Here is a 100,486-nt window from a genome sequence, read left to right as displayed (position 1 = left end):
AAGGGTGGGTGGCGAGCGCCTGAAGCGCCTCCTCATGAGGCGCAGCCGCAACTGTACTCAGGAATGACGAAACATTTCAAAACAAGGCGCGGCCGTCTTCGCCAACTGTGACGAATGGTCACAGCGGAAACGATTCAGGCGAGGCAGCGGTGCAGGGCCGAGGTGGAGCGGCGCAGTTGCAGGCCGGCCACCAGCAGTCCCAGCGCGGCGACCACCAGGGCCGGCTGCAGGTCGCCGGCGAAGTGGCTACTGGCCGCACCGAGCAGCGGACCGAGCAGCTGGCCGCTGGCGAAGCTGGCGGTGAGCACCCCGGCATTGCGTTGCGGGGTGGTCGGTGCCAGTTCCCGTCCGAGCTGCATCACCAGCTGCATGCAGGCGAGGAAGGGCCCACCGCAGAGCAGCACACCGAGGAACAGCGCCAGGCTGCCTGGCAGCAGGCAGAGCAGCACGCCGGTGGCCTGCAGCCAGAGCGTAGCGATCAGCCAGCGACGGGTGTCGGTGCCCGGACGGCGCAGGCTCACCAGCACCACCCCCAAGGCCGCGGCCAGGCCGTAGCCGGGCCAGAAGAGATCGGCCTGCCATTGGCCATGGAAGCGGCTGGCGGCCATCTGCGACAGGAAGGTGGCCGGCAGGATGTAGCCGACACCGACCAGGCCGTAGGCCAGGATCAAGCGATTGAAGGCTGGCGAACGCCTGGCCGGTGCCGTGGCGGCGGTGGGCAGCGGGGTGGCGGGGCCCCGGCGCGGCAGCAGGGGCAGCAGCGCCAGGGTGGCGACGCTGGCCAGCAGGCCATAGCTCAGCCACAGCTGGCTGGAACCACCCCCCAGGCGATTGCTGACCAGGGCCATCAGGCCGCTGACCAGGATGCCCACGCCCGGCCCGGTGAAGACCAGGGCACCCAGGCGCGGCCGTCCGGCTTCGGCGGCCAGCGGCTGGCTCAGGCCGGTGACCATGACCAGCACCCAGGCGCTGGCGAGGCCGGTCCCAAAGCGCAGCAGGGCCTGGGCCGCCAGGCCGTCGGCCAGCAGCGAGGCCAGGGTCAGGCCGGCGCACAGCCAGAGACCGCCCACCAGGCGCGCATGGGTACGGCGGGCGAAGAGGGCGTCCAGGGCGCCGAGCAGATAGCCCAGGTAGTTGGCGGCGGCCAGCAGGCTGGCGCCGGTGAGATCGATCTGGCCTTCGGCGATCAGGTGGGGCAGGGCGGGGGTGAGGGCGAAGCGGCCGATCCCCATGGCGGTGGCCAGGGCCAGCAGGCAGGCCAGCAGGCGGGTGGTGGCGGTCATCGAGAAGACTCCGGACAAGAGTGAATGGTGACAGCCTAGGCCTTGAAGTTGATCAATAAAAACGAATAATAGAGAAATAGATGTTCAGCTAAACAGAAAGGTGCCAATCATGGAGTTCGCCGAGCTAAGAATCTTCCAGACAGTGGCCGAAGAGGGCTCCCTGGTGCGGGCCGCCGAGCGGCTCAACCGGGTACCGTCCAACCTCTCCACACGCCTGCGCCAGTTGGAGGAAAAGCTCGGCGTGGAGCTGTTCCTGCGCGAGCGCCAGCGGCTGCACCTGACCGCCGCCGGCCATCGCCTGCTGGACTACGCCCACCGGTTGTTCGCTCTGGCCGACGAGGCGCGCAGCGCGGTACAGGATGGCGAGCCGGCGGGCACCTTCGTACTCGGTTCGATGTTCAGCACCGCCGCCATCCATCTGCCGGGGCTGTTGGCGCGTTATCACCAGCGCCATCCCAAGGTGAATCTGCAGGTGCACAGCGGACCCAGCGGCGAACTGGTGGAAGGCCTGCTGGCCGGTCGGCTGGATGCTGCCCTGGTGGACGGCCCGGCGCCCGATGCGGCGCTGGAAGGCCAGCCCTGGTTCGAGGAGCGGCTGGTGCTGATCACCGGCCTGGAACTCGGTCCGGTGCGTTCGCCGGCCGACGTGGCCGGGCGCCCGGTGTTCGGCTTTCGCGCTGGCTGCTCCTATCGTCGCTACCTGGACACCTGGTACGCCGCGGCCGGGGTGCCCAGCGGGCCGGTCATGGAGATCGAGTCCTACCACAGCATGCTGGCCTGCGTGATCACCGGTGGGGTGGCCTTGATGCCGGAGTCCATGCTCGACAGCCTGCCCGGCCGCGAGCGGGTGCAGCGGCACGAGATCCAGGCGCGTTTCGCCCGGACCACCACCTGGCTGATGTGGCGCAAGGGCCGCGAGGGCGCCAATCTGCGCAGCTGGCTGGAGTTGCGCGAGAGCCTGCAGCCTGACCGCGAAGCTGTTGCTTTGGTGTGATGATTGCCCGATCCTAGGCGACGGACTCCCACCGTCTACCGAGGACGATCATGATAAGAATAGCCATCGTCGGTTTGGGCAAGATCGCCCGTGACCAGCACCTGCCGGCGCTCGCCGCCAACCCCGAGTACGAGCTGGTCGCCGTGGCCAGCCGCAACGCCCAGCTCGACGGCGTCGCCCACTATCCCAGCCTGAGCGCCCTGCTCGAAGACGGCCCGGCCATCGATGCCGTGTCCCTCTGCGCCCCCGCGGCGGTGCGCTACGAACAGGCGCGCGAGGCCCTGGCCGCGGGCAAGCACGTGATGCTGGAAAAACCGCCGGGTGCGACCCTGAGCGAAGTGGACGCCCTGGCGCGCCAGGCCGAGACAGCGGGGCTGTCGCTGTTCGCCACCTGGCATTCGCGGCATGCCCAGGGCGTGCAGCCGGCGCGGGAGTGGCTGGAAGGCAAGCGCATCCAGGCGGTGCGCATCGAATGGAAGGAAGACGTACGCGTCTGGCACCCCGGTCAGGCTTGGATCTGGGAGCCAGGTGGCATGGGCGTCTTCGATCCGGGCATCAATGCCCTGTCCATCGTCACCGCCATCCTGCCGCGGCCGTTCTTTCTCAAGGAGGCGACCCTGCAGGTGCCGGGCAATTGCCAGACCCCGGTGGCGGCGCAGCTGGCCTTCGTCGACAGCGCCGGGGTGCCCATCGCCGCCCACTTCGACTTCCTGCAGACCGGTCCCCAGACCTGGGATATCCACGTCGATACCGAGGCCGGTCGCCTGACCCTGAGCAAGGGCGGCAGCGAGCTGTATCTGGATGGCGAGCTGACCCACCAGGGCCCGGACGAGGAATACGCCGGCCTCTATGCCCGCTTCGCCGAGCTGGTGGCGCAGAACCGCTCCGACGTGGACGTGGCGCCGCTACGGCACGTGGCCGACGCCTTCCTCTATGGTCGACGCGAGACGGTGGCGGAGTTTCACGAGTAGCGATTGCCCTCACCCCGGCCCTCTCCCGCAGGGAGAGGGGGCGTCACGGCGGGGCTCAGGTGTAGGGTGGAAAACGGCACGGCCTTTTCCACGCGGATGGCCGTCGTAGGGTGGTCGCGACCCTGGCGGTCTGCTGATGCGACCGCCAATCGCGGCCATGGGCCGCTCCTACTGCAGCTGGATATCTTATAGGAGCGGCCGCATCGGCGGACCGCCAGGGCCGCGCTAAAGACGGTTGCTCCTATCGCCCAGGCCTCACCGCCGTTCCAGCAACACCCCGCTTTCCATGTGGTGCGTCCAGGGGAACTGGTCGAACAGGGCGCAGCGGGTGATGCGGTGGGTATCCTGGAGCTGGGCGATGTTCTCGGCCAGGGTCTCCGGGTTGCAGGAAATGTAGAGGATGCGTTCGAAGCGGCGGGTCAGCTCGCAGGTGTCCGGGTCCATGCCGGCGCGCGGCGGGTCGACGAAGACGGTGCCGAAGTCGTAGCTCTTGAGATCCACGCCCGCCAGGCGGCGGAAGGGCCGTACCTCGTTGAGCGCCTGGGTCAGCTCCTCGGCGGAGAGACGCACCAGGGTGACGTTGTCCACGCCATTGCTGGCCAGGTTGTGCAGGGCGGCGTTGACCGAGGTCTTGCTCACCTCGGTGGCCAGCACCTGGCGCACCCGGCTGGCCAGCGGCAGGGTGAAGTTGCCGTTGCCGCAGTAGAGCTCCAGCAGATCGTCCCCGCGCTCGCCCAGGGCGATGTGGGCCCAGGTCAGCATCTTCTGGTTGACCGTGCCGTTGGGCTGGGTGAAGCCGCCCTCGGGTTGCAGGTAGCTATAGCGCCGGCCGGCTACTTCCAGTTCTTCGATCACATGATCGCGGCCGATCACCAGGCGCTGCCCGCGCGAGCGGCCGATCAGGCTGACGCCGAGGTCGGCGGCCAGGCGCTCGGCAGCGGCCTGCCAGGCGGCGTCCAGTGGACGGTGGTAGGCCAGGGTGATGAGGGCATCGCCGGCCAGGGTGGTGAGGAATTCCACCTGGAACAGCTTGAACGAGAGCGCCACGTCCGCCTGCCAACCGGCCTTGAGGCGCGGCATCAGCTCATTGATGCGCTGGCTGGCGATGGGGAAGTCCTCGATGAGGATCGGCGTGTGCTTGTCGCCCGGGGCGAACATGGCGTAGTGGCGTTCCTCGTTTTCCCGCCAGAGCCGGAATTCGGCGCGCAGCCGGTAGTGCTGCAAGGGCGAGGCGAATACCTCGGGCTCGGGCGCCTGGAAGGGCGTCAGCAACTCGCGCAGGCGGGCGGCCTTGGCATCGAGCTGGGTCTGGTAGTCGGCAGGAACGAAGGAGGGTTGGGACATGGATAGATCCGGGCGGGCGCCAGGAGCCGGTTCAACGTCTCGTGAGCGAGAGACCAACCAAGCCCGAGCGGCCTCGCGAAAATGGCTGAAGAGGAGGAGCGAGCTCGCATGCAAGTTTACATGGGGCGGATGGACATGCCGACCAGGCTGCCCAAGCTGGGCGGGTGAGCCACGAGCTGTTCGATCTGCGAGCCGGTATCACGGCGGGAAAACCCTCGGGGCCGGGACCCCGAGGGGAGGGGTCAGGCGTTGAACCAGCCCAGCTTGATGACGAACAGGATCGACAGGACGATCAGCGCCGAATTCAGCTCGCGGGTGCGGCCGGAGAGCAGCTTGATGACGGTCCAGGCGATGAAGCCGAAGGCGATGCCGTTGGCGATGGAGTAGGTCAGCGGCATGGCCAGGGCGGTGACCAGCACCGGGGCGGCGGTGGTCAGGTCGTCCCATTCGATCTCGGCCAGGCCCGAGGTCATCAGCACGGCGATGAAGAACAGCGCCGGGGCGGTGGCGAAGGCCGGGACGCTACCCGCCAGGGGCGAGAAGAACAGCGCCAGCAGGAACAGCACGGCGACCACCAGGGCGGTGAGGCCGGTACGGCCACCGGCCGAGACGCCCGCGGCGGACTCGATGTAGCTGGTGGTGGTGGAGGTGCCCAGCAGCGAGCCGAACATGGCAGCGGAGCTGTCGGCGATCAGGGCGCGGCCCATCTTCGGCAGGTGGCCGTCCTTGCCCATCAGGCCGGCGCGCTTGGCCACGCCGATCAGGGTGCCGGAGTTGTCGAACAGGTCGACGAACAGGAAGGCGAAGATCACGCTGATCAGGCCGACGTCCAGGGCGCCCTTGATGTCCAGCTGCAGGAAGGTCGGTGCCAGCGACGGCGGCATCGACAGGATGCCGCCGAAGGGCGTCACGCGCAGGGCGATGGCGATGACGGTGACCGCCAGGATGCCGATCAGCACCGCACCGGTGATCTTGCGCGCCTCGAGGACGACGATCAGGAAGAAGCCGAGGATGGCCAGCAGCGGACCGGGCTTGGACAGGTCGCCCAGGCCGACCAGGGTCGCCGGGTTGCCCACCACGATACCGGCGGTCTGCAGCGCGATCAGCGCCAGGAACAGGCCGATGCCGGCGGCGATGCCCGAGCGCAGCGGCAGGGGGATGCTGTTGATGATCCACTCGCGGATGCGAAAGATCGACAGCAGGAAGAACATCAGTGCCGAGAGGAACACGGCGCCGAGGGCCACCTGCCAGCTGTGGCCCAGGTGCAGCACCACGGTGTAGGTGAAGAAGGCGTTGAGGCCCATGCCGGGGGCCAGGGCGATCGGGTAGTTGGCGATCATGCCCATGAGCGCCGAGCCGATGGCCGCGGCGAGACAGGTGGCGACGAAGATCGCGCCCTTGTCCATGCCGGTCGCGCCGAGGATGCTCGGGTTGACGAACAGGATGTAGGCCATGGCCAGGAAGGTGGTCACGCCTGCCAGCAGCTCGGTGCGGACAGAGGTGTTGTGGGCCTTGAGTTGGAAGAGTCTTTCCAGCATGGGATGCCTCGTGCGCGCCGGTCTGATCGGAAAAAACGGCGCGCATCATAACAGGTCAGTTAACACAGGTAAGACGCTAAGGCTTACCCCCAAATCGGCATCGAATCGAGCACTGTCCGGTCGGTCAGCTTTTCGGGCTGTGGCCGCTGACCGAGGCGCCTGCATCGCGTGTCAGGCAGAAGGCATCCAGGGTGCTCAGGATGCCGAGCACGGCCACTATGCAAAAGGCTAGCCGAAAGTCCGACAGCTGTGGATCGAGGTGGCCGTGCCACTCCATGGCGGCGCGTAACAGCAGGGCGGCGAGGGCCACGCCAAGGCCCATGGCCAGCTGGAAATTGGTGCTGAACAGCGTGGACGCATGGGCCAGTCGGGCCTTGGGGATGTCGGCGAAGGCCAGGGCGTTGCTGGCGGTGAACTGCATGGAGCGGAAGACGCCGCTGGCGAACAGCAGCAGCATGATCAGCGGCAAGGGCCAGGCTGGCGTGAGCAGGCCACAGGCCAGCAGGCTGAGGGCACTGAGCAGGCCATTGAGGGTCAGGATGCGGCGCAGGCCGAAGCGCCGCATGGCCGCGGTGGTGAACGGCTTGGCCGCCAGGTTGCCGGCGAACAGTGCCAACAGCAGCAGTCCGGCCTGGAAGGCATCCAGGCCGAAGGCGAGCTGGAACATCAGGGGGAGCAGGAAGGGGGCGGTGGCGATGGTGACCCGGAACAACCCGCCGCCGAGGATGGAGGCGCGATAGGTCGCGATGCGCAGTGTGCCAAAATCGATCAGCGGCCGGTCGATGCGCGCCATATGACGCACCGCCTTGGTGCCGAGGATCAGGCCAATACCCATCCAGGCCAGGTTGCTACCCAGGCTGCCCTGGTTCTGGCCGAGCCGCTCGACGCCCCACATGAAGGCGACGCAGGCACTACCCAGCAGCAGGAAGCCCCGCCAGTCCAGGGGATGGCGCTGGGTCGGCAGGTCCGCGGGAACCAGGCGCCAGGCCAGCAGCAGGGCGATCAGCCCCAGCGGCAGGTTTAGGTAGAAGATCCAGCGCCAGTCGGCATAGGTGGTAATCAGGCCGCCCAGCGGCGGGCCGAGGACGGGGGCCACCAGCCCCGGCCAGGTGATGAGGGCGATGGCCCGCACCAATTCGTGCTTCTCCGTCACCTGCAGGACCACCAGGCGGCCCACCGGTACCATCAGGGCGCCCCCCAGGCCCTGGAGGATGCGGGCGGCGATGAACAGCTCCAGGGATGGCGCCAGGCCACAGAGCAGCGAAGCCAGGGTGAAGAGGCCAATAGCCAGAGTAAAGACCGGACGGGGGCCGAAGCGCTCGGCGATCCAGCCGCTCACCGGGATGCCGACGGCGATGGCCAGCAGGTAGGCACTGATGCCGAGGTTGAGATCCACCGGGTCACGCCCGAAGGCCGCCGCCATCTCCGGCAGGGCCGTGGCGATCACCGTGGCGTCCAGGTTTTCCATGAAAAAGGTGAAGCTCACCAGGCCGGCGAGCAGCTTCCAGCGTTCCATGAATCCGAGTTCCTGGCCAGGGGTGGACTACTCTGCCTGAGCCACCCCGGCATCTGCCAGTCCGACGCGGCTCGATAAAAAAGTCAGGCGATTGCCGTCGCCCACCCGAGGAGGCTGCTACAGTCGGGAAAAGACCGGTTCCAGGCTAGTCACGGGTACGAGGAAGTCGTTGCATGAAGGACGTGATCGATAACCACATCATGGCGATGGCCGAGGCGCGCCGCCTGCTCGAACGGGGCAGTCTGGCCAAGCGTCAGCACCAGCGCTATTTCCTCAACTTCCTCACGTTGCGCCAGGAAACCTGGCAGCTCACCCAGCAGGCCTATCGGCTCAGTTGCTCGCTGGACGCCTTTTCCTCCGGACGCTCGCGCCAGCGCCCGCTGGTGCTGACGCTGGTGAAGACCGACGAGGACCGCTAGCCCGCCTGAGCCAGGCGCTGTATGTATCTGTGGAGCTTTTTCCCTGGGGCGGGGGTCCAAACCTCGAACGCAGAGGAGATACACCCCATGATCAAACAATCGCTGCTCTCCCTGGTGCTGGGTACCGTCGTGCTGGGCGGCGCCCTGACCGCGCAGGCCGCTCCCGAAGCCATGACCCCGGTCAAGCCCGACGCCAACAAGCAGGCATCGGAGCCCACCAGCGCCCAGTACCAGAACAAGGTGAACAAGAAGGACACCAGCCAGAGCGACGACGCCGTCACCCACGATCCCGATCATCCTACCTTTGAACTGGAAGAGGGCGGCCGGGCACCCCGCAAGTACATTCGCGACGACTACGTGATCAAGGACTGGAAGAAGCACGGGCTGGAGCAGCCGGGCGAAGACAGCCAGTGGGTCAAAATCGGTGCCGACTACGTCCTGATCAAGCGCAGCAATGGCGTCATCGCCAAGATCGTCAAGGCCAAGCAATAAGGCCAGCGCCAGGGATCGAGCCTTCGGCCCCTGGCATTCATTCGTCGAGGGCGGCATGCTGAAACGCCCATCAGGAGTCCCTGCATGACCACCGAAATTCGTGTCGTCGCCATCCTCCAGGCGCAGCCCGGCCAGGCCGCGGCCGTCGAGAAAGCGCTGCGCGCCATCGTCGCGCCCTCGCGCGCTGAGGCGGCCTGCCACTTCTATACGCCGCACCAGGATCCCAGCCACGAAGGACGCTACGTCTTCATCGAGCGCTGGGCCAGTCGCGAGGCCCTGGCCGAGCACGAGCAGACCGCCCATTTCAAGCAGCTGCTGAGCGATCTGGACGGCCTGCTGGTCGAGGCTCCGCAGGTCATGATCCTGGAAGAACTGCCGCTGGCGTGAGCCGAACGACATCGGCCTGTCACCTGCCTGCCTTAACCTGGGCCTCTGCGTACGGAGGCCTGGATGAACACCTCGAGACGCCAGGCGCTGGGCCTGCTGGGTATGGGCCTGGGCACGCCCTGGTTCGCCGGCTGCAGCGCGCGCGAGCCCCAGCCTGATCCCTTCACTCTCGGCGTCGCCAGTGGCGACCCGACGGCCGATGGCCTGGTCATCTGGACCCGCCTGGCACCCGATCCCCTGGCGCTGGACGGCCTGGGTGGGCTGCGCCATCCGGTCGAGGCTGAGTGGGAGGTGGCGCTCGACCCGGGCCTGCGCCAGGTCGTGCAGCGTGGCAGAGTCATGGCGCTGCCGCTCACGGCGTTCAGCCTTGCGGTTACCCTGACCGGACTGGCGCCAGGCCGACCCTACTGGTATCGCTTCACCGCCCTCGGGCATCAGAGCCGTATCGGCCGGGCGACTACCCTGCCGCCGCCGACCAGTGCATTGCAACGCCTGAAGCTGGTGGCTGCCTCCTGCTCCCACTACGAGAAGGGTTTCTTCAGCGCCTATCGGTACATGGCCGACGAGCAGCCGGACCTGGCGCTATTCCTCGGCGACTACATCTATGAGTCCAACGTGCCCCTGCACCTGCCCGCCGTGCGCCGCCATGGCCTGCCGGAAGCCCAGGACCTGGCCGGCTATCGGCGGCGCCATGCGCTGTACCGGACCGACCCCGACCTGCAGTACCTGCATGCCAACGTCACCAGCCTGCTGACCTGGGACGACCACGAGGTGCAGAACGACTATTCCGGCGCCTGGTCTGCCGATCCCGGTGTGACCCTGGCGGCCTTCGCCATAAGACGCCAGGCGGCCTACCAGGCCTTTCGCGAGCATGCCCCGCTGCGGGCCTGGCGTACCCAGGGCGCGGCGACCCGGCTCTATGATCGTTGGCGCTTCGGCGACCTGGCCGAGATCCATCTGCTCGATGGCCGCCAGTACCGCAGCGAGCCGGCCTGCGCGACGCCGCGCACCCGCGGTGGCCATCTGGTCGCGCCGGATTGTCCGGGTTTGCGTGAAGCCGGGCGCAGCATGCTCGGTCAGGCCCAGGAGCGCTGGCTGATGGAGGGCTTTCGCCAGAACGGTACGCGATGGAATCTGGTCGCCCAGGACCTGCTGCTGGCGCCCCTGCGGCAACGCCTGCCCAATGGCGACCCGGCGCGCTGGACCGATGGCTGGGACGGCTATCCGGCCACCCGCGAGCGCCTGCTCGCCGCCATGGCCGACAGCCGCCTGGCCAATCCGGTGACCCTGGGCGGGGACATCCATTCGTTCTGGGTGACCGACCTGCACCGCGATCCGGAGGACGAGCGCAGCCCGGTGGTGGCGAGCGAATTCGTCGGCACCTCCATCACCTCGAACGGGCCGGATTACGCACGCTTTCAGGCGCTGTTGCCGGAAAATCCTCAGGTGCGCCTGTTCGACAGCCGGCAGCGCGGCTACCTGGCGCTGGAGTTGACGCGAGACAGATTGCAGGTGGACCTGCGCACCATCAGTGACCGCACCCGCCCGGATGCCGAGCGCGGCACCCGGGCGAGTTTCGTAGTGGAGGCGGGACGGCCCGGGGCCATCCCGGCATAGCGGATCAGACGAACAGCGACAACAGCATGATGAAGGCCAGGCCCACCACCGAGAGGATGGTTTCCATCATCGACCAGGTCTTGAAGGTCTCGGCCACGGTCATGTTGAAATACTGCTTCACCAGCCAGAAACCGGCGTCGTTGACGTGGGAGAGGATCACCGACCCGGCGCCGGCGGCCAGCACCAGCAGCTCCTTGTTCACGCCGGGGACCAGGGCCACCACGGGGGCGACGATGCCGGCGCCGGTGATGGTCGCCACGGTGGCGGAACCGGTGGCCACGCGGATCACCGCCGCCACTAGCCAGGTCAGCAGGATCGGCGAGATCTGCGTCTGCACCGCCAGGTTGCCGATCACCTCACCGACGCCACTGGCCACCAGCATCTGCTTGAAACCACCACCGGCACCGACGATCAGCACGATGGCCGCCACCGGCGCCAGGCTCTGGTCGAGCAGCTTGACGATCTTCTCGCGGGAAAAGCCGCAGGCGGTGCCGAAGCTGTAGAAGCTCAGCAGCAGGGCGGCGAGCAGGGCGGTGATGGGGTGGCCGATGAAGTCCATCCAGATGCGGAAGTGGTTGTCGGCGGCGAAGAAGATGTCGGCGAAGGCCTTGAGCAGCATCAGGATCACCGGCAGCAGCACGGTGAAGATGGTGATGCCGAAGCCCGGCAGGTTGCGGTTATCGGTTTCCTGGGCGATCTGGGCGACCAGTTCGGGGTTGGCCGAACCGGGAATGCGCTTGGAGATCCAGGCACCGAAGATCGGGCCGGCGATCATGGCGGTGGGCAGGCCGACGATCAGGCCGTAGAAGATGGTCTTGCCGATGTCGGCGCCGAACACCCCGACCGCCAGCAGCGGACCCGGGTGTGGCGGCACCAGGCCGTGCACGGCGGACAGCCCGGCCAGCAGCGGGATGCCCAGCTTGACCAGCGACAGCCCGGTCCGGCGGGCGACGATGAACACCAGCGGCGCCAGCAGCACGAAGCCGATCTCGAAGAACAGCGGGATGCCCACCAGGAAGGCGGCGAACATCATCGCCCAGTGCACCCGCTTGATGCCGAAGGCGCGGATCAGCGTCTGGGCGATCTGGTCGGCGCCGCCGGAATCGGCCATCAGCTTGCCGAGCATGGTGCCGAGGCCGAGCAGGATGCCGACGAAGCCGAGCACGCCGCCGAAGCCGTCCTGGAAGGATTTCATGACCTTTTCCACCGGCATGCCGGAGGTCAGGCCGAGGAAGCCGGAGGCGATGGTCAGGGCGATGAAGGGATGGACCTTGAACTTGGTGATCAAGAGCACCAGGCCAATGATGGTGACCAGGGCGTCGAGCAGAAGGAAGCTGTTGTGGTCCATGCCGAACATGGCGCCTCTCCTATTGTTGTTGTGGGCGTTTGGGTTGGTTGAAGCAGGTAGCGCTGTCTTGTCAGGCCGGCTGCGCCAGCTGGGCCGAGGTGGTCCACCAGGCCGAGACCTGCGCGCCGATGGCGGCCAGCGGGTCGCGGGCGTCCACTACCAGCGTAGCCGGTTCACCGTGCGGCGCCTCCAGGGCGGCGAACTGGCTGTCGATCAGGCTGGCGGGCATGAAGTGGCCCGGGCGATTGGCGACGCGCTGGGCGGCGGTCTCGCGGGTCAGTTCGAGGAAGACGAAGCCGAGGCCGGGCACGGCTTGGCGCAGCTGGTCGCGGTAGCGGCGCTTGAGCGCGGAGCAGGTGAGCACCGGGCGTTCCCCGGCGGCCACGGCGGCGGCCAGTTCCTCGCCGAGGCGGACCAGCCAGCCGGCGCGGTCCGCGTCGTCGAGGGGGATGCCAGCGCTCATCTTGGCGATGTTGGCTGGGGGGTGGAAGGCGTCGCCTTCGATCAGGCGGCCGGCGTCCTGCTCGGCGATGGCAGCGCCGACGCTGCTCTTGCCGCAGCCTGCGACGCCCATGACCACCAGTGCGGGAATGGGAGTGTTCATCGTCACCTCCGGTCTGAGATAGCGCTACCCCGAAACGGCGAAAGGGTAGCGGCTTCCAGTTCTTGTCGATCTTGTTAGGGCCGAATGCCTGAGGGCTCCGGGAGCGCATGTCAGGCTTGTAGTGTCTGGTGAGACAGCGCTACCTTAGGCGCGTTCTCCGTCTCTGACAAGCCTGAAACCATAACAATGAAGCGAACGGGTTCTCGTAGTTCCGGTCGGCCCACCCTCACCGAGGTGGCGCTCCAGGCCGGTGTTTCCCCCATTACCGCCTCCCGCGTCCTGCGCGGGGTCGCCACCGTGGCGCCCGAACTGGTCACCCGGGTACAGGACGCCGCCGCCCAGCTCGGCTACGTCACCAACCCGGCCGCCCGCGCCCTGGCCTCGGCCCAGGGGCACTCGGTGGTGGTGCTGGTGCCCTCGCTCTCCAACCACCTGTTCATCGAGCCGCTTGAAGCCATCCACGAGGTCTTGCGGCCAAGGGGGCTGGAGGTGCTGATCGGCAACTACCACTACGATCCCGAGGAAGAGGAGAAGCTGATCCGCAACTACCTGGCCTATCAGCCCCGGGGCCTGTTGCTGACCGGCTTCGACCGTACCGACACCGCCCGCCAGCTGCTGGCGGCCAGTGGCGTGCCGCAGGTGCACATGATGGAGCTGGATCCGGCCGGCAAGCTGCCGAGCGTGGGCTTTTCCCAGCACGCGGCTGGGGCGGCGGCGGCGCGCCATCTGCTGGCCGCGGGCCGTAGGCGACTGGGCTATGTCGCCGCCCAGCTCGATCCCCGGGCGCTGGCGCGAGGCGAGGGCTTTCGCGAGGTACTGCGCGAAGCGGGCTGCTACGACCCGAGCCTGGACGTGCTGGATGCCCAGCCCTCGTCCGTGGGGCTGGGCGCCCGGCAATTCCGCGAGCTGCTGGCGCGGTGGCCCGATGTCGACGGCCTGTTCTTCTGCAACGACGACCTCGCCCAGGGCGCCCTGTTCGAGGCCCAGCGCCTGGGCATCGCCATTCCCGAACGGCTGTCGGTGATCGGCTTCAACGACCTGCCCGGCTCGGCGCACACGGTGCCGCGGCTGTCCTCCATCCAGACGCCACGAGCTGCGGTGGGGCGCCAGGCGGCGACCCTGCTGCTGGGGCTGCTCGATGGCCGTAGCCAGCCGACCGCGGTGGATCTGGGCTTCGAGCTGGTGAGCCGGGAAAGCGTCTAGCGCCACCGCTCAGGAGGCGGCAGGACGCCGCGCCAGGCGGGGAAAGATCAGGCAGAAGCGGGTGCGGCCTTCTGCAGAGGTACAGTGGATGCGGCCACCGTGGGCGTCCATCAGCGAGCGGGCGATGGCCAGGCCCAGCCCGGCGTTGGCCTGGCCTTCCCGGCGCGCCGGATCGGCGCGGTAGAAGCGATCGAAGAGCTGCTCGAGGTGTTCCGGCGCTATGGTCCGCCCCGGGTTTTCCACCACCAGCTCCACCTCCTGCGCCCGCTCCGTCAGGCTGACGAAGATCCGCCCGCCGCCCGGGGTGTGGCGCAGCGCATTGGACAGCAGGTTGGCGACCACCTGCTGGATCATGAGGCTGTCGCCAAGCACCCGGCCGTTGCCCGTCAAATGCAGCTCGATGCCCTGGTCCTCGGCGAGCAGTTCGTAGTAGTCGAAGAGCTTCTGCACCAGGGGCTGCAGTTCCAGGGACTGGCGGTCGAGGGCGATCAGGCCATGGTCCGCCTTGGCCAGCAGCAACAGGCGGTCGATGAGGGTCGACAGCCGATTCAGCTCCTCCAGGTTGGACTGCAGATTCTCTTCGTAGACCTCGGGCGAGCGCTTGAGCGCCAGCACTACCTCGGTATGGGTCCGCAGGTTGCTGATCGGCGTCCGCAATTCGTGGGCGATGTCGGCCGAGAAGTTGGACAGGCGCCCGAAGGCATCGTCCAGGCGGCCGAGCATGGCGTTGAACGCCATGATCAACTCGCGCAATTCGTCGGGTACGGGTTCGAGCGGGATCTGGCGTTTGAGCGAGCCTGCCGAGATGGAGGCGGCGGTCTGGGTGACCGCCTTGACCGGCTCGAGGCCGTTGCGGGCGACCAGCCAACCCAGCGCGGCGCTGAGCAGGGTGCTGGCGCCCAGCACGATCCAGAACCAGCGCTGCAGCACGGCGAAGAAGTGCGCATGGGTGGTGACGTCCAGCAGCAGCCAGACGGTCAGCGCGGGCTGGCCCGCCGCCAGGGTCAGCGGCGCGCTGATCGCCTTGTAGCGGTGGTGATCCTGCTCCCAGGCCCAGCTGCCGTCGCCTTGGCGCTCGCGGTCGACCGCCGGCAGCGCGGCGCCGGCGGGTTCGGCGAAATAGGGCGCACCGGCCGCATCGAACACCAGCACGGTGAGGTCCGGATGGGCGCCCAGGAGGGTGTGCCAGCGGGCGCGGAGGACCTCCGGGTCCGCCGCGGATTCCGTAGCGATCCGGTTGATGGCGGCCAGCTTGTCATTCAGCGTCTGGGTATCCAGCGCATGGAAATGATGGCGACTCAGGGCATCGAAGGCCAGCCCGACGACGACCAGCACCAAGGCGACCGCGGCCATGAACAGCAGGCTCAGGCGCAGGGTGAGAGACCCGGGTTTCAACATTCCTCGGCTGCCTCCAGGCGATAGCCGAGGCCGCGGCAGGTGTGCAGCAGCTTGACCGGGAAGTCGTCGTCGATCTTCGCCCGCAGGCGTCGGATCGCCACCTCGATGACGTTGGTGTCGCTCTCGAAGGTCATGTCCCAGACCTCGGCGGCGATCAGGGACTTGGACAGCACCTCGCCGCGCCGGCGCATGAAGAACTCCAGCAGCTTGAGTTCCCGGCTGGTCAGGAGGATGCGCTGCCCGCCGCGGCTGGCCCGGCGGCTGAGCAGGTCCAGTTGCAGGTCGCCGACGCCCAGCGTGACGTTGAGCGGCGCACCTCCGGAGCGCCGCAGCAGGGTCCGGACGCGGGCCAGCAGTTCGGTGAAGGCGAAGGGCTTCACCAGGTAGTCGTCGCCACCCAGTTCGAGGCCCTTGACCCGGTCTTCGATACCGTCGCGCGCGGTCAGGAACAGCACGGGAAAGGTCCGGCCCGCCGCGCGCAGGCGCCGGATGATCTCCCAGCCGTCCAGGCCGGGCAGCATCACGTCCAGGATCACCAGCTCGTAGGGCTGGTTCAGGGCGAGATCCAGGGCCTCGTTGCCGGAGGTCACGCGATCCACGGTGAAACCCGCTTCACGCAGGCCCTGTTGCAGATAGATGCCGGTCTTCGGCTCGTCTTCGGCGATCAGCAAGGACACGGGAAGCCTCGAGGGAAGGAAAGTGAGGATGAGCAGGGGAGCGGCATCAGGGCTGGGAATCCGGATCGAGCGTGCCGAGCCAGGCGACCAGCGCCAGTATGCCAAGGGCGGCCGCCAATTCGAGTCCGATGCTCAGCCGCAGCCGACGGACTGCCCGGGCTGGCGCCTGGCCGTCCAGCGTCACAGCGAGGGCGGGCGTCAGCCACCAGCGATTGAGCGCCGCCAGGCCGAGCATGGCCAGGAACAGGCCGAGCTTGCCGAGCAGCAGGGCGCCATAGCGACCCTCCAGCAGCGGCGCCAGCCGCGGACCGACGATGAACAGGTACTTGGCCAGGCCGGTCGCCGCGGCCAGGGCCACCAGCAAGGTGCCGGTCGTCGCGAAGCCGGCCAACGCGCGCCGCAGGGGCTGCGTTGCCGGCCCACCCATCGGCGGGCGGAGGAACAGCAGCCAGGCGAAGGCGAGCAGGGCACCCAACCAGCCGGCGGATACCCAGAGGTGGACCAGGGTGGCGCCCAGGTGCCAGAGGCGCCGTGGGGCGTCGTCCATCACGCCATGGCCCGCCCAGGCCAGGGTGGCGAGGGCGGTGGCGCCCAGCACCGCGATGCCCAGCAGGCTGGCGCTCGGCGAGCGGCGGTAGGCCAGGCAGGCGAGCAATACGCCCAGCAGCGCCCCCAGCCGTACCAGGCTAGCCACCCCCGCCGCGGTCTGGGTCGCCACCAGCGGCAGCTGGGGCCAGGCCTCCGCCCAGGCACTGGCCCCGCTCAAGACCGTGGCCAGCTGCAGCAGGGCGAGCGCCGAGAGCGGCAGGGCGAGCGCGGCGCAGGTGGCCAGCAGCGGAGTGAGCGGCAGGACCACGCCCGAGCGCCGCGCGGGGCGGTCGAGGCCATAGAGGCCGAACAGCGCCAGCCCGAGCAGCGCCATGAGCACGGCGTACAGCCCGCCTCTGAGGGCGATACTCCAGGGGTCGGTCACCTCAGCGGATCTTGAAGGTCAGGCTGCCGGTCACGGGATGGGTATCCGCCGAGACCGCGCGCCAATCGACCCGGTAGCTGCCGCCCGCCAGGGGCGCAGCGGGCGTGATCAGCATGACCTTGGGGTCGTCGCTGCCGGAGACGGTCGCCTTGACCGGCATCGGTGGGTGCTCCATGCCGGGCATGGCGGTCATGCTGAGCTTGGCGCCGGAGAACTGGCTGACCAGGTTCTCGGAGAAGTGCAATTCGATGCGCGCGGGGGCGGCGCCTTCGCTGCGGTCGGCCGGGGTGGCAGAGAGCAGCTTGGGGTGGGCCAGGGCCGAGGCACCCAGGCCCGATAGCAGGAGAACGGCGAACGTCCGCAGCAGGGGATTGGACATGGAAACTCCTTGTAGGGAATGAGCCGAGCGAGCAGTAGAAAACCCTAGAACCAGAAGCGCAGGCCGAGCACCAGCCGTGTATCGCTGCGCTCCGCGCCTTCCTCCCGCGCCAGGCGGGCGGTCTCGCCATGGCTGCGATTCCAGGTCACGCCGACATAGGGCGCGAATTCCCGGCGAATCTCGTAGCGCAGGCGCAGGCCTGCTTCGGTTTCCGCCAGCCCCGCGCCGACGCCGCGGCGGGGATCATCCCGGCCGTAGAGATCCACCTCGACGGAGGGCTGCAGGATCAGGCGATTGGTCAGCAGGAGGTCGTACTCGCCTTTCAGGCGCAGCGCGGTCTGGCCGCCTTCGCCGAGGAAGGCGGTGGCCTCGGCCTCGACGTTGTACAGTGCCAGTCCCTGCAGGCCGAGAGCGGCCCAGGTCTGCGCCGGACCGGGTTTGAAATCCTGGCGGAGACCGCCCACCACGTCCCACCAGGGGCTTATGGCATGGCCCCAAAGCGTCTGGAGTTCCGCCGCCTCGGTGACGCCGCGGCTGCGCTCGCCTTCCGAGCGCAACCACAGCCGGTCGATATCGCCGCCGACCCAACCCTTGAGATCCCAATTCAGGGCGCTGCCTTCAGCGGCGTCCTGCCATTCCAGCCGGTCGACCAGCAGCAGGCTGTTCAGGGCCTTGTCGTGCACGGCGTGCCCGTGGCCACCCTGGTAGACCGCCGCCCGGTCGGCGTCGGTCAGGGCCGGGATGGGCGTGCGACTGCGCGAGGTCGCCGGGGCTTTGGCGTGGTCCATGCCCTGCATCTGGGAATGATCCATACCCTGCATTTTGGAATGATCCATGCCCTGCATCTTGGAATGGTCCATGCCTGGCATCTGGGAGTGGTCCATGCCCTGCATCTTGGAATGATCCATCCCCTGCATCTGGGCGTGATCCATCCCCTGCATCCCATCCTGGTCTTGGACGGCGAAGGCGTTGCCGGACAGCACCAGCAGGGCGGTAGCGATCAGCGGGGTGGGGTGGCACAGGCGAACGTGGCTGCTCATGGCGTCATTCCTCCACCCGGACTTCACGGAACATGCCCATTTCCATGTGATAGAGCAGGTGACAGTGATAGGCCCAGCGCCCCAGGGCATCGGCGGTGACGCGATAGCTGCGGCGCGCGCCCGGCGGCATGTCGATGGTGTGCTTGCGCACCTGGAAGTTGCCGTGCTCGTCTTCCAGATCGCTCCAGAGGCCGTGCAGATGGATGGGGTGGGTCATCATGGTGTCGTTCACCAGTACGATCCTCACCCTTTCGCCATAGGTGAGGCGCAGGGGTTCGGCATCGGAGAACTTGATGCCGTCGAACGACCAGGCGAACTTCTCCATATGGCCGGTGAGATGGAGTTCGATGGTACGACCCGGCTCGCGCCCATCCGGATCTTCGAAGCGGCTGCGCAGGTCGGCGTAGGTCAGCACCCGGCGACCGTTGTCGCGCAGGCCGATGCCGGGGTCGTCGAGCTTGGGCGCGGTCATCATCGCCTGCATGTCCACCAGGGGATTGCCGGTCTCGCTGGCGGGATGGCTCTGGACCTGCATGCCGCCACTGGCCGCCTGGCCATGGCCCTCATGTCCCTCATGGCCGGACGCCATGGCCGCCATCTCGTGATTGCCGTGACCGCCGTGCGCCATGCCCATGTCGGCCATGCTCAGCAGCGGCCGCGGATCCAGCGGCGGAACGGGGGCGACCAGGCCCTCGCGTACCGCCAGGGTGCCGCGGGCATAGCCGGTGCGATCCATGGCCTGGGCGAAGACGGTGTAGGCCTCGGCCGCCGGCTCGACGATGACGTCGTAGGTCTCCGCCACCGCGATGCGAAATTCCTCGACCTCGACCGGCTCGACATACAGCCCGTCCGCCGCGACCACCGTCATCTTCAGCCCCGGGATGCGGATGTCGAAGTAGCTCATGGCCGAGCCGTTGATGAATCGGAGCCGTAGTTTCTCGCCGGGGCGGAACAGCCCGGTCCAGTTGCGCGCGGGCGCCTGGCCGTTGAGCAGGTAGGTGTAGGTGGCACCGCTGACGTCGGCGATGTCGGTAGGATTCATCTTCATTTCCGCCCACATCTTGCGTTCGGCCAGGGTCGCCGCCCAGCCGTCCTGCGCCACGTCGGCGACGAAATCGCCCAGGGTGCGCTTGTGGAAGTTGTAGTAGTCGGCCTGCTTCTTCAGGGTGCGCATGAGCGCCGCGGGATCTTCGTCGGTCCAGTCGGTGAGCATCAGCACCAGATCCCGGTCGTACTGGAAGGGTTCGGGTTCCTTGGCCTCGATGACCAGGGGACCATAGACCCCCTGCTGCTCCTGGAAGCCCGAATGGCTGTGATACCAGTAGGTGCCGTTCTGCTTGAGGGTGAAGCGGTAGAGATAGCTGCCGCCGGGTTCGATACCAGCGAAGCTCAGGCCCGGCACCCCGTCCATGTTGGGCGGCAGGATGATGCCGTGCCAGTGGATGGAGGTCGGGGCGGTCAACTGGTTGCGCACCCTCAGGGTGACGGTATCGCCTTCCTTGAAGCGCAGCAGCGGACCCGGCAGGCCGCCGTTGATCGCCATGGCCTTACGCGGCGTGCCGGTGATGTTGACCGGCAACTCGTCGATGGCCAGTTCGAAGTGAGTGCCGGTCAAGTCGTCGCGGCCAGGGGTGGCCCAGGCCGGCGCGCGCCACAGGCCGAGGCCACCGAGCGCGCCGGTGGCAGCCAGGCCCTTGACGAAGGTACGACGAGACAGGTGGCGAGGCATGGCGCGCTATTCCAGATGACGAGGGAGCAGGACGGCCGCGCGGACTGGGCGACCCGGGCCAACTCTGGCATAGCGCTGCGGGGGGTGCGATTACAGTTGTGTAAGGTTCGCCGGCTGGCTCAGTCGCGCAATGGCTTGGCCAGGATCCGCGACTGCCCATGGAACGCCTGCCGGGCATAGAAGGCCTGGGCGTCCCGGTTGAATTCCATGACTTCCAGGCGCAGTTCGTCGGCGTCGTTGGCCTTGGCCCAGGCTTCCACCTGGGCCAGCAGGCGGGTGCCCACGCCCTGGCCCCTGTGGCTGGCGGCCACCACCAGGGTGCCGATCCGGCAGAGCACCAGCGGTTGCAGGAAGGAAATCCCCCGGGTATCGGACAGGCGCGCGGTGACGAAGCCCACCAGCTCGTCGCGCTGCTCGGCGACGAACAGGACGCCATCCTCGGGTTCCAGCTGCGCCGCCCAATAGTCCTGGTCGCGCCAGCCGCCCGAGGGCGCGGCGAAGGTCTCCGGCGCCTGCTCGTGGTGGTGTTCGGCGAGTTGTTCGGCCAGGGTGCAGAGGGCGGCGAGGTCGGTGACGACGGCGGGACGGATACGCAAGAGCGGTGCTCGCAACAGGACGTGACCTTTCACCTTACGCCCGCCGCCGCCGCTCAGGAAGCCTGGGCATCCGCGTCGAGTTGGCCATACCAGTCGGCGTAGGGCGTGTTCTTGGCCATTCGGCGGTTGTAGTCGGGAGCGCCGTCCGTCCACCAGACCGGGCCACGCTCGCCCAGGGCGTGCTTGGCGGCGTCCACGGCGGCGCGGGCGTTGCGCAAGGCGTCCTCATCCCCCTGGCGCTTGGCCACGCCGACCCGGCGACGAGCCTCCATCAGGTCGTGGGTCAGGGCCGTGCGGCGGTCGCCAGGCAGGCTGGGGTCGGTGCAGCGCCATAGCCGGCCCCTGACCACGAAATAGCGTCCGTCTGGGGTGATGGGGTAGCGCATGGGCAGGCCTCGGGTCAGTTGTCGATGTCGAGCAGGGCGCGGCAGTCCGGATAATTCGAGCAGGCCCAGAATTCCCGGCCCTGGTGGCGCCCGCTGCGGGCGCGGCGACGCACCATGGGCGCCTGGCACTCGGGGCATTCCGGGGCCAGGGCCTGGCTCGACTCGACCACCCGCTGGCGGGGACGCCGGCCGCCGAACACGGCTTCGCGCACGGCGCTGGCGGAATAGCGCGCCGCGGCCGGGATCTCCACCAGGCGCAACTGGGCCGCTTCGCACACCGCGCGCACGAAGCGATCACGCTGCTGCCGGTGACGTTGCAGATGGGATCTGTCGTTGAGTTCCACCACGGCGTGCACGGCGAGGTCGTCGCGGCGGCAGATGGCGAAGTCGAAGTGCTTGGCGTTGATGCGGTTCTGGGCGATGAGATAGCGCCGGCGGTCACGCAACGGCAGGGTCTGGACCACGTCGGCAATGCGCACCTTGCCGAACACCCGGTAGTCGGCGCCCACGGCTTCGTCGAGCACGGCGAGAAAGGCTTGTTCGGCGGGGGTGAAGAGGGCTTCGACCTGGCGATAGGGAAAGGCGGCTTGGCGACGGCGCTGCCACCACCAGGATGCCCCCAGAAGCAGCAGTCCGGCCAGGACCAGCAGGGGCAGGTAACGCTCGTACATCGTGAACTCCAACAGCGGGGCGCCATGATAGTGACTTCCGGCGCGGGGCGGCAGCGGCGGCGACGAAGCGTCAGTCGCGCTGCGGCAGCTGGCGCTGCAGGTCGTCCAGGCGCAGCAGGGTCATGGACTTGAGACAGCTCAGATACTGCAGCTGCTGCATGGCACCGCTGAAACCCCGGGTCGCCGTGGCGCACCGGGGCGCCCGGTCGTCCTGCCAGAGGCGCTGCAGGCGTTCGAGGTTGGGACGGCGGGCCGGGCCGCTGGCGGCGAGCAAGCGCGCGTAGACGTCGCCGAGCCGGGTCTCGGCCGCCGCCAGATCCAGGGCGGCGCAGGCGGCCAGTTGGCGCTCATCGCCTTGGCGATCGCACTCGGCTGGCGGCGGCTCGGCGGCCTGCACCGAGGTCGAGAGCAGCACGGCGAGGAGTAGGGAGAAGGAACGAGCGCTGATCATGGGGGAGGGCTAGGCGGGTGGCGGTCCGCCTAGCCTGACCGAATTGCCCGCTCCTCACCAGGCACCGTCGGTCTCCTGCCGCTGGGCATGGGTGTCGCGGAAGCTGCGTACCTGCTCCAGCAACCAGGCGATCCAGCGCTGCACCGGCGCCTCCACCGGGCCCTTGGGCAATACCAGGAAGTAGGCCTGGGGCGAAAGCTGGTTGAACTGGTCCGGCAGCGGGCGGACCAGGGCGCCACTGGCCAGCAGCCGCTGGGCCAGCACGCAACCACCGAGGGCGACGCCCTTGCCGGCCGCCGCCTGTTGCAACGCCATGCCACTCAGGGAATAGCGCGGGCCGCGCAGGCTGTCGCTGAGGCTGACGTCCTGGCTGGCGAACCAGTCCTGCCAGGCGTTGAACCTGCTGCTGGGCCGACCCGCCCGCCAGCCGCCGGGCCATTCGGCGTGCAGCAGTGGATAGTCGAGCAAGGCCGCGGGTTCGGTAAGCGGGGCGGTGATCAGCGCCGGGCTGCAGACCGGAAAGATCCACTCGCGCAGCAGCAGGCGGATCTCGCCATCCTGCCAGTCCCCGCGGCCATAGCGGATCGCCGCCTGGGCGCCGCCCTCGGAACCGAGGGGCACGATGGCGGAGGAGGCGTCGAGAAAGACCTCGATATCCGGATGCTGGCGCTGGAAGTCTTCCAGGCGCGGCAGCAGCCACTCCTGGCCGAAGGTGGGCGGCGCACTGACGGTGAGCACGCTGCTCTTGAGTCGCGCCCGGGCCACGGCGCGGGTCAGGCCGTCGAGGTGGGGAGCGATCTCGGTGGCCAGGGCACGCCCCTGCACGGTAAGCCGCACCCCCTGGGGTAGGCGCTCGAACAGGGTCTGGCCCAGCTCCTCTTCCAGCAGGCGGATCTGCCGGCTGATGGCCCCGGCGGTGACGTGCAGTTCGTCCGCGGCCTTGGCGAAGTGCTGATGCCGGGCCGCTACGGCGAAGGCGCGCAGGGCATTGAGGGGGAGGGCGATCGTCACGGCAGCCTCGGCTTGTCTGAAAAGTGCCTGCGCTCGGTCATGCTGCGTTAAAAACCGGCTGGATCGCCAGCCCGGCCTGGGCGGCCCCATCGGAATGCTCATTTACCACTCGTAAACTCGTTCGCGAGCGCGGTCCGCTTCCTCGCCGATTTTTGCCTTGCCTGATCTTCGCTCGGCGACTTTTCAGACAAGCCTTAGTTTTCCTGAGCCTGACGCCCATTAAACATCGTTTGTCTGACCAGTTCAGCCACCCTCACCATGCAGGCGTTGGATTTTCTGGAGCAGCGCTCATGCGTAAAGAACTCGATGCCCCCGCGGTGCTGTTGATGCTGGTGCTCTGCCTGGTCTGGGGGTTGCAGCAGACCGCGATCAAGGCCATCGCCGAGCAGGTGGACCCGCTGCTGCAGATCGGCTGGCGCTCGCTGCTGGCGGCCGGGTTGCTCTATGGCCTGGCGCGCTGGCGCGGCATCCGCTGCCTGGGACGGGACCAGACGCTGCTTCCCGGCCTGCTGGCCGGCTCGCTGTTCGCCCTGGAATTCCTCTGCATGGCGGTGGGCCTCAAATACACCAGCGCCGCGCACATGGTGGTATTCATCTACACCGCACCGCTGTTCGCCGCCTGCGGCCTGCACTGGCTGGTGCCGGGGGAGCGGCTGTCGTCGCGCCAGTGGCTGGGTATCGCCTTGGCGAGCGCGGGGGTGGTCTGCGCCTTCCTGATCGGCCAACCGAGCGGCGCGACCAGTTGGCGGGGCGATCTCATCGGCCTGCTCGGCGGCGCCTGCTGGGGCGCCACCACGGTACTGATCCGCCGCAGCGCCCTGGCCGAGGCGCCGCCGCTGCGCACCCTGTTCTACCAGCTCGGGGTGACCGGGGTGGTGCTGCTGGCCCTGGCCCTGCCGCTGGGCAAGCGGCTCGATCTGGCCGGGCTGGATTCCCTGGCCTGGTCGAGCCTGGCGTTCCAGGTGTTCATCGTCGCGGGGGCGAGCCTGCTCGGCTGGTTCGTGCTGCTCAGCCGCTATCGCGCCGCGCCCCTGGGCGTGCTGACCCTGCTGACGCCGCTGTTCGGCGTCTTGATGGGCGTCTGGCTACTTAACGAGACGCCGGGCCCCGGCTTCCTGCTCGGCGCCGCGCTGGTGCTCAGCGGTCTGCTGATTGTCAGCTATCCTTCCCGCTCGCGAGTGGCGTCCCGCTGATTCGCCTGGCTTCGAGAGTCCGATGTCGTCCACCCCGCTGAATCCCTGGCTGCTGCGCCTCATCCCGCTGGTCTTCCTCGCCCTCTGGTCCGCCGGCTTCGCCGTCTCCAAGGTGGGCCTCGCCTATGCGCCGCCGTTCACCATCCTGACGATGCGCTATGCGCTGGCCTTCAGCGTGCTGCTGGTGGCCTTCCTCATCCTCCGCCCGCCGCTGCCGCGCACGCGCCGGGAGTGGGCGAATCTCGCCGTGGTCGGTTTCTTGATCCAGGGCGTCTATTTCGGCATGAGCTATGGCGCCCTGGTGCTGGGCGCCTCGGCCAACGTGGTGGCCATGGTCGCCTCGCTGCAGCCGATCCTGGTCGCCCTGGGCGCGCCCCTGCTGGTGGGCGAGCGGGTGGCGCCGCTGCAATGGCTGGGGCTGGCACTGGGCCTGCTGGGCGCCATCGGGGTGATCCTGGCACGGGCCAGCGTCGCCGTGGAGTCCGGCCTGGGCATCCTGCTGGCGGTGGGCGCGCTGCTGGGCATGACCAGCGCGGTGCTCTACGAAAAACGCCTGGGCGTGGCCCAGCATCCGGTCACCAACAACCTGGTGCAGTACAGCGTCGGCCTGGTCTGCTGCGCGCCGGTGGCGCTGCTGTTCGAGCACACTCCGGTGCACTGGGCACCGGCCTTCATCGGCGCCCTGGCCTACCTGGTCCTGGCCAATTCGCTGCTGGCCATCAGCCTGCTGGTATGGATGATCCGCGCCGGCGAGGCGGCGCGGGTCAGCGCGCTGTTCTTCTGCGTCCCGCCGGGCGCCGCCCTGAGCGCCTGGCTACTGCTGGGCGAAACCCTGCCACCGCTGGCCTGGGTGGCCATGGTGATCGCCATCGGCGGGGTGCTGCTGGCGACGCGCTCAGGGGCGAAGGCGGCGCGTTGAATCGCGCCGCCCGACCTCAGGCCATCTTCAGCCCCGCCAGCACCTTGTCCACCGTCAGCGGATAGTCGCGGATGCGCACCCCGCAGGCGTTGTAGACGGCGTTGGTGAGGGAGGCCCCGGCGCCGCAGATCCCCAGTTCGCCCACCCCCTTGATCTTCAGCGGATTGGCCTTGTCGTCCAGCTCCGGCAGGAAGTAGGCCTCGATGGCGGGGATGTCCAGGTGGCTGGGGTAGTGGTAGTCGGCCAGGTCGTGGTTGACGAAGTGGCCATGGCGGGTATCGATCACGCCCTCTTCGTGCAGGGCGCTGCCCACGCCCCAGATCATCCCGCCGAGCATCTGCGAGTGGGCGGTCTTCTCGTTGAGGATGCGCCCGGCGGCGAACACCCCGAGCATGCGCCGCAGGCGGATCTCGCCGGTGATGGCATGCACCCCCACCTCGGCGAAGAAGGCGCCATAGCCCTGCTGGGAATAGTCCTTGAGCGTCTGCCCCGGCTTGATTTCGCCGATGGCCTGGAGATCGTGCTCGCGCGCCAGCTCGGCGAGGTCGCGACTGCCGTTGTCGGCGATCAGCCGCCCGCCGACGAAGCGGGCGCTGGCCGGGTCCAGGCCCGCCGCCTCGGCGGCCTTCAGACGCAGGTTCTCGCAGGCGACATAGACCGAGGAACCGGAGCTGGCGGCGCCAAAGGAACCACCGGAGCCGGCGCCGGCCGGATCGTCACTGTCGCCCAGCAGTACCTTGACCCGCTCCACCGGTAGCCCGAGGGACTCCCCGGCGATCTGCGCCAGGATGGTATAGGTCCCGGTGCCGATATCGGTCATGGAGGTCTTCACCGTCGCCGTGCCATCGGCCTCCAGCCGTACCCCGGCCTGGGACGGGCGCATGACGTTGGCGCGACTGGCGGCGGCCATGCCCATCCCGACCAGCCAGTCACCGTCGCGGACCTGCCCTGGCTTGGCGTTGCGCCTGTTCCAGCCGAAACGGCGGGCGCCTTCCTGCATGCAGTCCACCAGCTTGCGGGTGGAAAAGGGGATGTGTTTTTCCGGGTCCTGGCTCGGTTCGTTGCGCAGGCGCAGCTCGATGGGGTCGAGATCGAGCATCACCGCCAGTTCGTCCATGGCGCTCTCGCTGGCGAGCATGCCGACTGCCTCGCCGGGCGCGCGGCAGGAGCCGGATTCGGGCAGGTCCAGCTCGACCATGCGGTGCGCCACCAGGCGATCGTCACCGGCGTAGAGGGTGCGCGAGGAGAGCCCGGTGGGTTCGTAGTAGGTCAGGCCGCGGGCGGAGTGGGACCAGCCTTCGTGGGCCATGGCCAGGAGGCGGCCGTTGCTATCGGCACCCAGGCGAATGCGTTGCACCGTGGCCGAGCGGTGGTCGGTGATCTGGAACATCTGCTGGCGGGTGAGTGTGACCTTGACCGGCCGGCCGATGGCGCGGGCCGCCATGGCGCCGATCAGGGCGTCGGCATAGATCGGCAGCTTGCCGCCGAAGCCGCCGCCGATGTAGCGCGCCACGATGCGCACGTTTTCCTTGGGCAGTTGCAGGGTGTTGGCCACGCAACTCTGCGCCTGCTCGACGAACTGGGTGGAGCAATAGATGGTCACCCGGTCGCCGTCCCACTGGGCGAGGCTGGCGTGGGGCTCCATCTGCGCATGGATGTGGTAGGGCGTGGTGTAGCGCTCGTCGAGCTTGACCGGGGCCCGGGCGAAGGCGGCATCGACATCGCCCGAAGCGGTGTCGGTGGGCTGGTCGGCATCCGGTGGCTTCACCGCCTGGCCGAGGTTGGCCGCCAGGTCGAAGACGCCCGGTGCGGCGGCGTAGTCGATCTCCACCAAAGCGGCCGCGAGGCGCGCCTCCTCGAAACTCTCGGCGACCACGAAGGCCACCGGCTCGCCGAAATAGCGCACCTGGTCGCTGTCCAGGTAGGGCTTGGGCCGGGTAAAGCGGCCGCTGTTGTCCGGCTCGCGGGCCGCCTGGCGCGGGGCGTTGCGATAGGTCAGGACGCTGAGCACGCCCGGCGCGCTTTCCGCGGCCGAGGTGTCCAGCCGCGCGATGCGGCCCTTGGCGATAGTGGCGCCGACGATGAAGCCGTAGGCGACGCGATCATTGCGGAATTCGAAGCTGTAGGGCGCCTGGCCAGTGACCTTGAGCAGGCCGTCGACACGGTCGATGGGTTTGCCGATCAGGCCGCTGCGATTCTCGTCGATCAGGTTATGGCCGGCGGGTTGGTTCATTTCCATGGGGCTGTCCTCAGGCCTGTTGACGGGCATCGGCCACGCCGGCGCGCAGGACGCGGCGGGTCAGCTCGAGCTTGAAGTCGTTGTGGCCATAGCCACGGGCGCCAGCGAGCAGGGCATCGCCCACCGCGGCCAGGTCACTGTCCACCGCTTGGCCGGCGAAGGCCTGGTCGGCTGCCGCCACCCGCCAGGGCTTGTGCGCCAGGCCACCGAAGGCCGCGCGACCGCTGCGGATGCGGTTGCCATCCAGCTCGACGATGGCCGCCATGGACACCAGGGCGAAGGCATAGGAGGCACGGTCGCGCACCTTGCGATAGACCTGGATGCCCGGGGGCGGTGGGGGCAGGGTGACGGCGGTGATGAGTTCGCCGGGTTGCAGCACCGTCTCGATCTGTGGGGTGTCCCCGGGCAGGCGATGGAAATCGGCGATGGGGATGCGGCGGGTGCGGCCATTGGCCTCGCGGGTCTCCACCGTGGCATCCAGTACCCGCATGGCCACCGCCATGTCGGAGGGGTGCACGGCGATGCACTGGTCGCTGGCGCCTATCACCGCGTTCATCCGGTTGAAGCCGCCCAAGGCCGCGCAACCACTGCCGGGCTGGCGTTTGTTGCAGGGCATGGCGGTGTTGTAGAAGTAGGAGCAGCGGGTGCGCTGCAGGAGGTTGCCGCCGGTGGTGGCCTTGTTGCGCAACTGCGCCGAGGCACCGGCCAGCAGCGCACGTGACAGCACCGGATAGCGCTCGCGCACCCGGGCGTCGGCGGCCAGGGTGGAGTTGCGCACCAGGGTACCGATACGCAGGCCGCCGTCTTGAGTGGCACTGATTTGATCCAGCTTCAGGCGGTTGATGTCCAGCACCTGGCTGGGCGTTTCGATCTCCAGCTTCATCAGGTCCAGCAGGTTGGTGCCGCCGGCGATGAAGCGGCTGCCGGCCTTGGCCCCCTGGCGGTTGGCGTCGCCTTCGTTCTGTACGCGCTGATAGTCGAAGACCCTCATGCCTGGCCCCCCGCCATCTGGATGGCCGCGACGATGTTGGGATAGGCGCTGCAGCGGCAAAGGTTGCCGCTCATGCGCTCGCGGATCTCTTCTTCACTGAGCTTCATCGGCCCGTCGAGGCGCGTCGAGACATGGCTGGGCATGCCGGCCTTGACCTCGTCCAGCAGGGCCACTGCCGAGCAGATCTGCCCCGGGGTGCAATAGCCGCACTGGAAGCCGTCCTTGGCCAGGAAGGCCGCCTGCATCGGATGCAGGCGCTCGGCGTTGCCCAGGCCCTCGATGGTGGTGATGGCATCGCCTTCGTGCATGGCCGCCAGGCTCAGGCAGCTGTTGATGCGCTGGCCGTTGACCAGCACGGTGCAGGCGCCGCACTGGCCGTGGTCGCAGCCCTTCTTGGTGCCGGTGAGATGCAGATTCTCGCGCAGGGCATCGAGCAGGGTGGTGCGGCTGTCGACCCTGAGCCGTCGCGCCTCGCCATTGATCTGCAGGGTCAGCGGCAGCAACTGCGGGAGACGGGCGGCGATGGCCTGGGGCGTCAGGGGCGCGCCCCCGCTGGCCTGGGCGAAGGCATAGCCGGGAATGGCGCTGGTCGCTACCAGTACCGCGGAGGTACCGAGGAACTGGCGCCGCGACAGGCGCCAGCGTGCATCGGAGTCGGAAGCCATGGGCGAATTCTCATCGTTAGGGGCGCATCACGGGAGTTCTGATGACTGCCCCGCCATGGCCAGGGTTCAGGGCCCCCTCCCGCTAACGGACCGGGGCCCTTTGCCAGTTATGTCCTCACGCCACAAAAGCCCTCTGGCACGCGGCTTTCACCGTTTCGCTGAAGGCGGCTCAACGGTACGTTGAATACCGCTGGGCAGGGGTGCTGAACCGCTTCCAGTCGGGCGCAGTCCCTTACCTGAGGTGGCCTTTCGCTGTCACCGCCTGATTCCGACCACGGGGGCAATCTGCACCCCGCGGCTTTAACCGTGAGGTCCGCCATGAACGCTACCCCTGCGCGCCAGCTCCAGCCCCTGGCCGAACCCGAGTCCCATACCATCGCCCTGACCCTCAACGGCAAGCAGCTGCAACTCGCCGTCGAGCCCTGGACCACCTTGCTCGACCTGCTGCGCGATCACCTCGATCTCACCGGCACCAAAAAGGGGTGCGACCACGGTCAATGCGGCGCCTGCACCGTGTTGGTCAACGGCACCCGCATCAACAGCTGCCTGGCCCTGGCGGTCATGCAGGACGGGGCCGAAGTCACCACCGTCGAAGGCCTGGCCCAGGGTGACCAGTTGCACCCGATGCAGGCGGCCTTCGTCGCCGAAGATGCCTTCCAGTGCGGCTACTGCACCCCTGGGCAGATCTGCTCGGCGATCGGCATGCTCAAGGAAGGCCACGCCCACAGCGAGGCCGAGGTGGCCGAGCAGATGAGCGGCAACCTCTGCCGCTGCGGCGCCTACCGCAACATCCGCGCCGCCATCGAGCGGGCGCGTCCGGAGTGCCAGCAAGGGGAGGGCCGCGAATGAACCGCTTCGGTTACGCCAAGCCCAATGCCGTCCCGGATGCCATCCGCCAGCACGGCCCCCAGACCCACTTCATCGCCGGCGGCACCAACCTGCTGGACCTGATGAAGGAAAACGTCGAACGCCCCGAGCAGCTGATCGACGTCAACGGCCTGCCTCTGCGCGAGGTCGAGACCACTGGCGAAGGCGGCCTGCGTATCGGCGCCCTGGTGAAGAACGCCGAGGTGGCCTACCACCCCGAGGTGCAGCGCCGCTATCCGCTGCTGAGCAAGGCGATCCTCGCCGGCGCCTCGCCACAACTGCGCAACATGGCCTCCACCGGCGGCAACCTGCTGCAGCGGACCCGCTGCTACTACTTCTATGACGTCGGCACCCCCTGCAACAAGCGCGAGCCCGGCTCCGGTTGCGGGGCCCGCGATGGGCAGAATCGCATCCACGCCATCCTCGGCCACAGCGAGCAGTGTATCGCCACCCATCCCTCGGACATGTGCGTGGCCCTGGCGGCGCTGGCAGCCCGGGTGGAGGTGAGTGGTCCGAGCGGTGAGCGGGTCATCGACTTCGCCGACTTCCATCGCCTGCCCGGCGATACGCCCGAGCGCGACACCAACCTCGCGGCCGATGAACTCATCACCGCCGTGACCCTGCCGGCCGAGGGCCTGGCCGCCCATAGCGCCTACCTGAAGATCCGTGACCGCGCCTCCTATGCTTTCGCCCTGGTTTCAGTGGCCGCGGCCCTGGAGCTGGATGGCGAGCGCATCAAGCAGGTCCGCGTCGCCCTCGGCGGCGTGGCGCACAAGCCCTGGCGACTGCCTGAGGCCGAGCAGGCCGTCGTCGGCCAGGTGGCGGACAAGGCCACCTTCGGCCAGTTGGCCGATAGCCTGCTGCAAGGCGCCCAGGGCTTCGCCCATAACGCCTTCAAGATCGAACTGGCCCGGCGCGCCATCGTGCGTGCCCTCACCGAAGCCGCCGGAGGTACCCTGCAATGACCGTCGTCCATCTGCAAAAAGCCGTTCCCCGCGTCGACGGTCCGCTCAAGGTCACCGGCCAGGCACTCTATGCCGGCGAATTCAGCGTGCCGGACCTGGCCTTCGGCTTCGTGGTCAACGCCACCATCGCCAAGGGTCGCCTGCTCGACCTGGACGTCAGCGAAGCCCTGGCCCAGCCCGGGGTAATCGAGGTGCTCAGCCATCGTAATCGTCCCAAGATGGCCAGCTACGACGAGAGCTACACCGACATGGACGCGGCGGACGGCAAGCCCTTCCGCCCGCTGTACAACGACCGCATCCTCTACAGCGGCCAACCCATCGCCCTGGTGGTCGCCGAGACCTTCGAGGCCGCGCGCCACGCGGCGTCGCTGATCCGCGCCCGCTACAGCGAGGAAGACCACGCCACCGACCTGGCCAAGGCCCGTGACCAGGCCCACGAAGCGCCCATGGAGCTGCCGGACAACCGCGGCGATGCCCCAGCCGCCTGGGCCGCGGCGCCCACGCGCATCGAAGCCGAGTACCACTCCGCGGCGGAATTCCACAATCCCATGGAGATGCACGCCTCGACCGTCATCTACCACAAGGACGGCAAGCTGACGGTGCACGACAAGACCCAGGGCGTGCAGAACAGCGCCCAGTTCGTCAGCAACATCTTCGGCCTGAGCGAGGGCGACGTGAAGGTCATCTCGCCCTTCGTCGGCGGTGCCTTCGGCTCCGGTCTGCGTCCCCAGTACCAGCTGGTGCTGGCGACCATGGCGGCGCTGCAACTCAAGCGCTCGGTGCGGGTGACCCTGACCCGCCAGCAGATGTTCACCTTCGGCTACCGTCCCGAGACCTACCAACGGATCAAGCTGGCCTGTGACAGCGACGGCAAGCTGCAGGCCATCGACCACAGCGCCCTGGGCATCACCTCGCGCTTCGAAGACTTCACCGAGATGGTACTGGTCTGGTCGGCGTCGCTCTATGCCTGCCCTAACGTCAAGCTGGCCTATCAACTAGCCGCGCTGGACGTCTATACCCCGCTGGACATGCGCGCTCCTGGCGCAGTGCTGGGCGTCTATGCCCTGGAAAGCGCCATGGACGAACTGGCCTACGCCGCCGACATCGATCCGCTGGAATTGCGCATTCGCAATTTCACCGACACCGATCCGGCCAAGGGCAAGCCCTATTCCAGCAAGGAATTGCTGGAATGCTATCGCCAGGCCGCCGAGCGCTTCGGCTGGCAGCAGCGCAGCATGGCCCCGCGCTCCATGCGCGACGGCAACCAGCTGGTGGGCTGGGGCATGGCCACCGGCGTCTGGGAAGCCATGCAGCAACCCGCCACCGCCAAGGCAGTGATGAACATCGACGGCAGCCTGGTGGTGGCCAGCGCCACCTCCGACATCGGCACCGGCACCTACACGGTGATGACCCAGATCGCCGCCGAGAACCTCGGCCTGCCGCTGGACAAGGTCACCTTCAAGCTGGGCGACTCCACCCTGCCCAAGGCACCGCTGGAAGGCGGTTCCTTCACCGTGTCTTCCGTGGGCACCGCAGTGAAGGTGGCCTGCGACCAGTTGCGCCAGCAGTTGCTGGATGCCGCCAAGGAAATGGACGACTCGCCCTTGGCCAAGGCCGAACTGGACCAGGTGGTGTTCGCCGACGGCGGCATCAGCCTCAAGACCGATCCGGCCCAGCGCGTCGACTTCACCGCCATCCTCAAGGCCTCGGGTTCGCCGTCCATGGAAACCCTGGCCAGCGCCGAACCGGCGGAAGGTCGTGACGACTACGCCACCGGTACCCACTCGGCGGTGTTCGTCGAGGTCAAGGTGGATGAGGACTTCGGCAGCGTCCGGGTCAGCCGCGTCGTCACCGCCGTGGCCGCGGGCCGCATCCTCAACCTCAAGACCGGCGAGAACCAGGTGGCCGGTGGCATCGTCTGGGGCATCGGCATGGGCCTGCAGGAGGAGGGGATGATGGACACCAGCGAAGGCCGCTGGATGAACCACAGCCTGGCCGAGTATCACTTCCCGGTGCAGGCCGACATCCAGCAGTTGGAGGTGATCTTCGTCGAGGAAAAGGACGAGATCGTCAATCCCTTGGGCGCCAAGGGCATCGGTGAGATCGGCATCGTCGGCGTGGCCGCGGCCATCGCCAACGCCATCTTCCACGCCACCGGCAAGCGCGTACGCGATCTGCCCATCACCCTGGACAAAGTCTTCGCCGACGAGCTGTTGCACTAGGCCCCAAGGTCGGGGCCCCGTTGGGCTTCGACGATAAAGCCGTCTCAGCCCAACCTACGCCACACCGTAGGTTGGGCTGAGCGCAGCGAAGCCCAACGCCCCCCAAGCCGCGCTACCCTGTCGAGCCTCGACGCTGACCCCGTCTCAACCCAACCTATCCGCACCCCCAAACCAAACCCCCATACCAGCCCCCTGGCACCTCAACCCGCCGGCTCCCCCGTGCGCACCCAAAGCTTGAAGCCGAGCGGCTGAGCCACGTCGGTGAGGCGCAGCCAATGCTGGTCGCGCCAATAGAGCAGGGGCAGCGGCTGGACACCCAGCATCACCTGGCCTTCATCGGGCGTGGCGAGGCGGCAGACGAAGGGCTTGAGCCCCTCCGCCCGCAACCAGGCCTCGAAGCGCACGGCCTGGCTGGTAGGGCTGTTGACGATCAACCGCATCACATTGGGCAGGTCGATCAACCGGAATTGTTGCGCCTCGGGCCCCAGGCGCAGCCCGCCCTGGCTGCAATGGCTATGGATGGCCTTGAGGTCATCCGGATAACCCAACAACAGGGCGATGTCGCTGCCATAGAACCAGGGTTGACCGTCGGCGAACTGATGCACACGTATGGGCCTGCCTTCGAACTGCAGGTGATGGTTGCCAGGCATATCCTTTACCCCTCTACCCAAGACCTCGCGGAAAACTATCCGCCTTCAGGAGGGCTGTCCCTGCTGATGACCCCAGGCACGCCCCTACGAATCTGTGAATGAAATCACAAATTTCATTTTTTGTACAAATGGACATTCGGGGTGGGGCGACGGCAAGGCGAGCGTCACCTTCCCTGGCCGCAAGGCTCACCCTTGCCCGATAGCCATGGGCCGCAAGGCTCGCGGGTGCCTACCTGGAAGGGTTATCGGATTCAGCCGAGTGTCGGGCAACCGCTTCCGAGCTAGCCCTCCGCTTCGTCAGGCGGTATCTCTGGGCCAAGCGCCGAGTCCATGCCGCTCCAGCACTCACCGCGGCTCCCCGTCGCCACGAGGGTAAAACCCGGTTGCCGGGCTAGGGCTTCACCAGCGTCCGAATCGCCGCCGCCGGCAACCGCGCCGTGCTGCCATCCGCCAGGCGCAGTACGAACGCTTCGCCCAGTGACCAGACCACCTGCACGTCCTGCAGCACGCACTGGTCATTGGTGGGCAGCACCCTGGCCTGCTCCTTGGCGCAATAGGATGTATCGAGCACGATGGCTTTGGCCTGGTAGTTACCCAGGCCCAGCGTCTTGACCATGGTCTCGGGCAGGGTGGTAAGTACCCCGCTATAGCCGGCCAGAAACAGGGCGAAGAACAGGGAAAACATCAAGGCTGCATTCCAGCCGGCGATGAACACCATGGAGGTCATCGTCACGACGAAGCTGATGATGAAGGGGGCAATGGCCAGAGCGCCCCACTTGAGCAACGGCTGCCACCCGCTCACCAACGGATAGGCCTGGGCCAGCATCCAGAAAATGAAAAGGCCGACGACCATCGTCGGCAGGTAAGCCTCCCAGACGAACTTCAGGAAACTGAAGCGGCGCATGTCGAACAGCCATTGCACGACAATACCCGCCAGCAAGGTGATGGGGATGGGCGCTAACAGCGAAACGCCAAGGAACAGCGAAGGATCGACCAGCAAGATGACCGCATCGCTGAAGCCCATCAGTAGGTATGGGACGAAGAACACCAGCGTCATCAACAGCATGATCTTACGAAAGCGCCCCTCGCCGGGATAGGGCAGGGCGTAGGTGATGTCTTCCTTGATCGCCGCTGTATTGACGAAGCCGTAATAGACCCAAGCTCCCGGTAGGAACAGCGCGGCGACGAAGGCGCCGATGGTCAGGAAGCCCAGGCAGGCAGCCGCCAGCAGCAGCGACGAGAACTGGAACAAATCGAAGCTGGGATAGAAGTGATTACGGGCGAAATAGGCCAGGAACATCCCGAAGTCCAAGGTCGGTGGCAGCACCTTGGCCAGTAGCAAGGCATGACACCGTAGGACGGTGCCGGAGGAGGCGAGGATGAAATCGAAGACGGCATCCGTGTCGGTGGCGGGTTGGTCTGTCCAGCGGGACATTGGGTCGTCCTTGAATACCTTGGCACTCTGCCATTAGCCCTCACGCCTTCATTAATTGGAAACGGCGAAATCTATTCCAATTATGGTAAAAGATCTCTAGGAGATGTTAGGGGTTACGTTTTCTGATAAGGTGGAAATTCTTTCTCTTTTTCAACTTCAGTGATGGGTTTTGCCTTTTCGCTAGCCAGGCTTATGCATTTTTTCGAGTATTTGTTAATGTCTTTCAGCTCTGTCTCAGAGTATTTAGAAGGGCATAGTAGTAGTATGCTTCCGAATTTGAATTGTCGAAATCCTGATATGGTATAAAATTCGCCGCTGTTTGCTTTGGTGCTCCATTCACTTTCGGAGAATATGGTGGGTGGATAGTCTTTTGAGTCTATGACGTATAGGAAAGCTCTATTATCCCTAATCTTTATTAGATTGGCGGCAGCATATGCCCATATATCAAGTAGGCTAGGCATGAGTGCGAAATTTAAAGTGAGGGCTGTAATCATAACGGCAGCAGCTTTTTTTGCTTTCTCAATTCTGTCACCTTCGAATAAGGAGTAGTAAAAAATAGCGGGAAAAAGATAAATATACATAGCGGCAAGCGTTGCAATTATCGAAATGCCTGCTGTTAGACCGTGTTCTGCACCTCTCCAGGCCTTCAAGACTAACTGCATTGGGAAGAATAGGCAGCACATGGCCGTTAAGCTTGTTAAGAAAACAAGGGTGAAGAAATTGTAGATAGCAGATGCTCTATTAATCTTTTCCGTGTCGGAAAGTTCTTTCAGTAGGTGCGTTGTTAGATCTTTATTTCTTTTTGGTAGCTCATAGATGAAATAGATGAAGGCTCCGAAAATACTTGCTAGGTACGTGGCGTATACGGGGGTGTGTAAATCAAAAAAAGTAAAATTATACTCAGAAGGAAGATCGCGAAGCAAAGGGCGCTACATTTTGCGACCGTTCTTGCCAAATGTTTTCTATCTGCGTTCTTGGTGGGGAAGAGCTGCATGCTTAGTGCAAAGCATGAAGAGGGGATTACAAATGAAAGTAGTATTATAATGAGTGTTATTAAAACGTATGCCAGCCAGATGAATATGTTAGTTGGATTTGAAATCGAATCAAGCATTAACTCGGGGTGACCTATCACCCATAAATACTTTGATATAAAAGATAGAGATATTAATGCGGCTGATAATGTTAGTATCCATTTCGCTTTGTCTATGAATTCTATGCTCCTTAAGGCGCTTTCTCTTAGGCTTTCTCTTTTTTCTATGATCTTACCTGCGCTGTCTTTCATGGCTTGATTTTTTTAAATTCTGAAATTTATGTGGTTGTATTATGATCGCTGTTTGGGCTTGTGGTTTATTTGGGTTTATATTTGCTGCGATCTCTTTTTTCGTATTCATAAGATACCGAAAAAGCCATTACCACTTCAGTGGAGTATCTTTTATAAAATTTTGAAAAACCAAGATAGAAGATTGAAAAAACAGATATTGATACAAAAAGCATGGTGAGTTTTATAATAGAAAAAGAGGGGGCTTCACCTTGAGATATTGCTAATACAAAGAAGTATGCCGAGTTTATTAATATCCCCCATGTCGATATAGCGCAAACGTAAGCCGTGTTTCTCATTAGTCCATACAGTGCTACATAGTTTTGGATTTTCGATAGGTGGTTTGGCGAGTTCTCTACACAATAATGATATATGTGATGAAAATATTCTAATGTTAGAATCTCTGACGTATCTTTCGTTTTATGATTCTTTACGAAATAATCCTTTATTTTATTTTCTATAATTTCTATTATTGGTTTTTCTAATGCGTTGGCGCTGAACGATTGGTCAGGTACTAGTATTTTAGAAATTTTTTCAGCTATAAATGTATGGGCGTCCCAGAAGAATTCTATTTTTTTTGTAGGCTTTTTATCGCCTGCTGGTTTGTGGCCCAAAAGCTTTCGAGACGGATAGCCATGTTTTCTTATGTAGCTCCTCTCAAGGGTAAATGAAGAAACTACGCCTAGGAGCTGTCCTAGCATGTAGGCTGTAATTAGCGTTATGGCGGCTTGGTAGGTCGTTGCTATACTTTTCAAATGTGTATTTAGGACGCTTTCTAGTGACTCTGGGGTCATTAAGCTAAAAAAATAAAGCAGCAGCGCTCCCGGTATTAGATACCCGAGGAAGTCATATAAAGAAAAAGGGTTTTGTTTTGTTGGCATTTAGGCTTGCTATCCCTGCATTTATAAAAAAGCCCCGCGATGCGGGGCTTTGTCTTTAATCCCAGCTCAACGCCCCACCGGTCTGATACTCGATCACTCGCGTCTCGAAGAAGTTCTTCTCCTTCTTCAGGTCCATGATTTCGCTCATCCAGGGGAAGGGGTTGGTGGCGCCCGGGTATTCTTCCTTGAGGCCGATCTGGGTCAGGCGGCGGTTGGCGATGAACTTGAGGTAGTCCTCCATCATCGCCGCGTTCATGCCCAGCACGCCGCGAGGCATGGTGTCGCGGGCGTATTCGATCTCCAGCTGGGTGCCCTGGAGGATCATCTGAGTGGCTTCGTCCTTCATCTGGGCATCCCAGAGGCTCGGGTTCTCGATCTTGATCTGGTTGATCATGTCGATGCCGAAGTTCAGGTGCATGGACTCGTCACGCAGGATGTACTGGAACTGCTCGGCGGTGCCGGTCATCTTGTTGCGGCGACCCATGGAGAGGATCTGGGTGAAGCCGCAGTAGAAGAAGATGCCTTCCAGCACGCAGTAGTAGGCGATCAGGTTCTTGAGGAACTGGCGATCGGTCTCCGGGGTGCCGGTCTTGAACTCGGGGTCGGAGATGGAGCGGGTGTACTTCAGGCCCCAGCTGGCCTTCTTCGCGACGCTCGGGATCTCGTGGTACATGTTGAAGATCTCGCCTTCATCCATGCCCAGCGACTCGATGCAGTACTGGTAGGCGTGGGTGTGGATCGCCTCTTCGAAGGCCTGGCGCAGGATGTACTGGCGGCACTCGGGGTTGGTGATCAGGCGGTAGACGGCCAGCACCAGGTTGTTGGCGACCAGGGAGTCGGCGGTGGAGAAGAAGCCTAGGTTGCGCTTGACGATGCGGCGCTCGTCCTCGGTGAGGCCGTCCGCGCTCTTCCAGGTCGCGATGTCGGCGTTCATGTTCACTTCCTGGGGCATCCAGTGGTTGGCGCAACCATCCAGGTACTTCTGCCAGGCCCAGTCGTACTTGAAGGGTACGAGCTGGTTGAGGTCGGCGCGGGCGTTGATCATCTGCTTGTCGCCGACGTGCACGCGCGCGGAGGAGCCTTCCAGGTCGTCCAGGCCTTCCTGGATGTCCAGCTCGTTCAGCGCGGCCTTGGCGCGGGCCACGGCGGCGGAGTCGGTGGCGTCCACGGCGCGGGCGTCATGGGCCAGGGCGTCGCCCTCGGAGTCCAGGCGCTCGGTCTGGGCAGGGGCCTGCTGGCCGGCGGCCTGGGCAGGCTTGGCGGGGGTGGCGTCGTCGTCTTTGTCGAATTCTTCCCAGTTCAGCATGGGGTGTCTCCTGGGTGGCTATGAGGTGGGGGCGGGGCGTTGTGGCCCTCACCCTAGCCCTCTCCCAGGGGGAGAGGGGATCTGGAGCTTTGGGCGTGGGGGTTGGCCCTCACCCTGACCCTCTCCCAGGGGGAGAGAGGATCTGGAGCTTTGGGTGTGGGGATTGGCCCTCACCCTGGCCCTCTCCCGGGGGAGAGGAGATAAAGAGCAGCCCTCTGCTAGAGAGGGCTGGGTGTTACTGGCAGGCTTCGCACTCGGGATCGTCGAGGCTGCAGGCCTTGGGCACCGGAGCCGGTGCGGGGGCGGGAGCAGCCTCGGCTTTCTGGGCCGGGGCGGGCGCTGCGCTGGCCTGGACGCCGGTGATGGGGTCGGCGCTCACGGCGTTCAGCTTGCCGGTGTTGATGGTGGACTTCTCGGTGCTGGTGGCGGCCAGGGCACGGAGGTAGTAGGTGGTCTTCAGACCGCGGAACCAGGCCATGCGGTAGGTCACGTCGAGCTTCTTGCCCGAGGCGCCGGCGATGTACAGGTTCAGCGACTGGGCCTGGTCGATCCACTTCTGGCGACGGCTGGCGGCCTCGACGATCCACTTGGTCTCCACTTCGAAGGCGGTGGCGTACAGGTCCTTCAGATCCTGCGGGATGCGCTCGATCTGCTGTACGGAGCCGTCGTAGTACTTGAGGTCGTTGACCATCACCGAATCCCACAGGCCGCGCGCCTTGAGGTCGCGTACCAGGTAGGGGTTGATGACGGTGAATTCGCCCGAGAGGTTCGACTTCACATAGAGGTTCTGGTAGGTCGGCTCGATCGACTGGGACACGCCGGTGATGTTGGCGATGGTCGCGGTCGGCGCGATGGCCATGATGTTGGAGTTGCGGATGCCTTTCTTGGCACGCTCGCGCAGCGGGGCCCAGTCCAGGGTCTCGGACAGGTCGACCTCGATGTACTTGGCGCCACGCTCTTCGATCAGGCGCTTCTCGGAATCGATCGGCAGGATGCCCTGGGACCACAGCGAACCCTGGAAGCTGGAGTAGCTGCCACGCTCTTCGGCCAGGTCACAGGAAGCCTGGATGGCGTAGTAGCTGATCACTTCCATGGAGGTGTCGGCGAACTGCACGGCGGCATCGGAACCGTAGGCGATGTGCTGCAGATACAGCGCATCCTGGAAGCCCATGATGCCCATGCCGACCGGACGGTGCTTGAGGTTGGAGTTCTCCGCCTGGGGCACCGAGTAGTAGTTGATGTCGATGACGTTGTCGAGCATGCGCACGGCGGTCTTGACGGTGCGGGCGACCTTGGCGGTGTCCAGCTTGCCGTCGACGATGTGGTTCACCAGGTTCACCGAACCCAGGTTGCACACGGCGATCTCGTCCTTGTTGGTGTTCAGGGTGATCTCGGTGCAGAGGTTGGAGCTGTGCACCACGCCCACGTGCTGCTGCGGGCTGCGCAGGTTGCACGGATCCTTGAAGGTCAGCCACGGGTGGCCGGTCTCGAACAGCATGGACAGCATCTTGCGCCAGAGGTCCTTGGCCTTGATGGTCTTGTGCAGCTTGAGCTTGCCGTACTCGGTCAGGGCTTCGTAGTACTCGTAGCGCTCTTCGAAGGCCTTGCCGTAGAGGTCGTGCAGGTCGGGCACGTCGGCGGGGGAGAACAGGGTCCAGTTGCCGTCCTCGAAGACGCGCTTCATGAACAGGTCTGGGATCCAGTTGGCGGTGTTCATGTCGTGGGTACGCCGACGGTCGTCACCGGTGTTCTTGCGCAGCTCGAGGAATTCCTCGATGTCCAGGTGCCAGGTTTCCAGGTAGGCGCAGACCGCGCCCTTGCGCTTGCCGCCCTGGTTGACCGCCACGGCGGTGTCGTTGACCACCTTGAGGAAGGGCACGACGCCCTGGCTCTTGCCGTTGGTGCCTTTGATGTAGGAGCCCAGGGCGCGCACTGGGGTCCAGTCGTTGCCCAGGCCACCGGCGAACTTGGAGAGCATGGCGTTATCGTGGATGGCGCCATAGATGCCGGAGAGGTCGTCGGGCACGGTGGTCAGGTAGCAGCTGGAGAGCTGCGGACGCAGAGTGCCGGCGTTGAACAGGGTCGGGGTGGACGCCATGTAGTCGAAGCTGGCCAGCAGGTTGTAGAACTCGATGGCGCGGGCTTCTTTATCCTTCTCCATGTGCGCCAGGCCCATGGCCACGCGCATGAAGAACAGCTGCGGCAGCTCGAAGCGGGTGCCGTGGCTGTGCAGGAAATAACGGTCGTACAGGGTCTGCAGGCCGAGGTAGGTGAACTGCTGGTCGCGCTCGTGATCGATGGCGGCGCCCAGGCGCTCCAGGTCGAAGCTGGCCAGTTTCGGGTCCAGTAGCTCCAGCTCCACGCCCTTGGCGACGTAGGCGGGCAGGGCCTTGGCGTACAGCTCGGCCATCTCGTGGTGGGTGGCGGATTCGGCCACGCCGAGGAAGCTCAGGCCTTCGGCGCGCAGGCTGTCCATCAGCAGGCGGGCGGTGACGTAGGAGTAGTTGGGCTCACGCTCGACCAGGGTACGGGCGGTCATCACCAGGGCGGTGTTGACGTCCTTCTCGGCCACGCCGTCGTACAGGTTCTTCAGGGTTTCCTTCTGGATCAGCTCGCCATTCACCTCTTCGAGGCCTTCGCAGGCTTCGCTGATGATGGTGTTCAGGCGGCCCATGTCCAGCGGCTGGGTGGTGCCGTCGGCCTTGGTGACGCGGATGCTCGGGTGCGGCTCGGCGATGTCGCTGGCGGCGCCCTGCTTGCGCTCCTGGCTGCGGGCTTCGCGATAGATCACGTAGCTGCGGGCGACCTTCTGCTCACCTGCGCGCATCAGCGCCAGTTCGACCTGGTCCTGGATCTCTTCGATGTGGATGGTGCCACCGGAAGGCATGCGGCGCTTGAAGGTGCTGCTGACCTGGTCGGTGAGCTGCTTGACGGTGGTGTGGATGCGCGAGGAGGCCGCGGCGGTACCGCCTTCCACGGCGAGGAAAGCCTTGCTGATGGCCACGGTGATCTTGTCGTCGGTGTAGGGGACGACGGTACCGTTGCGCTTGATGACGCGCAGTTGACCGGGGGCGGTGGCGCCCAGGTCCTGGCTGGCCTCTTGCGCCGGGCGGCCCTGCTGGGCTTGCTCGCGGGTCAGGTCGGTGTGCATGCGGAACTCCCTTGATCGGAAAGAGAGGACCGTCGGCGTACCGACGATCCGGAAGAGTGTTGGCTCAGTGCCTGCGCGACGACTGCCTGTCGCGCCTTTACCAATGAAGATTCCAACGAAAAGCCGTACCGTCACCGATTCCCGAAGGAGCCGGCGGGCGGGGTCAGAGACCCTGGAAATTCATAATTCGGGCGACAGGATAAGCCCTCCTCGTAAGGGAAGACAGTCTTGACAGGGGGGTGTTTCGGCGTCCCAGCCCATACCGACGAACTGCTATATATGGTGGTGTGATGATGAAATGGCCACTAGATGTCGCGTTTGTCACGTTTTGGTCTGTGGATAAGACGTGGATAAGCTGTTCGGGACGCGGGGGTATCCTGGGGGTGGCGGCAGGCCAGTGCGCGTGAACGCTGGGCTCAGAGCGCAGTGGTCAAATAACGTACAACTTCACCCGCTGTCGCGGACAAGAATGCCGGCGGATATACCGGTTCGCTATGAGCGCAAGGCTCACCAGAAGAAAAGAGTAGATAGCCACCTGCGACGTTCTGCCCCGATCAGGTCGCGGGCCTTTGGTGGTGGCGCCGTCGTGCTTCCTTAATAAGCAGCCCGGCTGCCGACCCTCAGGCACGCGGCGCGAGCAGTGTCAGCAGGCGCTGGTCCTGGTCCAGGCGGAAATGCCCGCGCAACTCCGTACCCAGCCGCCAGCGGGGCGAGAGCTCCAGCAGCAGCCGGATGTCGAAGGTCCCGGCCGGGTCGACGGCGAGGATCTCGGCGTCTTGGAAGAAGAACATCTGCCCGACCTGCGGATGCAGTGCCTTGAACAGGCTTTCCTTGGCCGAGAACGCCAGGGTGATGGCGAAGGCCTGGCCGTCCTCGTCCAGCGCCTGCAGCCGGTGCAGCTCGGCCGGGGTGAGGATCTGGTCGGCCAGGCGCAGGGCCTTGGCCGGTGCCAGCAAGGACTCGGCGTCCAGGCCGAGCCCCAGGTATTCCTCCGCGCTGCCGACCACCGCCGCGGCCCAGCCGTGGCTGTGGGTGATGGCGCCGACCTGTCCTACGGGCCAGGCGGGCCCGCGGTCCGCGCTGCGATGGCCGGGGACGGCGGCCGTACCGGTCAGCTGTCGCAGGGCCTCCCGGGCGCAGAGCCGGCCGGCCAGGTATTCGGCCTGGCGCTTGGCCACGGCGCGGCGGATGTTGTCCGGTGCCTGGATACCCAGGCGGCGGACATCGCGCTCGAGATCGACCCGGGCGGGATCGAAGTGGCAGTGCTGAAGCGCCAGTGAGGCGAGCGCCGGACTCAGGGGCGCCAGCGGCTCGGGCGCGCTGCAGCAACCGGGCAGGAGGTCGGGGGGCAGGGGATTCATCTCAGCCAGGTACCTGGCCGAGGCGCTTGGGACAGCAGGGGATCACGGCGCGCTCCAGTGCGAAAGGCGCGCAAAGGATAGCCGACTACCGGCCCGCGCTGGCGGAAAACCGCCTCGGACGTGGGGGGATTTCCGCCCGTTTTCGTCGGATGGCGGGGTTCCGCCCGCTGCCCGCTACTAGACTTTCCGTTGAAAGGTGCATGAAAGCTGGCCCTTTGATTGCGCGGGCAAAGGTGGAACGGCGATTGCTTAGCTACAGCCAGATACCGGTGCCACCGTCAGCACGGCCACCGGATCCACAACAAAAAGCTCTCAGGATGAGAGAGCCACTTTCAGTCAGGTGCCCACTCAGACAGGACGTCAGGTAGTGGCCACAAGGGAAAGAGCCATGACAGCAACCGTCGACACAACAACTACTACTGCTCCCGCGCCCAAGCGACCCGTCAAGCAACCCCTGTACAAGAGCCTGTACTTCCAGGTGATCGTGGCGATCGTGCTGGGTATCCTGCTCGGCCACTTCTATCCCCAGACCGGCGCTGCCATGAAGCCGCTGGGCGACGGTTTCATCAAGCTGATCAAGATGGTCATCGCGCCCATCATCTTCTGCACCGTGGTCACCGGCATCGCCGGCATGCAGAACATGAAGGCCGTGGGCAAGACCGGCGGCATGGCGCTGCTGTACTTCGAGATCTTCTCCACCATCGCGCTGCTGATCGGCCTGATCGTGGTCAACGTCGTCCAGCCGGGCGCCGGCATGAACGTCGACGTCAGCACCCTGGACACCAAGGGCATCGCTGCCTACGCCGCGGCTGGCGAGAAGCAGAGCACCATCGACTTCCTGCTGAACATCATCCCGTCGACGGTGGTCAACGCCTTCGCCACCGGTGAGATCCTCCAGGTGCTGTTCTTCGCCGTGCTGTTTGGCTACGCCCTGCATCGCCTGGGCGAGACCGGTCAACTGGTGTTCAACTTCATCGACCGCATCTCCCACGTCTTCTTCAACATCATCAACGTCATCATGAAGCTGGCGCCCATCGGTGCCTTCGGCGCCATGGCCTTCACCATCGGCAAGTACGGCGTCGGCACCCTGGTGCAGCTGGGCTACCTGATGGCCTGCTTCTACATCACCTGCCTGCTGTTCGTGCTGGTGGTGCTGGGCGCCGTCGCCCGCTTCCATGGCTTCAGCATCCTCAAGTTCATCAAGTACATCCGTGAAGAACTGCTGATCGTGCTGGGTACCTCGTCCTCCGAGTCCGCCCTGCCGCGCATGCTGACCAAGATGCAGAAGCTGGGCGCCGAGAAGTCGGTGGTTGGCCTGGTGATCCCCACCGGCTACTCCTTCAACCTCGACGGTACCTCCATCTACCTGACCATGGCCGCCGTGTTCATCGCCCAGGCCACCAACACCCAGATGGACATCACCCACCAGATCACCCTGCTGCTGGTGCTGCTGATCTCCTCCAAGGGCGCTGCGGGCGTCACCGGTAGCGGCTTCATCGTACTGGCCGCCACCCTGTCCGCCGTCGGTCACGTACCGGTCGCCGGCCTGGCGCTGATCCTGGGTATCGACCGCTTCATGTCCGAAGCCCGCGCCCTGACCAACCTGGTCGGCAACGGCGTAGCCTCCATCGTGGTCGCCAAGTGGTGCGGCCAGCTGGACGAGCAGGCGCTGCACACCGAGCTGGCCCGTGGCCCGAACGCCATCGAGGTCGAGGAAGCACGCCAGACCGCCTGAGCCTAGGCTGAGGGTGCGCTCTCCGAGCGACCCTCCGGCAACACCGAAACGCCCGTATCCCTGGATACGGGCGTTTTTATTTGGGCGGGATTTGGCTGTGGCGTAACGGGTGGAGCGGGGCATCGTGGTGCTGTGCGCGAGGGCCGGGAGAGGTTTGGATCTTGATCGCCGAGCTGGCCCGTGGCCCGAATGCCATCGAGGTCGAGGAAGCGCGCAAGACCGCCTGAGCCTAGGCTGAGGGTACGCTCCCCGAGCGACTCTCCGGCAATACCGAAACGCCCGTATCCCTGGATACGGGCGTTTTTATTTGGGCGGGATATGGGCGTGGCGGCAGGAGGTGGAGCGGGGCTTCACGCCCCTACGTGCGAAGACCGGGAGGGGCTGGGACTGGGTCGCGACCGCGCTGGCGGTACTCGGCTCAGCGCGTGGCGAGGAGCCATACAAGAGTGCCAGCCAGGCATAGGCGAGCGGTCGCGGAGGCTAGGGAAGGGAGCGGGTCAGGAGGCGAGCAGAGTGCGGCACTGCCGCGGAATGCAGCTTGGCGCGGGCCGTTTAGCGGAAAGGAGCGAAGGGTATGGCGAGGGGAGGGGTGAAGCGCTGGCAGGGCGCCAGCGCTTCGGAGGGTGGATCAGCGACGCAGGGTGGGGCGATAGCCCATCACGCCGTAGAACAGGATGTAGACGTAGCAGATCAGCGGGATCACGAAGGAGGGCAGCAGGCCGATGGTGTCGGCGAAGTAGCCCTGGATGGCCGGCACCAGCGCGCCACCGACGATACCCATGCACAGCAGGCCCGAACCCTTGGAGGTGAACTTGCCCAGGCCCTTGAGCGCCAGGGAGAAGATGGTCGGGAACATGATGGAGTTGAAGAAGCCGATGGCCAGCAGCGCCCACATGGCGACCTTGCCGCCCTGCAGCACGGCCACGGCCAGCAGCACGCCGATGGCGATGGCATTGAAGGTCAGCACCAGGTTCGGCCGCACCTTGGTCATGATCACGCCGCCGATGAAGCGACCGACCATGGCGCCACCCCAGTAGAGGGACAGGTACTTGGCGGCGGTGGCGGCGTTCAGTCCGGCCACGTCCGGGCTTTCCATCAGGCTCACCAGGTAGCTGCCGATGGACACTTCCGCACCCACGTACATGAAGATGCCGACCACGCCGAGCAGCAGGTGGCGATAGGCCCAGACGCTGCTGGCGGCCAGGGCGTTCTCGTCGGTGGCGTTGTCCTGCTCGGTGTCCTTGATCTGCGGCAGGCGGAACAGGCCGATGATCACCGCCAGGGCGACCAGCATGCCGGCCAGGATCAGGTAGGGCAGCTGCACCGAGTGGGCCGCGGAATCTTCACCCACCAGGGCGAGGATGGTCACGGCGCCGACCAGCGGGCCGACGGTGGTGCCCAGGGAGTTGAAGGCCTGGGTCAGGTTGAGGCGCGAGGCCGCGGTTTCCGGCTTGCCGAGGATGGTGACATAGGGGTTCGCCGCCACCTGCAGCACGGTGATACCGGCCGCCAGCACGAACAGGGCGGTCAGGAAGAAGCCGTAGGACTGGGCTCCCGCCGCGGGATAGAACAGCACGCAACCGACGCCGGCGGTGAGCAGGCCGACGATGATGCCCTTCTTGTAGCCCAGGCTCTCCACCAGCCGGCCGGCCGGGAAGGAGACGATGAAGTAGGCGGTGAAGAAGCAGAATTGGATCAGCGAAGCTTGCAGGTAGCTGAGGGTGAAGACCGCCTTGAGGTGGGGGATCAGGATGTCGTTCAGCGAGGTGATTAGGCCCCACATGAAGAACAGCATGGTGAGGACGATCAAGGGTCCGCGGTAGCTCTGGTTTTGATTGTGCATTGGGGCTCCATGGGTGCAACGGTTTCTTGTCTCTGCCCAGTCTGGCCGGACAGCGCTGTCTAAGGCGGCTGCGCAAGTACAGCGAGGCGGCGCGAGATTAAGCTATTCGCGCTGCTGAATCCATTCTTCCTGGAGGTTCGCAGGCGAAGTGCCGGCGCCTTCGACCGCGGGGCCGGTGACCGGTTCAGCATGGCAGGGAGCGGAAATGAAAAACGGCGCCAGAGGCGCCGTTTGGGTCACACAAGCGAGGGCTATCAGCCCTGCCAGCGCTTGAAGACCAGGGTGGCGTTGGTGCCGCCGAAGCCGAAGCTGTTGCTCATGACGAGGTCCAGCTTGGCGTCTTCCTTGGTCTCGCGCAGGATCGGCAGGTCGGCGACCTCGGGATCCAGCTCTTCGATGTTGGCCGAGCCGGCGATGAAGTTGCCTTCCATCATCAGCATGCAGTAGATGGCCTCGTGCACACCGGCGGCGCCCAGGGAGTGACCCGACAGGCTCTTGGTGGAGCTGATGGCTGGAGCCTTGTCGCCGAACACGGCGCGCACGCCCTTGATCTCGGCCACGTCGCCCACCGGGGTGGAGGTGCCGTGGGTGTTCAGGTAGTCGATCTCGCCGTCGACGGTGGACAGCGCCTGCTGCATGCAGCGGATGGCGCCTTCGCCGCTCGGGGCGACCATGTCGTAGCCATCGGAGGTCGCGCCGTAGCCGACGATCTCGGCATAGATCTTGGCGCCACGGGCCAGGGCGTGCTCGAGTTCCTCGACCACCACCATGCCGCCGCCGCCAGCGATGACGAAGCCGTCACGCTTGCTGTCGTAGGCACGGGAGGCCTTTTCCGGCGTCTCGTTGTAGTCGCTGGAGAGGGCGCCCATGGCATCGAACAGCATGCTCTGGCTCCAGTGCTCTTCCTCGCCACCACCGGCGAAGACCACGTCCTGCTTGCCGAGCTGGATCTGCTCCATGGCCAGGCCGATGCAGTGGGCGCTGGTGGCGCAGGCCGAGGCTACCGAGTAGTTCAGCCCCTTGATCTTGAAGGGCGTGGCCAGGCAGGCGGAAACCGTGCTGCTCATGGTCCGGGTCACACGGTAGGGACCGACGCGCTTGACGCCCTTCTCGCGCAGGATGTCCAGGGCTTCCATCTGGTTGAAGGTGGAAGCGCCACCGGAGCCGGCGATCAGGCCGGTACGGGGGTTGGAGACCTGCTCTTCGGAGAGACCGGAGTCCTTGATCGCCTGCTCCATCGCCAGGTAGGCGTAGGCGGCGGCATCGCCGACGAAGCGCTTGACCTTGCGGTCGATCAATTCTTCGAGGTTCAGGTCGATGGAACCGGAAACCTGACTGCGCAGACCCATCTCGGCGTATTCCGCGTTGTGACGGATGCCGGCACGGCCCGCGCGCAGGTTGGCGGAAACGGTGTCTTTATCATTGCCCAGGCACGAAACGATACCCAGACCGGTAATGACGACGCGACGCATGCGAAAAGCCCTTAGAAGCTGTCGGTGGAAGTGAACAGGCCGACGCGCAGACCTTCGGCGGAGTAGATCTCGCGGCCGTCCACGCTAACGGTGCCATCGGCGATGGCCAGAATGAGCGACCTGTTGATGGTGCGCTTGATATGGATATTGTAGGTGACCTTCTTGGCGGTCGGCAGTACCTGGCCGAAGAACTTGACTTCGCCGGAGCCCAGCGCGCGACCGCGACCCGGGTTGCCCTGCCAGCCAAGGTAGAAACCGACCAGTTGCCACATGGCATCCAGGCCCAGGCAGCCCGGCATCACCGGATCGCCCTCGAAATGACAACCGAAGAACCAGAGGTCGGGACGGATGTCGAGTTCCGCCACCAGTTCGCCCTTGCCGTATTTCCCGCCTACCTCGCTGATATGCACGATCCGATCGATCATCAGCATGTTCGGCGCGGGCAGTTGGGCATTACCCGGCCCGAAGAGCTCGCCACGGCTGCAGCGCAGCAAGTCTTCGTAGGTAAAGGCGTGTTGTTTGGTCATGCAAGCTCCTGTAGCTGGCCTAGATCCAGGCTCTGGCGACTCCAAGGTCGCTCTGGGTATGGCTTTGTGTAGCAGTAGACTGCCGGGGCATCGGGAAAGTCACAGGCCAGCGCCCCGCTCGTTAACGGACCATTGTGCACTTTCCGCAGTCAATTCTCCATCCTGGACGGCTGTTGGTGGTCTCGCACCCGGCCACCAGGCCGGGCGAGAGGCCACGGGGACGCGCAATCCTGGAGGCAAGATGGGCATCCTGCCGGGCTTTTCAACGCCCTTCGGTCGACCGGCAGCCGTCACGAGAACGGGCTCTGGGCCGCGCGAGCGGCTACCGTATACTGGCGACCAGGCCGCGCGATCGCGGTGCAGACGAGAGTTTCGATGACAGTCCAATCCCCCATCGCCGTCCTGGGCGGCGGCAGTTTCGGTACCGCCCTGGCCAACCTGGTCGCCGAGAACGGGCTGCCGGTGCGCTTGTGGATGCGCGATCCCCAGCAGGCCGAGACCATCCGCCGCGAGCGCGAGAACCCGCGCTACCTCAAGGGCATCAAGGTCCATGCCGCGGTGGAGGCCACCAGCGACCTGCAGGCGGCCATCGCCGATTGCGAACTGGTGCTGGTGGCGCTGCCGTCGAGCGCTCTGCGCCAGGCCCTGGCGCCCATCGCCCGCGAGCTGGAAGGGCGCTTCCTGGTCAGCACCACCAAGGGCATCGAGGCGCATTCCTTCATGCTGATGAGCGAGATCCTGGCGGAAATCGTGCCGCGGGCGCGCATCGGCATCATCTCCGGGCCCAACCTCGCCCGAGAGATCGCCGAGCACCAGCTCACCGCCACCGTGGTGGCCAGCGAGGACGAAGCCGTCTGTCGCCAGGTCCAGGCGGTGCTGCACGGGCGCACCTTCCGCGTCTACGCCAGCGCCGACCGCCTCGGCGTGGAACTGGCCGGCGCCCTGAAGAATGTCTACGCCATCATCGCCGGCATGGCCGCCGCGCTGGAAATGGGCGAGAACACCCGCAGCATGCTGATCACCCGCGCCCTGGCGGAAATGACCCGCTTCGCCGTGCAGCGCGGCGCCAATCCCATCACCTACCTGGGCCTGGCCGGGGTCGGCGACCTGATCGTCACCTGCTCGTCCGAGAAAAGTCGCAACTATCGGGTGGGGCATGCGCTTGGGCGCGGGCTCAGCCTGGAAGAGGCGGTGGCGCAGATCGGCGAGACCGCCGAAGGCGTCAACACCCTCAGGGTATTGAAGGAAAAAGCGGATGAACTGGGCGTCTACATGCCCCTGGTCAACGGCCTCTATGCCATCCTGTTCGAGGGGCGCAGCCTGGGGCAGGTGATCGAGGCGCTGATGGGCGGTGAGCCCAAGACCGACGTCGATGTGGCCGACGTCCCCTTCGGCTGAGCGTCCGTCCAGGCGCTGAGCCGCTACACTGATTGAAAAAGAGGAATTTCCATGTCCGAACCCGTGCATTCCCGCGAGCTGCTAGGCCTGCGCCTGATCTGGATGCTGCTGTTCCTGTTCGTCTGGCTGGGTGCGCAGTACCTGCTGGCGGTGGTGGTGCTGGTGCAGCTGGTGGTCCGGCTGATCAAGGGCGAGGCCAACCCGGGCCTGATCGCCTTCGGCGCCGCGCTGGCGACCTATCTCGCCCAGATCGTGCGCTTTGGTACCTTCGCCAGCGAGGTGAAGCCCTGGCCCTTCGCCGACTGGCCGGCCGAGGCTGGGCGCGACGAGCGTTCCGCGACCGCGCCATGAGACTCTGGCTGCTGCGCCATGGCGAGGCTGAGGCACGGGCGCCCAGCGACGAACAGCGCGAGCTGACCGCTGCCGGGCGCGCCGCGGTCCTACGCAGTGCCCAGGCGCTGAGCGGCGCCGGGCTGCAGCTGATCCTGACCAGCCCCTATGTACGGGCGCGGCAGACCGCCGCCCTGGTGCAGCAGCACCTGGGCTGGCCGGACGAGCCGCGCCTCGCCGACTGGGCGACCCCCGACGGCGCGCCCGAGCAGGCCTTGAACGAGCTGGCGCGGCTGGAGGTGGCGGAGCTGCTGCTGGTGACCCACAACCCCTTCGTCGGCGAACTGGCCGGTTGGCTGCTGCACGGGCATAGGCAGGCGCCGGTAGCCATGGGCACCGCCTCGCTGCTGTGCCTGGAAGCGCTCCTGCCCCTGGCCGGTGGTTTCACCCTGGTCACCCGCGTCGACGGCTGACGACTGTGCAAGGAAAGAGCATGAGCATCTGGCAGACCCTCCCGGACCCCGCGGACCTTACCCGCCAGCTCGAGAACACCCTGGGCGAACACCTGGACATGCGCATCGAGGCCTGGGACGACACCAGCCTGACCGCCAGCATGGTGGTGGACCCTCGCACCCACCAGCCGATGGGCCTGCTGCATGGCGGCGCCTCGGTGGCCCTCGCGGAAACCGCGGGCTCGATCGCCAGCATGCTGTGCGTGGATAGAGCGCGGTACTACTGCGTCGGCCAGGAAATCAACGCCAACCACCTGCGCGGCGTACGGACCGGGCGGGTGACGGCGGTGGCCCGCCCCCTGCACCTGGGCCGCAGCAGCCACGTCTGGGACATCCGCCTGAGCGATGACGAGGGGCGGCTGACCTGCGTGTCGCGCCTGACCGTGGCCGTGGTGCCGCTGCAGCGGGACGCCTCCTGAGCATGACGGCGCACGTCCAGGAGCTCCGGCTGGAGCTACCCCACGTGGAGTTGAGCGCGCGCGCGTTCGGCCCGGAAAATGGCTATCCGGTACTGGCGCTGCATGGCTGGCTGGACAACGCCATGACCTTCGCCCAGTTGGCGCCGCGGCTGACTGGCCTGCGCATCGTCGCCCTGGACCTGCCGGGGCACGGCTTGTCGGCGCACCGGCCGCCGGGAGTCGGCTACGCCATCCAGGATTACGTGCTGGACGTGCTGGCCGCCGCCGAGCAGCTGGGGTGGAAGCGCTTCAGCCTGCTCGGACACTCCATGGGCGCCATCGCCAGCGTCATCGCCGCCGCGGCCTTGCCGGAGCGGATCGAACGCCTGGCGCTGATCGACGGCCTGCTGCCCTACACCACGCCGGCGGCGGAGGTGCCCGAGAAATTGGGCAAGGCGCTGTTGGCGGAACTGGAGTTGCCCAACCGCCGCAAGCCGGTCTATGCCAGCGTGGAAGAGGCCGTGGCGGCGCGCTTGCGCGGCGCCCTGACGGTGAGTCAGGAGGCGGCCGAGCTGCTGGCGGAGCGTGGCCTGATGGCCGTGCCCGGTGGCTACACCTGGCGCTCCGATCCGCACCTGCGCCTGCCCAGTCGGCTGAGGTTCACACCCGAGCAAGCCCGGGCCTGCGTGCGTGCCCTGAGTTGCCCGACCGCCCTGGTGATCGCCGCGGGCGGCTTGCTGCGGCCCCATCCGGAGGCCCTGGCACTGGCCCGGGAACAGGCCTGCTTCACCCTCCATGAGCTGCCAGGTGGGCACCATCTGCACCTGGACGATGCCCAGGGTGCCCAGGCCGTCGCAGATTGTTTCAATGCCTTCTTTGCCGCCAGGACCGGGGTGGACGAATAATGCGGCATGCCTAGCCGTCCGCCTTATCCCTGCTGCCTATCCCTCCGCCAGCCCCTGTTGCTCGGCCTGCTGCTGTTCGCCGGCTGGACCCAGGCAGAGGTACTGCCCGAACTTGCGCCCCTGGATCACGCGCAACTCGTCCGCGAGGCCGGACCGACGGCCGCCGAGCGCCGCTATCCGCTGGGGCCCGCCAGTCGCATCGGCGGTCGCCTCCGCTTGGAGGATTCGCTGCAGGTCGAGGGCGAGCTCCTGACCCAGACCTTCGAACTGGCCAGCGGTCACCCGCCATTGGCGCGCCTCGACGGCGAACGCCAGCGGCTGCAGCAGCAGGGCGCGACGCTGCTTTACTGGTGCGAGGGGCGTGACTGTGGTGCCAGCAACGTCATCGCCAACACGGTACTGGGCGAGGCCATGCTCTTCGGGCCCGACGACCAGCAGGGCCTGATGGTGCTGCAGCTGGCGCAGCCCCAGACGGTGCTGACGCTGTACGGCATCACCCGGGGCAATCGCCGTGGCTATCTGCACGCCGAGCGACTGCGGGCCAACCAGCCCTTGCCCGAGCTGTTGCCTACCGCCGCCACCCTGCTCAAGGAATTGCAGCGCGACGGCCAGCTACTGCTGCCGGCACTGGCAGAGGCACCGGCGGCGCCCTGGATCACACGCGTCGCCGCGGCGCTGGCGCTTAATGGCGATGTTGCCGTGACCCTGGGCGGCGCCCAGGCCGAGGCCTGGCAGGGCGCCCTGCGGGAGGCCGGCGTCCGCGCGCCGCGGCTGCAGGCCGACGGCAACCGGCCCGCCGGTCTCTACCGGCGTTCCTAGACGTCGTTGACGTAGCGGGTGCGACCCGCGCCCAGGCCGAACAGGGTGGCCAGCACGGCGATCACGCAGAACAGCACCCCCATAGGCGCCCAGCTGTGGGTGGCGTCGTGCAGGACGCCAACCAGCAGCGGGCCGAGGGAGGCCAGGCTGTAGCCCGCGCCCTGGGCCATGCCGGATAGCCGCCCGGCGGTTTCCGCATCCCGCGAGCGCAGTACCAGCAGGGCCAGCGCCAGGCTGAAGGTGCCGCCCTGGCCCAGCCCCAGCACCACCGCCCATAGCCAGAGGCTGCCCACGGGGGCATAGAGACAGCCCAGCAGGCCGGCCAGGGTGAGGACCATCACCACCACGATGGCCAGGCGCTGGTCGCGCCCGCGGGTCGCCAGCCAGGGGGCGGTCAGGGCGCTGAGCAGCTGGGTCAGTACCGAGCCGGACAGCATCAGGCCGGCCTGTACGGTGCCCAGGCCGCGGTCCATCAGCAGGGTGGGCAGCCAGCCGAACACGATGTAGGCCAGCGAGGATTGCAGGCCCATGTAGAGGGTGATCTGCCAGGCCAGGCGGTTGCGCCAGAGGGAGCCACCCGCGCCCCGAGCCGGCGTTTGGCTCGGAGGCTGGCGCAGTTGCGGCAGCCAGACCAGCAGGGCCACCAGGGCCACCAGCGCCCAGGCGGCGAGGGCGGGCTGCCAGTGGCCGCCGAAGGCCTCGGCGAGCGGCGCGGTCGCCCCGGCCGCTATGGCTGCGCCGATGCACAGCATCATGGTGTAGAGCCCCATCAGTTGCCCCGCCTGGGCGGGGAAATCGCGCTTGACCAGGGCCGGCAGCAGCACGCCGAGGATGCCGATGCAGGCGCCGGCGATCAGGCTGCCGAGAAACAGCCCGGCGGGTGGCAGCAGGCTGCGCAGGACAATGCCCGCCGCCAGCAGCGCCAGGATGGCGCCCAGGGCGCGTTCGCTGCCCCAGCGCCGCGCCAGGCGTGGTGCCAGGGGGGCGAACAGGCCGAGGCAGAGTACCGGCAGGGTGGTGAGCAGGCCGACGGCGCTGCTGGAAAGACCGGTGCTGCCTTCGATCTGGCGCAGCAGCGGCGCCAGGCTGGAGAGCGCCGGACGCAGGTTGAGGGCGATGAGCATGAGGCTGGCGAGCAACAGGCCGCGTTGCCAGGGGCTGGGGCGGGAGGTGGCGAGAGAGGACATGGGCACCGCTATGACCTGGGAAACCGCCAATGCTAGCGCACCCTGGCCATAACGCACGGCGCCGCTGTCCGCTACCCTTCGCGGGGAAAAAATAGTTGGGCGCACCGGCTAAAAAATCGCCAGTTCGTCCATCGCCGCACTGCCGCTCGGTTGTCAGAGGTCCGTTCGGGGTTTTCCACGAGGTTATCCACAGCAACTGTGGATTACCGCCAAAAAACAGCCCTTTTGCTTTGGCGGGCGATCTGTTAGGCGCCGCCATCCCCGCGCCGGGACAGGCTTTTGCTACTATTACCGCCCCTCGCGCAGCTCGTCGAGCGAGCCGCGCCGCTGATCCGGAGTCCCGATGACCAATCCCATTCGCCTCACCCAATACAGCCACGGCGCCGGTTGTGGTTGCAAGATCGCACCCAAGACCCTGGAGACCATCCTGGCGGGGAGCGGCGCCCAGCATCTGGATCCGCGGCTGTGGGTAGGCAACGCCTCGCGTGACGACGCGGCGGTCTATGGCCTGGACGAAGAGCGCGGGGTGGTCTGCACCACCGATTTCTTCATGCCCATCGTCGACGACCCCTTCGACTTCGGCCGGATCGCCGCCACCAATGCCATCAGCGACATCTATGCCATGGGCGGCGACCCGCTGCTGGCCATCGCCATCCTCGGCTGGCCGGTCAACGTCCTGCCGCCCGAGGTGGCCCGGGAAGTGATCGCCGGTGGGCGGCGGGTCTGCGACGAGGCCGGCATTCCCCTGGCCGGTGGTCACTCCATCGATGCCCCAGAGCCGATCTTCGGCCTAGCGGTGACCGGGATCGTCGAGAAGCGCCATCTCAAGCGCAACGACACCGCCACCCTGGGCAGCCGCCTCTATCTGACCAAGCCGCTGGGCATCGGCATCCTCACCACCGCCGAGAAACGCGCCTTGCTGCGTCCCGAAGATCGCCACCTGGCGCGGGACACCATGTGCCAGCTCAATCGCCCCGGCAGCCGCTTCGGCCGCCTGGCGGGGGTGACGGCCATGACCGATGTCACCGGCTTCGGCCTGCTCGGCCACCTGGTGGAGATGGCCGACGGCAGTGGTCTGACCGCCGAACTCGACTTCGCCGCCATTCCCCGGCTGGAAGGGGTGGACTTCTATCTGCAGCAGGGCTGCGTGCCCGGCGGCACGGAGCGCAATTTCGATAGCTACGGCGCGCGCATCGCCCCGCTGGACGAACAGCGGCGCCAGCTGCTGTGCGATCCCCAGACCAGCGGCGGCCTGCTGGTGGCCGTGGCGCCCGCAGGCGAGGCGGAATTCCTCGCCGTGGCCGCGGAGCTGGGCCTAGCCCTGCAACCCATCGGGCAACTGGTGGAACGTCGCGCCCACGCGGTCGAGGTGGCCTGATGACCCAGCGTGAGGATGCCCGCGACCTGCGGGCGCTGTTCCTGAGCGATGTGCCCCTGATCGACGTCCGGGCGCCGGTGGAATTCGCCAAGGGCGCCTTTCCCCTGGCGACCAACCTGCCGTTGATGAATGACCTGGAGCGCCAGCGGGTGGGTACCCGCTACAAGCAGCAGGGCCAGCAGGCGGCGCTGCAACTCGGCCACCAGTTGGTCTCCGGTTCGGTGAAAGAGGCGCGCGTCCAGGCCTGGGCTGACTTCGCCCAGGCCCATCCGGAGGGCTACCTCTATTGCTTCCGCGGCGGCCTGCGCTCCCAGATCAGCCAGGAATGGCTGCGCAGCGAAGCCGGTATCGCCTATCCCCGAGTAGTGGGCGGCTACAAGGCCATGCGGACCCTGCTCATCGAGACGCTGCAGCAGGCCTTGGCCGAGTGCAGCTTCGTGGTGGTGGGCGGCATGACCGGCACCGGCAAGACCGAGGTGGTGGCCCAGCTCGACAACGCCGTGGATCTCGAAGGCCATGCCAATCACCGCGGCTCCAGCTTCGGCAAGCGTGCTACGCCCCAGCCGGGGCAGATCGATTTCGAGAACCGCCTGGCCATCGACCTGCTGCGGCGGCGCCATGCCGGGCAGTCGCAGTTCGTGCTGGAAGACGAATCGCGCCTGGTCGGGCGTTGCTCGCTGCCCCTGGAATTGCACCAGGGCATGCAGCAGTTCCCGCTGGTCTGGCTGGAAGACAGCCGGGAGAATCGCATCGAGCGCATCCTGCGTGACTATGTCATCGACCTAGCGGCGGAATTCGTCGAGCTGCACGGACCGGAGCAGGGCTTCGTCCTGTTCGCCGAGCAGTTGCGCAAGAGCCTCTCCGGCATCGCCAAGCGCCTCGGTGGTGAAAGATTCCAGCGGTTGTCGGCGATCCTCGAGGACGCCCTGGCCGAGCAGCAGCGCTCGGGTGAGGTGGCGGGCCATCGGGGCTGGATCGACGGCCTGCTGGCGGAATACTACGACCCCATGTACGCCTACCAGCGCGAGAGCAAGGCCTCCCGGGTGATCTTCAGTGGCGACCAGGCCGCGGTGGTCGAGTTTCTGCGGCAGCGGCGCTGAACGGCGCCGCGGGCCGGCGGTCTACGCTGCGGTTATTCGGCCGTTCCGGTCGGTCGCAAGGAGAAAAGAAGATGAAATCGAAACTGGTTACCGTCGTATCGGCCACCCTGGCGGCCCTGGTGCTCGCAGGCTGTTCGGGCAAGGTGGTCAATCGCGACAGCTGCGCGGCCCAGACCCGCTCCGCCTGGCAGGAGCTCGACCTGGCCAAGGCCGAGGGCTTCTCCGGGACGGTGAGCTATTCCAAGGCGCTGGCGCTGCTGTCCACCGCCAAGACACAGCAGCAGGTCGAGGCCTACGACGGCTGCGTGAAGAACGCCGAAAAGGCCCGCTTCTACATTCGCGAGTCCCGCGCCGGCCGCTGATCCCCGGCATTACTGGCCGGTTGCCGCCATCCAAAGCGACGTGCACGTAGCCGCGCACGACGGATAGTGGCCTTCCGGTCCGCACCCCTTCAAGAATCGGCTTCTGCGGACGACAGCGTCGGTAGAACTTATTCCGTTGGGGTGCCGTATGAGAGGGATTGCAAGGTATCGCCTGGCCAACTGGCGGACCGCGACCAAACTGGCCGTCGGCTTCGGCCTGGTATTGCTGCTCACCCTGGTGGTGGCGCTCCAGGGGGGGCTGGCGCTCAAGGATGTGGAGCATCGCTTCGACTCGCTGCGCGACATGGCGGCGGTCAATCGGCAGGTGATGCAGGTCCGCGCCCTCGAACAGGGCTTTCGCCTGAGCGGGGATACCGCCCAGGCCGACCAGCTGCGCAAGGCCCTGCCCGCCGTGCTCGACGGCTTGGGCCAGCTCGCGGCCGAGGTCCACGGCGCCAACGGTGCGGACATCGCCGCCGCGCTGCAGGCGGCCAAGGCCTATGGCGCCGCCTTCACCGATTTCCAGCGCCTGCACACCTCGCGCCGCCTGGCCATGGATGCGGCGACCTTCCTGGTGGAAGGGGCGGCCAACAGCCTGGACATCCTCCAGTCCGGACTGCTGGACGACGGCGCCTATGCCCTGAAGGATTCCGGCGGCCAGCAGGGTGCCGACCTGCTGACCCTGTCGCAGCAGGTCGGCGAGCTCTATCGGCTGATGCTCAAGAGTCTCGACGAGGCCCAGGCACGCGCCAGCAAGACCGCCGTGGACGACCAGCCGCTACCCTCGGCCAGTGCCGCGCTGGCATTGCTGGCCAAGGTGGAGCCGCAACTCAGCGATCCCGCCTATTCCTCGGTCATCCAGGACGTGTCCACCAACATCAAGGAATTCATCCGCCGCCTGGGCGACTACTCCGGCGCCCTGGCCCAGGAGCAGGCCGCCGGCGCGCAAATGAGCAGTCTCGCCGAAACCGCCGTGCAGCGCGTCGATGCCCTCTACGCCCAGCAGGAGGGCGAGTTGCAGGCGATGATGACCAAGCGCCTGCTGACCATCGGCGCCGTCGCGCTGCTGGCCCTGGTGGTGGGCGCCCTGGCGGCGCTGGTCATCACCCTGGCCATCGTGCGGCCCCTGCGCAAGGTGATCGCGGCGGCCGAGCGCATCGCCCAGGGCCAGCTGGACGTCGAGCTGGTGGTGGATCGCGGCGACGAGATCGGCCAGCTGCAGCGTTCCAGCGCCAGCATGGTGGCGGCGTTGCGCGGCATGGTCCTGCAACTGCAGGGCGGCATCGGTCGGCTCGGCCAGGCGGCCGCGGCGCTCGCCGAACAGGCCCGCGACGCCCAGTCGGGCGTCGCGCGGCAGCGTGAGGAAACCGACCAGGTCGCCGCGGCCATGGCCGAGCTGGCCGCTACCGCCCAGGGCGTCGCCGTGGATGCCGAAGCCGCTGCGGGCGCGGGCGACCAGGCCGATCGCCAGGTCAACGATGGCCAGGCGGTGATCGGCCGGAGCCTGGCCGGCATCGAGACCCTGGGTGTGGATGTACGCGCGGCGGCGGAGCGCCTGCAGGGCGTCTCGCGGGATAGCCAGGCGATCAGCGGGGTGCTCGACGTAATCAAGGCCGTGGCCGAACAGACCAATTTGCTGGCGTTGAACGCCGCCATCGAGGCGGCGCGCGCCGGCGATCAGGGGCGCGGCTTCGCGGTGGTCGCCGACGAAGTCCGCGCCCTGGCCCGGCGTACCCAGCAGTCGAGCGTGGAGATCGAGCAGCTCATCGCGGTGTTGCAAAAGGGCAGTGGCGAGGCGGTGGGGCGGATGCAGCAGAGCGAAACTCTGCTGGCGGACACCATGGCCAGCGCCGGCGATACCCGCCAGGCCTTCGCCGGCATCGCCACGGCGGTCGCCAGCATCCAGCAGAAGAACCAGCAGATCGCCGCGGCGGCGGTGCAACAGAGTGCGGTAGCGGAAGAGGTGGCGGTCAACGTGACGCGCATTCGCGACGGCGCCGATCAGTCCAGCCAAGCCATGGCGGCGACGGCCTCGGCCAGCCGCGAACTGGCCGAGCTGGGTGACGAGCTCTCACGCCTGGTCCAGCGCTTCCACGTCTGACCGGGCGGGCTACTGGGCGTTGAGCGCCTGGCCGGTGGTGCCCTGGCTGGCGGGGCCGAGCAGGTAGAGGTAGACCGGCAGGATGGCCTCGGCCACGGGCACCCGCGCCGGATCTTCCGCCGGATAGGCCGCCGCGCGCATGGCGGTACGGGTACCGCCCGGATTGACGCTGTTGACCCGGATGCCGGCCTCCGCCAGCTCCTCGGCCCAGACCTGCATCAGCCCTTCAGTGGCGAACTTGGACACCGAGTAGGCGCCCCAGCCGGCCCGGCCCTTGCGCCCGACGCTGCTGGAGGTGAAGACCACCGACGCATCGCCCGCGGCCTTGAGCAGCGGCAGCAGCGCCTGGGTCAGGGCGAAGCCGGCGTGCACATTGACCTGCATGACCTGGGCCAGCGCCGCGGCCGGAGTCTGTTCCAGCAGTACCCGTGGCCCGAGCAGGCCGGCGTTGTGCACCAGGCCATCGAGACGCCCGAAGTCCCGCTGCAGGCGCGCGGCGGCGGCCGCATAGGCGCTGGCGTCAGCCTGTTCGAGATCCAGCACCAGGGGCTCGGCCGCCTGGCCGCCGCCGGCCAGGATCTCGGCGCGCACCTGCGCCAGCGCCGCGGCGTCGCGACCCTGGAGGATCACCTGGGCGCCCAGGGCCGCGCAGCCCTTGGCCAGGGCGGCGCCGATGCCGCGGTTGGCGCCGGTGATGAGGATAACGCGGTCCTGCAGCAGGCCGGCAGGGGCTTGGTAGTCGAACATCTGGTCTCCTAGCAGCCGCACAGTGCGCGGTCGAGCAGGGCGCGCAACTCCAGCGGGTGGTCGATGATGGCGTCGGCGCCCCAGTGCTCCGGGCGATCGTCCGGGTGGATGTAGCCGTAGCGCGCCGCCACCGTCTTGCTGCCGGCGGCGCGGCCGGACTCGATGTCGCGCAGGTCGTCGCCAATGAACAGGGCGACCTGGGGATCCACGTCCAGTTGCCGACAGGCCAGCAGCACCATCTCCGGATCGGGCTTGCTGCGCGCGACGTGATCGGGGCAGACCAGGCAGGCCGAGCGCTCGGCCAGGCCCAGGCGCTGCATGATCGGCTCGGCGAAGCGCACCGGCTTGTTGGTCACCACGCCCCAGCGCAGCCGGGCGGCGTCCAGGTCGCGCAGGATCTCGTCCATGCCCTCGAACAGCCGGGTATGGACCGCGCAGTGCGCCTGGTAGCGCTCGAGGAATTCCAGGCGCAGGGACTCCAGTTCGGTGCCGAGCGGGTCGACATCGAAGCCGGCGAGGATCATCGCCTTGGCACCGCCGGAGATGACGCCGCGCAGGCGGGCTTCGTCGGCGGGGGCGAGGCCCTGGTCCTGGCGCATGGCCTGGACGATGGCGATGAAATCCGGCGCCGTGTCCAGCAGGGTGCCGTCCATGTCGAAGAGGACCGCTTGCAGACGCATGGATCAGTCCTCGCGCTGGGTGCGCACCATGTAGTTCACCGTCACGTCGCCTTCCAGCTTGTATCTCTTGGTCAGCGGGTTGTAGGTGAGGCCGATGACGTCGCGCAGGTTCAGGCCGGCGGCGCGGGCCCAGGCGCCCAGTTCCGAGGGGCGGATGAACTTGCGGAAATCGTGGGTGCCGCGCGGCAGCAGGCGCAGCACGTACTCGGCGCCGACGATGGCGAACAGGTAGGCCTTGGGATTGCGGTTGATGGTGGAGAAGAACACCTGGCCGCCCGGCTTGACCAGGTCGTGGCAGGCCTTGATCACCGACGAGGGATCCGGCACGTGTTCGAGCATCTCCAGGCAGGTCACCACGTCGTAGGTGCCGGCATGCTTGCGCGCGTGGTCCTCGGTGGTCTCCTGGATGTATTCCACCGGCACGCCGGATTCCAGCTGGTGCAGGCGGGCCACGGCCAGCGGCGCCTCGGCCATGTCGATGCCGGTCACCTGGGCACCACGCTGGGCCATGGCTTCGCTGAGGATGCCGCCGCCGCAACCGACGTCCAGCACCTTCTTGCCGGCGAGGCCGGCGTGCTGGTCGATCCAGTTGACGCGCAGCGGGTTGATGTCGTGCAGCGGCTTGAATTCGCTCTCGCGGTCCCACCAGCGGTAGGCGAGGGCCTCGAACTTGGCGATCTCGGCGTTATCGACGTTGGACATGGGATTCTCCAGAGGCAAGGGGAGCGGGACGCGTCAGGCGCCCTGCTGGATACGGGTGACCCACTGCTGCGCATTGGCTATGAGTTCGGCCTCGTCCAGGCGTACGAGTTCGCTCTGGCGCAGCAGCGGCACGCCGCCGACCCAGACGTCGCTGACGCGATCGCGGCCGGTGGCGTAGATGAGTTGCGAAACGGGATCGTAGAGCGGCTGCTGGGCGAGGCCGCTGAGATCGACGGCGGTCAGGTCGGCCGCCTTGCCCAGCTCCAGCGACCCCAGGCAACGCTCCAGGCCCAGGGCGCGGGCGCCGTTGAGGGTAGCCATGCGCAGGGCGCGATGGGCATCGAGCGCGGTGGCGGAGCCGGCGACGGCCTTGGCCAGCAGGGCGGCGGTACGGGTCTCGCCGAGCAGGTCGAGGTCATTGTTGCTGGCCGCGCCGTCGGTGCCGATGGCGACGTTGACGCCGGCCTGCCAGAGCCGCTCCACCGGGCAGAAGCCGCTGGCCAGCTTGAGGTTGGATTCCGGGCTGTGGATGACGTGGCTGTTGGTCTCGACCAGGTTTTCCAGATCCTCGTCGTCCACCTGGGTCATGTGCACCGCCTGGAAGCGCGGGCCCAGCAGGCCCAGGCGGCGCAGGCGCGACAGCGGCCGCTCACCGGTCTGCTCGAGGGCCTGCTGCACCTCGAAGGCGGTCTCGTGCACGTGCATCTGGATCGGCGCCTGCAGCTGCTCGGCCAGCACCAGGATCTGTTCGAGCTTGGCATCGGCCACGGTGTAGGGCGCATGGGGGCCGAAGGCCACGCTGATGCGCTCGTGCAGCTTCATGTCGTCGAACAGCTCCAGGCCGCGACGGATCATGTCGTCCGCGGTGCGGGCGCCGGGAATGGGGAAATCGAGGATCGGCAGGCAGACCTGGGCGCGTACACCGGTGCGATGGATCGCCTCGCAGGCCACCTGGGGATAGAAGTACATGTCCGAAAAGCAGGTGATGCCGCCGCGGATCTGCTCGGCGATGGCCAGGGTGGTGCCGTCGCGGACGAAGTCCTCGTCGACCCAGCGGCCCTCGGCCGGCCAGATGTGGTCCTGCAGCCAGGTCTGCAGCGGCAGGTCGTCGGCCATGCCGCGGAACAGGGTCATGGCGGCGTGGCCATGGGCGTTGATCAGCCCGGGGATCAGCACCTTGCCCGGCAACTCCAGGGTCTCCTTGGCCGGGTGGCGCAGGGCGTCGCTGCGCGGCGCGAGCAAGGCGATGCAGCCGTCGCGCACGCCCAGGGCGTAGTCGCGCAGGACCACCCCGGCCGGCTCCACCGGCACGATCCAGCTGGGGAGCAACAAGAGGTCCAGGGGCGCGGGGGTGGGCATCTGCGACGGTTCCGAAAGGGGCGAGCCGGCAGTATAGCGGTCCTTGCGGCGCTACCGCTAAATCCGCGCGCCGATGCCGGTATACTGGCTGGCTACAGATTCAGGTCGAGGAGAGATCATGCGAGAGCGTCTGCTGGCGGCGGAAAAGATCAAGGCGATCGAATGGCGGGACGGTGCCCTGCACCTGCTCGACCAGCGCCTGTTGCCGCTGCGCGAACACTGGGTCGCCTGTCAGAGTGCCGCCGAGGTGGCCCAGGCCATCCGCGACATGCTGGTACGCGGCGCCCCGGCCATCGGGATCAGCGCCGCCTATGGCGTGGTGCTGGGCGCCCGCCAGCGCGCCGCGGCGGGGGAGGACTGGCAGCAGACCCTGACCGCCGACTTCGAACTGCTGGCCGCTTCGCGGCCCACCGCGGTCAACCTGTTCTGGGCGCTCAATCGCATGCGCGAGCGGCTGGCGCGGGCGGCCGGAGAGGGTGCCCTGGCGGCGCTGGAGGCCGAAGCCGTGGCCATCCACCTGAGCGATCGCGAGGCCAACCTGACCATGGCCCAGCTCGGCGTCGAGCTGATCCGCAAGCACGACACCAGTAAGCAGACCTTCCTCACCCACTGCAACACCGGCGCCCTGGCCACCGGTGGCTTCGGCACCGCTCTGGGCGTCCTGCGTGCGGCGCACCTCGATGGCCTGGTGGAGTGCGTCCACGCCGACGAAACCCGCCCCTGGCTGCAGGGCTCGCGGCTGACCGCCTGGGAGTTGGCCGGGGAGGGCATTCCCGTCAGCCTCAACGCCGACGCCGCCGCGGCGCACCTGATGAAGACGCGCAACGTCGCCTGGGTGATCGTCGGCGCCGATCGCATCACCGCCAATGGCGACGTGGCCAACAAGATCGGCACCTACAACCTGGCGGTCATCGCCATGCACCATGGCGTACGCTTCATGGTGGTGGCACCCAGCTCCACCATCGACATGAAGCTGGCCTCGGGCGACGACATCCCCATCGAGGAGCGCGCCGGTCACGAACTGCTGGAAGCCGGCGGCCAGCGCATCGCCGCCGAGGTCGAGGCCTTCAACCCGGTGTTCGACGTGACGCCCGCGGATCTCATCGATGCCATCGTCACCGAGCGCGGCGTGGTGGAGCGACCGGACGCCAAGAAGATGGCCGAGTTGATGAATCGGCGGCGCCTGCATTGAGGTGATCGCCAGGGGCGGATACGTCCCTGAATGTGTTAGAATTTCGCTCTTTGCACAGGCTTCGTTCGAAAGCCGTCTGCAGGCGGTGATGCCGTGCTGGAAACCGGCTCGAGCGGCGTCTCGTCGCCGGTAGCAGGCGCAGCCAGACGGGCTTTCGCCTCTGCTATACCAGGCTCGGCCGACTTCCGGGCGAGCCCTAGCGCTTTTCAGATCAGAAGGAACCAGGCTTCTCATGGGTGAACTGGCCAAAGAAATCCTCCCGGTCAATATCGAAGACGAATTGCGGCAGTCGTATCTCGACTACGCGATGAGCGTCATCGTCGGCCGGGCCTTGCCGGACGTGCGCGACGGTCTCAAGCCGGTGCACCGGCGCGTGCTCTACGCCATGAGCGAACTGGGCAACGACTGGAACAAGCCGTACAAGAAATCCGCCCGTGTGGTGGGTGATGTCATCGGTAAGTACCACCCCCACGGCGACACCGCCGTCTACGACACCATCGTGCGGATGGCCCAGCCGTTCTCGCTGCGCTACATGCTGGTGGACGGCCAGGGCAACTTCGGTTCGGTGGACGGCGACAACGCCGCGGCCATGCGTTACACCGAAGTGCGGATGTCCAAGCTCGCCCACGAGCTGCTGGCCGACCTGGACAAGGAAACCGTCGACTGGGTGCCCAACTACGATGGCACCGAGCAGATCCCGGCGGTGATGCCCACGCGCATCCCCAACCTGCTGGTCAACGGCTCCAGCGGCATCGCGGTCGGCATGGCCACCAACATCCCGCCGCACAACCTCGGCGAGGTGATCGACGGCTGCCTGGCGCTGATCGAGAACAGCGAGCTGACCGTCGACGACCTGATGCAGTACATCCCCGGTCCGGACTTCCCGACCGCGGGCATCATCAACGGTCGCGCCGGCATCATCGAGGCCTACCGCACCGGCCGTGGCCGCATCTATGTGCGGGCCCGCGCCGAGGTCGAGGACATCGACAAGAGCGCCAATCGCCAGCAGATCGTCATCACCGAGCTGCCCTACCAGCTCAACAAGGCGCGGCTGATCGAGAAGATCGCCGAGCTGGTGAAAGAGAAGAAGATCGAAGGCATCACCGAGCTGCGCGACGAGTCCGACAAGGACGGCATGCGAGTGGTCATCGAGTTGCGTCGCGGCGAGACCCCCGAGGTGGTGCTCAACAACCTCTACGCCCAGACCCAGCTGCAGACGGTGTTCGGCATCAACGTGGTGGCCCTGCTCGACGGCCAGCCGCGCACCCTGAACCTCAAGGAACTGCTGGAAGCCTTCATTCGCCATCGTCGCGAAGTGGTGACCCGGCGGACCGTCTACGAACTGCGCAAGGCGCGCGAGCGTGGCCACATCCTCGAAGGCCAGGCGGTCGCCCTGTCCAACATCGATCCGGTCATCGAGCTGATCAAGACCTCGCCGACCCCGGCCGAGGCCAAGGAACGCCTGATCGCCACGCCCTGGGAATCCAGCGCGGTACGCGAGATGGTCGAGCGCGCCGGCGCCGATTCCTGCCGTCCGGACGACCTGCCCGAGCAATACGGCCTGCACGAGGGCAAGTACCACCTCTCGCCCGAACAGGCCCAGGCCATCCTCGACCTGCGCCTGCACCGCCTGACCGGCCTGGAGCACGAGAAGCTCATCGCCGAGTACCAGGAGATCCTGCAGCAGATTGGCGAGCTGATCCGCATCCTCACCAACCCCGAACGGCTGATGGAAGTCATCCGCGAAGAGCTGGAGAAGGTCAAGGCCGAGTTCGGCGACAAGCGTCGTACCGAGATCGTCGCCTCCCAGGTGGACCTGACCATCGCCGACCTCATCACCGAGGAAGACCGCGTCGTCACCATCTCCCATGGCGGCTACGCCAAGTCCCAGCCGCTGCACGCCTACCAGGCGCAGCGCCGTGGCGGTCGCGGCCGCTCGGCCTCGGCGGTCAAGGACGAGGACTACATCGAACACCTGCTGGTCGCCAACAGTCATACCACCCTGCTGCTGTTCTCCAGCCTGGGCAAGGTCTACTGGAAGCGCACCTACGAGATCCCCGAGGCCTCCCGCGCTGCCCGTGGCCGTCCGCTGGTCAACCTGCTGCCGCTGGCCGAGGGCGAGCGCATCACCGCCATGCTGCCGGTCGACCTGGAAGCCGTACGCCAGCAGGCGCCCCTCGGTGACGAGGATCTGGGCGAGCAGGACGACAACCTGGACATCGAAGACGCCGTGCTGGTGGAAGACGACGTCGAGGCCGAGGTCGAAGGCGAAGAGGGCGAACTCCTCGAAGCCGGCCAGGACGAACCCACCGGTGCCTACATCTTCATGGCCACCCGCAATGGCACCGTGAAGAAGACCCCGCTGGTCCAATTCAGCCGGCCGCGCAGCAATGGCCTGATCGCGCTGAAGCTGGAAGAGGGCGACAGCCTGATCGCTGCCGCCATCACCGATGGCGCCCGCGAAGTCATGCTGTTCTCCGATGGCGGCAAGGTCATCCGTTTCAAGGAGCGTCACGTGCGCACCATGGGCCGTACTGCCCGCGGCGTGCGCGGCATGCGTCTGGCCGACGGCCAGCGCCTGATCTCCATGCTGATCCCCGAGCAGGGCGCCGAGATCCTCACCGCCAGCCTCAACGGCTTCGGCAAGCGTACCGCCATGGCCGAGTACCCACAGCGCGGTCGCGGTGGCCAGGGCGTGATCGCCATGGTCATCAACGAACGCAACGGTCCCCTGATCGGCGCCATCCAGGTGCTGGACGGCGAGGAGATCATGCTGATCTCCGACCAGGGCACCCTGGTACGGACGCCGGTCGAGGGCATTTCCCGCACCGGTCGTAACACCCAGGGCGTTACCCTGATCAAGCTCGGCAAGGGCGAGAAGCTGGTGGGCCTGGAGCGGGTGCAGGAGCCCTCGGTGGACGAGGAGTTGCTGGACCACGAAGCCGAGCTGGACGACGAGGTGCTCGACAAGGAGCTGCCGGTCGACAGCCACGAGCCGGATCAAGACGACGTGCTGCCCGGTGCCAGCGACGTGCCGAGCGATGACCTTCCCGACGAGGATGACGAGCGATGAGCAAGCGTGCCTACAACTTCTGCGCCGGCCCGGCGGCCCTGCCCGAAGCTGTGCTGCGCCAGGCCCAGGCCGATCTGCTGGATTGGCAGGGCCGTGGCCTGTCGGTGATGGAGATGAGCCACCGCGGTGAGGACTTCACCGCCATCTCGAGCCAGGCCGAAGCCGACCTGCGCGAGCTGCTGGTCATCCCCAACAACTACCGGGTGCTGTTCCTGCAGGGCGGCGCCAGCCTGCAATTCGCCCAGCTGGCGATGAATCTGATGCCCGAGGGCGGCAAGGCCGACTACATCGACACCGGCATCTGGTCGCGCAAGGCCATCGAGCAGGCGCAGCACTATGGCGCCGTCAACGTCGCCGCCAGTGCCAAGCAGTACGACTACTTCGCCATTCCCGGGCAGAACGAATGGCAGCTGTCCAAGGACGCCGCCTACGTCCACTACACGCCCAACGAGACCATCGGCGGCCTGGAGTTCGACTGGATTCCGGAAGTCGGCGACGTGCCCTTGGTGGCGGATGCCTCTTCCGACATCCTCTCGCGCCCGCTGGACGTCTCGCGCTTCGGCCTGATCTACGCTGGCGCCCAGAAGAACATCGGCCCCAGCGGCCTGGTGGTGGTGATCGTCCGCGAAGATCTGCTGGGTCGCGCCCGCGCCGCCTGCCCGACGCTACTCGACTACAAGGTCGAGGCCGACAACGGCTCCATGTACAACACCCCGGCCACCTTCTCCTGGTACCTCTCGGGCCTGGTGTTCAAGTGGCTCAAGGAGCAGGGCGGCCTGCCCGCCATGGAGCGCCTGAACCGCGAGAAGAAGGACCTGCTGTACGGCTTCATCGACAACAGCGACTTCTACAGCAACCCCATCGCCAAGAACGATCGCTCCTGGATGAACGTGCCCTTCCGCCTGGCCGACGAGCGCCTGGACAAGGCCTTCCTCAAGGGCGCCGAGGAGCGGGGGCTGCTGTACCTGCAGGGGCACCGCTCGGTGGGGGGCATGCGTGCCTCCATCTACAACGCCGTCACCCTGGAGGCCGTCCAGGCCCTGGTGACCTACCTGGCCGAATTCGAGAAGGAGCACGGCTGATCATGTCGGAACACGAGCTCAAGGCCCTGCGCCTGCGGATCGACAGTCTGGACGAACGCATCCAGGAGCTGATCAGCGAACGCGCCCGCTGCGCCCAGGACGTGGCGCGGGTCAAGATGACGACTCTGGCAGAGGGCGAGAAGCCCGTGTTCTATCGGCCCGAGCGCGAGGCCCAGGTCCTCAAGCGGGTGATGGAGCGCAATGGCGGGCCGGTTTGCGACGAGGACATGGCGCGACTGTTCCGCGAGATCATGTCCTGCTGCCTGGCCCTGGAAGAGCCGCTGCACGTGGCCTACCTCGGCCCGGAAGGCACCTTCTCCCAGGCCGCGGCGCTCAAGCACTTCGGCAAGGCGGTAGTGACCCGGCCGATGGCGGCCATCGACGAGGTGTTCCGCGAGGTCGCCGCCGGCGCCTCCAACTTCGGCGTGGTGCCGGTGGAGAACTCCACCGAGGGCGCGGTCAACCACACCCTGGATAGCTTCCTCGAACACAACCTGTCGATCTGCGGCGAGGTGGAGCTGCGTATCCACCACCACCTGCTGATCGGCGAGAACACCAAGGCCGACAGCATCACCCGCATCTATTCCCACGCCCAGTCGCTGGCCCAGTGCCGCAAGTGGCTGGATTCCTACTACCCGAGCGTCGAGCGGGTGGCGGTGGCCAGCAATGCCGAGGCGGCGCGGCGGGTGAAGGGCGAGTGGAACAGCGCGGCCATCGCCGGCGACATGGCGGCCTCGCTCTATGGGCTGACCCCGGTGCAGCAGAAGATCGAGGACCGTCCGGACAACTCCACGCGCTTCCTGATCATCGGCAACCAGAGCGTGCCGCCCAGTGGCGACGACAAGACCTCGATCATCGTCTCCATGCAGAACAAGCCCGGTGCGCTGCACGAGCTGCTGCTGCCGTTCCATGCCAACAACATCGACCTCAGCCGGATCGAGACGCGGCCTTCGCGCAGCGGCAAGTGGACCTACGTCTTCTTCATCGATTTCCTCGGCCACCAGGCCGATCCGCTGATCCGCGACGTCCTCGAGCGGCTGTCCACCAGCGCGGTGGCCCTCAAGGTGCTCGGCTCCTACCCTCGCGCCGTACTCTGACCGGGCGCCCGCGGGTTGCGGGCGTCAGCGTCGACGCACGCAACCCTGGTCATCGAAGGTGACCAGGCGTGAGCGTTCCTTGCGCTTGCGTCCCTCGTAGTGATAACGGGTGAGGGTATCCAGCTGGGAGATCCGCTGCGGCTGGCCCAGGGCGCTCTCCACGTCTGCCCGGTTCATGCCGACCCTGACCTGTCCCCGAATGATGGCTTGCCGCCTTTCGCGGGCGGTGAGCAGGTCACCGCACCCATCCGTCTTGGCTGCCACCACCGTCGGCGTGCGTGAGGCCTCCCTGCGCGGCGTGGCTTTCGGCTTCGCCATCAAGGTGGGCTTGGCGCCGCCGGGGCGGGGATTGTCCGCACGTTGCAGGCTGCTGTCGCTGTCCGATGGGCAGCCGCTGGCGGAAAAGGTGAGGTGCCCGGCGGCATCCTCGCAGCGGTAGACCGTCGCCGCTTCCAGGGGGGTGCAGCCCAGCAGCAGGCCGAATGCAAGCAACTTCTTCATGAGCCGTCCTCCTTGACGTGGTCGGGTCAAGCTTAGCGAAGTCAGGGATGCTCGACGAGGGCCTGAACCGCGGCTTTTTCGACCGTGCAAAACCCTTGCAAATTGCTGTTTTGACAACCTTTTGCCTTCGCGCCCGCTGCCGGTCCGGTGTATCATCCCCGCCGTCAGCCCCGCCGGGGCAGTGGTCACCCCTCTATGGACTTACCCAGTCAACACCTAATCGTCTTTCTCGTCCCGTTGTTGAAATAGGGTTCGTCGGTGCGCTCCGCCGGCGGGCCGGAGTGCGCTATGACCGCAGTGAACGAAGCAGAAATCAGAAAGCCCCACGAGACGCTGCAAGAGCGGCTCGCCCAGGTCGTCGAGTTGCTGGAGCGCTACGACCTCGCCGTCGAGGCGCGTGAAGACCAGGACCGCGCCCGCGTGTCCCCCGCCGATATTCCCGAAGAAGGCCTCGAAGAGCTGCGTGCCCGCCTGGACGAGCTGCACCCCGCCGACGTCGCCTTCATCCTCGAAGCCTTGCCGCGCGAGGATCGCCTGACCGTCTGGGGACTGGTCAAGACGGAGCGCGATGGCGAGATTCTGCTCGAGGTCTCGGATGCCGTCCGCGAGACGCTGATCGCCGACATGGACGATCAGGAAATCCTCGCGGTGGCCGGTCAGCTCGATGCCGACGAACTCGCCGACCTGGCGCCGGATCTGCCGCGCGATGTCGTCCACGAGCTCATGGAAGCCCTCGACGCCCAGCAGCGCGAGCGGGTGCGCTCCGCCCTGTCCTACGAAGAGGATCAGGTCGGTGCCCTGATGGACTTCGAGATGGTGACCATCCGCGACGACGTCGCCCTGGAAGTGGTGCTGCGCTACCTGCGGCGGCTGAAGGAATTGCCCGACCACACCGACAAGCTCTTCGTGGTCGACAACGACAGCATCCTCAAGGGCGTGCTGCCAATCAAGCGCCTGCTGGTCAACGACCCGGAAAAGCTGGTCGCCGAGGTCATGGCCAAGGAGGCGGTGGCCTTCCATCCCGACGGGGATGCCTATGACGCCGCCCAGGCGTTCGAGCGCTACGACCTGGTCTCGGCGCCGGTGGTGGACAAGAACGGCAAGCTGATCGGGCGTCTCACCATCGACGAGATGGTCGACCTGATCCGCGAGGAGAGCGAAAGCGAAGTCCTCAACATGGCCGGTCTGCGCGAGGACGAGGATGTCTTCGCCTCGGTGTGGAAGTCGGTCGGCAATCGCTGGACCTGGCTCGCCACCAACCTCATCACCGCCTTCATCGCCTCGCGGGTCATCGGTCTCTTCGAGGGCTCGATCGAGAAGCTGGTGGCCCTGGCCGCGCTCATGCCCATCGTCGCCGGCATCGGCGGCAACTCGGGCAACCAGGCCATCACCATGATCGTGCGGGCCATGGCGCTGGGGCAGATCAGCGTCACCAACACCACCCGGCTGCTGCGCAAGGAGCTGGGTGTCGCCCTGTGCAACGGGGTGATCTGGGGTGGGGTGATCGGGCTGGTGGCCTTCTACCTGTACAGCAGCTGGTCACTGGGGCTGGTGATGATGGGGGCCATGACCCTGAATCTGCTGCTCGCCGCCTTCATGGGGGTGCTGATTCCCATGACCCTGCAGCGCTTCGGTCGCGACCCGGCCATGGGGTCGAGCGTCCTGATCACCGCCGTGACCGACAGTGGTGGCTTCTTCATCTTCTTGGGGCTCGCCACCCTGTTCCTGATGTAGGGCAGGGCGGACTGCAACAGGCTGCCCGACCATGGGGCAGCCTGGACGCGCTCAGGAGGCGGCGTCGATGTCGTGGGCGATCAGCGAGATCAGCGCGTTCTGCTGGCGGCCGGACAGCTGCCGGAAGCGCTGCAGCAGTTCCCGCTCGCTGGCGGTGATCTCCGGACTGTCCAGGCGTAACCCGGGTTCGTCGCCGAGGGCGCCCTCTTGCTGCAAGCTCTGCTCGAGGCGCGCGATGATTTCGGAGTTCATGCTGCGATGGTGGTTGCGGGCCACATCCGCGATGCGCTCTCGCATGCCCTCGGGCAGACGCACGACGAACTTGTCAGCGGTACGGCTTGAGTAGGATCTAATGGCCTGGGTCATTGAGGTACTTCATCTGGAGTCTAAAATCAGTGAAGGCGTTAGCCCTCGTCTCGTTCCGCTAGCACTCACGGCACCTTGGACTCGGTATGACCTGTCCCTAGGTATCTGTTTTTATTGACGTCAATTTACCGACGTACTCGGTAAATTGCAAAGCCGCTGAAGAACTTCCTGCCTCCGTCGGTCCTGCCGTGACTACTTGGCTATCTGAACCGAAACATGACAAACCTTCCGCTGCTCGTTACCATGAGCGCCCTTTCCGTCCCAGTAGCTCAATTGGATAGAGCATCCCCCTCCTAAGGGGAAGGTTGGTGGTTCGACCCCACTCTGGGACACCAGATTCCTTTCCAGTACCTCTCCTCGCCGTCCGACGTCAACTGCTCTTGCCGAAACGTTACAGCAGTGTCGAAGGATAGGGCAAAAACAGCGACCTTGTCCGACTTCCAGGCTCTTCCAGCAACGATTTGTGGCTGTGATCACAGCGTAGAGCAGCAGAACAAAACCTGCTGAATTTATCTGTACTCTCCGATGGCTAATCGTCTGCATTGCATGAATCTGGAGCGCCTCTGGAGGTTCGCGTTATGGCCTTTTATCCCGTCCTACTTTCAGTCGTGTTCGTCGTTCGTAATCAGGCAACCGAGTTGCAAGGCGCTTTGGAGCGCGCTGCGACGGTCATCGGCCCCTTGGTGAGTGACTACGAACTTATCATCGTCGACAACGCGTCCGCTGATGACAGCGTAGCTCGATTAAAGCAACTCACCAGTCTCGATGGCTTACCCAACCTTCAGGTATATGCCCTGACCAAGGAAGTGGATTCCGATACCGCTGCCTGGGTGGGCCTGGAGAATGCACTTGGCGACTTCGCGATCGTCATAGATCCGGAAACGGATGACATCGCCTTTCTGCCCGAGATGTTGCGACATGCGGCCGAGGGGGCCGATGTGGTGTTCGCCAACAATCAGCAGAAAGTTCGCCAGACGCTGTCCTACAGTTTGTGCGCCAAGGGTTTCAACAAGCTCTACAAGCAGTTCAATGGCGTCGACCTGGAGAAGGATGCACCCCAGTACCGGATGCTCAGCAAGAAGGTCATCAACTACATCCTGCGCCATCCGGCGCCGGCGCTGACCTACCGCCACCTGCCGGCCACGGCGGGCTTCTCGCGGACCAACCTCGAATACAGCATGCCGCCGCGGAGCAACAAGCCCAAGCGGCTGTCCGGCAGTTTCGATCGTGGCGCACGGCTGCTGGTGTCGTCGACCCGCAAGCCGATGCGCATGGTGAGTTTCCTGTCCATCGTCGGCGCGCTGTCCAACCTGCTCTATTCCGTCTACGTCATCGCCGTCGGCTTGTTCAAGGACGACGTGGCACCGGGTTGGGTGACGATTTCCCTGCAGCAGTCCGGCATGTTCTTCCTGATCTCGCTGGTCCTGCTGGTCCTTGGCGAATATGTCCTGCAGTTGACCCACAGAGTCAACGAGGGGCCGCTCTATCACGTCGCCCAGGAGTTCACCAGCGCCGTCATGACCCGCCGTGACAAGCTCAATGTCGAGGTGGTGCAGGGTGGCAATACGGCCAGGCCGACCGCGCAATCCGGCATGGCCTGAGGACGATCATGAAAGATGCGATCGTCATAGGTGGCGGATTCTACGGGGCCATGACGGCCCTCTATCTCATGCGCGTCAGGGGCTTTGCCAAAGTCACCCTGATCGAGCGTGAGGAGGGGCTGTTGAAGCGTGCCTCTTATCACAATCAGGCACGTGTCCATAACGGTTATCACTATCCCCGAAGTTTCGTGACGGCCTTTCGCAGTCGGGTCAACTTGCCGCGTTTCCTGCGTGACTATCCCGATGTGGTAGTGCGCGACTTCACCAAGTTGTATGCCATCGCCCGGAACAACTCCAAGGTGACGGCGAAACAGTTCGAGCGCTTTTGCCAGGGTATCGAAGCGTCCTTGCAACCCGCACCCGCCGAGTTCGCCCGCTTATTCGACGAGCGTTTGATCGAGGCGGTGTATCTCACCGAAGAATATGCCTTCAACTCCGCGGTACTTGCCGCGGAAGTGAGTCGGGAACTGGATGTAGTCGGCGTGGACCTGCGCTTCAACAGTCGGGTGACCCGTATCCATGGCGCGGACGGCGGTCTGGGTGTGGAGGTGGTGAATGCGGCAGGCCAGGAAGAAGAGCTGCAGTGCCGCTACCTCTTCAACTGTACCTACAGTGGCCTCAATCAATACGGGGGCGACTTTCCCGGTACCGCCACGCGCCTGCGCCACGAGATCACCGAGATGGCCCTGGTCGAGATGCCGCCCGAGTTGCGCGATATCGGCGTGACGGTCATGGATGGACCGTTCTTTTCGATGATGCCGTTCCCGGCGCGTGGGCTGCACACGCTGTCGCACGTGCGCTACACCCCGCACCTGAATTGGGAAGACGCCAATGGCACCGATCCCTACGCGCTGTTGGCCGACTACGACCGCGCCTCCCGGGCGGACTGGATGATCAGGGACGTGGCGCGCTACATGGCGGCCGCGGCCAAGGTGGAATACCGGGATTCGCTGTTCGAGGTGAAAACCATCCTGATGAAGAACGAAGGGGACGACGGCCGTCCCATTCTGTTCGAGCAGCATCCCCAGTTGCCCGGCTGCTATTCGATGCTGGGCGGCAAGATCGACAACATTTTCGATGCTCTGGAGCGCCTCGATGCCGAACCCTTCCACTGAAGCCGTACCCAGGGGGGTGTCCGGCGTCGCCGGCTTCATCAGCGTTCTGGTCTTTTCCGTCATCAACTTCTTTCTGTTCGGCAAGGGAGTCATCCTCGATCCCTTCCATCAGGGGGAGTACTTCGCGACCCTGCCGACCCTGCTGCACAGCGAGCCCGGTGCCCACGCCTTCACCATCCACGGCGGGCTGGACTTCATACCAGTCTGGCTGGCCGAGACCTGGTTCGGCGCCCAGCACACCTTCCTGGTCACCCAGATCCTCTACGGACTCTGCAACACCGGGGCCGCGCTGCTGCTCTGGGGGACGGCGCTGCTGCTGTGCCCCTTGCCCAAGGGGCGGGGCCGGCTGCTGCTGCTGGTCGCGGTGGGCGCGCTGGCGACCCAGGTGGTGGGCTATCGCGATCTCTTCCTGCTGCTGTCGCTGTTCCTCTTCTGCCTGCATCGCAAGGTGGCGACCACGCCACGGCGACTGGTCTGCGAGGTGCTCCTGGGTCTGGCGGCAGGCTTCAACGTGTTCTGGTCCTATGACCGCGGCATCGCCGGGGTGCTGGCGCTCGGCTCGGCGGTGGTGCTCACGTTGTTATTGCAGCGGCGCCACCTGCTGTCGCTGTTGAGCTTCGCCGTGACCGTCGCCTGGCTCGGGTTTGGTACCGATTTCTTTGCCCTCACCGACTACGTCAAGAACCTGACCTTCCTGCTGGAAACCTCGTCCCAGTGGAACTATGGCCTGAGCGCCCGTCCATTGGCCCTGAGCCTGCTGCTGGCGGTGCCCACGGCGCTGGCTGGCTTCGCCCTGATCCGCTGCCTGCCCTGGCCGTGGCGCTGGAGCGAGGACCTGCCGCTGATCGGGGCCCTCGCGGTGTTGCTGGCGATCTTCTTCAAGATCGGCGTCAACCGGGCGGACTTCCAGCACATCCAGATGGGCTTCTGGGTGCCGCTGCTGAGCCTGCTCTATGCGGCGCGGCGCCAGCGTCTCGCGCGCAATGGCGGCTGGGATCTCTCGGCCCATCCGCGGGCGGCCCTCGCCGCCATCGCCGCAGCCGTGCTGCTCGGGCTGGTCGGCCTCAATCCGTCGCCCTTCTTCGCGGTGCTGCTGCTGGGCGCGCTGGTGGCCTTCGGACGGCCCTTGCTGCTGCCGGCCCTCGCGGCGCTGCTGGTGCTGCTGGCCGGCTTCAACCTGTACAAGTCGCCGGTCGAGCGGGTGTGGGCCCAGGGCCTGGCCTGGGTGCCGGAACTCTCGGCCATGCCGGACGACGCCGCCCTGGCGACCCCAGGCGTGCAATGGGCCTCGCGCCGGTTGCAGGAGAGTGGCGCGCGCTGCGTGTTCGATCTGGCGAACAACGGCGTCATCAACGGGGTGACCGACCTGCCGGCCTGTACCAAGTACATCTATCCGGTCTATGCCACGCCGCCCTACGAGGCGGACCTGCTTGGCGATCTGCAGCGCGCCGATCCACCGGCGGTGGTGTATTCCACGACCTTCTGGTCGTTCAACCTGAACAACATTTCCATGCACGACAAGTTTCCACGGCTCAAGGCCTACCTGGACGAGCGTTATCCCGTCGAGGAGTGCCAAGCGGACTATTGCCTGAGATTCAAGACCAAGGGGTGAGCAACATGAAGACCGACGCATTGATAGGGTACAGCGGCTTCGTGGGGTCGACACTGCTCAAGCAGAAGGCCTTCGGCGCGCTGTTTCGCTCCACCAACATCGACCAGATCGGCGACCAGCCCTATGGGCAGGTGATCTGTGCCGGCGCGCCCGCGCAGAAGTGGATCGCCAATCGTGATCCGGCAGCGGATCGCCAGAAGATCGACGGCCTGATCGAGCATCTGTCGCGGATCCAGTGCGAGTCCTTCGTGCTGATCAGCACCGTGGATGTCTTCAAGCAGCCACTCGGCGTCGACGAAACCACCGCGGTGGACGAGGAGGGGCTGCACGCCTATGGCGCCAACCGCTATCGCCTGGAACAGTTCGTCCGCGAGCATTTCGCCAAGGCGCTGATCGTCCGCCTGCCGGGCCTGGTCGGACCCGGGCTGCGCAAGAACGTGATCTACGACCTGCTCAACGACAACAACCTGCACGCCGTGGAAAGCCGCGGCGTCTTCCAGTTCTACCCGATGGTCAATCTCGGCTACGACATCCAGACCGCCCAGGCCGCCGGCCTGGAGCTGGTCCACCTGACCGCCGAGCCCATCAGCGTGGCGGACATCGCCAGCCAGGGCTTCGGCCGCGACTTCGCCAATACCCTGGACGGCACGCCGGCGCGCTACGATTTCCGCAGCGTGCATGCCGAGGTCTTCGGTGGTCGTGACGGCTACCAGTACAGCGCCCGCGATACCCTGCTGGCGGTACGGGCCTATGCCCAGTCGGAACCCCCGGTGATCAAGGCGGAGGGTCAGTGATGCGCATCGCCATCTCCAATATCGCCTGGGACCCGACCGACGACGCCATGGTCGCCGAGATCCTGCAGCAATACCGGGTGGATGCCATCGACATCGCCCCCGGCAAGTACTTCGCCGATCCCAAGACGGCCACCGCCCAGCAGATCCAGGCCGTGCGCCAGCAGTGGCAGGCGCGGGGCATCGAGATCACCGGCATGCAGGCGCTGCTGTTCGGCACCACCGGGCTCAATGTCTTCGGCGATGACGCTGTCCAGCAGGCGCTGCTGGCCCAGCTGGAAGGGGTCTGCCGGGTCGCCGAGGGGCTGGGCGCCACGCGCCTGGTGTTCGGTTCGCCGCGCAACCGGGATCGTTCGGGATTGAGCGACGACGAGGCCCTGGTGCAGGCGCGTGACTTCTTCCGCCGCCTGGGCGACGTCGCCCAGGCCCGTGGCGTGCTGATCTGCCTGGAGCCGAATCCCCCCCGCTATGGCGCCAACTTCATGATCGACAGCGATTCCACCGCTGCCGTGGTGCGCGCGGTGGATCATCCGGCGATCCGGATGCAGCTCGACACCGGCGCCCTGACCATCAACGAGGAAGATGCCGCGCGGGTGCTCGAGGAGCATGCCGAGCTGATCGGTCATGTCCATGCCAGCGAGCCGGACCTGGTGACCCTGGGGGAGGGCGGTACCAATCACGAGGGTATCGCCTTCGCCCTGACCCGGCGGCTGCCGGAGCAGGTGGTCAGCATCGAGATGCTGCCGGCCAAGCAGGGCTCCAACCTGGCGGCGCTGGAGCGCGGCGTCCAGGTGGCGATCCGCGCCTATGGCGATCTGCCGGAGGCCGCCGCATGAAGTGGCTGATCCTGATCCTGGGCATCGCCTCCAATGCATCGGCCAGCGTACTGGTGAAGATGGCGATGCTGCCGCCGCGCCGTTTTCCCAGCCCTGCCGATCCCATGGCGGCCCTGAGCAACTGGCCGTTCTGGCTGGGTCTGTTCATGTACGGCCTGGCTTTCCTGCTCTATGCCGCCGCGCTCGCCAAGCTGCCGCTGAACGTGGCGCATCCGGTGCTGACGGCCGGGGCCATCGCCAGCGTCGCCCTGCTGTCGGTGGCGATCTTTCGCGAAGCCTTTCCCTGGACCACGGCGGCAGGCATCGTCCTGATCATCGCCGGTGTCGCTCTCATCACGGCCCGTGTCGGTTGACCCTGGAGGACCTATGACTACTGCAATTCCCGCCACCGAGCGGGCCCTCTGGCAGGTGCCCAGCTATTCGACGACCTTCTGGAACGGCCGTAGCCGCCCGCACTGCGTGGTGATTCCGGTCATCAACGAAGGCGAGCGCATCCTCAACCTGCTCCGCCGCATGGCCGCGGTGAAGATCGCCGACATCGCCGATGTCATCATCGTCGACGGCGGCAGCACCGACGGTTCGCTGGAGCCGCAACGGCTGCAGGAGCTGGGCGTCCGGGGGCTGCTGGTCAAGACCGCGCCGGGCAAGCTCAGCGCCCAGTTGCGCTGCGCCTACGCCTTCGTGCTTGACGAGGGGTACACCGGGATCGTCACCATCGATGGCAACGACAAGGACGACCCCGACGCCATCCCGCGCTTCATCGAAGCCATCGAGCAGGGCTACGACTTCGTCCAGGCGTCGCGCTTCCTCGCCGGCGGCGTGGCCGAGAACACCCCCAAGTCCCGTGACTTCGCCATCCGCTTCATCCACGCGCCGATGCTCAGCCTGGCCTCGGGCTTCCACTGGACCGACACCACCCAGGGTTTCCGCGCCTACAGCCGGGCCATGTTGCTGGATCCGCGGGTGGCACCCTTCCGGGATGAGTTCACCACCTACGAGCTGCTGGCCTATCTGTCCTACCGCGTGCCGAAATTGGGTTATCGCTGTGTGGAACTCCCTACTGTGAGACGCTATCCGAAGGGCGAGGTACCCACCAAGATCAGCAGCGTCAGAGGTAATCTGTCGGTGCTGCAGGTACTGATGAAGGCCTGTGCAGGTCATTACAATCCACGCCTGGGCGAGGATGCCCAGCTGGCAGCGCAACGGCGAAGCTGATCCCGTCGCGCTCGCCTGATGGCAAGAGACGATGGAGTAGGCAATGGGGCGTGTGCTGTCGGCGTTTCGCGGGCTTTATTTCGCGACGCTGTTGATGTTGATCGGAACGGGTCTGTTGAGCACCTATCTGGGCCTGCGGCTGGCCGCGGAGCAGGTGCAGGGACTCTGGGTAGGCGCCCTGACCGCCGCCTATTACGCGGGCCTGGTGATAGGCGGCAAGCTCGGGCACCGGCTGATCGCCCGGGTCGGCCATATCCGCGCCTACGTGACCTGCGCCGGGGTGGTCGGCGCGGCGGTCCTGGGGATCGGGCTGTTGCCCTGGCTGCCGGTCTGGCTGGCGCTCAGGGTGCTGATCGGCATGGGCATGATGTGCCAGTACATGGTCCTGGAAAGCTGGCTCAACGAGCAGGCCGGCCCGGGTGAACGAGGCAAGGTTTTCTCCGGCTACATGACCGCTTCCTACCTCGGCCTCGCCCTTGGCCAGGTGGTGCTGGTGCTGTCGCCCGATCTCGGCGTCGACAAGCTCATGCTGGTGGCGATCTGCTATGCGCTCTGCCTGGTACCGGTGGCCGTCACCGGCAAGATCCATCCGGCACCCCTCAAGCCGGCACCGCTGGAGCCGGCCTTCTTCATCCGGCGGATTCCGCAATCCCTGACCACCACCTTGGTCGCCGGACTGGTGATCGGCTCCTTCTACGGCCTGGCACCGCTCTATGCCAGCGCCCAGGGGTTGCCCACCGAGCGTATCGGTCTGTTCATGGCCTGCTGCATCTTTGCCGGCCTGGTCGCCCAATGGCCGATCGGCTGGCTGTCGGATCGCCACGATCGCAGCTGGCTGATCCGGGTGGTCGCCATCGCCCTGACCGTCGCCGCCTTGCCGCTGGCGGTCTTGCCCCATGTGCCGCCGGTGGTCCTGCTGCCGCTCGGCCTCATCGCCAGCCTGCTGCAATTCGTCCTCTATCCGCTGGCGGTGGCGCTGTCCAACGATCACATCGAGGGTGAACGGCGGGTATCCCTCAGCGCCATGCTGCTGGTGACCTTCGGCGTCGGCGCCTGTGTCGGTCCGCTGGTGGTGGGTGCCCTGATGAATCTGGTCGGGCCCAACATGCTCTATGCCTTCGTCGTCCTCTGCGGCGGGATACTGATCTGGCGGATCCGCCCGGATGCGGTCACCGGAAAGCACCTGGTCGACGAAGCGCCGCTGAGTCACGTGCAGATGCCCGAGGGCTCGACCAGTTCACCGCTGGCGGCGGCACTGGATCCGCGGGTTGATAGCCAGGTAGTACAGGAGCAGATGCACAGCGAGCCGGTGGCGGAAGCGCCCGTCGAAGAGGCGCCGACCCCGGCGGAAGGTAGTGCGCCTGGGGAGCCGGTGGCCGACACCCAGCGTCCCTGATGGCGGGCACGGCGTACCGGTATGCCGGTGCGCCGCTGGCGAATCAGTCGAGGCGGCGACTTTCCCGCTGCAGCTGGTAGACGAAGCGTTCCACCTGGCGCTGGGTCGCACCGCTGAGATTGTGGAAGCTGACGCCGACGTCACTCTGCTCCAGACGATCCAGGCAGGTCACGTGGCGAATGTTAACCGCGGTGGTGATGGCGCCCATGGGCAGTTCGGCGGTGAAGCTCTGCACCAGTTGGCCCGGTTGCAACAGGTGAGTCACATTGCCGGGAAAGCGCAGCTTGCAGCCGGTGGCCGACAGGTCGATCAGTTGTCCGCGCAGCTGGATCTGGCCGGCATCCTGGACCAGTTCCGCGGTGGCCGGCCGATTCAGCAGCAGCCTGACGCGGAAGGCATTGCGTCTTTGATGGTAGGTGAGTTCTGCCGGCAGGCCGACCCAATAGCAACGGTGGCCATCGATCTCGCTGAACTGCACCGGGCGGTCGATCTGCCAGCTGACCCTGATACCCTCGTGCAGGCTGTCGACATGGAAGGGCTGGGCCTGCTCCAACAACCGCTCGGCTTCCCGCGGAATGAATTCGTCCAGCGCGATCAGGCCCTTGGCCTCGTCGATGTCCACGACGAAGCTCTGGAACTGCTGGCCCTGGCGAGTGAAGGTGATCCGCAGGGGGATATGCTGTTGCAGCGCAGGGCGCAGTGCGGCCACGATTTCACCGGCGGAGCGGTACACCTTGGGTGGCTGGGGCGCATTGTCGCTGGCGAAGGATCCTGACACCTGTTCATTCCTGTGAGGGGCGGGCCGCAAGGATAATGGCTAACCGCCATCCCTGCAGCTCCAACGCGATCTTTTGAGAAGGGTGGTCGTCAGGCCGAGCTGAGCGGTCGCTGATAACCGCTGCGGGTCTGGCTGCCGCGGCTGTTGTAGAGCGTGGGCGCCGAGCTGCTGCCCTGCAGGAGGTTGAGCACCCGCGACGTGCCGATCTGGCTGGCCTGGATGATCTGGCCATTGCGGACGTTACGCTGCTTGCAGGCTTCGATCAGCTCGCTCAGGCGCGCGGATGCCGCCAGCAGCTCCGGGCCTTCGGCCTGGCCGGCGGCGTATTGCTGCAAGCCGGCGAGGTCATTGCTCAAGCCGGCCGAGCGAAGCAGGGTGGAGCGGTGCTGGGCATGCTGGTCGAGCTGCTTGAGAATGATCTGCTTGCCACCGAGCAGACTTTCCAGCGCGACGAGTTCGCGTTGCGCGAGGGCCTGGAACTCCTCTTCGAGGAGCGTCAACAGCTGTTCGGCAAGCTCGACGTCGGTAAGGGTAACGGCGAGGAGAGGCGTAGCGGGCATGGCTCGGGATCTCTTGGTTAACGTTTCTCACCAGGTCCGCCCGACGCCGCTGCCTCAGGACTCGAAGGCGAGCAGCTTGTCGGCGACCTTCTGGCTATCGACCTGGTAGGAGCCATCGGCGATGGCCTGCTTCAGGCGACTGACCTTGTCACTGTCGACTACCGGCAGGTCCTTCAGCCCGGCGGTCAGGGAGTTCAGCTGCTGAGCCGTGGGGCTCAGGTTCACCGACTCACCGGCCTTCTGGCTGGTGGCCGCGGCGGTGATGTCCTTGCTTTCCAGGCTGACACCGTCTTTCGGGGCCGAGGTGCTACGGGTGCTGATGCCTGACGTCGACGTCGAGTTCAGGCGATTGATGTCTATGGCCATTCGTGAAATTCCTCGGGATGTATCGCTCACATGTCCGGTTTATCGGCCCGCTGGGCGGAAACTTTAGCCGTAGACCTGTGCAACGGTTCACATCTTTGGACAGGATCTCTCCCCGTCGTTCAGAGCGCTCGAACGACAAGAAGTTACTCCTTTATCACGTCGAGCTAAAGAGCGACCTCCACTTGCCCCTGATCCACCACCCGTCCCCGGATCACCCGGTTGGAGCTCAGGTTGCGGATGCGGATCTCCTCGTCCTTGGCACCGCCGGCGAGGGCTTCACCCTGCATCCGAATACTGAAGGACGAGGTGCGCGCATTGATGACCACCTGTTCCCCCTTGCGAACGAGTTCCGCCTGTTCGAGATAGGCTGGTGCCATGGGCTGGTCGCTCATCACCTGGCGCTTGAGCTTGGCGCCGAGCACCGTCTCCAGGCTGGTGAGATAGCCCTGGCTGAGGGTGCCGACGTCCCGCTCCACCAATGCCACGTTACTGTTGTCCAGCAGGGCACCGCGCATCAGGGGCTGGAGGGCGACCACCACCGGCCGGTAGAGCTTGACCTGGGCAGGCACGAACACGGTCCAGGGGCTGGAGCCTTCGCAGCGCACCTTGACGCTGAGACGGCCGATGGGCGTCGGTTCGCCCTGCTGGGCGAGCGTCAGGGGTTTGTCGCACGCCGCCAGGCGCAGTCGCGGGTCGAGGGCCTTGACCTGGGTTTCATGGCGCGCATTGAGGCTGGTATCCAGCAAATATTCCTGCACCCGTTCCTCAAGAAAACTTTCCACAGCGCCGATAAGTTCATCAGGTGAAGTGTAGGCGTCTTCCGCGAAGGCCCTGCTTTGCAGGCAGCAGAGCAAGGTCAGGAGGCCAAGGGTCAGTCTTCGAGCTAGAGTCATGGTCGGAAACACGTCGCTGCGATCTTCATGATCAACCCATAAGCAAGCCCCGTGCCGAATTTTCAATTCGCCCGCGGGCATTCAAAGGAGTCATCTGATGGCTGGTGTATTGGACGCAGTCAACCAACGTACCCAACTGGTGGGCCAGAACCGTCTGGAGCTGCTGCTGTTCCGCCTGGATGGCTCGCAGCTCTATGGCATCAACGTCTTCAAGGTGAAGGAGGTGCTGCAGTGCCCCAAGCTCACCGTGATGCCGAAATCGAATCGGGTGGTGCGGGGCGTGGCCAGCATCCGCGGCGGCACTTTCCCCATCATCGACCTGGCGATGGCCACCGGGCGCCGGGGCCTGGAAGACATCAACAACTGCTTCGTCATCATCACCGAGTACAACACCAAGGTGCAGGGTTTCCTGGTGCGCTCGGTCGAACGCATCGTCAACATGAACTGGGAAGGCATCAACCCGCCGCCCAAGGGCACCGGTCGTGACCACTACCTGACCGCCGTGACCCGGGTCGACAACCAGCTCGTCGAGATCATCGACGTGGAGAAGATCCTGTCCGAGGTGGCTCCGTCGGTGGAGACCGTCTCGGTCGGCGTGGTCAGCGAAGTGGTGCAGGCCAAGGCTGTGACCAAGCGGGTATTGATCGTCGACGACTCCTCGGTGGCGCGCAAGCAGGTGAGCCGCTGCCTGGAAACCGTCGGCGTGGAGGTCATCGCGCTCAACGACGGTCGCCAGGCGCTGAACTACCTGCAGACGATGGTGGGCGAGGGCAAGCGTCCGGAAGACGAATTGCTGATGATCATTTCCGACATCGAGATGCCGGAAATGGATGGCTACACCCTGACGGCGGAAATCCGTCATGATTCGCGCATGCAGAAAGTGCATATACTGCTGCATACCTCCTTGTCCGGTGTCTTCAACCAGGCGATGGTCAAGAAGGTCGGTGCGGACGACTTCCTGGCCAAATTCCGCCCCGATGATCTTGCCTCCCGGGTCGTCGAGCGCATCAACGCGGTCGACAGTCACTAGGTGATGGCGTCTCTATCCCGGTATCCAGAAGGCGGAGCGGCAGTGTCAGCAGTCAACGCGGATTTTGTGCTTTTTCGTGATTTCCTCGAGAAATCCAGCGGGATCCTGCTCGGTGACAACAAGCAGTACCTCGTCTCTAGTCGGCTGAACAAGCTGATGGAGACCGAGGGGATCAAGACGTTGTCGGAGTTGGTGCAGCGTATCCAGTCGCAGCCCCGTGGCGGTTTGCGGGAGAAGGTCATCGATGCGATGACCACCAACGAAACCCTCTGGTTTCGCGACACCTATCCCTTCGAGGTGCTGAAGAACCGCCTGTTGCCGGAGTTGACCAAGAACACCTTCGGCCAGCGCCTGCGGGTCTGGTCGGCGGCGTGCTCGTCGGGCCAGGAGCCCTATTCGCTGTCCATGACCATGGACGAATTCGAGCGCAGCGCGGCAGGGCAGGGGCGTGGCGGTCTGCAGATCGTGGCTACCGATCTGTCCGGCGCCATCCTCACCGCGGCCAAGTCCGGCGAATACGATTCCCTGGCGATCGGCCGGGGACTGTCCCAGGAGCGGCTGCAGCGCTATTTCGACGTGCTCCAGCCAAATCGCTGGGCGGTCAAGCCGGCGATTCGCAGCCGGATCGAATTCCGCGCGCTGAATCTGCTCGACAGCTACGCCAGCCTCGGCAAGTTCGACATGGTGTTCTGCCGCAACGTGCTGATCTACTTCTCCGCCGAGGTGAAGAAGGACATCCTGACGCGCATCCACGCCACCCTGAAGCCCGGCGGCTATCTGTTCCTCGGTGCCTCCGAGGCCCTCAATGGGCTGCCGGACCTCTACCAGATGGTGCAGTGCAATCCGGGCATCATCTACAAGGCCAAGTAGGCCGGTCGACGCACACCCAGGGCAGACCCAGGTCTGCCCTTTCTTTTGCGCCAAACTTTTGCCGCGCTTTTGCCTGCGGGCGGCAAGGGCGGCGGAAAAACCTTGCCGCTTGCCGCCGTTTTGGCCGCAACCTAGGGCTAAGTCCTTGATTTTGATGGGTGCTGGAGACTGGCACGGGCCTTGCTAATTCGCTTGCAAGCCACGTCAAAGGTCTCTCGACATGAGCATCAGTTTCGAAAAGGCACTCGGCCTGCACGAGCAGGCGCTGAACTTCCGTTCGCAGCGCGCCGAGGTGTTGGGCAACAACCTGGCCAATGCCGATACCCCTGGCTACAAGGCACGGGACCTGGATTTCAGTGCGGTACTCGCCGAGCAGGCGGCCAAGGGCTCTTCCGGTGCCACCCGGCATTATCAGCTGGAAACCACCAACAGCCGGCACATCGCCGCCGACGGCTTCGACATGGGCATGGGCGATGCGGCCCTGAAGTACCGCATTCCCAGCCAGCCCTCGGTCGACCAGAACACCGTGGATGCCCAGGTGGAGCAGGCCAACTACGCCGAGAACGCCATGAACTTCCAGGCCAGCTTCACGCTGCTCAATAGCAAGTTCAAAGGGCTGATGTCGGCCATCAAGGGAGAATAACCATGTCCCTGAGTTCGTTGTTCAACATCGCCGGTAGCGCGATGAGCGCCCAGAACGTCCGGCTCAATACCGTGGCCAGCAACATGGCCAACGCCGAGTCGGTCGCCTCCAGCGTCGACCAGACCTACAAGGCCCGTCATCCGGTGTTCGCCGCCCAGCTCAGCGAGGCCCAGGGTGGTTCCTCGCTGTTCGACGAGCAGGGCCAGGCCGGGGTCGGCGTGGAGGTGAAGGGTATCGTCGAGGACCAGAGCGAGGTCCAGAAGCGCTACGAGCCCCATCACCCCATGGCGGACAAGGACGGTTACGTCTACTACCCGAACGTGAACGTGGTAGAGGAAATGGCCGACATGATCTCGGCCAGCCGTGCCTTCCAGACCAATGCGGAAATGATGAATACCGCCAAACAGATGATGCAGAAGGTGCTGACCCTGGGTCAGTGATCGCTAGGGAGTCGACATGACCACCACTTCTTCCACCACCAGCAGCAGCTCGCTGCTGTCGTCGGTGCTGTCCAACAGCAAGGTATCGAGCAGCTCGGTGACGTCCAGCGGCACGACGACTTCGGGAAGCACCACCAGCAGCCTCGGGAAGAACGACTTCCTGAAGCTGCTGGTGACCCAGCTCAACAACCAGAATCCGCTGAATCCGCAGGACAACACCGAGTTCGTCGCGCAACTGGCGCAGTTCAGCAGCGTCGAGTCCTTGCAGAACCTCAATACCTCGGTGGATTCCATCGTCAGCAACTACAACTCTTCCCAGGCGCTGCAGGCCTCTTCGCTGGTAGGGCGCTCGGTGATCGCCGCCGGCAGCACGGCGGTGGTCGATACCACCACCGGCATGACCGGCAGCGTGGTGTTGCCCTCGTCGGGCAGTGATCTTTCGGTGGGCGTCTACAACAGCGCCGGCTCCCTGGTCGACACCATATCCCTGGACGCCAAGAGTGCCGGCACCCATGCCTTCAGCTGGGACGGCAAGGACAGCTCAGGCCAGACATTGGCCTCCGGGACCTACACCTTCAAAGCCACGGCCGCCATTGGTGGCACCTCCACGGCGCTGACGACCTACCTGCCGAACACCGTGAGCAGCGTGACCCTGGGTACCAGCGGCAGCGACATGACCCTCAACCTCGCCGACGGCACCAACGTCGCCTTGGCGAACGTCAAGACCATAGGCCAGTGAGCCGGCCCCGCCGGACAGGAGTACAACCATGAGCTTCAACGTCGGCCTCAGTGGCCTCAATGCCGCCGCCACCGATCTCAGCGTGACCGGCAACAACATCGCCAACGTGGGCACCACGGGCTTCAAGTCCTCGCGCGCCGAATTCGCCGATGTCTATTCCAGCTCCATGTACCTGGGGTCGAGCGCCAACCAGCCCGGCGCCGGCGTGCGGACCGCGGCCGTGGCCCAGCAGTTCACCCAGGGCAACGTGACCAGCACCGGCAATGCCCTGGACATGGCGATCAATGGCGGTGGCTTCTTCGTCATGAACAACAACGGCTCCAATCTCTATTCGCGAGACGGCACCTTCAAGACCGACGCCAATGGCTTCGTCGTGAACAACTCCGGCTACAACCTGCGCGGCTACGCGGCGGATAGCGATGGCAACGTGATCAGCGGCATCGCTACCAATCTGAAGATCGACACCACCAACCAGGCGCCGAAGGCCACGACCAAGGACACCGAGGTGTTGAGTCTCAATTCGTCGGCGACCATTCCCACCACGGCCACGTTCAATCCCAGCGATGCCACCAGCTTCAACAACTCGACGTCCACCAGCATCTACGACTCCCAGGGCAACGCCCATACCTTGACGTACTACTTCGCCAAGACCGGCACCAACACCTGGAACATGTACAGCCTGGTCGATGGGCGCAACCCGGCCGACCCGACGTCCACCACGCCCCTGAGCAACACCCTGACGTTCGACAGCACCGGCAAGCTCAGCGCCACGGGCGGCACCGGCCTCACCGTCACCAGCACCGGCAAGTTCGCGCTGAACAACTGGGTGCCGGCCACCGTGACCAACAGCACGACGACGCCCGCGACCTATGGCGCCAACGGCGCGTCCGCGTCCACTACCGGCATCGCCATCGACCTGAGCAGCACCACGCAGACCGCGACCCCCTTCGCGGTGACCAGCAAATCCCAGGACGGCTACACCACCGGCCAGTTGTCGGGCCTGTCCATCGATACCGAAGGCAAGCTCTACGCGAGCTTCACCAATAGCCAGTCCAAGGTGATCGGCCAGGTGATCCTGGCCAGTTTCGCCAACAACCAGGGTCTGACCCCGCTGGGCAGCAACACCTTCGCCCAGTCGTCCACCTCTGGCCAGGCGGTGGTGGGAACACCTGCTTCCGGCACGCTGGGGACCCTGACCTCGGGCTCGCTGGAGGCGTCCAACGTCGATCTCAGTACCCAGCTGGTCAATCTGATCGTGGCCCAGCGTAACTACCAGGCCAACGCCAAGACCATCGAGACGGAAAACACGCTGTCCCAGACCATCATCCAGATCCGCTAACGGTTCTTTGACGGTCGCTCTGAAAAAGCCCTCTTTGCGAGGGCTTTTTTTCTTCTAAATCAATGGATTGTCGAGAGTGGCACGTGCCTTGCTGAAGAGGTCTGGACAGTTTCAGACCCCTGGCGATACCGATCGCCTTGCGAGGACCCTATGGACCGATTGCTATATCTCGCCATGACCGGCGCCAGCCAGAACACCATGGCCATCCAGGCGCACTCCAACAACCTCGCCAACATCTCCACCAGTGGCTTTCGCCGGGATTTCGAGCAGGCGCGCTCCATGCAGACCTTCGGCGAGAGCTACCCCTCGCGGGTCTATTCCATGAGCGAGCGGCCAGGCACCGACTTCACCCCAGGCACCCTGCAGGAAACCGGTCGGGATCTCGACGTGGCCATCCAGGGCAATGGCTGGATCGCGGTGCAGGGCGCCGACGGCAAGGAAGCCTACGTCCGTACCGGCAGCCTCAAGGTGGACGCCTTGGGCATGCTGCGTACCGGCAACGATTTGCCGGTCCTCGGCAATGGCGGGCCGATCGCCGTGCCGCCCAATCAGCAGATCGAGATCGGCCAGGACGGCTCCATCACCGTTCGCGGCGCCGGGGAAAACACCAATGCCCTGGCGGTCATCGATCGCATCAAGCTGGTCAATCCGGACCCGAAGAATCTCGAGAAGGGCCTGGACGGGACCATCCGTACCAAGGACGGCAAGCCCGCGGCGGCGGACGCTGGCGTCCAGGTGGTGTCCGGTTTCACCGAGTCGAGCAACGTCAGTGCGGTGGAGGAGATGACCTCGATCCTCTCGCTTTCGAAGCAATTCGAACTGCAGATCAAGATGATGAAATCCGCCGAGGACAACGACGCGTCCATGGCAAAGGTTTTGCAATTCAGCTGATTGAACGCTGTTGACGCCTGATTCCCGGCGCCGAAGGAGAAAAACGATGATTTCCGCCCTCTATGTCGCCAAGACTGGTCTGGCCGCTCAGGACACCAACCTGACGACCATCTCCAACAACCTGGCCAACGTCTCGACGACCGGCTTCAAGCGCGACCGCGCCGAATTCCAGGACCTGCTCTATCAGATCCGTCGCCAGCCCGGTGCGCAGTCCACCCAGGACAGCGAGCTGCCCTCGGGCCTGCAGCTGGGTACCGGTGTGCGTATCGTCGGCACCCAGAAGACCTTTACCCAGGGCACCCTGCAAACGACCGAGCAGCCGCTGGACATGGCCATCAATGGCCATGGGTTCTTCCAGGTCCAGATGCCCGACGGCACCGTCAACTACACCCGCGACGGTACCTTCCACCTCAATGCCGACGGCCAGATCGTCACGGCCAATGGCTTTCCGGTCGAGCCCGCCATCACCGTGCCGGCCGATACCCAGACCTTCACCGTCGGCCAGGACGGCACCGTCTCGGTGACCCAGGCCGGCTCCTCGACCGTTACCACCATAGGCACCATCCAGACCGCCCAGTTCGTCAACCCGGGCGGCCTGCAGGCCATGGGCAACAACCTGTTCGCCGAGACCACCAGCAGCGGCGCGCCCCAGGTCGGTACGCCGGGCAACAACGGCCTGGGCACCATCCAGCAGAACACCCTGGAAACCTCCAACGTGAGCACCGTGGAAGAGATGGTGAACATGATCACCACCCAGCGCGCCTACGAGATGAATTCCAAGGTCATTTCCACCGCCGACCAGATGCTCGGCTTCGTCACCCAGAACCTGTAACAGCCGCCCCTGCGAGGTAGCGCTCCATGAATCGTCTCTTTGCCATCGCCCCGCTGTTCGGAGCGCTCGTTCTCGCAGGATGCGTAGCCCCGGCCGCCAAGCCGGACGATCCCTACTATTCCCCCGTGTTGCCCCGCACCCCGGTGCCCGCGGCGCAGAACAACGGTGCCATCTTCCAGTCGGGCTTCGAGCAGAATCTCTACACCGATCGCAAGGCCTTCCGTATCGGCGACATCATCACCATCACCCTGCAAGAGAAGACCCAGGCCAGCAAGAACGCCAGCTCAGACATCGCCAAGAACAGCAAGGCGACCCTCGGCCTGACCTCCCTGTTCGGCGCCAAGCCGTCGATCCCCAATCCGCTGTCTGACGGCGACCTGAGCCTGGACGCCGGTTTCTCCGGCAACCGCTCCAATACCGGCAAGTCCACTGCCGCCCAGGGCAACAGCCTGACCGGCTCGCTGACCGTGACCATCGCCGAGGTACTGCCCAACGGCATCCTGGTGGTTCGCGGCGAGAAGTGGCTGACCCTCAATACCGGCAACGAGCTGATGCGCATCCAGGGCATGGTCCGCGCCGACGACATCGCCACCGACAACACCGTGCTCTCCACCCGCGTGGCCGATGCGCGGATCACCTACTCGGGCACGGGCTCCTTCGCCGATGCGAGCCAGCCTGGCTGGTTGAGCCAGTTCTTCGGCAGCGCCCTGATGCCGTTCTGAGGATGACCCCCATGCGCAAGACCCTGTTCGGCCTGCTCGCCCTGCTGCTGGCCATGCCCTTCGCCCAGGCCGAACGTCTCAAGGACATCGCCAATATCCAGGGCGTACGGACCAACCAGCTGATCGGCTACGGTCTGGTGGTGGGGCTGCCCGGGACCGGCGACCAGACCACCCAGACCCCCTTCACCATCCAGACCTTCAACAACATGCTGGCGCAGTTCGGCATCAAGGTCCCGGCCGGCACGAGCTCCGCCCAGCTGAAGAACGTCGCGGCGGTCTCGATCCACGCAGACCTGCCGGCCTTCGCCAAGCCTGGCCAGACCATCGATATCACCGTGTCCTCCATCGGTAATTCCAAGAGCCTCAGAGGCGGCAGCCTGCTGCTATCGCCGCTCAAGGGGATCGATGGCCAGATCTACGCCATCGCCCAGGGCAACCTGGTGGTCGGGGGTTTTGACGCCGAAGGCCGCGATGGCTCGAAGATCACCGTCAACGTTCCGTCGGCGGGCCGTATTCCTAACGGCGCCACCGTCGAGCGGCCGGTGCCGAGCGGCTTCGACCAGGGCAACAGCATCACGCTGGACCTCAAGCGCAGTGACTTCACCACGGCCAAGCGGGTGGTCGACAAGATCAACGAGACACTTGGCGCGGGTGTTGCATCAGCCGTTGATGCCGGATCGATTCGCGTCACGGCGCCGGTCGATCCTGGCCAGCGCGTGGACTACCTGTCGATCCTGGAGAACATGGAGGTGGATCCGGGGCAGGAGGTGGCGAAGGTGATCGTCAACTCCCGCACCGGGACCATCGTCATCGGGCAGAACGTCAAGGTGTCGCCGGCGGCGGTGACCCAGGGCAGCCTGACCGTGACCATCAGCGAAGACCCCCAGGTCAGCCAGCCCAATCCCCTGTCGGGTGGGCAGACGGTGGTGACGCCCCAGTCGACCGTCAAGGCCAAGCAGGAGGCCAAGCCGATGTTCAAGTTCGGTCCGGGAACCACCCTGGACGAGATCGTGAGAGCGGTGAATCAGGTGGGCGCTGCGCCCAGCGACCTGGTGGCCATTCTCGAAGCGTTGAAACAGGCCGGCGCGCTGCAGGCCGACCTGATCGTAATCTGATGGAGTAATGGCGATGACTGCACGCCTGGGCGGGACTTTCGATTCGGTGGATTCTGGTGCCTATACCGACCTGAACCGCTTGAACAACCTCAAGAACGGGGCCGATCGCGACAGCGAAGGCAACGTCCGCAAGGTTGCCCAGGAGTTCGAGTCGGTGTTCCTGAACCAGATGCTCAAGTCGATGCGCTCGGCCAACGAGGTGCTGGCCCAGGACAGTCCGTTCAACAGCCAGACCACCAAGCAGTTCCAGGACATGTACGATCAGCAACTGTCGGTCAATCTCGCCAAGAACGGCGGCGGCATTGGCCTGGCGGACATGATGACCCGGAGCATGCTCAAGGATGCCGGCAAGACGCCGTCGACCGAAGGCGCGGCCACCAAGACCGCCGCCCCGGCGACCGCCGGCTCCGCCCAGGCAGGTGCCAGCGTGGCGATGGACATGCGTCGCGCCCTCTGGGATGGCAAGACCTCGCAAGCCGCAGCGGTGGCCAGCTCGACCGGCAGTGCCAGCGAGCGCAAGGACGTGTCGGCGCTGCTGAATTCCCGCCGTCTGGCCATGCCCAGCAAGGCCAGCGCGGCCCAGAGCCAAGAGGCCGTGCTGGCAGCGGCGGCCAATGCTGCCAGTGGCAACGGCAACAGCGCGACGGCGGCCAATGCCACCAACTGGAAGGCCGTGCAGCAGTTGGGCACCCCGGCCGTGGCCAGCGTGAGCGGCAGCGCCCGGCTGAATGGCGGCAGTGTCGCCCCGCTGGGGCAGACCGCAGGAAAGTCGGTGTTCCGCACGCGTCAAGAGTTCGTCGACACCATGCTGCCCATGGCGCAGGAAGCGGCGAAGAAGATCGGCGTGGATGCCCATTACCTGGTGGCTCAAGCCGCACTGGAAACCGGCTGGGGCAAGTCCATCATCCGCGAGCGGGACGGCAGCACCAGCAACAACCTGTTCGGCATCAAGGCCCATTCGAGCTGGGACGGCGATGTCGCCACCACCCTGACCACCGAATACCGCAACGGCAAGGCGAGCAAGGAAGCCGCGGATTTTCGCTCCTACGATTCCTTCAAGCAGAGTTTCGACGACTACGTGAGTTTCCTGCAAAGCAACGATCGCTATGGCAAGGCGCTGGCCAAGGGCGGCGACTCCAGCCAGTTCATGCACGAGTTGCAACGGGCCGGCTACGCCAGCGATCCGCAGTACGCCCGCAAGGTCAGTCAGATCGCACGGCAAATGAAGAGCACCTACGAAAACATCGCTGCGGTCGATACCTCGGTAAAGCGTACCTAAGGACAATCCATGGCCAGTCTCATTTCCATCGGTCTCTCGGGTATCCAGGCCAGCCAGTCGGCGCTCAGCACGACCGGCAACAACATCACCAACGTCGATACCGCCGGCTATTCCCGTCAGGCGACGGAGCAGCACGCGGCAGCGGCGCAGAACGTCGGCGTCGCCTACATCGGCAACGGCACGACCCTGGCAGACGTGCGGCGCTCCTACAGCCAGTACCTGACCACCCAGTTGCAGACCAGCACCGCGCTGGACAACGAGGCCCAGACCTTTTCCACCGCCGCCAGCTCGGTGGACTCGCTGTTGGCCGATAGCACCACGGGGGTCAGCACCGCCCTGAGCAAGTTCTTCTCGGCGCTGCAGACGGCCTCGGCGACGCCCACCGACAGCGCTTCGCGCTCCCTGGTGCTGACCAGCAGCTCGACGTTGAGCCAGAGATTCAATTCGCTGGCCAGCCAGCTCTCCGACCAGAGCAACTACATCAACACCCAGCTGAGCGCGTCGGCGACACAGGTCAACACCCTGGCGAACAAGATCGCCCAGTACAACCAGGCCATCACCGTGGCCTCGGCTGGCGGCACTACCCCCAACTCGCTGCTGGATGCGCGGGACCAGGCCATCAACGACATGTCCAAGCTGGTCGGGGTTAGCGTGGTCAACCAGGATGGCAACTACAACGTCTACATCGGCTCCGGCCAGCCGCTGGTGGTGGGGGGCTCGGTGAGTTCGCTCAGCGCCCAGGCCAGTACCCTGGATCCCTCGCAATACGCCCTGACGCTGACCATGCCCAGCGGGATCGCGGTGGATGTCACCCAGTCGATTTCCGGTGGCTCCATGACCGGCCTGGTGCGCTATCGCGACGAGGTGGTGAATCCCTCGCTGAACAGCCTGGGTCGGCTGGCCCTGGTGGCCTCGGACTCGATCAACAAGCAGCAGGCCCAGGGCCTGGACCTGAAGGGCAATTTCGGCACCAAGGTATTCAACGACATCAACAGCGCCACGGCCATCGCCTCGCGCAGCATCGGACGCTCCACCAACAGCGATGTCAATGCCAACCTCAATGTCACCATCGCCGACAGCAGCGACCTGACCGTCAGCGACTACCGGGTGGTTTTCACCAGTGCCACCCAGTACAGCGTGACCCGCCTGTCCGATGGCCAGGACTTGGGGAGCCACAGTCTCACCGCCTCGCCGGCGGACGAGATCGACGGCCTGCAGCTGGGGCTGCGGACGGGCAGTGTGACGGCGGGTGATACCTTCACCGTGCAGCCCACGCGCCTGGCTGCCAGCCAGGCAGCGGTCACCATGACCGATGCCCAGGACCTGGCGTTCGCTTCGCCGCTGAAGGCGGCGAGCAGCGCCGCCAACATCGGCACCGGTACCGTGAGCGCGCCGACCCTGGTCACCCAGCGCAGCATCTATGACAGCGCCTCGGCCAGCAGCCTGGCGACCAGCGTCCAGAACGCCATGCCGGTGAAACTCCAGTTCGGGGCCGCCGCCAGCGATGGCAGCCAGAGCTACACGATCTACGACGCGGGCGGCAACAGCCTCGGTACCGGCTCCATCGTCGCCGGCCAGAGCAACACGGTGAACGTCAATATCGCCGCCAACGGCTCCACCGTACCGAGTGCCTTTACCTTCCAGCTGACCCTGGCGGGCAAACCCTCCAGCGGGGATACCTTCAGCGTCTCCTTCGGTGCCGCCGGCAGTACCGACAACACCAACGCCCTGGGCTTGCTGAACCTGCAGACGTCGGCCACCGTTGGCAACGCGAGCATGAACAACACCTACAGCAGCCTGGTGGAAACGGTCGGCGCCAAGACCAACCAGGCCAGCCTGGATGCCAGCGCGACCGCGGCGATCCTCAAGCAGGCGCAGGCGAGCCAGTCCTCGTTGGCGGGCGTCAACCTGGACGAGGAGGCGGCCAACCTGATCAAGTATCAGCAGTACTACAGCGCCTCGGCGAAGATCATCGAAATCTCGCAGACCGTCTTCAACACATTGATTCAAGCCTTCTAAGGGATGCTGGCCATGCGTATCTCCACACCCCAGATGTTCTCCTCGAGTACCCAGGGCTACTCCGACGGCTATTCCAACATGACCAAGACGCTGGAGCAGATCTCCAGCGGGGTACGCATCCAGACGCCGGCGGACGATCCGGTGGGTTCGGCGCGCTTGCTGCAGCTGGATCAGCAGAAGACCCTGCTGACCCAGTACAGCGGCAACATGACCACCGCCAACAATGCGCTGACCAACGAGGAGTCGGTGCTGACCACCATCACCAACGTGCTGCAGAACGCGCGGGCCCTGGCGGTCCAGGCCGGCAATGGCTCCTATACCGATGCCAACCGGAGCGCCATCAGTGACCAGCTGGGCGACATCCAGGATCAGCTGTTCTCGCTGATGAACAGCAAGGACGCCAACGGCAACTACATCTTCGCCGGCAGCAATGGCACGGTGCAGCCTTTCGTCAAGAATCCCGATGGCAGCTACAGCTACAAGGGTGACCAGAGCTCGCTGTCGGTCCAGGTCTCCGACACCCTCAACCTGGCCATCAGCGACAACGGCTGGAGCACCTTCCAGAGCGCCCAGAACGCCGACCTCACCACCTCCAGCCTGACCAGCAATCCCAATGCCGACGGGACCCAGCGGGTGTTCCTGTCCCAGGGCACCGTGACCGATGACAACAGCTTCAACAGCAGCTTCCGCAGCGGCGCGCCCTACAAGCTGCAGGTGCTCAGCAGCACCCAGTTCAAGATCTTCGACGCCAGCAACAACGACGTGACCAGTGAAGTCAGCGGCAATGGCTCCTACCAGACCACCACGGGTGACGCGGTAACCGTCAATTTCCGCGGCGCGCAGCTGGCCCTCGACGTCTCCCTGAAGTCCAGTGACGACAGTACCGCCATCAATTCGCTGGTATCCGGCTACAGCTTCAGCTTCGGGGTCAAGCCGGAAACCTTCGACATCACCCGGACCGCGTCGAATACCTCGACCGCCCAGCTCAGCGGTGGCACCGTCACCAATGCCACCACCTACAGCACCACCTTTCCCAGCAACGGCGTCCTGCTGAAATTCAGCTCGGCTACCGACTATTCGGTCTATGCGCTGCCGACAACCTCCAGCAGCACGCCGCTGTCCTCGGGTACCCTGGGCGGCACCTATCCAGCCAGCATCACCATCAACGGCGCCCAGTTCAGCATCAATTCGGCGGCGGCCAGTGGCGACCAGTTCACCGTCGCCGGCAGCAGCAACCAGACGCAGAACATCCTCGACACCATCAAGAACCTGCGGACCGCCCTGGATACCCCGACGACCAACAATCCCCAGGCGGAGCTGGATATCCGCAATGCCGTGGCCTCGGCCATCACCAACCTCGACAACGGCATGAACCAGGTCTACAAGGTCACTTCCTCCCTGGGGGCTCGCCAGCAGACCATCGATACCCTGACCACCGAGAGCCAGAGCCTGTCGTTGTCCAACGCCACTACCCAGTCGTCCATTCGCGACACCGACATGTCCGAGGCCACGTCGAAGCTCACCTTGCAGCAGACCATGTTGCAGGCCGCCCAGGCCGCCTTCGCCAAGGTTTCCCAGCTAAGCTTGTTCGACAAGATCTGAAGGGAACGCCAGCCGTCATGAGCCAACCATTCGACACTGCCAGCATCGAGATCAAGAAACTCTTCGTCACGCCGCTGGCGCAACTCGTCCATCCCGATGCCGAGCGGCTCAATGCCGAACTCAGCGCGGTGATCCTGGCACGCCGCGAACAGGACGCCGGGACCCGCCACAGCAACGAGGGCGGCTGGCAATCGAGCCATGACTTCGACAGCTGGGCAGGTACCCCAGGAGCGGAGCTCGCCGCCTTCGCCCGGGCCTTCGCGACCCAGCTCACCGCCGTCCACTCCGCGGAGCACGGCCTCATCGAGCCGGCCTTCGAGTGGCGCTACAACGCCTGGGCCAACGTCAACGAAGCCGGGCAGGGCAATGCCCTGCATGGCCACCCCGGGGCCTTCTGGTCGGGCGTCTATTGGGTGGACGATGGCGGCGCCCAGGATGCCGATTGCGCTGGCGAGCTGGAGTTCGTCGATCCCCGCGGCCTGATGCCCTCGGTCTACAATCCCGAGCTGCGCATGCGCATCGAGGGCTGCCTGACCGCCGGCTACTCGACCACCGTCACGCCATCCAGCGGCACCTTCGTGATGTTCCCGTCCTGGCTGATGCATGCGGTACGCCGGTTCAAGGGGCAGAGGCCGCGGATTTCGGTGGCGTTCAACTTCGGGGTCTGAGGTTACCGCTGGCAAGGTCTCGCCGGTCACCGACGTCTAACGCCCGCGATGGCCGACCGGCGGTATTCCGCTGGTCGAGGACGGCGGCTTGGCCCGCCGTGGGCCAGCGCGCCAAAGACAGTCCAGTGCTACGGCCGTGCCAGCACACCTCTTGGATCCGGAAGCTGGATCTGGGCTTCGGACGGGCTGCGTCCTGCCTGCAGCAACCCCGTGCCTTGGCCGCTAGCGCTTCGCCCCTTGCACATCCACCCAGCGTTTCTCCTGCGAGGAGAGGGCTACGGCCTCGAAGAGTCTGAGGCCTTCGAGAGACTCCTCGATACCAAACACATAAGGGGTGGAACAGCATTTCCGATTCAGATGATCGTCGAGGGCTACGGCGACGTCATGGTAATAGTTGGCGAAGGCCTCGATGAAGCCGGCGGGATGGCCAGCCTTGAAGCGCGTATAGCGGGGAAGATTCGCCTGGTCGATGTGCTCGCTGGCGCGATCCCGGAGCTGACGGTTGCCCCGGTTGTCGGCGGTCACGAGCAGTTCCGGTTGTTCCTGCGCCCATTCCGCCGAACCCAGCTCACCGAAAACCCGCAGCCTGAGGCCATTACGTTGCCCCAGCGCCGCCTTGCTGAACCAGAAGTTGCACTCGATTTCCGCAGAATATTCGACGATGCAGGAGACGCTATCCACGACCTGGGGAAAATTGCCGAGACTCGTGGCGTGGGCAACCAGGCGCAGAGGCTGCTCGCCGGTGACGAAGTTGACCAGGGAATGCAGGTGAGTACCCAGATCCAGGGACACGGTAGGGATGGCGCCGTCACGGAGCCGCCAATTCTGTGGCGCCCTGGGCTGGCCCGAGGCATCGACGGTGCTGAATGATTCCTGGGGCATCTCGATCTGAATCTGGCGTAGCCGCCCCAGGACTCCCGCCGCGATAAGCGCCTTCAGCTCCCGCACCATCGGGTAGCCCGAATAGTTGTAGGTGACGGCAAGAAAGCCTTGCCTTTCCCTCAGGCGTTGCTGGATGCGCTCGGCATCTGCGCTGGATGCAGCCAGGGCTTTTTCACAGATGACCGGCAGGCCGGCGTCCAGGCAGGCCAGGACTTCGTCATGATGTTGATCGGTAGGCGTCAGGATCGCGATGGCGTCCAATGCACTCCGCTCGGCTGCCAGCAGCTGCGCCAGGGATGCATAGGTGCGCTCCTGGGGGACGCCATAGGCTTCGGCGCTGGCCTGATTGACCTCGGCGCGACGACTGAAGCAGCCGGCGACCAGCTGGAACTGGCGGTCCATCTCGATGGCGATCCTATGCGTCCGGCCGATGGCCGAGCGGTCGTTGCCGCCGAGGAAGGCCACCCGGAAGGGGCGGGATACAGGCCGAGCGGTGCGGGGCGAAGTGTCCATGGAAGTCAACCTATGAGGGTCGTGAGGTCTGCCAGCCTGGGGGCGACGTCCCATAGCGCCTGTCGATCATCGAATTCGGCGAAGAGAATGGCCGCCTTGTCCGCCGGCGCCGCTCGCAACCTGTGCCCACTGGGCATGAGCGGCACGGTACTGACCCGGGTGCTCGGAATGCGCTGCGTGAAGGCCGTGAAGATCCGCTCGCGATCGCTGCTGATGGTATGCCGGGCGATGAGTTTCTCGCGCACCGGTTCCGCTTGCGGCTGCTTCCTGCCGAGGAAGCCATTGAGGAAGTAGCTGCTGTAGTCCAGGCCGGTGGCCTGCTCGATCATGAGATTGTACAGGTCGCCAGGACAGCGCCTCATGCATTCGATGATCCAGTGGCGGTCGCCGTTCTGCATGAACTGGGTATGCAACAGGCCGTCGACCAGCCCCAGCCTGCTGACCAGCGTTTCGATGGTGCTACGCACCGCGGCTTGCATCGCCGCGGTCAGCTGCGAAGGGCAGTTCGAACAATTCACCTGATAGGGATAGACGGTGCAATATTCGTCGGCGAAGAAGTCGAGGTGGATGCGTCCCCCTTCGATGAAGGCTGAGTGGCTATGCAAGCTGCCGGTGACGTACTCCTCGATCAGCACCTCCGGCTCCCGGGTCGCCTGGAAGGCTCTCTCCAGGGCGGTATCGAGCTCGGCGGCGCTCTGCACCAGGGACATCCCGTTGCCGCTGAAGTTATCGACGGGCTTGACCAGGAGCGGATAGCGGTCCGGCGGCAGGACGAGAGGCGCGCCCGCCACGTGGCGGAAGGCCAGGGGCGCCGGGATCGCCTGGGTCTGGGTGAACTGCCTGAACTCGCTCTTCACGTGGACGATACGCGTGGTGGCGGGACTGTCGTAGCCTGGCAGCCCCAGTTCCGCAGCAGCCAGGGCCCCTGACCAGTAGGAGGCGTCGTTGCAGGTCGGGACGATGGCCACGAAGTCTTGCTGACGGGCGACGGCCAGCACGGCCTCAGGATCGGAATAGTCCAGGTAGTAAGAGCCGGTGGCATGCTCGTGGCAAGGATCGTGCGGATGCTTGCCGCATACGAATACCTCATAACCCTGCCGCAACAGCCGGAGCAAGAAGGGCATCGCGCTGAAACTGGTGCCTAGCAGCAGGACCTTTGGCGTCATGGCCATCGCCTTGTTTTATGTGGGTAATGCAGTACTAGCCTATACGGTGTAACGCGCTTATCCCAGTCGACCACCGTTTTCGCTGAACCTCGGCCGAAGCGGCGCCGGATACAAAAAAGTGGCAAGTCTTTTGCAAAACGGGTTTTGTCGACGGTTGTTTGACGGATGCCGCTTAGGGCGGCTCGATTCCACCATGCCGGAGCTGATCCATGAGTGGCAGCCTAGAGGTTTGCACTACCCCCGACGAATCCGCCGCGCGGAAAGCCCTGGTGGCTGAGCAGCGGTCCTCCCAGCCATCCTCGGTGACGGTGCGCGTGCCCTTTCTCGATCTGCGCGCCCTCAACCTGAGATTCAAGGAGCAGTTCCTGGCTGCCACCGAGCGGGTGCTGGAGCGTGGCTGGTTCATCCAGGGTACCGAGGTCGGGTTGTTCGAGCAGGAGTTCGCGGCCTTTTGCGGTAGCCGACAGGCCATCGGGGTGGGTAATGGTCTGGATGCCATCGCGCTGATTCTGCGCAGCCTGATCGAGCTGGGTCGGCTGCAGCCAGGAGACGAGGTGATCGTGCCTGGCAATACCTTCATCGCCACGGCCCTGGCGGTCACCCAGAGCGGCTTGCGCCTTCGCCTGGTGGAGCCAGAGCACCAGCGTCTGAACCTGGACCCCGTCGCGGTGGAAGCGGCCATAGGCCCACGTACCCGGGTCATCCTCGCGGTCCATCTTTATGGCCGCCTGGCCGACATGCCGCGACTGAACGACATCGCGGATCGGCACGGTCTGCTGCTCA

Annotated in this window: 94 protein-coding genes, 1 tRNA gene and 1 pseudogene (1 of these 96 running past the window's edge); 53 read left to right on the top strand and 43 right to left on the bottom strand. The window is 65.6% G+C overall.

Annotated features, from left to right (window positions below; all coding sequences use genetic code 11):
- Positions 1 to 134 precede the first annotated feature (134 nt).
- Positions 135 to 1,283 carry a YbfB/YjiJ family MFS transporter gene (locus ACYJP6_RS19275; protein WP_459476864.1) on the bottom strand — a complete coding sequence of 383 codons (1,149 nt, stop codon included), beginning with the start codon at positions 1,281 to 1,283 and terminating at the stop codon, positions 135 to 137.
- Positions 1,284 to 1,392: 109 nt separating this feature from the next.
- Here ACYJP6_RS19275 and ptrR point away from each other — a divergent pair, with 109 nt between their 5' ends.
- On the top strand, positions 1,393 to 2,277 hold the full coding sequence (gene ptrR / locus ACYJP6_RS19270; RefSeq protein ID WP_459476862.1) for a putrescine utilization regulator PtrR: 885 nt from the start codon (positions 1,393 to 1,395) through the stop codon (positions 2,275 to 2,277).
- Between the two features lie 50 nt (positions 2,278 to 2,327).
- On the top strand, positions 2,328 to 3,248 hold the full coding sequence (locus tag ACYJP6_RS19265) for a Gfo/Idh/MocA family protein (RefSeq protein ID WP_459476860.1): 921 nt from the start codon (positions 2,328 to 2,330) through the stop codon (positions 3,246 to 3,248).
- A 255-nt stretch (positions 3,249 to 3,503) separates the two neighbouring features.
- Here ACYJP6_RS19265 and trmA read toward each other — a convergent pair whose 3' ends face one another.
- From trmA to ACYJP6_RS19250, 3 genes are all read right to left on the bottom strand, one after another.
- Entirely contained in the window at positions 3,504 to 4,592 is a 1,089-nt protein-coding gene (trmA, locus tag ACYJP6_RS19260) for a tRNA (uridine(54)-C5)-methyltransferase TrmA (protein ID WP_459476858.1), read from the bottom strand.
- A gap of 242 nt (positions 4,593 to 4,834) precedes the next feature.
- Complete coding sequence (locus ACYJP6_RS19255; protein WP_459476856.1) at positions 4,835 to 6,130, bottom strand: NCS2 family permease; 1,296 nt, start codon at positions 6,128 to 6,130, stop codon at positions 4,835 to 4,837.
- Positions 6,131 to 6,254: 124 nt separating this feature from the next.
- On the bottom strand, positions 6,255 to 7,646 hold the full coding sequence (locus ACYJP6_RS19250) for a DHA2 family efflux MFS transporter permease subunit (RefSeq protein WP_459476854.1): 1,392 nt from the start codon (positions 7,644 to 7,646) through the stop codon (positions 6,255 to 6,257).
- Between the two features lie 173 nt (positions 7,647 to 7,819).
- Here ACYJP6_RS19250 and ACYJP6_RS19245 point away from each other — a divergent pair, with 173 nt between their 5' ends.
- The 4 genes from ACYJP6_RS19245 to ACYJP6_RS19230 all read left to right on the top strand — a co-directional run bounded on the left by ACYJP6_RS19245 (position 7,820) and on the right by ACYJP6_RS19230 (position 10,561).
- Complete coding sequence (locus ACYJP6_RS19245; RefSeq protein ID WP_459476852.1) at positions 7,820 to 8,065, top strand: hypothetical protein; 246 nt, start codon at positions 7,820 to 7,822, stop codon at positions 8,063 to 8,065.
- Between the two features lie 87 nt (positions 8,066 to 8,152).
- Positions 8,153 to 8,557, top strand: a complete 405-nt coding sequence (locus ACYJP6_RS19240; protein WP_459476850.1) for an RcnB family protein — start codon at positions 8,153 to 8,155, stop codon at positions 8,555 to 8,557.
- Between the two features lie 84 nt (positions 8,558 to 8,641).
- Positions 8,642 to 8,944 carry a putative quinol monooxygenase gene (locus ACYJP6_RS19235; protein WP_459476848.1) on the top strand — a complete coding sequence of 101 codons (303 nt, stop codon included), beginning with the start codon at positions 8,642 to 8,644 and terminating at the stop codon, positions 8,942 to 8,944.
- Between the two features lie 63 nt (positions 8,945 to 9,007).
- Complete coding sequence (locus ACYJP6_RS19230) at positions 9,008 to 10,561, top strand: alkaline phosphatase D family protein (protein ID WP_459476846.1); 1,554 nt, start codon at positions 9,008 to 9,010, stop codon at positions 10,559 to 10,561.
- 4 nt (positions 10,562 to 10,565) lie between these two features.
- Here ACYJP6_RS19230 and ACYJP6_RS19225 read toward each other — a convergent pair whose 3' ends face one another.
- Together ACYJP6_RS19225 and ACYJP6_RS19220 are read right to left on the bottom strand one after the other, a co-directional pair.
- Positions 10,566 to 11,918, bottom strand: a complete 1,353-nt coding sequence (locus tag ACYJP6_RS19225; RefSeq protein WP_459476844.1) for a GntP family permease — start codon at positions 11,916 to 11,918, stop codon at positions 10,566 to 10,568.
- 61 nt (positions 11,919 to 11,979) lie between these two features.
- A complete protein-coding gene (locus ACYJP6_RS19220) occupies positions 11,980 to 12,513 on the bottom strand; it encodes a gluconokinase (protein ID WP_459476842.1) in 534 nt (177 codons plus the stop codon).
- A gap of 186 nt (positions 12,514 to 12,699) precedes the next feature.
- On the opposite strand from ACYJP6_RS19220, the gene gntR reads away from it, so the two are divergent.
- Complete coding sequence (gntR, locus tag ACYJP6_RS19215; RefSeq protein ID WP_459476840.1) at positions 12,700 to 13,716, top strand: HTH-type transcriptional regulator GntR; 1,017 nt, start codon at positions 12,700 to 12,702, stop codon at positions 13,714 to 13,716.
- A 9-nt stretch (positions 13,717 to 13,725) separates the two neighbouring features.
- Here the strand turns inward: gntR and ACYJP6_RS19210 are convergent, their stop codons facing one another.
- From ACYJP6_RS19210 to ACYJP6_RS19160, 11 genes are all read right to left on the bottom strand, one after another.
- Positions 13,726 to 15,111 (bottom strand): heavy metal sensor histidine kinase, encoded by a 1,386-nt coding sequence (locus ACYJP6_RS19210; protein ID WP_459476891.1) that lies wholly within the window; start codon positions 15,109 to 15,111, stop codon positions 13,726 to 13,728.
- Positions 15,108 to 15,791, bottom strand: coding sequence for a heavy metal response regulator transcription factor (locus tag ACYJP6_RS19205; protein ID WP_459476838.1), 684 nt, complete (start codon positions 15,789 to 15,791; stop codon positions 15,108 to 15,110). Before ACYJP6_RS19205 ends, ACYJP6_RS19210 begins: the two co-directional genes overlap by 4 nt.
- A gap of 46 nt (positions 15,792 to 15,837) precedes the next feature.
- Positions 15,838 to 16,764: a copper homeostasis membrane protein CopD gene (copD, locus tag ACYJP6_RS19200; protein ID WP_459476836.1), complete on the bottom strand. Its 927-nt coding sequence runs from the start codon at positions 16,762 to 16,764 to the stop codon at positions 15,838 to 15,840.
- A 1-nt stretch (position 16,765) separates the two neighbouring features.
- The gene (gene copC / locus ACYJP6_RS19195; RefSeq protein WP_459476835.1) at positions 16,766 to 17,143 is read right to left on the bottom strand and encodes a copper homeostasis periplasmic binding protein CopC; all 378 of its coding nucleotides are present in this window, start codon (positions 17,141 to 17,143) and stop codon (positions 16,766 to 16,768) included.
- Positions 17,144 to 17,187: 44 nt separating this feature from the next.
- On the bottom strand, positions 17,188 to 18,075 hold the full coding sequence (locus ACYJP6_RS19190) for a copper resistance protein B (RefSeq protein ID WP_459476889.1): 888 nt from the start codon (positions 18,073 to 18,075) through the stop codon (positions 17,188 to 17,190).
- A gap of 112 nt (positions 18,076 to 18,187) precedes the next feature.
- Entirely contained in the window at positions 18,188 to 19,912 is a 1,725-nt protein-coding gene (locus ACYJP6_RS19185; RefSeq protein WP_459476833.1) for a copper resistance system multicopper oxidase, read from the bottom strand.
- A 119-nt stretch (positions 19,913 to 20,031) separates the two neighbouring features.
- Positions 20,032 to 20,541, bottom strand: a complete 510-nt coding sequence (locus ACYJP6_RS19180; RefSeq protein ID WP_459476831.1) for an N-acetyltransferase family protein — start codon at positions 20,539 to 20,541, stop codon at positions 20,032 to 20,034.
- A 20-nt stretch (positions 20,542 to 20,561) separates the two neighbouring features.
- The gene (locus ACYJP6_RS19175; protein WP_459476829.1) at positions 20,562 to 20,894 is read right to left on the bottom strand and encodes a hypothetical protein; all 333 of its coding nucleotides are present in this window, start codon (positions 20,892 to 20,894) and stop codon (positions 20,562 to 20,564) included.
- A 14-nt stretch (positions 20,895 to 20,908) separates the two neighbouring features.
- Positions 20,909 to 21,565 (bottom strand): DUF2726 domain-containing protein, encoded by a 657-nt coding sequence (locus ACYJP6_RS19170; protein ID WP_459476827.1) that lies wholly within the window; start codon positions 21,563 to 21,565, stop codon positions 20,909 to 20,911.
- A 70-nt stretch (positions 21,566 to 21,635) separates the two neighbouring features.
- Positions 21,636 to 22,016, bottom strand: a complete 381-nt coding sequence (locus ACYJP6_RS19165) for a lysozyme inhibitor LprI family protein (protein ID WP_459476825.1) — start codon at positions 22,014 to 22,016, stop codon at positions 21,636 to 21,638.
- Between the two features lie 54 nt (positions 22,017 to 22,070).
- Positions 22,071 to 23,027: a LysR substrate-binding domain-containing protein gene (locus ACYJP6_RS19160; RefSeq protein ID WP_459476823.1), complete on the bottom strand. Its 957-nt coding sequence runs from the start codon at positions 23,025 to 23,027 to the stop codon at positions 22,071 to 22,073.
- A 290-nt stretch (positions 23,028 to 23,317) separates the two neighbouring features.
- On the opposite strand from ACYJP6_RS19160, the gene ACYJP6_RS19155 reads away from it, so the two are divergent.
- Both ACYJP6_RS19155 and ACYJP6_RS19150 read left to right on the top strand, forming a co-directional pair.
- Complete coding sequence (locus ACYJP6_RS19155; protein ID WP_459476821.1) at positions 23,318 to 24,220, top strand: DMT family transporter; 903 nt, start codon at positions 23,318 to 23,320, stop codon at positions 24,218 to 24,220.
- Positions 24,221 to 24,242: 22 nt separating this feature from the next.
- Complete coding sequence (locus tag ACYJP6_RS19150) at positions 24,243 to 25,139, top strand: DMT family transporter (RefSeq protein WP_459476819.1); 897 nt, start codon at positions 24,243 to 24,245, stop codon at positions 25,137 to 25,139.
- Between the two features lie 16 nt (positions 25,140 to 25,155).
- On the opposite strand, the gene ACYJP6_RS19145 is transcribed toward ACYJP6_RS19150, so the two are convergent.
- The 3 genes from ACYJP6_RS19145 to paoA are packed head-to-tail and all read right to left on the bottom strand — an operon-like array spanning position 25,156 to position 29,034.
- Positions 25,156 to 27,378: a xanthine dehydrogenase family protein molybdopterin-binding subunit gene (locus ACYJP6_RS19145; protein ID WP_459476817.1), complete on the bottom strand. Its 2,223-nt coding sequence runs from the start codon at positions 27,376 to 27,378 to the stop codon at positions 25,156 to 25,158.
- A gap of 10 nt (positions 27,379 to 27,388) precedes the next feature.
- The gene (locus ACYJP6_RS19140; protein ID WP_459476815.1) at positions 27,389 to 28,369 is read right to left on the bottom strand and encodes an FAD binding domain-containing protein; all 981 of its coding nucleotides are present in this window, start codon (positions 28,367 to 28,369) and stop codon (positions 27,389 to 27,391) included.
- A complete protein-coding gene (paoA, locus tag ACYJP6_RS19135; protein ID WP_459476813.1) occupies positions 28,366 to 29,034 on the bottom strand; it encodes an aldehyde dehydrogenase iron-sulfur subunit PaoA in 669 nt (222 codons plus the stop codon). Before paoA ends, ACYJP6_RS19140 begins: the two co-directional genes overlap by 4 nt.
- A gap of 318 nt (positions 29,035 to 29,352) precedes the next feature.
- On the opposite strand from paoA, the gene ACYJP6_RS19130 reads away from it, so the two are divergent.
- Genes ACYJP6_RS19130 through ACYJP6_RS19120 form a run of 3 tightly spaced genes read left to right on the top strand, consistent with a single transcriptional unit; the run spans position 29,353 to position 33,088 of the window.
- Positions 29,353 to 29,883 carry a (2Fe-2S)-binding protein gene (locus ACYJP6_RS19130; RefSeq protein ID WP_308707817.1) on the top strand — a complete coding sequence of 177 codons (531 nt, stop codon included), beginning with the start codon at positions 29,353 to 29,355 and terminating at the stop codon, positions 29,881 to 29,883.
- Positions 29,880 to 30,866 carry an FAD binding domain-containing protein gene (locus tag ACYJP6_RS19125; RefSeq protein ID WP_459476811.1) on the top strand — a complete coding sequence of 329 codons (987 nt, stop codon included), beginning with the start codon at positions 29,880 to 29,882 and terminating at the stop codon, positions 30,864 to 30,866. The genes ACYJP6_RS19130 and ACYJP6_RS19125 overlap by 4 nt, the downstream gene beginning before the upstream one ends.
- Positions 30,863 to 33,088 (top strand): xanthine dehydrogenase family protein molybdopterin-binding subunit, encoded by a 2,226-nt coding sequence (locus ACYJP6_RS19120; RefSeq protein WP_459476809.1) that lies wholly within the window; start codon positions 30,863 to 30,865, stop codon positions 33,086 to 33,088. The genes ACYJP6_RS19125 and ACYJP6_RS19120 overlap by 4 nt, the downstream gene beginning before the upstream one ends.
- A 200-nt stretch (positions 33,089 to 33,288) precedes the next feature.
- Here the strand turns inward: ACYJP6_RS19120 and ACYJP6_RS19115 are convergent, their stop codons facing one another.
- The 7 genes from ACYJP6_RS19115 to ACYJP6_RS19085 form a co-directional block, all read right to left on the bottom strand.
- Positions 33,289 to 33,693: a BRO family protein gene (locus ACYJP6_RS19115; RefSeq protein ID WP_459476806.1), complete on the bottom strand. Its 405-nt coding sequence runs from the start codon at positions 33,691 to 33,693 to the stop codon at positions 33,289 to 33,291.
- A 436-nt stretch (positions 33,694 to 34,129) separates the two neighbouring features.
- On the bottom strand, positions 34,130 to 35,173 hold the full coding sequence (locus tag ACYJP6_RS19110; RefSeq protein WP_459476805.1) for a hypothetical protein: 1,044 nt from the start codon (positions 35,171 to 35,173) through the stop codon (positions 34,130 to 34,132).
- A 113-nt stretch (positions 35,174 to 35,286) separates the two neighbouring features.
- Positions 35,287 to 36,096, bottom strand: a complete 810-nt coding sequence (locus ACYJP6_RS19105) for a hypothetical protein (protein ID WP_459476803.1) — start codon at positions 36,094 to 36,096, stop codon at positions 35,287 to 35,289.
- A 424-nt stretch (positions 36,097 to 36,520) separates the two neighbouring features.
- Entirely contained in the window at positions 36,521 to 37,372 is an 852-nt protein-coding gene (locus ACYJP6_RS19100; protein ID WP_459476801.1) for a hypothetical protein, read from the bottom strand.
- 55 nt (positions 37,373 to 37,427) lie between these two features.
- The gene (locus tag ACYJP6_RS19095; protein WP_459476799.1) at positions 37,428 to 38,678 is read right to left on the bottom strand and encodes a ribonucleotide-diphosphate reductase subunit beta; all 1,251 of its coding nucleotides are present in this window, start codon (positions 38,676 to 38,678) and stop codon (positions 37,428 to 37,430) included.
- A 235-nt stretch (positions 38,679 to 38,913) separates the two neighbouring features.
- Positions 38,914 to 41,829, bottom strand: a complete 2,916-nt coding sequence (locus ACYJP6_RS19090) for a ribonucleoside-diphosphate reductase subunit alpha (protein ID WP_459476797.1) — start codon at positions 41,827 to 41,829, stop codon at positions 38,914 to 38,916.
- 620 nt (positions 41,830 to 42,449) lie between these two features.
- Positions 42,450 to 43,190: a 4'-phosphopantetheinyl transferase family protein gene (locus ACYJP6_RS19085; protein WP_459476795.1), complete on the bottom strand. Its 741-nt coding sequence runs from the start codon at positions 43,188 to 43,190 to the stop codon at positions 42,450 to 42,452.
- Between the two features lie 388 nt (positions 43,191 to 43,578).
- Here ACYJP6_RS19085 and ACYJP6_RS19080 point away from each other — a divergent pair, with 388 nt between their 5' ends.
- Positions 43,579 to 44,925 carry a dicarboxylate/amino acid:cation symporter gene (locus ACYJP6_RS19080; RefSeq protein ID WP_459476793.1) on the top strand — a complete coding sequence of 449 codons (1,347 nt, stop codon included), beginning with the start codon at positions 43,579 to 43,581 and terminating at the stop codon, positions 44,923 to 44,925.
- Positions 44,926 to 45,553: 628 nt separating this feature from the next.
- Here the strand turns inward: ACYJP6_RS19080 and ACYJP6_RS19075 are convergent.
- The 3 genes from ACYJP6_RS19075 to fabA all read right to left on the bottom strand — a co-directional run bounded on the left by ACYJP6_RS19075 (position 45,554) and on the right by fabA (position 48,767).
- A complete protein-coding gene (locus ACYJP6_RS19075; protein WP_145008875.1) occupies positions 45,554 to 46,768 on the bottom strand; it encodes a sugar MFS transporter in 1,215 nt (404 codons plus the stop codon).
- A 254-nt stretch (positions 46,769 to 47,022) separates the two neighbouring features.
- A complete protein-coding gene (gene fabB / locus ACYJP6_RS19070; protein ID WP_459476791.1) occupies positions 47,023 to 48,240 on the bottom strand; it encodes a beta-ketoacyl-ACP synthase I in 1,218 nt (405 codons plus the stop codon).
- 11 nt (positions 48,241 to 48,251) lie between these two features.
- Positions 48,252 to 48,767 (bottom strand): 3-hydroxyacyl-[acyl-carrier-protein] dehydratase FabA, encoded by a 516-nt coding sequence (fabA, locus tag ACYJP6_RS19065; RefSeq protein ID WP_058761548.1) that lies wholly within the window; start codon positions 48,765 to 48,767, stop codon positions 48,252 to 48,254.
- A 375-nt stretch (positions 48,768 to 49,142) separates the two neighbouring features.
- Between fabA and ACYJP6_RS19060 the strand changes: the two genes are divergently transcribed.
- From ACYJP6_RS19060 to ACYJP6_RS19035, 6 genes are read left to right on the top strand one after another with little or no spacing between them, the layout of a single operon-like run.
- Positions 49,143 to 50,165 (top strand): NAD(P)H-dependent glycerol-3-phosphate dehydrogenase, encoded by a 1,023-nt coding sequence (locus ACYJP6_RS19060; RefSeq protein ID WP_459476789.1) that lies wholly within the window; start codon positions 49,143 to 49,145, stop codon positions 50,163 to 50,165.
- 51 nt (positions 50,166 to 50,216) lie between these two features.
- Positions 50,217 to 50,516, top strand: coding sequence for a DUF4389 domain-containing protein (locus ACYJP6_RS19055; protein WP_145008878.1), 300 nt, complete (start codon positions 50,217 to 50,219; stop codon positions 50,514 to 50,516).
- Positions 50,513 to 50,968: a phosphohistidine phosphatase SixA gene (gene sixA, locus ACYJP6_RS19050; RefSeq protein WP_459476786.1), complete on the top strand. Its 456-nt coding sequence runs from the start codon at positions 50,513 to 50,515 to the stop codon at positions 50,966 to 50,968. The genes ACYJP6_RS19055 and sixA overlap by 4 nt, the downstream gene beginning before the upstream one ends.
- Positions 50,969 to 50,988: 20 nt before the next feature.
- Complete coding sequence (locus ACYJP6_RS19045) at positions 50,989 to 51,426, top strand: hotdog fold thioesterase (protein ID WP_459476784.1); 438 nt, start codon at positions 50,989 to 50,991, stop codon at positions 51,424 to 51,426.
- A gap of 2 nt (positions 51,427 to 51,428) precedes the next feature.
- A complete protein-coding gene (locus ACYJP6_RS19040; protein WP_459476782.1) occupies positions 51,429 to 52,310 on the top strand; it encodes an alpha/beta fold hydrolase in 882 nt (293 codons plus the stop codon).
- 6 nt (positions 52,311 to 52,316) lie between these two features.
- Positions 52,317 to 53,129: a DUF4892 domain-containing protein gene (locus tag ACYJP6_RS19035; protein ID WP_459476780.1), complete on the top strand. Its 813-nt coding sequence runs from the start codon at positions 52,317 to 52,319 to the stop codon at positions 53,127 to 53,129.
- On the opposite strand, the gene ACYJP6_RS19030 is transcribed toward ACYJP6_RS19035, so the two are convergent.
- Positions 53,126 to 54,316, bottom strand: coding sequence for a CynX/NimT family MFS transporter (locus ACYJP6_RS19030; RefSeq protein WP_459476778.1), 1,191 nt, complete (start codon positions 54,314 to 54,316; stop codon positions 53,126 to 53,128). The two genes, ACYJP6_RS19035 and ACYJP6_RS19030, sit on opposite strands and share 4 nt — an antisense overlap.
- 343 nt (positions 54,317 to 54,659) lie before the next feature.
- Here ACYJP6_RS19030 and selD point away from each other — a divergent pair, with 343 nt between their 5' ends.
- The 5 genes and pseudogenes from selD (at position 54,660) to ACYJP6_RS19005 (ending at position 59,257) form a co-directional block, all read left to right on the top strand.
- Positions 54,660 to 55,694: a selenide, water dikinase SelD gene (selD, locus tag ACYJP6_RS19025; RefSeq protein ID WP_459476776.1), complete on the top strand. Its 1,035-nt coding sequence runs from the start codon at positions 54,660 to 54,662 to the stop codon at positions 55,692 to 55,694.
- Entirely contained in the window at positions 55,694 to 56,794 is a 1,101-nt protein-coding gene (mnmH, locus tag ACYJP6_RS19020) for a tRNA 2-selenouridine(34) synthase MnmH (RefSeq protein WP_459476774.1), read from the top strand. The genes selD and mnmH overlap by 1 nt, the downstream gene beginning before the upstream one ends.
- 71 nt (positions 56,795 to 56,865) lie before the next feature.
- On the top strand, positions 56,866 to 57,156 hold the full coding sequence (locus tag ACYJP6_RS19015) for a hypothetical protein (RefSeq protein WP_459476773.1): 291 nt from the start codon (positions 56,866 to 56,868) through the stop codon (positions 57,154 to 57,156).
- Between the two features lie 148 nt (positions 57,157 to 57,304).
- Positions 57,305 to 58,372: pseudogene (locus ACYJP6_RS19010) on the top strand (HAMP domain-containing protein); the annotation flags it as partial.
- Between the two features lie 21 nt (positions 58,373 to 58,393).
- Positions 58,394 to 59,257 carry a methyl-accepting chemotaxis protein gene (locus ACYJP6_RS19005; RefSeq protein ID WP_459476887.1) on the top strand — a complete coding sequence of 288 codons (864 nt, stop codon included), beginning with the start codon at positions 58,394 to 58,396 and terminating at the stop codon, positions 59,255 to 59,257.
- A 9-nt stretch (positions 59,258 to 59,266) separates the two neighbouring features.
- Here ACYJP6_RS19005 and ACYJP6_RS19000 read toward each other — a convergent pair whose 3' ends face one another.
- From ACYJP6_RS19000 to ACYJP6_RS18985, 4 genes are read right to left on the bottom strand one after another with little or no spacing between them, the layout of a single operon-like run.
- The gene (locus tag ACYJP6_RS19000; protein ID WP_459476771.1) at positions 59,267 to 60,004 is read right to left on the bottom strand and encodes a YciK family oxidoreductase; all 738 of its coding nucleotides are present in this window, start codon (positions 60,002 to 60,004) and stop codon (positions 59,267 to 59,269) included.
- Positions 60,005 to 60,012: 8 nt separating this feature from the next.
- Positions 60,013 to 60,684 (bottom strand): N-acetylmuramic acid 6-phosphate phosphatase MupP, encoded by a 672-nt coding sequence (gene mupP / locus ACYJP6_RS18995; RefSeq protein ID WP_459476768.1) that lies wholly within the window; start codon positions 60,682 to 60,684, stop codon positions 60,013 to 60,015.
- Positions 60,685 to 60,687: 3 nt separating this feature from the next.
- Complete coding sequence (ubiG, locus tag ACYJP6_RS18990) at positions 60,688 to 61,386, bottom strand: bifunctional 2-polyprenyl-6-hydroxyphenol methylase/3-demethylubiquinol 3-O-methyltransferase UbiG (RefSeq protein WP_007160470.1); 699 nt, start codon at positions 61,384 to 61,386, stop codon at positions 60,688 to 60,690.
- A 33-nt stretch (positions 61,387 to 61,419) separates the two neighbouring features.
- Positions 61,420 to 62,745, bottom strand: coding sequence for a TRZ/ATZ family hydrolase (locus ACYJP6_RS18985; protein WP_459476766.1), 1,326 nt, complete (start codon positions 62,743 to 62,745; stop codon positions 61,420 to 61,422).
- Positions 62,746 to 62,863: 118 nt separating this feature from the next.
- On the opposite strand from ACYJP6_RS18985, the gene mtnA reads away from it, so the two are divergent.
- The 4 genes from mtnA (at position 62,864) to pheA (ending at position 69,189) form a co-directional block, all read left to right on the top strand.
- Positions 62,864 to 63,937 carry an S-methyl-5-thioribose-1-phosphate isomerase gene (gene mtnA / locus ACYJP6_RS18980; protein ID WP_459476764.1) on the top strand — a complete coding sequence of 358 codons (1,074 nt, stop codon included), beginning with the start codon at positions 62,864 to 62,866 and terminating at the stop codon, positions 63,935 to 63,937.
- A gap of 232 nt (positions 63,938 to 64,169) precedes the next feature.
- Positions 64,170 to 67,010: a DNA gyrase subunit A gene (gyrA, locus tag ACYJP6_RS18975; RefSeq protein WP_459476763.1), complete on the top strand. Its 2,841-nt coding sequence runs from the start codon at positions 64,170 to 64,172 to the stop codon at positions 67,008 to 67,010.
- Positions 67,007 to 68,092: a 3-phosphoserine/phosphohydroxythreonine transaminase gene (gene serC, locus ACYJP6_RS18970; protein WP_459476761.1), complete on the top strand. Its 1,086-nt coding sequence runs from the start codon at positions 67,007 to 67,009 to the stop codon at positions 68,090 to 68,092. Before gyrA ends, serC begins: the two co-directional genes overlap by 4 nt.
- A gap of 2 nt (positions 68,093 to 68,094) precedes the next feature.
- Positions 68,095 to 69,189: a prephenate dehydratase gene (gene pheA / locus ACYJP6_RS18965; RefSeq protein ID WP_459476759.1), complete on the top strand. Its 1,095-nt coding sequence runs from the start codon at positions 68,095 to 68,097 to the stop codon at positions 69,187 to 69,189.
- Between the two features lie 24 nt (positions 69,190 to 69,213).
- On the opposite strand, the gene ACYJP6_RS18960 is transcribed toward pheA, so the two are convergent.
- Entirely contained in the window at positions 69,214 to 69,690 is a 477-nt protein-coding gene (locus tag ACYJP6_RS18960; protein WP_459476757.1) for a DUF4124 domain-containing protein, read from the bottom strand.
- Between the two features lie 288 nt (positions 69,691 to 69,978).
- On the opposite strand from ACYJP6_RS18960, the gene mgtE reads away from it, so the two are divergent.
- Positions 69,979 to 71,424 carry a magnesium transporter gene (mgtE, locus tag ACYJP6_RS18955; RefSeq protein ID WP_459476755.1) on the top strand — a complete coding sequence of 482 codons (1,446 nt, stop codon included), beginning with the start codon at positions 69,979 to 69,981 and terminating at the stop codon, positions 71,422 to 71,424.
- Positions 71,425 to 71,475: 51 nt separating this feature from the next.
- Here mgtE and ACYJP6_RS18950 read toward each other — a convergent pair whose 3' ends face one another.
- Positions 71,476 to 71,790, bottom strand: coding sequence for an Arc family DNA-binding protein (locus ACYJP6_RS18950; protein ID WP_007160462.1), 315 nt, complete (start codon positions 71,788 to 71,790; stop codon positions 71,476 to 71,478).
- A 258-nt stretch (positions 71,791 to 72,048) separates the two neighbouring features.
- On the opposite strand from ACYJP6_RS18950, the gene ACYJP6_RS18945 reads away from it, so the two are divergent.
- From ACYJP6_RS18945 to ACYJP6_RS18905, 9 genes are all read left to right on the top strand, one after another.
- A tRNA-Arg gene (locus ACYJP6_RS18945) sits at positions 72,049 to 72,125 on the top strand.
- Positions 72,126 to 72,368: 243 nt separating this feature from the next.
- Complete coding sequence (locus ACYJP6_RS18940) at positions 72,369 to 73,391, top strand: glycosyltransferase (RefSeq protein ID WP_459476752.1); 1,023 nt, start codon at positions 72,369 to 72,371, stop codon at positions 73,389 to 73,391.
- A gap of 50 nt (positions 73,392 to 73,441) precedes the next feature.
- Positions 73,442 to 74,506: an FAD-dependent oxidoreductase gene (locus tag ACYJP6_RS18935; RefSeq protein WP_459476884.1), complete on the top strand. Its 1,065-nt coding sequence runs from the start codon at positions 73,442 to 73,444 to the stop codon at positions 74,504 to 74,506.
- Positions 74,487 to 76,118 carry a hypothetical protein gene (locus ACYJP6_RS18930; protein ID WP_459476750.1) on the top strand — a complete coding sequence of 544 codons (1,632 nt, stop codon included), beginning with the start codon at positions 74,487 to 74,489 and terminating at the stop codon, positions 76,116 to 76,118. The genes ACYJP6_RS18935 and ACYJP6_RS18930 overlap by 20 nt, the downstream gene beginning before the upstream one ends.
- Before the next feature lie 5 nt (positions 76,119 to 76,123).
- Positions 76,124 to 76,912, top strand: coding sequence for a pyridine nucleotide transhydrogenase (locus ACYJP6_RS18925; protein WP_459476748.1), 789 nt, complete (start codon positions 76,124 to 76,126; stop codon positions 76,910 to 76,912).
- Positions 76,912 to 77,745 carry a sugar phosphate isomerase/epimerase family protein gene (locus ACYJP6_RS18920; protein WP_459476746.1) on the top strand — a complete coding sequence of 278 codons (834 nt, stop codon included), beginning with the start codon at positions 76,912 to 76,914 and terminating at the stop codon, positions 77,743 to 77,745. Before ACYJP6_RS18925 ends, ACYJP6_RS18920 begins: the two co-directional genes overlap by 1 nt.
- Complete coding sequence (locus ACYJP6_RS18915) at positions 77,742 to 78,098, top strand: SMR family transporter (protein WP_145008899.1); 357 nt, start codon at positions 77,742 to 77,744, stop codon at positions 78,096 to 78,098. The genes ACYJP6_RS18920 and ACYJP6_RS18915 overlap by 4 nt, the downstream gene beginning before the upstream one ends.
- Before the next feature lie 13 nt (positions 78,099 to 78,111).
- Complete coding sequence (locus tag ACYJP6_RS18910) at positions 78,112 to 78,960, top strand: glycosyltransferase family 2 protein (protein WP_132832007.1); 849 nt, start codon at positions 78,112 to 78,114, stop codon at positions 78,958 to 78,960.
- Positions 78,961 to 79,003: 43 nt separating this feature from the next.
- Entirely contained in the window at positions 79,004 to 80,356 is a 1,353-nt protein-coding gene (locus ACYJP6_RS18905) for an MFS transporter (RefSeq protein ID WP_459476742.1), read from the top strand.
- Positions 80,357 to 80,399: 43 nt separating this feature from the next.
- Here the strand turns inward: ACYJP6_RS18905 and ACYJP6_RS18900 are convergent, their stop codons facing one another.
- The 4 genes from ACYJP6_RS18900 to flgA all read right to left on the bottom strand — a co-directional run bounded on the left by ACYJP6_RS18900 (position 80,400) and on the right by flgA (position 82,953).
- Positions 80,400 to 81,134 (bottom strand): flagellar brake protein, encoded by a 735-nt coding sequence (locus ACYJP6_RS18900; RefSeq protein WP_459476739.1) that lies wholly within the window; start codon positions 81,132 to 81,134, stop codon positions 80,400 to 80,402.
- Between the two features lie 89 nt (positions 81,135 to 81,223).
- Positions 81,224 to 81,694: a flagella synthesis protein FlgN gene (locus ACYJP6_RS18895; protein WP_459476737.1), complete on the bottom strand. Its 471-nt coding sequence runs from the start codon at positions 81,692 to 81,694 to the stop codon at positions 81,224 to 81,226.
- A 54-nt stretch (positions 81,695 to 81,748) separates the two neighbouring features.
- Positions 81,749 to 82,060, bottom strand: coding sequence for a flagellar biosynthesis anti-sigma factor FlgM (gene flgM, locus ACYJP6_RS18890; RefSeq protein ID WP_459476735.1), 312 nt, complete (start codon positions 82,058 to 82,060; stop codon positions 81,749 to 81,751).
- Between the two features lie 164 nt (positions 82,061 to 82,224).
- A complete protein-coding gene (gene flgA / locus ACYJP6_RS18885) occupies positions 82,225 to 82,953 on the bottom strand; it encodes a flagellar basal body P-ring formation chaperone FlgA (protein WP_459476733.1) in 729 nt (242 codons plus the stop codon).
- Positions 82,954 to 83,050: 97 nt separating this feature from the next.
- Between flgA and ACYJP6_RS18880 the strand changes: the two genes are divergently transcribed.
- The 14 genes from ACYJP6_RS18880 (at position 83,051) to ACYJP6_RS18815 (ending at position 97,142) form a co-directional block, all read left to right on the top strand.
- The gene (locus ACYJP6_RS18880) at positions 83,051 to 83,983 is read left to right on the top strand and encodes a chemotaxis protein CheV (RefSeq protein WP_459476731.1); all 933 of its coding nucleotides are present in this window, start codon (positions 83,051 to 83,053) and stop codon (positions 83,981 to 83,983) included.
- A 42-nt stretch (positions 83,984 to 84,025) separates the two neighbouring features.
- Positions 84,026 to 84,853, top strand: a complete 828-nt coding sequence (gene cheR, locus ACYJP6_RS18875; protein ID WP_459476728.1) for a protein-glutamate O-methyltransferase CheR — start codon at positions 84,026 to 84,028, stop codon at positions 84,851 to 84,853.
- A 220-nt stretch (positions 84,854 to 85,073) separates the two neighbouring features.
- Entirely contained in the window at positions 85,074 to 85,496 is a 423-nt protein-coding gene (flgB, locus tag ACYJP6_RS18870; protein ID WP_459476726.1) for a flagellar basal body rod protein FlgB, read from the top strand.
- 2 nt (positions 85,497 to 85,498) lie between these two features.
- A complete protein-coding gene (flgC, locus tag ACYJP6_RS18865) occupies positions 85,499 to 85,936 on the top strand; it encodes a flagellar basal body rod protein FlgC (protein ID WP_158892976.1) in 438 nt (145 codons plus the stop codon).
- Positions 85,937 to 85,952: 16 nt separating this feature from the next.
- Positions 85,953 to 86,675, top strand: a complete 723-nt coding sequence (locus ACYJP6_RS18860; protein ID WP_459476724.1) for a flagellar hook assembly protein FlgD — start codon at positions 85,953 to 85,955, stop codon at positions 86,673 to 86,675.
- A gap of 28 nt (positions 86,676 to 86,703) precedes the next feature.
- Positions 86,704 to 88,014, top strand: a complete 1,311-nt coding sequence (flgE, locus tag ACYJP6_RS18855; protein ID WP_459476722.1) for a flagellar hook protein FlgE — start codon at positions 86,704 to 86,706, stop codon at positions 88,012 to 88,014.
- 150 nt (positions 88,015 to 88,164) lie between these two features.
- A complete protein-coding gene (locus tag ACYJP6_RS18850) occupies positions 88,165 to 88,905 on the top strand; it encodes a flagellar basal body rod protein FlgF (protein ID WP_459476720.1) in 741 nt (246 codons plus the stop codon).
- A gap of 46 nt (positions 88,906 to 88,951) precedes the next feature.
- Positions 88,952 to 89,737: a flagellar basal-body rod protein FlgG gene (gene flgG / locus ACYJP6_RS18845; RefSeq protein WP_145008913.1), complete on the top strand. Its 786-nt coding sequence runs from the start codon at positions 88,952 to 88,954 to the stop codon at positions 89,735 to 89,737.
- A gap of 26 nt (positions 89,738 to 89,763) precedes the next feature.
- Positions 89,764 to 90,459 (top strand): flagellar basal body L-ring protein FlgH, encoded by a 696-nt coding sequence (flgH, locus tag ACYJP6_RS18840; RefSeq protein ID WP_459476718.1) that lies wholly within the window; start codon positions 89,764 to 89,766, stop codon positions 90,457 to 90,459.
- Positions 90,460 to 90,470: 11 nt separating this feature from the next.
- Positions 90,471 to 91,574, top strand: coding sequence for a flagellar basal body P-ring protein FlgI (locus tag ACYJP6_RS18835; RefSeq protein WP_459476716.1), 1,104 nt, complete (start codon positions 90,471 to 90,473; stop codon positions 91,572 to 91,574).
- A gap of 13 nt (positions 91,575 to 91,587) precedes the next feature.
- A complete protein-coding gene (flgJ, locus tag ACYJP6_RS18830; RefSeq protein ID WP_459476715.1) occupies positions 91,588 to 92,853 on the top strand; it encodes a flagellar assembly peptidoglycan hydrolase FlgJ in 1,266 nt (421 codons plus the stop codon).
- A gap of 9 nt (positions 92,854 to 92,862) precedes the next feature.
- Entirely contained in the window at positions 92,863 to 94,872 is a 2,010-nt protein-coding gene (flgK, locus tag ACYJP6_RS18825) for a flagellar hook-associated protein FlgK (RefSeq protein WP_459476713.1), read from the top strand.
- 12 nt (positions 94,873 to 94,884) lie between these two features.
- Positions 94,885 to 96,474, top strand: coding sequence for a flagellar hook-associated protein 3 (locus tag ACYJP6_RS18820; RefSeq protein WP_459476711.1), 1,590 nt, complete (start codon positions 94,885 to 94,887; stop codon positions 96,472 to 96,474).
- A 17-nt stretch (positions 96,475 to 96,491) separates the two neighbouring features.
- Positions 96,492 to 97,142 (top strand): TIGR02466 family protein, encoded by a 651-nt coding sequence (locus ACYJP6_RS18815; RefSeq protein WP_459476709.1) that lies wholly within the window; start codon positions 96,492 to 96,494, stop codon positions 97,140 to 97,142.
- Positions 97,143 to 97,364: 222 nt separating this feature from the next.
- On the opposite strand, the gene ACYJP6_RS18810 is transcribed toward ACYJP6_RS18815, so the two are convergent.
- Together ACYJP6_RS18810 and ACYJP6_RS18805 are read right to left on the bottom strand one after the other, a co-directional pair.
- The gene (locus ACYJP6_RS18810) at positions 97,365 to 98,537 is read right to left on the bottom strand and encodes a Gfo/Idh/MocA family protein (protein WP_459476707.1); all 1,173 of its coding nucleotides are present in this window, start codon (positions 98,535 to 98,537) and stop codon (positions 97,365 to 97,367) included.
- Positions 98,538 to 98,542: 5 nt separating this feature from the next.
- Positions 98,543 to 99,703, bottom strand: a complete 1,161-nt coding sequence (locus ACYJP6_RS18805; RefSeq protein WP_459476705.1) for an ATP-grasp domain-containing protein — start codon at positions 99,701 to 99,703, stop codon at positions 98,543 to 98,545.
- A 209-nt stretch (positions 99,704 to 99,912) separates the two neighbouring features.
- Here ACYJP6_RS18805 and ACYJP6_RS18800 point away from each other — a divergent pair, with 209 nt between their 5' ends.
- Positions 99,913 to 100,486, top strand: the beginning of a protein-coding gene (locus tag ACYJP6_RS18800) for a DegT/DnrJ/EryC1/StrS family aminotransferase (RefSeq protein ID WP_459476703.1). It continues 635 nt past the right edge of the window; the window shows 574 of its 1,209 coding nt (coding positions 1–574); its start codon is at positions 99,913 to 99,915; the stop codon falls past the right edge of the window.

This window comes from Pseudomonas sp. No.117, from assembly GCF_054558395.1.
Note: the sequence above shows the minus strand (reverse complement) of the source record. Positions and strands in the feature narration are given on the sequence as shown.

What these genes read in the sequence shown, in the direction of transcription:
- ACYJP6_RS19275 (WP_459476864.1), bottom strand. Translation starts at nt 1,283, where the DNA reads ATGACCGCCACCACCCGCCTGCTGGCCTGCCTGCTGGCCCTGGCCACC.
- ptrR (WP_459476862.1), top strand. Translation starts at nt 1,393, where the DNA reads ATGGAGTTCGCCGAGCTAAGAATCTTCCAGACAGTGGCCGAAGAGGGC.
- ACYJP6_RS19265 (WP_459476860.1), top strand. Translation starts at nt 2,328, where the DNA reads ATGATAAGAATAGCCATCGTCGGTTTGGGCAAGATCGCCCGTGACCAG.
- trmA (WP_459476858.1), bottom strand. Translation starts at nt 4,592, where the DNA reads ATGTCCCAACCCTCCTTCGTTCCTGCCGACTACCAGACCCAGCTCGAT.
- ACYJP6_RS19255 (WP_459476856.1), bottom strand. Translation starts at nt 6,130, where the DNA reads ATGCTGGAAAGACTCTTCCAACTCAAGGCCCACAACACCTCTGTCCGC.
- ACYJP6_RS19250 (WP_459476854.1), bottom strand. Translation starts at nt 7,646, where the DNA reads ATGGAACGCTGGAAGCTGCTCGCCGGCCTGGTGAGCTTCACCTTTTTC.
- ACYJP6_RS19245 (WP_459476852.1), top strand. Translation starts at nt 7,820, where the DNA reads ATGAAGGACGTGATCGATAACCACATCATGGCGATGGCCGAGGCGCGC.
- ACYJP6_RS19240 (WP_459476850.1), top strand. Translation starts at nt 8,153, where the DNA reads ATGATCAAACAATCGCTGCTCTCCCTGGTGCTGGGTACCGTCGTGCTG.
- ACYJP6_RS19235 (WP_459476848.1), top strand. Translation starts at nt 8,642, where the DNA reads ATGACCACCGAAATTCGTGTCGTCGCCATCCTCCAGGCGCAGCCCGGC.
- ACYJP6_RS19230 (WP_459476846.1), top strand. Translation starts at nt 9,008, where the DNA reads ATGAACACCTCGAGACGCCAGGCGCTGGGCCTGCTGGGTATGGGCCTG.
- ACYJP6_RS19225 (WP_459476844.1), bottom strand. Translation starts at nt 11,918, where the DNA reads ATGTTCGGCATGGACCACAACAGCTTCCTTCTGCTCGACGCCCTGGTC.
- ACYJP6_RS19220 (WP_459476842.1), bottom strand. Translation starts at nt 12,513, where the DNA reads ATGAACACTCCCATTCCCGCACTGGTGGTCATGGGCGTCGCAGGCTGC.
- gntR (WP_459476840.1), top strand. Translation starts at nt 12,700, where the DNA reads ATGAAGCGAACGGGTTCTCGTAGTTCCGGTCGGCCCACCCTCACCGAG.
- copC (WP_459476835.1), bottom strand. Translation starts at nt 17,143, where the DNA reads ATGTCCAATCCCCTGCTGCGGACGTTCGCCGTTCTCCTGCTATCGGGC.
- ACYJP6_RS19190 (WP_459476889.1), bottom strand. Translation starts at nt 18,075, where the DNA reads ATGGATCACGCCCAGATGCAGGGGATGGATCATTCCAAGATGCAGGGC.
- ACYJP6_RS19185 (WP_459476833.1), bottom strand. Translation starts at nt 19,912, where the DNA reads ATGCCTCGCCACCTGTCTCGTCGTACCTTCGTCAAGGGCCTGGCTGCC.
- ACYJP6_RS19175 (WP_459476829.1), bottom strand. Translation starts at nt 20,894, where the DNA reads ATGCGCTACCCCATCACCCCAGACGGACGCTATTTCGTGGTCAGGGGC.
- ACYJP6_RS19170 (WP_459476827.1), bottom strand. Translation starts at nt 21,565, where the DNA reads ATGTACGAGCGTTACCTGCCCCTGCTGGTCCTGGCCGGACTGCTGCTT.
- ACYJP6_RS19165 (WP_459476825.1), bottom strand. Translation starts at nt 22,016, where the DNA reads ATGATCAGCGCTCGTTCCTTCTCCCTACTCCTCGCCGTGCTGCTCTCG.
- ACYJP6_RS19155 (WP_459476821.1), top strand. Translation starts at nt 23,318, where the DNA reads ATGCGTAAAGAACTCGATGCCCCCGCGGTGCTGTTGATGCTGGTGCTC.
- ACYJP6_RS19150 (WP_459476819.1), top strand. Translation starts at nt 24,243, where the DNA reads ATGTCGTCCACCCCGCTGAATCCCTGGCTGCTGCGCCTCATCCCGCTG.
- ACYJP6_RS19145 (WP_459476817.1), bottom strand. Translation starts at nt 27,378, where the DNA reads ATGGAAATGAACCAACCCGCCGGCCATAACCTGATCGACGAGAATCGC.
- ACYJP6_RS19140 (WP_459476815.1), bottom strand. Translation starts at nt 28,369, where the DNA reads ATGAGGGTCTTCGACTATCAGCGCGTACAGAACGAAGGCGACGCCAAC.
- paoA (WP_459476813.1), bottom strand. Translation starts at nt 29,034, where the DNA reads ATGGCTTCCGACTCCGATGCACGCTGGCGCCTGTCGCGGCGCCAGTTC.
- ACYJP6_RS19130 (WP_308707817.1), top strand. Translation starts at nt 29,353, where the DNA reads ATGAACGCTACCCCTGCGCGCCAGCTCCAGCCCCTGGCCGAACCCGAG.
- ACYJP6_RS19125 (WP_459476811.1), top strand. Translation starts at nt 29,880, where the DNA reads ATGAACCGCTTCGGTTACGCCAAGCCCAATGCCGTCCCGGATGCCATC.
- ACYJP6_RS19120 (WP_459476809.1), top strand. Translation starts at nt 30,863, where the DNA reads ATGACCGTCGTCCATCTGCAAAAAGCCGTTCCCCGCGTCGACGGTCCG.
- ACYJP6_RS19110 (WP_459476805.1), bottom strand. Translation starts at nt 35,173, where the DNA reads ATGTCCCGCTGGACAGACCAACCCGCCACCGACACGGATGCCGTCTTC.
- ACYJP6_RS19100 (WP_459476801.1), bottom strand. Translation starts at nt 37,372, where the DNA reads ATGCCAACAAAACAAAACCCTTTTTCTTTATATGACTTCCTCGGGTAT.
- ACYJP6_RS19095 (WP_459476799.1), bottom strand. Translation starts at nt 38,678, where the DNA reads ATGCTGAACTGGGAAGAATTCGACAAAGACGACGACGCCACCCCCGCC.
- ACYJP6_RS19090 (WP_459476797.1), bottom strand. Translation starts at nt 41,829, where the DNA reads ATGCACACCGACCTGACCCGCGAGCAAGCCCAGCAGGGCCGCCCGGCG.
- ACYJP6_RS19085 (WP_459476795.1), bottom strand. Translation starts at nt 43,190, where the DNA reads ATGAATCCCCTGCCCCCCGACCTCCTGCCCGGTTGCTGCAGCGCGCCC.
- ACYJP6_RS19080 (WP_459476793.1), top strand. Translation starts at nt 43,579, where the DNA reads ATGACAGCAACCGTCGACACAACAACTACTACTGCTCCCGCGCCCAAG.
- ACYJP6_RS19075 (WP_145008875.1), bottom strand. Translation starts at nt 46,768, where the DNA reads ATGCACAATCAAAACCAGAGCTACCGCGGACCCTTGATCGTCCTCACC.
- fabB (WP_459476791.1), bottom strand. Translation starts at nt 48,240, where the DNA reads ATGCGTCGCGTCGTCATTACCGGTCTGGGTATCGTTTCGTGCCTGGGC.
- fabA (WP_058761548.1), bottom strand. Translation starts at nt 48,767, where the DNA reads ATGACCAAACAACACGCCTTTACCTACGAAGACTTGCTGCGCTGCAGC.
- ACYJP6_RS19060 (WP_459476789.1), top strand. Translation starts at nt 49,143, where the DNA reads ATGACAGTCCAATCCCCCATCGCCGTCCTGGGCGGCGGCAGTTTCGGT.
- ACYJP6_RS19055 (WP_145008878.1), top strand. Translation starts at nt 50,217, where the DNA reads ATGTCCGAACCCGTGCATTCCCGCGAGCTGCTAGGCCTGCGCCTGATC.
- sixA (WP_459476786.1), top strand. Translation starts at nt 50,513, where the DNA reads ATGAGACTCTGGCTGCTGCGCCATGGCGAGGCTGAGGCACGGGCGCCC.
- ACYJP6_RS19045 (WP_459476784.1), top strand. Translation starts at nt 50,989, where the DNA reads ATGAGCATCTGGCAGACCCTCCCGGACCCCGCGGACCTTACCCGCCAG.
- ACYJP6_RS19040 (WP_459476782.1), top strand. Translation starts at nt 51,429, where the DNA reads ATGACGGCGCACGTCCAGGAGCTCCGGCTGGAGCTACCCCACGTGGAG.
- ACYJP6_RS19035 (WP_459476780.1), top strand. Translation starts at nt 52,317, where the DNA reads ATGCCTAGCCGTCCGCCTTATCCCTGCTGCCTATCCCTCCGCCAGCCC.
- ACYJP6_RS19030 (WP_459476778.1), bottom strand. Translation starts at nt 54,316, where the DNA reads ATGTCCTCTCTCGCCACCTCCCGCCCCAGCCCCTGGCAACGCGGCCTG.
- selD (WP_459476776.1), top strand. Translation starts at nt 54,660, where the DNA reads ATGACCAATCCCATTCGCCTCACCCAATACAGCCACGGCGCCGGTTGT.
- mnmH (WP_459476774.1), top strand. Translation starts at nt 55,694, where the DNA reads ATGACCCAGCGTGAGGATGCCCGCGACCTGCGGGCGCTGTTCCTGAGC.
- ACYJP6_RS19015 (WP_459476773.1), top strand. Translation starts at nt 56,866, where the DNA reads ATGAAATCGAAACTGGTTACCGTCGTATCGGCCACCCTGGCGGCCCTG.
- ACYJP6_RS19005 (WP_459476887.1), top strand. Translation starts at nt 58,394, where the DNA reads ATGGTGGCGGCGTTGCGCGGCATGGTCCTGCAACTGCAGGGCGGCATC.
- ACYJP6_RS19000 (WP_459476771.1), bottom strand. Translation starts at nt 60,004, where the DNA reads ATGTTCGACTACCAAGCCCCTGCCGGCCTGCTGCAGGACCGCGTTATC.
- mupP (WP_459476768.1), bottom strand. Translation starts at nt 60,684, where the DNA reads ATGCGTCTGCAAGCGGTCCTCTTCGACATGGACGGCACCCTGCTGGAC.
- ubiG (WP_007160470.1), bottom strand. Translation starts at nt 61,386, where the DNA reads ATGTCCAACGTCGATAACGCCGAGATCGCCAAGTTCGAGGCCCTCGCC.
- ACYJP6_RS18985 (WP_459476766.1), bottom strand. Translation starts at nt 62,745, where the DNA reads ATGCCCACCCCCGCGCCCCTGGACCTCTTGTTGCTCCCCAGCTGGATC.
- mtnA (WP_459476764.1), top strand. Translation starts at nt 62,864, where the DNA reads ATGCGAGAGCGTCTGCTGGCGGCGGAAAAGATCAAGGCGATCGAATGG.
- gyrA (WP_459476763.1), top strand. Translation starts at nt 64,170, where the DNA reads ATGGGTGAACTGGCCAAAGAAATCCTCCCGGTCAATATCGAAGACGAA.
- serC (WP_459476761.1), top strand. Translation starts at nt 67,007, where the DNA reads ATGAGCAAGCGTGCCTACAACTTCTGCGCCGGCCCGGCGGCCCTGCCC.
- pheA (WP_459476759.1), top strand. Translation starts at nt 68,095, where the DNA reads ATGTCGGAACACGAGCTCAAGGCCCTGCGCCTGCGGATCGACAGTCTG.
- ACYJP6_RS18960 (WP_459476757.1), bottom strand. Translation starts at nt 69,690, where the DNA reads ATGAAGAAGTTGCTTGCATTCGGCCTGCTGCTGGGCTGCACCCCCCTG.
- mgtE (WP_459476755.1), top strand. Translation starts at nt 69,979, where the DNA reads ATGACCGCAGTGAACGAAGCAGAAATCAGAAAGCCCCACGAGACGCTG.
- ACYJP6_RS18950 (WP_007160462.1), bottom strand. Translation starts at nt 71,790, where the DNA reads ATGACCCAGGCCATTAGATCCTACTCAAGCCGTACCGCTGACAAGTTC.
- ACYJP6_RS18940 (WP_459476752.1), top strand. Translation starts at nt 72,369, where the DNA reads ATGGCCTTTTATCCCGTCCTACTTTCAGTCGTGTTCGTCGTTCGTAAT.
- ACYJP6_RS18935 (WP_459476884.1), top strand. Translation starts at nt 73,442, where the DNA reads ATGACGGCCCTCTATCTCATGCGCGTCAGGGGCTTTGCCAAAGTCACC.
- ACYJP6_RS18930 (WP_459476750.1), top strand. Translation starts at nt 74,487, where the DNA reads ATGCCGAACCCTTCCACTGAAGCCGTACCCAGGGGGGTGTCCGGCGTC.
- ACYJP6_RS18925 (WP_459476748.1), top strand. Translation starts at nt 76,124, where the DNA reads ATGAAGACCGACGCATTGATAGGGTACAGCGGCTTCGTGGGGTCGACA.
- ACYJP6_RS18920 (WP_459476746.1), top strand. Translation starts at nt 76,912, where the DNA reads ATGCGCATCGCCATCTCCAATATCGCCTGGGACCCGACCGACGACGCC.
- ACYJP6_RS18915 (WP_145008899.1), top strand. Translation starts at nt 77,742, where the DNA reads ATGAAGTGGCTGATCCTGATCCTGGGCATCGCCTCCAATGCATCGGCC.
- ACYJP6_RS18910 (WP_132832007.1), top strand. Translation starts at nt 78,112, where the DNA reads ATGACTACTGCAATTCCCGCCACCGAGCGGGCCCTCTGGCAGGTGCCC.
- ACYJP6_RS18905 (WP_459476742.1), top strand. Translation starts at nt 79,004, where the DNA reads ATGGGGCGTGTGCTGTCGGCGTTTCGCGGGCTTTATTTCGCGACGCTG.
- ACYJP6_RS18895 (WP_459476737.1), bottom strand. Translation starts at nt 81,694, where the DNA reads ATGCCCGCTACGCCTCTCCTCGCCGTTACCCTTACCGACGTCGAGCTT.
- flgM (WP_459476735.1), bottom strand. Translation starts at nt 82,060, where the DNA reads ATGGCCATAGACATCAATCGCCTGAACTCGACGTCGACGTCAGGCATC.
- flgA (WP_459476733.1), bottom strand. Translation starts at nt 82,953, where the DNA reads ATGACTCTAGCTCGAAGACTGACCCTTGGCCTCCTGACCTTGCTCTGC.
- ACYJP6_RS18880 (WP_459476731.1), top strand. Translation starts at nt 83,051, where the DNA reads ATGGCTGGTGTATTGGACGCAGTCAACCAACGTACCCAACTGGTGGGC.
- flgB (WP_459476726.1), top strand. Translation starts at nt 85,074, where the DNA reads ATGAGCATCAGTTTCGAAAAGGCACTCGGCCTGCACGAGCAGGCGCTG.
- flgC (WP_158892976.1), top strand. Translation starts at nt 85,499, where the DNA reads ATGTCCCTGAGTTCGTTGTTCAACATCGCCGGTAGCGCGATGAGCGCC.
- ACYJP6_RS18860 (WP_459476724.1), top strand. Translation starts at nt 85,953, where the DNA reads ATGACCACCACTTCTTCCACCACCAGCAGCAGCTCGCTGCTGTCGTCG.
- flgE (WP_459476722.1), top strand. Translation starts at nt 86,704, where the DNA reads ATGAGCTTCAACGTCGGCCTCAGTGGCCTCAATGCCGCCGCCACCGAT.
- ACYJP6_RS18850 (WP_459476720.1), top strand. Translation starts at nt 88,165, where the DNA reads ATGGACCGATTGCTATATCTCGCCATGACCGGCGCCAGCCAGAACACC.
- flgG (WP_145008913.1), top strand. Translation starts at nt 88,952, where the DNA reads ATGATTTCCGCCCTCTATGTCGCCAAGACTGGTCTGGCCGCTCAGGAC.
- flgH (WP_459476718.1), top strand. Translation starts at nt 89,764, where the DNA reads ATGAATCGTCTCTTTGCCATCGCCCCGCTGTTCGGAGCGCTCGTTCTC.
- ACYJP6_RS18835 (WP_459476716.1), top strand. Translation starts at nt 90,471, where the DNA reads ATGCGCAAGACCCTGTTCGGCCTGCTCGCCCTGCTGCTGGCCATGCCC.
- flgJ (WP_459476715.1), top strand. Translation starts at nt 91,588, where the DNA reads ATGACTGCACGCCTGGGCGGGACTTTCGATTCGGTGGATTCTGGTGCC.
- flgK (WP_459476713.1), top strand. Translation starts at nt 92,863, where the DNA reads ATGGCCAGTCTCATTTCCATCGGTCTCTCGGGTATCCAGGCCAGCCAG.
- ACYJP6_RS18820 (WP_459476711.1), top strand. Translation starts at nt 94,885, where the DNA reads ATGCGTATCTCCACACCCCAGATGTTCTCCTCGAGTACCCAGGGCTAC.
- ACYJP6_RS18815 (WP_459476709.1), top strand. Translation starts at nt 96,492, where the DNA reads ATGAGCCAACCATTCGACACTGCCAGCATCGAGATCAAGAAACTCTTC.
- ACYJP6_RS18810 (WP_459476707.1), bottom strand. Translation starts at nt 98,537, where the DNA reads ATGGACACTTCGCCCCGCACCGCTCGGCCTGTATCCCGCCCCTTCCGG.
- ACYJP6_RS18805 (WP_459476705.1), bottom strand. Translation starts at nt 99,703, where the DNA reads ATGACGCCAAAGGTCCTGCTGCTAGGCACCAGTTTCAGCGCGATGCCC.